At 71.1% G+C, this 115,343-nt stretch carries 95 protein-coding genes, 1 tRNA gene and 1 pseudogene (2 of these 97 only partly in view); 33 read left to right on the forward strand and 64 right to left on the reverse strand.

What is annotated here, in order from left to right:
• The 3 genes in view from MDN94_RS37725 to uvrC are tightly spaced (each overlapping or abutting the next) and all read right to left on the reverse strand, a layout consistent with a single transcriptional unit that may run on beyond the window.
• On the reverse strand, positions 1-436 hold the beginning of the coding sequence (locus tag MDN94_RS37725) for a gluconeogenesis factor YvcK family protein (protein WP_441264416.1). Its footprint begins 599 nt before the window's first position; the window shows 436 of its 1,035 coding nt (coding positions 1-436); its start codon is at positions 434-436; the stop codon falls past the left edge of the window.
• A complete protein-coding gene (gene rapZ, locus MDN94_RS37730) occupies positions 433-1,374 on the reverse strand; it encodes an RNase adapter RapZ (protein ID WP_482730282.1) in 942 nt (313 codons plus the stop codon). Before rapZ ends, MDN94_RS37725 begins: the two co-directional genes overlap by 4 nt.
• A complete protein-coding gene (gene uvrC / locus MDN94_RS37735; RefSeq protein ID WP_482730487.1) occupies positions 1,371-3,356 on the reverse strand; it encodes an excinuclease ABC subunit UvrC in 1,986 nt (661 codons plus the stop codon). The genes rapZ and uvrC overlap by 4 nt, the downstream gene beginning before the upstream one ends.
• Before the next feature lie 219 nt (positions 3,357-3,575).
• On the opposite strand from uvrC, the gene MDN94_RS37740 reads away from it, so the two are divergent.
• Entirely contained in the window at positions 3,576-4,508 is a 933-nt protein-coding gene (locus MDN94_RS37740; protein WP_482730283.1) for a hypothetical protein, read from the forward strand.
• A 31-nt stretch (positions 4,509-4,539) separates the two neighbouring features.
• On the opposite strand, the gene MDN94_RS37745 is transcribed toward MDN94_RS37740, so the two are convergent.
• Complete coding sequence (locus tag MDN94_RS37745; protein ID WP_482730284.1) at positions 4,540-4,962, reverse strand: Rieske (2Fe-2S) protein; 423 nt, start codon at positions 4,960-4,962, stop codon at positions 4,540-4,542.
• A 256-nt stretch (positions 4,963-5,218) separates the two neighbouring features.
• Positions 5,219-8,203 (reverse strand): excinuclease ABC subunit UvrA, encoded by a 2,985-nt coding sequence (gene uvrA, locus MDN94_RS37750; protein WP_482730285.1) that lies wholly within the window; start codon positions 8,201-8,203, stop codon positions 5,219-5,221.
• Between the two features lie 196 nt (positions 8,204-8,399).
• On the opposite strand from uvrA, the gene MDN94_RS37755 reads away from it, so the two are divergent.
• Positions 8,400-9,083, forward strand: coding sequence for a maleylpyruvate isomerase family mycothiol-dependent enzyme (locus tag MDN94_RS37755; RefSeq protein WP_482730286.1), 684 nt, complete (start codon positions 8,400-8,402; stop codon positions 9,081-9,083).
• 10 nt (positions 9,084-9,093) lie between these two features.
• Positions 9,094-9,750 (forward strand): MBL fold metallo-hydrolase, encoded by a 657-nt coding sequence (locus MDN94_RS37760; protein WP_482730287.1) that lies wholly within the window; start codon positions 9,094-9,096, stop codon positions 9,748-9,750.
• Positions 9,751-9,803: 53 nt separating this feature from the next.
• Here the strand turns inward: MDN94_RS37760 and MDN94_RS37765 are convergent, their stop codons facing one another.
• From MDN94_RS37765 to MDN94_RS37790, 6 genes are all read right to left on the reverse strand, one after another.
• A complete protein-coding gene (locus MDN94_RS37765) occupies positions 9,804-10,463 on the reverse strand; it encodes an alpha/beta hydrolase (protein ID WP_482730288.1) in 660 nt (219 codons plus the stop codon).
• Positions 10,464-10,595: 132 nt separating this feature from the next.
• Positions 10,596-11,585 carry a TerC/Alx family metal homeostasis membrane protein gene (locus MDN94_RS37770; RefSeq protein ID WP_482730289.1) on the reverse strand — a complete coding sequence of 330 codons (990 nt, stop codon included), beginning with the start codon at positions 11,583-11,585 and terminating at the stop codon, positions 10,596-10,598.
• 244 nt (positions 11,586-11,829) lie between these two features.
• A complete protein-coding gene (locus MDN94_RS37775) occupies positions 11,830-13,776 on the reverse strand; it encodes a TerD family protein (protein ID WP_482730290.1) in 1,947 nt (648 codons plus the stop codon).
• A gap of 102 nt (positions 13,777-13,878) precedes the next feature.
• A complete protein-coding gene (locus MDN94_RS37780) occupies positions 13,879-14,457 on the reverse strand; it encodes a TerD family protein (RefSeq protein ID WP_005318943.1) in 579 nt (192 codons plus the stop codon).
• Between the two features lie 154 nt (positions 14,458-14,611).
• Positions 14,612-16,732 (reverse strand): excinuclease ABC subunit UvrB, encoded by a 2,121-nt coding sequence (gene uvrB, locus MDN94_RS37785; protein ID WP_482730291.1) that lies wholly within the window; start codon positions 16,730-16,732, stop codon positions 14,612-14,614.
• A 60-nt stretch (positions 16,733-16,792) separates the two neighbouring features.
• Positions 16,793-17,659 (reverse strand): MHYT domain-containing protein, encoded by an 867-nt coding sequence (locus MDN94_RS37790; protein WP_482730292.1) that lies wholly within the window; start codon positions 17,657-17,659, stop codon positions 16,793-16,795.
• Positions 17,660-17,951: 292 nt separating this feature from the next.
• Here MDN94_RS37790 and MDN94_RS37795 point away from each other — a divergent pair, with 292 nt between their 5' ends.
• The 3 genes from MDN94_RS37795 (at position 17,952) to MDN94_RS37805 (ending at position 20,809) form a co-directional block, all read left to right on the forward strand.
• Positions 17,952-18,833: a glycerophosphodiester phosphodiesterase gene (locus tag MDN94_RS37795; protein WP_482730293.1), complete on the forward strand. Its 882-nt coding sequence runs from the start codon at positions 17,952-17,954 to the stop codon at positions 18,831-18,833.
• A gap of 79 nt (positions 18,834-18,912) precedes the next feature.
• Complete coding sequence (locus MDN94_RS37800; protein WP_482730294.1) at positions 18,913-19,443, forward strand: methylated-DNA--[protein]-cysteine S-methyltransferase; 531 nt, start codon at positions 18,913-18,915, stop codon at positions 19,441-19,443.
• A gap of 85 nt (positions 19,444-19,528) precedes the next feature.
• Positions 19,529-20,809: an MFS transporter gene (locus MDN94_RS37805; RefSeq protein WP_482730295.1), complete on the forward strand. Its 1,281-nt coding sequence runs from the start codon at positions 19,529-19,531 to the stop codon at positions 20,807-20,809.
• Between the two features lie 79 nt (positions 20,810-20,888).
• On the opposite strand, the gene MDN94_RS37810 is transcribed toward MDN94_RS37805, so the two are convergent.
• From MDN94_RS37810 to MDN94_RS37820, 3 genes are read right to left on the reverse strand one after another with little or no spacing between them, the layout of a single operon-like run.
• Positions 20,889-21,911 (reverse strand): TolB family protein, encoded by a 1,023-nt coding sequence (locus MDN94_RS37810; protein WP_482730296.1) that lies wholly within the window; start codon positions 21,909-21,911, stop codon positions 20,889-20,891.
• Positions 21,908-23,173: an MFS transporter gene (locus MDN94_RS37815; protein ID WP_482730297.1), complete on the reverse strand. Its 1,266-nt coding sequence runs from the start codon at positions 23,171-23,173 to the stop codon at positions 21,908-21,910. The genes MDN94_RS37810 and MDN94_RS37815 overlap by 4 nt, the downstream gene beginning before the upstream one ends.
• Before the next feature lie 2 nt (positions 23,174-23,175).
• The gene (locus MDN94_RS37820) at positions 23,176-24,519 is read right to left on the reverse strand and encodes a discoidin domain-containing protein (protein WP_482730298.1); all 1,344 of its coding nucleotides are present in this window, start codon (positions 24,517-24,519) and stop codon (positions 23,176-23,178) included.
• A 257-nt stretch (positions 24,520-24,776) separates the two neighbouring features.
• Here MDN94_RS37820 and MDN94_RS37825 point away from each other — a divergent pair, with 257 nt between their 5' ends.
• Both MDN94_RS37825 and MDN94_RS37830 read left to right on the forward strand, forming a co-directional pair.
• The gene (locus MDN94_RS37825) at positions 24,777-25,688 is read left to right on the forward strand and encodes a pseudouridine-5'-phosphate glycosidase (protein ID WP_482730299.1); all 912 of its coding nucleotides are present in this window, start codon (positions 24,777-24,779) and stop codon (positions 25,686-25,688) included.
• On the forward strand, positions 25,685-26,566 hold the full coding sequence (locus MDN94_RS37830) for a carbohydrate kinase family protein (protein WP_482730300.1): 882 nt from the start codon (positions 25,685-25,687) through the stop codon (positions 26,564-26,566). Before MDN94_RS37825 ends, MDN94_RS37830 begins: the two co-directional genes overlap by 4 nt.
• Before the next feature lie 38 nt (positions 26,567-26,604).
• Here the strand turns inward: MDN94_RS37830 and MDN94_RS37835 are convergent, their stop codons facing one another.
• Positions 26,605-27,243: a nucleoside/nucleotide kinase family protein gene (locus MDN94_RS37835; protein WP_482730301.1), complete on the reverse strand. Its 639-nt coding sequence runs from the start codon at positions 27,241-27,243 to the stop codon at positions 26,605-26,607.
• A gap of 38 nt (positions 27,244-27,281) precedes the next feature.
• Positions 27,282-27,764: a cupin domain-containing protein gene (locus MDN94_RS37840; RefSeq protein WP_482730302.1), complete on the reverse strand. Its 483-nt coding sequence runs from the start codon at positions 27,762-27,764 to the stop codon at positions 27,282-27,284.
• A gap of 192 nt (positions 27,765-27,956) precedes the next feature.
• Between MDN94_RS37840 and MDN94_RS37845 the strand changes: the two genes are divergently transcribed.
• Positions 27,957-28,415, forward strand: coding sequence for a hypothetical protein (locus tag MDN94_RS37845; protein ID WP_482730303.1), 459 nt, complete (start codon positions 27,957-27,959; stop codon positions 28,413-28,415).
• Between the two features lie 38 nt (positions 28,416-28,453).
• Here MDN94_RS37845 and MDN94_RS37850 read toward each other — a convergent pair whose 3' ends face one another.
• On the reverse strand, positions 28,454-29,422 hold the full coding sequence (locus MDN94_RS37850; protein ID WP_482730304.1) for a D-2-hydroxyacid dehydrogenase family protein: 969 nt from the start codon (positions 29,420-29,422) through the stop codon (positions 28,454-28,456).
• Between the two features lie 35 nt (positions 29,423-29,457).
• Here MDN94_RS37850 and MDN94_RS37855 point away from each other — a divergent pair, with 35 nt between their 5' ends.
• A complete protein-coding gene (locus tag MDN94_RS37855) occupies positions 29,458-30,222 on the forward strand; it encodes a DUF2293 domain-containing protein (protein WP_482730305.1) in 765 nt (254 codons plus the stop codon).
• Here the strand turns inward: MDN94_RS37855 and MDN94_RS37860 are convergent.
• The 6 genes and pseudogenes from MDN94_RS37860 to MDN94_RS37885 form a co-directional block, all read right to left on the reverse strand.
• Positions 30,219-30,899: a chaplin gene (locus MDN94_RS37860; RefSeq protein WP_482730306.1), complete on the reverse strand. Its 681-nt coding sequence runs from the start codon at positions 30,897-30,899 to the stop codon at positions 30,219-30,221. The two genes, MDN94_RS37855 and MDN94_RS37860, sit on opposite strands and share 4 nt — an antisense overlap.
• Before the next feature lie 92 nt (positions 30,900-30,991).
• Positions 30,992-31,688: pseudogene (locus MDN94_RS37865) on the reverse strand (amidohydrolase family protein); the annotation flags it as partial.
• Between the two features lie 240 nt (positions 31,689-31,928).
• The gene (locus MDN94_RS37870) at positions 31,929-33,215 is read right to left on the reverse strand and encodes an SWIM zinc finger family protein (protein ID WP_482730307.1); all 1,287 of its coding nucleotides are present in this window, start codon (positions 33,213-33,215) and stop codon (positions 31,929-31,931) included.
• Positions 33,212-36,118, reverse strand: coding sequence for a DEAD/DEAH box helicase (locus MDN94_RS37875; RefSeq protein ID WP_482730488.1), 2,907 nt, complete (start codon positions 36,116-36,118; stop codon positions 33,212-33,214). Before MDN94_RS37875 ends, MDN94_RS37870 begins: the two co-directional genes overlap by 4 nt.
• 441 nt (positions 36,119-36,559) lie before the next feature.
• Positions 36,560-37,597, reverse strand: a complete 1,038-nt coding sequence (locus MDN94_RS37880; protein ID WP_482730308.1) for a slipin family protein — start codon at positions 37,595-37,597, stop codon at positions 36,560-36,562.
• A 189-nt stretch (positions 37,598-37,786) separates the two neighbouring features.
• Positions 37,787-38,254 (reverse strand): DoxX family protein, encoded by a 468-nt coding sequence (locus MDN94_RS37885; protein WP_482730309.1) that lies wholly within the window; start codon positions 38,252-38,254, stop codon positions 37,787-37,789.
• 177 nt (positions 38,255-38,431) lie between these two features.
• On the opposite strand from MDN94_RS37885, the gene MDN94_RS37890 reads away from it, so the two are divergent.
• On the forward strand, positions 38,432-38,689 hold the full coding sequence (locus MDN94_RS37890) for a DUF6343 family protein (protein ID WP_482730310.1): 258 nt from the start codon (positions 38,432-38,434) through the stop codon (positions 38,687-38,689).
• A 37-nt stretch (positions 38,690-38,726) separates the two neighbouring features.
• On the opposite strand, the gene MDN94_RS37895 is transcribed toward MDN94_RS37890, so the two are convergent.
• The 3 genes from MDN94_RS37895 to MDN94_RS37905 form a co-directional block, all read right to left on the reverse strand.
• Positions 38,727-39,092 (reverse strand): tetratricopeptide repeat protein, encoded by a 366-nt coding sequence (locus MDN94_RS37895; RefSeq protein WP_159693049.1) that lies wholly within the window; start codon positions 39,090-39,092, stop codon positions 38,727-38,729.
• Between the two features lie 113 nt (positions 39,093-39,205).
• Complete coding sequence (gene coaE / locus MDN94_RS37900; RefSeq protein ID WP_482730311.1) at positions 39,206-39,820, reverse strand: dephospho-CoA kinase; 615 nt, start codon at positions 39,818-39,820, stop codon at positions 39,206-39,208.
• A 106-nt stretch (positions 39,821-39,926) separates the two neighbouring features.
• A complete protein-coding gene (locus MDN94_RS37905; RefSeq protein WP_482730312.1) occupies positions 39,927-40,865 on the reverse strand; it encodes a PAC2 family protein in 939 nt (312 codons plus the stop codon).
• A 291-nt stretch (positions 40,866-41,156) separates the two neighbouring features.
• Between MDN94_RS37905 and MDN94_RS37910 the strand changes: the two genes are divergently transcribed.
• A complete protein-coding gene (locus MDN94_RS37910; RefSeq protein ID WP_482730313.1) occupies positions 41,157-42,116 on the forward strand; it encodes a right-handed parallel beta-helix repeat-containing protein in 960 nt (319 codons plus the stop codon).
• A gap of 100 nt (positions 42,117-42,216) precedes the next feature.
• On the opposite strand, the gene rpsA is transcribed toward MDN94_RS37910, so the two are convergent.
• A complete protein-coding gene (gene rpsA / locus MDN94_RS37915) occupies positions 42,217-43,719 on the reverse strand; it encodes a 30S ribosomal protein S1 (RefSeq protein WP_005318902.1) in 1,503 nt (500 codons plus the stop codon).
• A gap of 363 nt (positions 43,720-44,082) precedes the next feature.
• Between rpsA and MDN94_RS37920 the strand changes: the two genes are divergently transcribed.
• Positions 44,083-44,886, forward strand: coding sequence for a class I SAM-dependent methyltransferase (locus tag MDN94_RS37920; protein ID WP_482730314.1), 804 nt, complete (start codon positions 44,083-44,085; stop codon positions 44,884-44,886).
• Positions 44,887-45,095: 209 nt separating this feature from the next.
• Complete coding sequence (gene hrpB / locus MDN94_RS37925) at positions 45,096-47,582, forward strand: ATP-dependent helicase HrpB (protein ID WP_482730315.1); 2,487 nt, start codon at positions 45,096-45,098, stop codon at positions 47,580-47,582.
• On the opposite strand, the gene pgfA is transcribed toward hrpB, so the two are convergent.
• The 3 genes from pgfA to MDN94_RS37940 form a co-directional block, all read right to left on the reverse strand.
• Positions 47,572-48,558 (reverse strand): cell envelope lipid trafficking protein PgfA, encoded by a 987-nt coding sequence (pgfA, locus tag MDN94_RS37930; RefSeq protein WP_482730316.1) that lies wholly within the window; start codon positions 48,556-48,558, stop codon positions 47,572-47,574. The genes hrpB and pgfA overlap by 11 nt on opposite strands.
• 8 nt (positions 48,559-48,566) lie before the next feature.
• Positions 48,567-48,704 (reverse strand): SPW_0924 family protein, encoded by a 138-nt coding sequence (locus tag MDN94_RS37935; RefSeq protein WP_482730317.1) that lies wholly within the window; start codon positions 48,702-48,704, stop codon positions 48,567-48,569.
• 132 nt (positions 48,705-48,836) lie between these two features.
• The gene (locus MDN94_RS37940; RefSeq protein ID WP_482730318.1) at positions 48,837-50,549 is read right to left on the reverse strand and encodes a lytic transglycosylase domain-containing protein; all 1,713 of its coding nucleotides are present in this window, start codon (positions 50,547-50,549) and stop codon (positions 48,837-48,839) included.
• A 211-nt stretch (positions 50,550-50,760) separates the two neighbouring features.
• Between MDN94_RS37940 and MDN94_RS37945 the strand changes: the two genes are divergently transcribed.
• On the forward strand, positions 50,761-51,615 hold the full coding sequence (locus tag MDN94_RS37945; RefSeq protein WP_482730319.1) for a DUF4184 family protein: 855 nt from the start codon (positions 50,761-50,763) through the stop codon (positions 51,613-51,615).
• A gap of 92 nt (positions 51,616-51,707) precedes the next feature.
• Here MDN94_RS37945 and polA read toward each other — a convergent pair whose 3' ends face one another.
• On the reverse strand, positions 51,708-54,416 hold the full coding sequence (polA, locus tag MDN94_RS37950; RefSeq protein ID WP_482730320.1) for a DNA polymerase I: 2,709 nt from the start codon (positions 54,414-54,416) through the stop codon (positions 51,708-51,710).
• 133 nt (positions 54,417-54,549) lie between these two features.
• Here polA and MDN94_RS37955 point away from each other — a divergent pair, with 133 nt between their 5' ends.
• Together MDN94_RS37955 and MDN94_RS37960 are read left to right on the forward strand one after the other, a co-directional pair.
• Positions 54,550-56,829 (forward strand): FdhF/YdeP family oxidoreductase, encoded by a 2,280-nt coding sequence (locus MDN94_RS37955; RefSeq protein WP_482730321.1) that lies wholly within the window; start codon positions 54,550-54,552, stop codon positions 56,827-56,829.
• Positions 56,830-56,896: 67 nt separating this feature from the next.
• On the forward strand, positions 56,897-57,355 hold the full coding sequence (locus tag MDN94_RS37960; RefSeq protein WP_453462961.1) for a PaaI family thioesterase: 459 nt from the start codon (positions 56,897-56,899) through the stop codon (positions 57,353-57,355).
• 85 nt (positions 57,356-57,440) lie between these two features.
• Here the strand turns inward: MDN94_RS37960 and MDN94_RS37965 are convergent, their stop codons facing one another.
• The 6 genes from MDN94_RS37965 to MDN94_RS37990 form a co-directional block, all read right to left on the reverse strand.
• Positions 57,441-58,208, reverse strand: a complete 768-nt coding sequence (locus tag MDN94_RS37965; protein WP_159693025.1) for an ABC transporter ATP-binding protein — start codon at positions 58,206-58,208, stop codon at positions 57,441-57,443.
• The gene (locus MDN94_RS37970; RefSeq protein WP_482730322.1) at positions 58,205-59,329 is read right to left on the reverse strand and encodes an ABC transporter ATP-binding protein; all 1,125 of its coding nucleotides are present in this window, start codon (positions 59,327-59,329) and stop codon (positions 58,205-58,207) included. The genes MDN94_RS37965 and MDN94_RS37970 overlap by 4 nt, the downstream gene beginning before the upstream one ends.
• A complete protein-coding gene (locus tag MDN94_RS37975) occupies positions 59,329-60,714 on the reverse strand; it encodes a branched-chain amino acid ABC transporter permease (protein ID WP_482729924.1) in 1,386 nt (461 codons plus the stop codon). Before MDN94_RS37975 ends, MDN94_RS37970 begins: the two co-directional genes overlap by 1 nt.
• The gene (locus MDN94_RS37980; RefSeq protein ID WP_482729925.1) at positions 60,711-61,634 is read right to left on the reverse strand and encodes a branched-chain amino acid ABC transporter permease; all 924 of its coding nucleotides are present in this window, start codon (positions 61,632-61,634) and stop codon (positions 60,711-60,713) included. The genes MDN94_RS37975 and MDN94_RS37980 overlap by 4 nt, the downstream gene beginning before the upstream one ends.
• Before the next feature lie 191 nt (positions 61,635-61,825).
• Positions 61,826-62,986: a branched-chain amino acid ABC transporter substrate-binding protein gene (locus MDN94_RS37985; protein ID WP_482730323.1), complete on the reverse strand. Its 1,161-nt coding sequence runs from the start codon at positions 62,984-62,986 to the stop codon at positions 61,826-61,828.
• Between the two features lie 595 nt (positions 62,987-63,581).
• Complete coding sequence (locus MDN94_RS37990; RefSeq protein WP_159693015.1) at positions 63,582-64,238, reverse strand: ANTAR domain-containing response regulator; 657 nt, start codon at positions 64,236-64,238, stop codon at positions 63,582-63,584.
• Positions 64,239-64,331: 93 nt separating this feature from the next.
• Between MDN94_RS37990 and MDN94_RS37995 the strand changes: the two genes are divergently transcribed.
• Together MDN94_RS37995 and MDN94_RS38000 are read left to right on the forward strand one after the other, a co-directional pair.
• Positions 64,332-64,414: transfer RNA gene (locus tag MDN94_RS37995), tRNA-Leu, on the forward strand.
• An 84-nt stretch (positions 64,415-64,498) separates the two neighbouring features.
• A complete protein-coding gene (locus MDN94_RS38000) occupies positions 64,499-65,287 on the forward strand; it encodes a helix-turn-helix domain-containing protein (RefSeq protein WP_482730324.1) in 789 nt (262 codons plus the stop codon).
• 13 nt (positions 65,288-65,300) lie between these two features.
• Here MDN94_RS38000 and pyk read toward each other — a convergent pair whose 3' ends face one another.
• Together pyk and MDN94_RS38010 are read right to left on the reverse strand one after the other, a co-directional pair.
• A complete protein-coding gene (gene pyk, locus MDN94_RS38005; protein ID WP_482730325.1) occupies positions 65,301-66,725 on the reverse strand; it encodes a pyruvate kinase in 1,425 nt (474 codons plus the stop codon).
• Between the two features lie 134 nt (positions 66,726-66,859).
• Positions 66,860-67,573: an SIMPL domain-containing protein gene (locus MDN94_RS38010; RefSeq protein WP_482730326.1), complete on the reverse strand. Its 714-nt coding sequence runs from the start codon at positions 67,571-67,573 to the stop codon at positions 66,860-66,862.
• Between the two features lie 220 nt (positions 67,574-67,793).
• Between MDN94_RS38010 and MDN94_RS38015 the strand changes: the two genes are divergently transcribed.
• Positions 67,794-69,605 carry a bifunctional metallophosphatase/5'-nucleotidase gene (locus tag MDN94_RS38015; RefSeq protein WP_482730327.1) on the forward strand — a complete coding sequence of 604 codons (1,812 nt, stop codon included), beginning with the start codon at positions 67,794-67,796 and terminating at the stop codon, positions 69,603-69,605.
• Here MDN94_RS38015 and MDN94_RS38020 read toward each other — a convergent pair.
• The 5 genes from MDN94_RS38020 to MDN94_RS38040 all read right to left on the reverse strand — a co-directional run bounded on the left by MDN94_RS38020 (position 69,602) and on the right by MDN94_RS38040 (position 76,856).
• Positions 69,602-71,038 (reverse strand): lysine N(6)-hydroxylase/L-ornithine N(5)-oxygenase family protein, encoded by a 1,437-nt coding sequence (locus MDN94_RS38020; RefSeq protein ID WP_482730328.1) that lies wholly within the window; start codon positions 71,036-71,038, stop codon positions 69,602-69,604. The two genes, MDN94_RS38015 and MDN94_RS38020, sit on opposite strands and share 4 nt — an antisense overlap.
• Positions 71,035-72,399 carry a pyridoxal phosphate-dependent decarboxylase family protein gene (locus MDN94_RS38025; RefSeq protein WP_482730329.1) on the reverse strand — a complete coding sequence of 455 codons (1,365 nt, stop codon included), beginning with the start codon at positions 72,397-72,399 and terminating at the stop codon, positions 71,035-71,037. The genes MDN94_RS38020 and MDN94_RS38025 overlap by 4 nt, the downstream gene beginning before the upstream one ends.
• Positions 72,400-73,011: 612 nt before the next feature.
• Positions 73,012-75,504 (reverse strand): aminopeptidase N, encoded by a 2,493-nt coding sequence (pepN, locus tag MDN94_RS38030; protein ID WP_482730330.1) that lies wholly within the window; start codon positions 75,502-75,504, stop codon positions 73,012-73,014.
• A 126-nt stretch (positions 75,505-75,630) separates the two neighbouring features.
• Positions 75,631-75,957 carry a chorismate mutase gene (locus MDN94_RS38035; protein ID WP_482730331.1) on the reverse strand — a complete coding sequence of 109 codons (327 nt, stop codon included), beginning with the start codon at positions 75,955-75,957 and terminating at the stop codon, positions 75,631-75,633.
• Positions 75,958-75,968: 11 nt separating this feature from the next.
• Positions 75,969-76,856 carry a helix-turn-helix domain-containing protein gene (locus MDN94_RS38040; protein WP_482730332.1) on the reverse strand — a complete coding sequence of 296 codons (888 nt, stop codon included), beginning with the start codon at positions 76,854-76,856 and terminating at the stop codon, positions 75,969-75,971.
• 113 nt (positions 76,857-76,969) lie between these two features.
• On the opposite strand from MDN94_RS38040, the gene MDN94_RS38045 reads away from it, so the two are divergent.
• On the forward strand, positions 76,970-78,751 hold the full coding sequence (locus MDN94_RS38045) for a glycoside hydrolase family 35 protein (protein ID WP_482730333.1): 1,782 nt from the start codon (positions 76,970-76,972) through the stop codon (positions 78,749-78,751).
• 79 nt (positions 78,752-78,830) lie between these two features.
• On the opposite strand, the gene MDN94_RS38050 is transcribed toward MDN94_RS38045, so the two are convergent.
• Positions 78,831-79,598: a S1 family peptidase gene (locus tag MDN94_RS38050; RefSeq protein ID WP_482730334.1), complete on the reverse strand. Its 768-nt coding sequence runs from the start codon at positions 79,596-79,598 to the stop codon at positions 78,831-78,833.
• Between the two features lie 292 nt (positions 79,599-79,890).
• Here MDN94_RS38050 and MDN94_RS38055 point away from each other — a divergent pair, with 292 nt between their 5' ends.
• From MDN94_RS38055 to MDN94_RS38070, 4 genes are all read left to right on the forward strand, one after another.
• Positions 79,891-80,784, forward strand: coding sequence for a hypothetical protein (locus MDN94_RS38055; protein ID WP_482730335.1), 894 nt, complete (start codon positions 79,891-79,893; stop codon positions 80,782-80,784).
• 23 nt (positions 80,785-80,807) lie between these two features.
• Positions 80,808-82,346 (forward strand): ankyrin repeat domain-containing protein, encoded by a 1,539-nt coding sequence (locus tag MDN94_RS38060; protein WP_482730336.1) that lies wholly within the window; start codon positions 80,808-80,810, stop codon positions 82,344-82,346.
• A gap of 184 nt (positions 82,347-82,530) precedes the next feature.
• Positions 82,531-82,938 carry a YciI family protein gene (locus MDN94_RS38065; protein ID WP_482730337.1) on the forward strand — a complete coding sequence of 136 codons (408 nt, stop codon included), beginning with the start codon at positions 82,531-82,533 and terminating at the stop codon, positions 82,936-82,938.
• A gap of 8 nt (positions 82,939-82,946) precedes the next feature.
• Positions 82,947-84,086: an RNA polymerase sigma factor gene (locus tag MDN94_RS38070; protein ID WP_482730489.1), complete on the forward strand. Its 1,140-nt coding sequence runs from the start codon at positions 82,947-82,949 to the stop codon at positions 84,084-84,086.
• A gap of 89 nt (positions 84,087-84,175) precedes the next feature.
• Here MDN94_RS38070 and MDN94_RS38075 read toward each other — a convergent pair whose 3' ends face one another.
• From MDN94_RS38075 to MDN94_RS38105, 7 genes are all read right to left on the reverse strand, one after another.
• On the reverse strand, positions 84,176-85,822 hold the full coding sequence (locus tag MDN94_RS38075) for a DEAD/DEAH box helicase (protein ID WP_482730338.1): 1,647 nt from the start codon (positions 85,820-85,822) through the stop codon (positions 84,176-84,178).
• Between the two features lie 104 nt (positions 85,823-85,926).
• The gene (locus MDN94_RS38080; RefSeq protein ID WP_005318814.1) at positions 85,927-86,130 is read right to left on the reverse strand and encodes a cold-shock protein; all 204 of its coding nucleotides are present in this window, start codon (positions 86,128-86,130) and stop codon (positions 85,927-85,929) included.
• Positions 86,131-86,660: 530 nt separating this feature from the next.
• A complete protein-coding gene (locus tag MDN94_RS38085; protein ID WP_482730339.1) occupies positions 86,661-87,134 on the reverse strand; it encodes a pyridoxamine 5'-phosphate oxidase family protein in 474 nt (157 codons plus the stop codon).
• 111 nt (positions 87,135-87,245) lie between these two features.
• Entirely contained in the window at positions 87,246-87,962 is a 717-nt protein-coding gene (locus MDN94_RS38090) for a vWA domain-containing protein (protein ID WP_482730340.1), read from the reverse strand.
• Positions 87,963-88,181: 219 nt separating this feature from the next.
• On the reverse strand, positions 88,182-89,642 hold the full coding sequence (locus tag MDN94_RS38095) for a glutamate synthase subunit beta (protein WP_482730341.1): 1,461 nt from the start codon (positions 89,640-89,642) through the stop codon (positions 88,182-88,184).
• The gene (gene gltB / locus MDN94_RS38100) at positions 89,635-94,221 is read right to left on the reverse strand and encodes a glutamate synthase large subunit (protein WP_482730342.1); all 4,587 of its coding nucleotides are present in this window, start codon (positions 94,219-94,221) and stop codon (positions 89,635-89,637) included. The genes MDN94_RS38095 and gltB overlap by 8 nt, the downstream gene beginning before the upstream one ends.
• Before the next feature lie 408 nt (positions 94,222-94,629).
• Entirely contained in the window at positions 94,630-95,358 is a 729-nt protein-coding gene (locus MDN94_RS38105) for a VIT1/CCC1 transporter family protein (RefSeq protein ID WP_482730343.1), read from the reverse strand.
• Positions 95,359-95,574: 216 nt separating this feature from the next.
• Between MDN94_RS38105 and MDN94_RS38110 the strand changes: the two genes are divergently transcribed.
• From MDN94_RS38110 to MDN94_RS38140, 7 genes are read left to right on the forward strand one after another with little or no spacing between them, the layout of a single operon-like run.
• Entirely contained in the window at positions 95,575-96,597 is a 1,023-nt protein-coding gene (locus tag MDN94_RS38110; RefSeq protein ID WP_482730344.1) for an ADP-ribosylglycohydrolase family protein, read from the forward strand.
• A complete protein-coding gene (locus MDN94_RS38115; protein ID WP_482730345.1) occupies positions 96,594-98,189 on the forward strand; it encodes an ADP-ribosylglycohydrolase family protein in 1,596 nt (531 codons plus the stop codon). The genes MDN94_RS38110 and MDN94_RS38115 overlap by 4 nt, the downstream gene beginning before the upstream one ends.
• A 57-nt stretch (positions 98,190-98,246) precedes the next feature.
• On the forward strand, positions 98,247-99,446 hold the full coding sequence (locus MDN94_RS38120) for an ADP-ribosylglycohydrolase family protein (protein WP_482730346.1): 1,200 nt from the start codon (positions 98,247-98,249) through the stop codon (positions 99,444-99,446).
• Positions 99,443-100,984, forward strand: coding sequence for an ADP-ribosylglycohydrolase family protein (locus tag MDN94_RS38125; RefSeq protein WP_482730347.1), 1,542 nt, complete (start codon positions 99,443-99,445; stop codon positions 100,982-100,984). Before MDN94_RS38120 ends, MDN94_RS38125 begins: the two co-directional genes overlap by 4 nt.
• Entirely contained in the window at positions 100,981-101,868 is an 888-nt protein-coding gene (rbsK, locus tag MDN94_RS38130; protein ID WP_482730348.1) for a ribokinase, read from the forward strand. Before MDN94_RS38125 ends, rbsK begins: the two co-directional genes overlap by 4 nt.
• Positions 101,865-103,151, forward strand: coding sequence for a CaiB/BaiF CoA transferase family protein (locus MDN94_RS38135; protein WP_482730349.1), 1,287 nt, complete (start codon positions 101,865-101,867; stop codon positions 103,149-103,151). Before rbsK ends, MDN94_RS38135 begins: the two co-directional genes overlap by 4 nt.
• Positions 103,148-103,948, forward strand: coding sequence for an HpcH/HpaI aldolase/citrate lyase family protein (locus tag MDN94_RS38140; RefSeq protein ID WP_482730350.1), 801 nt, complete (start codon positions 103,148-103,150; stop codon positions 103,946-103,948). Before MDN94_RS38135 ends, MDN94_RS38140 begins: the two co-directional genes overlap by 4 nt.
• 353 nt (positions 103,949-104,301) lie before the next feature.
• Here the strand turns inward: MDN94_RS38140 and lgt are convergent, their stop codons facing one another.
• The 11 genes from lgt to hisI all read right to left on the reverse strand — a co-directional run bounded on the left by lgt (position 104,302) and on the right by hisI (position 113,669).
• Positions 104,302-105,273 (reverse strand): prolipoprotein diacylglyceryl transferase, encoded by a 972-nt coding sequence (gene lgt, locus MDN94_RS38145; RefSeq protein ID WP_482730351.1) that lies wholly within the window; start codon positions 105,271-105,273, stop codon positions 104,302-104,304.
• Positions 105,274-105,481: 208 nt separating this feature from the next.
• A complete protein-coding gene (locus MDN94_RS38150; RefSeq protein WP_482730352.1) occupies positions 105,482-106,342 on the reverse strand; it encodes a DsbA family protein in 861 nt (286 codons plus the stop codon).
• Positions 106,343-106,405: 63 nt separating this feature from the next.
• Positions 106,406-107,221, reverse strand: coding sequence for a tryptophan synthase subunit alpha (trpA, locus tag MDN94_RS38155; protein WP_482730353.1), 816 nt, complete (start codon positions 107,219-107,221; stop codon positions 106,406-106,408).
• Entirely contained in the window at positions 107,218-108,510 is a 1,293-nt protein-coding gene (trpB, locus tag MDN94_RS38160) for a tryptophan synthase subunit beta (RefSeq protein WP_482730354.1), read from the reverse strand. Before trpB ends, trpA begins: the two co-directional genes overlap by 4 nt.
• A 368-nt stretch (positions 108,511-108,878) precedes the next feature.
• Entirely contained in the window at positions 108,879-109,094 is a 216-nt protein-coding gene (gene trpM / locus MDN94_RS38165) for a tryptophan biosynthesis modulator TrpM (RefSeq protein WP_482730490.1), read from the reverse strand.
• 73 nt (positions 109,095-109,167) lie between these two features.
• Positions 109,168-109,977 (reverse strand): indole-3-glycerol phosphate synthase TrpC, encoded by an 810-nt coding sequence (gene trpC / locus MDN94_RS38170; RefSeq protein WP_482730355.1) that lies wholly within the window; start codon positions 109,975-109,977, stop codon positions 109,168-109,170.
• A 115-nt stretch (positions 109,978-110,092) separates the two neighbouring features.
• Positions 110,093-110,680 carry a DUF2752 domain-containing protein gene (locus tag MDN94_RS38175; protein WP_482730356.1) on the reverse strand — a complete coding sequence of 196 codons (588 nt, stop codon included), beginning with the start codon at positions 110,678-110,680 and terminating at the stop codon, positions 110,093-110,095.
• Positions 110,681-110,763: 83 nt separating this feature from the next.
• Positions 110,764-111,024: an HGxxPAAW family protein gene (locus MDN94_RS38180; protein ID WP_482730357.1), complete on the reverse strand. Its 261-nt coding sequence runs from the start codon at positions 111,022-111,024 to the stop codon at positions 110,764-110,766.
• A 103-nt stretch (positions 111,025-111,127) separates the two neighbouring features.
• Positions 111,128-111,775, reverse strand: coding sequence for a TIGR02234 family membrane protein (locus MDN94_RS38185; RefSeq protein WP_482730358.1), 648 nt, complete (start codon positions 111,773-111,775; stop codon positions 111,128-111,130).
• Entirely contained in the window at positions 111,775-113,286 is a 1,512-nt protein-coding gene (locus MDN94_RS38190) for an anthranilate synthase component I (RefSeq protein WP_482730359.1), read from the reverse strand. The genes MDN94_RS38185 and MDN94_RS38190 overlap by 1 nt, the downstream gene beginning before the upstream one ends.
• An 11-nt stretch (positions 113,287-113,297) precedes the next feature.
• Positions 113,298-113,669 (reverse strand): phosphoribosyl-AMP cyclohydrolase, encoded by a 372-nt coding sequence (gene hisI / locus MDN94_RS38195; RefSeq protein ID WP_482730360.1) that lies wholly within the window; start codon positions 113,667-113,669, stop codon positions 113,298-113,300.
• 74 nt (positions 113,670-113,743) lie between these two features.
• Between hisI and MDN94_RS38200 the strand changes: the two genes are divergently transcribed.
• Entirely contained in the window at positions 113,744-114,376 is a 633-nt protein-coding gene (locus MDN94_RS38200) for a TIGR03085 family metal-binding protein (RefSeq protein WP_482730361.1), read from the forward strand.
• Between the two features lie 19 nt (positions 114,377-114,395).
• Here the strand turns inward: MDN94_RS38200 and MDN94_RS38205 are convergent, their stop codons facing one another.
• Positions 114,396-115,343, reverse strand: the 3' portion of a protein-coding gene (locus tag MDN94_RS38205) for a sodium/solute symporter (protein ID WP_482730362.1). 702 nt of this gene lie beyond the right edge of the window; the window shows 948 of its 1,650 coding nt (coding positions 703-1,650); the start codon falls outside the window, past its right edge — the gene reads right to left on this strand; it ends in the stop codon at positions 114,396-114,398.

The raw sequence follows: 115,343 nt of genomic DNA on the forward strand, positions 1-115,343 counted from the left end.
CGTGCGCGCCGAGCAGCTTGCCGACCAGGTCCAGTGCCTGGACATGGTCGCCGAACTGCTCCCACAGCGCCACGATCAGCAGATTGCCGACCGCGTGCTCGTGCAGCTCGCCCTGGGACTGGAAACGGTGCTGGATGACCCGCGCCCATGTCTGACCCCAGTCGTCGTCGCCGCACAGCGCCGCCAGGGCCTTGCGCAGGTCACCGGGCGGCAGCACGCCGAGTTCCTCACGGAGCCGGCCGCTGGAACCGCCGTCGTCGGCGACGGTGACGACAGCCGTGAGGTCGCCGGTGATACGGCGCAGCGCCGTGAGGGAGGCGGACAGCCCCATCCCGCCGCCGAGGGCGACGACCTTGGGCTGGGCTCCGCGCTTCCGGGCCGACGGCGTGCGCGTGGTCCTGCGCAGCCGCCGCAGCCGGAGGTTGCGTCCGGTCACTCGCGCCCCAGGTCCCGGTGGACGACGACGGTCTCGACACCGGCGGCGGACAGACGGGCGGCGAGCTTCTCCGAGGTGGCGACCGAGCGGTGCTTGCCGCCGGTGCAGCCGACGGCGACGGTCACATAGCGCTTGCCCTCGCGGCGGTACCCGGCGGCGATCAGCTGGAGCAGCTCTGTGTAGCGGTCGAGGAACTCCTTGGCGCCGGGCTGGTTGAAGACGTAGTTCGACACCTCGTCGTTCAGGCCGGTGAAGGGACGCAGCTCCGGCACCCAGTGCGGGTTCGGCAGGAAGCGCATGTCGACGACGAGGTCCGCGTCGACGGGCAGGCCGTACTTGAAGCCGAACGACATCACCGTGGCCCGCAGCTCGGGCTTCTCGTCGCCCGCGAACTGGGCGTCCATCTTGGCGCGCAGCTCGTGGACGTTCAGGCCGGAGGTGTCGATCACCAGGTCGGCGTCGCCGCGCAGCTCCCGCAGCAGGTCGCGCTCGGCCGCGATGCCGTCGACGATCCGCCCGTCGCCCTGCAGCGGGTGCGGACGCCGGACCGACTCGAAACGGCGCACCAGGGCGTCGTCGGAGGACTCCAGGAAAACGATCCGGCGCGTGACCTGCTTGGCGTCCAGGTCGGCCAGGGACTCGCGGAGATTGTCGAAGAAACGCCGGCCGCGTACGTCGACGACGACCGCGATCCGGGCCACGTTGCCCTGGGAGCGGGCACCGAGCTCCACCATCGTGGGGATCAGCGCGGGCGGCAGGTTGTCGACGACGAACCAGCCGAGGTCCTCCAGGCACTTGGCTGCCGTACTGCGGCCCGCGCCAGACATACCGGAGATGATCACCAGCTCCGGGATGGCCACGTCCGCCGCGGCCTCACGGGGCTCGGTGCCGTTGCCCGTACTCACGTCTGCTGCTCCGTCTCCGTCGTGCTCAGTCATGTCGTGCTGCCCCCGTCGCTGTCTTCAATGATCTCTCCTGTCGCGGTGTTCACGGCGGGCGCGGGCGCCGCCGACTGCGCCAGCGCCACCACCACCGACTCGGCGGTCTTGCGCCCCATGCCGGGAACCTCGCAGATCTGCTCGATTGTCGCCTGCCGCAGACGCTTGACCGAGCCGAAATGCTTGATCAGGGCCTGCTTCCTGGTCTCCCCGAGACCGGGGACCGCGTCAAGGGGGCTGGTCCTGATGCGCTTGGACCGCTTGGACCGCTGATAGCGGATGGCGAAGTCGTGAGCCGTGTCACGCACCCGCTGGAGGAGATACAGGCCCTCGCTCGAACGCGGCAGGACCACGGGATCGTCCTCGTGCGGCAGCCAGACCTCCTCGAGCCGCTTGGCGAGACCACAGACCGCGACATCGTCGATCCCGAGCTCGTCCAAGGCGCGCTTGGCCGCGGCGACCTGCGGCTGCCCGCCGTCGACGACGACCAGCTGCGGCGGGTACGCGAACTTCTTGGGCCGGCCGTCGTCCTCCAGCGCCTCGTGCGCCGGGTCCTCGCCGCCGATCCACTCGCCGGTGCGGTCCTTCTCCGCGAGATAGCGCTTGAAACGCCGGGTGATCACCTCGTGCATGGACCGGACGTCGTCCTGCCCCTCGAAACCCTTGATCTGGAAGCGGCGGTACTCGCTCTTGCGGGCGAGGCCGTCCTCGAAGACGACCATGGACGCCACCACGTCCTCGCCCTGGAGGTGCGAGATGTCGAAGCACTCGATGCGCAAGGGGGCCGAGTCCAGGCCGAGCGCCTCGGCGATCTCCTCGAGGGCGCGGGAGCGTGTGGTCAGATCGCTGGCGCGCTTGGTCTTGTGCAGCCCGAGCGCCTGGAGCGCGTTGCGCTCGACGGTCTCCATCAGGGCCTTCTTGTCGCCGCGCTGCGGAACGCGCAGGGAGACGGCCGCGCCGCGCCGGCCCGCCAGCCACTCGGTGACGGCTTCCGTGTCCTCCGGCAAGGCGGGGACGAGGACCTCCTTGGGGACGGCGTCGCCGCTCTCCTCGCCGTACAGCTGCTGGAGCGCGTGCTCGACCAGGCCGGCCGTGTCCACGTTCTCGACCTTGTCGGTGACCCAGCCGCGCTGGCCGCGGACGCGGCCGCCACGGACGTGGAAGATCTGGACGGCGGCCTCCAGCTCGTCCTCCGCGAGCGCGATGAGGTCGGCGTCGGTCGCGTCGGCCAGCACCACCGCGTTCTTCTCGAGGGCGCGCTTGAGGGCCTCTATGTCGTCCCGCAGCCGTGCGGCCTTCTCGTACTCCATCTCCTCGGCGGCGGCCATCATCTGCTTCTCGAGGCGGCGGAGGTAGGTGCCGGTGCGGCCGGCCATGAAGTCGCAGAACTCCTCGGCCAGTTCGCGGTGCTCCTCGGGGGTGACGCGGCCCACGCAGGGCGCCGAGCACTTGCCGATGTAACCGAGCAGGCAGGGGCGGCCCTTCTGCACGTGGTTGCGGAAGACGCCCGCGGAGCAGGTGCGCACGGGGAAGACGCGCAGCATCAGGTCGACGGTCTCGCGGATGGCCCAGGCGTGCCCGTAAGGACCGAAGTACCGCACGCCCTTGCGCTTGGCGCCGCGCATGACCTGCACTCTCGGGAATTCCTCGTTGAGGGTGACAGCCAGATACGGATAGCTCTTGTCGTCGCGGTACTTGACGTTGAACCGGGGGTCGTACTCCTTGATCCAGGAGTACTCCAGCTGAAGCGCCTCCACCTCGGTGGAGACGACCGTCCACTCCACGGAGGCCGCGGTGGTCACCATGGTGCGCGTGCGCGGGTGCAGATTCGCCAGGTCCTGGAAGTAGCTGGCGAGGCGCTGGCGCAGGCTCTTGGCCTTGCCGACGTAGATCACCCGGCGGTGCTCGTCACGGAACCGGTAGACCCCTGGCGAGTCGGGGATCTGTCCCGGCTTGGGGCGGTAGCTGGAGGGGTCGGCCATGCCGTCCACCCTACTGGCGGACAGTGACAGCCCGGCCACTCCCGTCCGGGACATGATCGCCCCTCCTTGTCCCGCCACGGGGGCGCCGGACGCCGATGGCCCGGCGACCCTTGTCGCGGGCAGGTCAACACGCTTCAATGCGGGGTTACGCGCCGCTGTGAACGGCCCGATCCGGATGTGAACACTTCCGTCCGGCGCTCCACGTCCCCGGAGGAATCGATGGGTCACACCGAGGCCGACCTGGCACGGGTGCTGAACACAGGCCCCTTCCATCTCGCGCTCCGCGCCGCCCTCGCCGTACGGGGCCTGCCGCTCCAGCGCGTGCAGCACCACCTCGCCCACCGGGGGATCAAGGTCGGTGTGACGAGTCTCAGTTACTGGCAGCAGGGCGCCCGGCGCCCGCAGCGCCCCGAGTCGCTACGGGCGGTGCGAGCCCTGGAGGAGGTCCTCGGCCTCCCCGCCCGCTCCCTGGTGCGGCTGCTCGGCAGCGGCAAGGACGTCGGGACGGCGGAGACCGAGCGGCCCGCCGGCCGCTCGCACCACGCGCTCGTGGACTCCCTGGACGCGGCGGAGCGGCTCCTCACCGGTCTCCGCTCCCCCGAGGGCCGGGGCCTGCACACCATCGGGCACCAGGAACGGGTTCGGATCGGTGCGGGGCGGCAGCTGCTGGGACGTGACTCGCAGCAGGTCGTGCGCGCCCACCGCGACGGCGTCGACCGCTGCCTCGCCGTCCACCGCGGCGGGACGGGCTGCGACCCGGCGGCCGTCGCGGTGAGCGCCCTGGAGAACTGCCGCCCGGGCCAGGTGCGGTGGGACCGGGCCAGCGGCGTCGTGGTCGCCGAGTTGCTCTTCGACGCCCCGTTGCGGGAGGGCGAGACATACGTCTTCGGCTACGGCTTCGAGGACGGCACCGGCGGCCCGAGTACCGAGTACGTACGCGGTTTCACCTCCGCGGGCGGGCAGTACATGCTGCAGGTGCGCTTCGAGCAGGGTGCCCTGCCGGAACGGTGCCACCGCTTCTCCCGGGCCACGACAGGGGCGCCGCGGGGCACCCGCACGGAACTCACGCCCGGTGCGCGGCACCGCACGGTGCACCTCGTGGAGCAGGGGGTCCGTCCGGGGATCCTGGGCATCGCTTGGGAGTGGGACTGAGCCCGGTCCCGCGGGCGTGGGTCCTGCCGGGTTACGCGCCGGGACCCGCGACGAGCTTGCCGCCCTCGGCCCTGACCGGCACCTCGGGCAGCGGCACGGTGGCCGGGCCCTTCAGCGCCTTGCCGGTCGTCACGTCGAAGCGGCTGCCGTGGCAGGGGCAGTTGCCCTCGCTGCCCTCCACCTTGTCGAGGACGCAGCCGGCGTGGGTGCACTGAGCGCTGAAGGCCTTGTACTGGCCCTCGGCGGGGCAATGCACGATCAGGCGCTGCTCCCGATACAGCTTGGCCCCGCCGACGGGAACGGCGTCCGCCGGACCCAGGTCCACGGGCGCGGTGGGGGTGGGTACCTCCGCGTGCCCCAGCTTGGATTCGGTGGAACATCCGACGACCCCCAGCCCGGCGGCCCCGGCGACGGCGGCGCCCTTCAGGACGGTACGGCGGGCGGTCGGGGACATGGGGACTCCATGGGTGGGTCGAGTCGGGTGTGATCTGGTTCGGCCGGTGGCATCGCTGCCCCGACAGACCCGACGATACCGGCGGAGATCGCCGCGACGCCGGGCGGGTGGGTGCGGGGCCGCCGCACGGGGCGGATGACGGCGACGCAGATGTTGCCGGGCAACTTCAGCCTCGCCGTCATTCGAGGCGCGGGCGAAGCCCCCGGCCCGGGAAGGGGCGGGGTGGGGAGCCGGGCGGACCCGGCCCCACCCGTCGTCACCCCTTACGCGCCGCCCGCGCCGCTGTCTTCTTCTCAGGCTTGGCCACCGATGCCGCCGCCTTCGCCGACGCCCCCACCTTCGCCGCCTTCGCCGGCTTGCGCGCCGCCGGCACCGCCGCCACCGCGTCGCTGATCCGGTCCGCGTCGAGGATGTCGCGCAGGAACTTGCCGGTGTGGCTGGCCGGGACGCCCGCGACCTGCTCGGGTGTGCCCTCCGCGATCACCAGGCCACCGCCGCTGCCGCCCTCCGGGCCCATGTCCACGACCCAGTCCGCCGTCTTGATGACATCGAGGTTGTGCTCGATGACGATCACCGAGTTCCCCTTGTCGACGAGGTCGGACAGGACGTTGATCAGCTTGCTGATGTCCTCGAAGTGCAGACCGGTGGTCGGCTCGTCAAGGACGTACACCGTGCGGCCGGTGGACCGCTTCTGCAGTTCGGACGCCAGCTTCACACGCTGCGCCTCACCGCCCGACAGCGTCGGCGCGGACTGGCCGAGCCTCACGTAACCGAGTCCCACCTCGTTGAGCGTGCGCAGATGGCGCGAGATCGTCGGGACGGCCTCGAAGAAGTGCAGTGCCTCCTCGATCGGCATGTCCAGGACCTCGGCGATGGACTTGCCCTTGTAGTGGACCTCCAGCGTCTCGCGGTTGTACCGCGCTCCGTGGCAGACCTCGCACGGGACGTAGACGTCCGGCAGGAAGTTCATCTCGATCTTGATGGTGCCGTCGCCGGAGCAGTTCTCGCAGCGACCGCCCTTGACGTTGAAGGAGAACCGGCCTGGCAGATAGCCGCGGACCTTGGCCTCCATCGTTTCAGCGAAGAGCCTGCGGACGTGGTCGAAGACGCCGGTGTACGTCGCCGGGTTGGAGCGCGGGGTGCGGCCGATGGGCGACTGGTCGACATGGACGACCTTGTCGACGAGGTCGTCGCCGTCGACCCGGGTGTGCCGGCCCGGCACCGACTTCGCGCCGTTCAGTTCGCGCGCGAGGTGGGTGTAGAGGATGTCGTTGACCAGGGTCGACTTTCCGGATCCGGAGACCCCGGTGACGGCCGTGAAGACGCCGAGCGGGAACGCGACGTCGATGTCCTTGAGGTTGTTCTCCCGGGCGCCGTGCACGGTCAGCCTGCGCGACGGGTCGACCGGGCGGCGGAGCTCCGGGGTCGGGATGGACCGCTTCCCGGACAGGTACTGCCCGGTGATCGACTCCTTGTTGGACAGCAGCTGCTTCAGCGACCCGGAGTGCACGACCTTGCCGCCGTGCTCACCCGCGCCGGGGCCGATGTCGACCACCCAGTCCGCGACCTTGATCGTGTCCTCGTCGTGCTCCACGACGATGAGCGTGTTGCCCATGTCGCGCAGGCGGACGAGGGTCTCGATCAGCCGGTGGTTGTCCCGCTGGTGGAGACCGATGGACGGCTCGTCGAGAACGTAGAGCACACCGACGAGGCCGGAGCCGATCTGGGTGGCGAGCCGGATCCGCTGGGCCTCGCCGCCCGACAGGGTGCCGGCGGCGCGGTTGAGCGACAGGTAGTCCAGGCCGACGTCGACGAGGAAGCGCAGTCGCTCGTTGACCTCCTTGAGGACCCGCTCGGCGATCTTCTTGTCGCGGGCGTTGAGCTTGAGGCGGCCGAGGAACTCGGCGCACTCGCTGATGGACATCGCGGAGACCTCCGCGATGGACTTCTCCATCACGGTGACCGCGAGGACGATCGGCTTGAGCCGGGTGCCCTCGCAGGTGGGGCACGGCACCTCGCGCATGTACCCCTCGAAGCGCTCCCTGCTGGAGTCGCTCTCGGCCTCGGAGTGCCGCCGCTTGACGAACTGCACGGCCCCTTCGAAGGCCGGGGTCGTCCAGGCGCGCTCGCGGCCGTAGCGGTTGCGGTAGCGGACCTCGAGCTGGGTCTTGTGGCCGTGGAGCAGGGCCTTCTTGGCGCGGGCGGGCAGCCCGGCCCAGGGCATGTCCGTGGAGAAGCCGAGTGCCTGGGCGAGCCCGTCGATCAGGCGACCGAAGTATTCCTTGGTGTGGCCGTGCGACCAGGGGTGGATCGCGCCCTCGTCGAGGGACTTCTCCTCGTCGGGGACGATCAGCTCGGGGTCGACCTCCATGCGCGTGCCGATGCCGGTGCAGTCGGGGCAGGCGCCGAAGGGCGAGTTGAAGGAGAAGGAGCGGGGCTCGAGCTCCTCGAAGGACAGGTCGTCGTACGGGCAGTACAGGTGCTCCGAGTACATCCGCTCGCGCTCGGGGTCGTCCTCGGGGAGGTCGACGAAGTCGAGCACGACCATGCCGCCGGAGAGCCCGAGGGCGGTCTCGACGGAGTCGGTGAGCCGACGCTTGGCGGAGTCCTTCACGGTGAGGCGGTCGACGACCACCTCGATGGTGTGCTTCTCCTGCTTCTTCAGCGTGGGCGGCTCGGCGAGCTGGATGGTCTTCCCGTCGACCCGCGCCCGGCTGTAGCCCTTGGTCTGCAGGTCGGAGAAGAGGTCGACGAACTCTCCCTTGCGCTCGCGCACCAGCGGCGAGAGCACCTGGAAGCGGCTGCCCTCGGGCAGTTCGAGCACCTTGTCGACGATCGCCTGCGGCGACTGGCGCGAGATGGGCCTGCGGCACTCGGGACAGTGCGGCTTGCCGATACGCGCGAACAGCAGACGCAGGTAGTCGTAGACCTCGGTGATGGTGCCGACGGTGGAGCGCGGGTTGCGCGAGGTCGACTTCTGGTCGATCGAGACGGCCGGGGAGAGGCCCTCGATGAAGTCGACGTCCGGCTTGTCCATCTGTCCGAGGAACTGCCGGGCGTAGGAGGAGAGCGATTCGACGTACCGACGCTGCCCCTCGGCGAAGATCGTGTCGAACGCGAGGGACGACTTGCCAGACCCCGAGAGCCCGGTGAACACGATGAGGGAGTCACGCGGGAGGTCGAGCGAGACGTTTTTCAGGTTGTGCTCGCGAGCGCCACGAACGATGAGACGGTCGGCCACGCCGGTCCGCACCTTTCTGAGTAGAAGCGGAGGCACAGCCCCCGTCCGAGGCTGATTCCCAGCCTATGGGGGCCGCCAGTAGATGAATGCCTGACTTTCAAGGATGCCTCCACCGAGCGTATAGCACGCGCATTCGATTTTAGGCCGTCGGTCGAGACCTTCACCCGATCGAGTGGGCGGGGCTAGGGTCGACCTCATGATCGATCCTGTGAGCGACCTGCGCTCTGTACGTGAAGCAACGGACCGGCTCCTCACCGCAGCCGCCGGACTGGACAACGCGGCCGTGGCCGGACCGTCACGGCTGCCGGGCTGGACCCGCGGGCACGTACTGGCCCATGTCTCCCGTAACGCCGACGCGCTCGTAAATGTTCTCGAAGGCCGGCCGATGTATGTCACAGGTGAGGCGCGCGACGCCGACATCGAGCGCGACGCGCCCCGCCCGCTCCCCGAGCAGCTCGACGACCTGCGGGCCTCTGCCGAACGCTTCCAGGAGGCGGGCCGCGCCTCCGGTGACTGGGAGCGCACCGTGGAGCTGCGCAACGGCGTGACCGACCTGGCCGCCCGGGTCCCGTTCCGCCGCCTCGTCGAGGTCGAGCTGCACCATGTCGACCTGGGAGCCGGTTACGAGCTGGAGGACCTGCCGAAGGAGTTCACGGAGCGGGAGACCGAGTTCCTGGCAGAGCGCTGGAGCGGCCGCTCCGACGTGCCGCCGACCACCGTCCTCGCCTCCGGCGGCGAGTGGCGGACGGGCGGTTCCGAGGGCACGCCGGTCACCGTCTCCGGCTCCCCCGCCGACGTCCTGGGCTGGTTGTCCGGCCGCCGTGACGGCTCGGCCCTGGAGTGCGCCGGAGGCCCGCTGCCCGTACTGCCCCCGCTATAGGCTGAGACGCATGACATACAGCGGAGCGGTGAAGGTCGGCGGCCCGGCGGACGTGCACGAACTCGCCGACCTGATGATCTCCAAGGTCGCGGTCGGACCGATGGACAACAACGCCTATCTGTTGCGCTGCCGGGCCACCGGCGAACAGCTGCTGATCGACGCCGCGGCCGATCCGGACACGCTGCTGCAGCTGATCGGTGACGACTCCATCGCCTCGGTCGTGACCACGCACCGGCACGGCGACCACTGGCAGGCGTTGGAGGACGTGGTGCGGGCGACCGGCGCACGCACCTACGCCGGGCGTCATGACGCGGACGGCATCCCCGTGCCCACCGACGTGCCCGTCGACGACGGCGACACGATCCGGGTGGGCCGAGTGGAGCTGACCGCCCGTCACCTGGTGGGTCACACCCCGGGATCGATCGTGCTCGTCTACGACGACCCGCACGGCCACCCTCACGTCTTCACCGGTGACTGCCTGTTCCCGGGAGGCGTGGGCAACACCCACGACGATCCGAAGGCGTTCACGAGCCTGCTCGACGGCGTGGAGGAGAAGCTGTTCGCCCGTCTCCCCGACGAGACATGGGTCTATCCGGGACACGGCAAGGACACCAGTCTGGGCGAGGAGCGGCCGCACCTGGCCGAGTGGCGCGCACGCGGCTGGTGAGGCAGCCGGGCTCCGCGCCGGCCCCAGGGCCGGCGCGGAGCCCACAGGCTCGGTCAGCTTGTGGTGCCGAGCAGTTCGAGCACCAGGCGTGTGGTGTGCGCGTGCCAGCCGGCCGCGCCGCGGAGCATCGCGTGGTCGCCGCCGGCCACGGGCAGTTCGCGGACATCGGCGCCCGCCGCTCGCGCCCGTGCGGCGAACGCCCAGGTCTCCGCGGGGTCGGTGATCCGGTCGCGGTCGCCGTGCAGCAGTACCACTGTCCTGCCTTCGAGGTGGTCGACCGGGTCCTCCGGCGGGCACCAGGGGGCGAGCCCGACGACCGCCTTCACCTGCGGGTGTCCCGCCGCGTGCAGGGCGGCCCGCGCGCCCATGGAGTGGCCCACCAGGACCGTCGGCACCGCCCCGGTCAGCGTGGCCAGTTCTTCCAGAGCCACGCGGGCGTCGCGGGCCGCGTCCGCGCGCTCCCCGTTCCAGCCGCGGTGGCCGTAGCGGACCCGGCCGAGCGCCACACGCTGCCCGGCCGTGGCACGGCCTATGGCTCGCGCGAACGGCTGCATCCGCGCCAGCGGGAGGTTGAGGGCGGGCGGTGGCTCCAGTGCGTCGGCGCGACCTCCGTGCAGCAGCAGGACGGCGGCCAGCGGCTCCTGAGCGGCCCGGTACAGCCGCAGCGCGGGCAGCGGCTCCTTCGCGCCTGTCCGTACGGCGATGGCGGTCACATCCCTTGTCTCGGCCGGGTGTTGTCGTGGGTCACGGTACGAGATACCGGGAACGGACGACGGCGGGTGCGGACGGTGCTTCCGTCCGCACCCGCCGGTGCGTGCTTCGCGGCCGCGGTGCCGCGCGGTCCGTCAGGCCTCGACGCTGTCCTTCTTCACGTCCTCCGCCGCCTCCCGCTCGGCCTGCTTCTTGGAGGCGATCAGGCTGGTGATGGTCGTGATGACGAGCACGCCGCAGATGACCGCGAGCGAGACCGGGATGGAGATCTCGGGGACATGCACACCGCTCTCGTGCAGAGCGTGCAACACCAGCTTCACGCCGATGAATCCGAGGATCACCGACAGGCCGTAGCTGAGGTGGACCAGCTTCCTGAGCAGTCCACCGATGAGGAAGTACAGCTGTCGCAGACCCATCAGGGCGAAGGCGTTGGCCGTGAACACGATGTACGGGTCCTGGGTCAGACCGAAGATCGCGGGGATGGAGTCCAGCGCGAAGAGCACATCGGTGGTGCCGATGGCGAGCATGACGACCATCAGCGGCGTCAGGACGCGCTTCCCGTTGTTACGGATGAAGAGCTTGGTGCCGTAGTACTTGTCGGCGACGCCGAAGCGGTGCTCGATCGACTTGAGGAGCCTGTTCTCCTCGAACTCCTCCTCTTCCTCGTCAGACCGCGCCTCCTGGATGAGCTTCCAGGCGGTGTAGATGAGGAACGCGCCGAAGATGTAGAAGACCCAGGAGAAGCTGGCGATGATCGCCGCACCGGCCGCGATGAAGATGGCTCGCAGCACCAGGGCGATGAGCACACCGATCAGCAGCACCCGCTGCTGAAGATGCGACGGCACCGCGAACTTCGCCATGATCAGGACGAAGACGAAGAGGTTGTCGACACTCAGAGACTTCTCGGTGATGAAGCCCGCGAAGAACTCGCCCGACGCCTGGCTCTCACCGGCGAACAGCAGGCCGAGACCGAAGAGCGCGGCCAGCACGATCCAGACCACGGTCCAGATGCCGGCTTCCTTGATCGACACGTCGTGGGGCTTGCGCCCGATGAAGAAGTCGACCGCGATGAGGGCGCTGAGACCAAGAATGGTCAGCGCCCAGATGGTCATTGAAACGTCCACTGCGCCTCCGGCGTCGTACGGCTACTTGATCAGCGTCGTCGCTGCCGGAGGTCTCCTCCACCCGGGCCGTGCGCCACGGGCCGGCGCCCCGGGACCTCTCTGTCGGTCCGTATTGACGGGCACGCCGCGAGTCGGGAGTACTCCCCTCCGCGTAAAGAACCGTACACGAAAGACCAAGGAAAGGTAAAGGCGGAGGTAAAGGGGGGGTCAAGTCACCAGGTCGGTGGCGCAGTCCGCCGCACGGTCAGCGGTTCCAGGACCTGCGGGCCTCCGTCACGCGGGTCAGCACCTGCCGCAGCACGTCACTGCCCTCCGGCACCATCAGCGGCTCGTACGTCCACGCGTGCCGCACCCACGGGTCGGCGAGGTGGTCGTCGGGGACCGGTGTGACGCGCAGCAGCGAGCGCCACAGCGGATCGAGGACCGGACCGTAGGCCGTGGCGTCCTCCCGGTCCGCGACCATCATCAGATGGACGCCGACGGCCGGGCCCTCATCGGCCAGATAACGGAGCTGGGTGACCGCCCGGTCGTCGAAGCCGTGCGGGAAGTCGTTGACGATCAGCAACTGCTCGCCGGTGTCGAGGCCAGGGGGGAGCGAGTCGGCCGCCCCGCCCCGCACCGCCATCGTCACCAGGTCGACCCGCTCGGTGAGTTTTGCGAGCACGGCGCTCACGCCCTGAGCGCCCGCGGCCGGCGGACCGGCGAGGACCCCGGAGTCGACCAGCGGCGCCAGTGAGGCGGCGGCCGAGCCGGCCGGGTCGAGGGCATGGACGGTGAACTCGCCGGGCGGGTACACGGCGAGCAGCCGGGCCGCGAGCGCGACCGCCGAGTCGAGCGCGAGCCGACGCAGCTGCGCCTCGTCCAGCGCCATCGCGGCGTCCGAGCTCGAGCGGCCGCTGTCCACCCACAGGCCGCGCTCCAGCGGCAGCCGCACCAGGCACGGGATCCGCAGCTCGGGGCTCTCCGGCAGATGGAGATCGCCGAGGCGCAGCGCCATCGGAATCTCCATGGGGACGCGGTAGGCGTGCCAGCAGGGGTTGTCCCAGCGGGCGAACGCGGGCGGCAGCGCGGGCTCGACCACCTCGGACTCCGCGACCAGCTGGGCGAGGTCGCGGTCGAGGACCTGGCGGGCCTGGTCGGTCAACTGCTCGCACTTGGCCCGTGCGGCGGCCCTCGCGGCGTCCCCGGTGCTGCCGATGCGGCTGCGCGGGTCGGACAGGACGCTGTCGAGCTCCTTGTCCATCCGGGACTCGGCGAACTCGACGGCGCTGCGGTACGCCGCGACGGTCCGGGCGAGGTCCTCGAACATGCCCCAGACCTGGTTGTAGAGCCGCTCCTCCATGGACCAGCCGCTCGCGTCGCCCGCAACCGGGGCGGCCGGCCGGCCGGGCTCCCCGGGCCGGGCCGCGGGTGCCGGCGGGGGCGGCGCCGACTGCCTGCGCGGATGGGCGTAGTTGATGGGCCCGCCGGGCATCTGCGGGGCGTCCGGCGTGGGTGTCTGCGGTGGAGCGGAGTCGGCGGCGGGCTGGGGGGCGCTGAGGCCGCCGGTGAGCGTGGCGTCCGCGGGCGACGGCTGGTCAGGGCCGGACGCCGCTCCCGCGGCGTCGGTGGCTGTGTGCAGGCGGGCCGGCTCCGCGCGGTGCGCGCGTGGCGCGGCGGTCTCCTGTATGGCCGCCGCCGCCCGGTCGGCCTGGGCCATGCCCTGGTCCGCCAGCAGTTGGGCGAGCCCGCCCGCGTATCCCTGGCCCACCGCGCGGACCTTCCACGCACCCTGACGGCGGTACAGCTCGACGGCGACGAGCGCGGTCTCGGTGTCCAGGCCGGTGATGGTGAAACTGGCCAGCTCGGAGCCGTCCTTGGCCATGACCGCCACGAAGGGCGCGGCGGTGACGCCGAAGCGGTCGGGGCCACCGGTGCCCGCGGGGAGCGCGAGCAGCACGTTGACCTGGTGCACCTCCGCGGGCACCGCGTCCAGGTCGACGGCGAACCGCGGGGACCGCTCGGCGCGTTCCGGCACCTCGACACCGGGCAGGCCCGTGGCGCCGGGACGGGCCACCCACTCCTCGCGCGCGGTCCCCCGCTCGTCGGAGCAGGTGGCGCAGGCGACGACCGGATGTCCGGCCGACACGCGGATCTCAAGTCGGCTGTCGGGCAAGGGGTGGTTCTGCCCCCGGACCAGCTCGGCCGTCATCGCTCTGTCCCCTCGGTGCGCTGCTGTTGCGGTTGGTACGCGGGCAGCTCCCGGCGGCCGGGCCTCCGGGAGCTGCGGTCCGACTGTGAATGCCGCCGGTTCCTACAGGTGCGGCAGGATCGCGGGCATCAGGTCCTGGAACGTACGGCCGTTGGCCGGGTTGCCGAGTGCCGTCATCTGCCAGCCGGCGCCGGCGCGGTGCACCTTCGCCATGATCTGCGCGGTGTACTGGCCACCGCCGTCGAGGGTGTACCGGGCCAGCTCCTGGCCGTTGGTCTCGTCGACGATGCGGCAGAAGGCGTTCTGCACCTCCTGGAACGTCTGGCCGGTGAACGAGTTCACCGTGAAGACGATCTGGTCGATGTGCACCGGGACGCGCTGCAGGTCGACGAGGATCGCCTCGTCGTCACCGCCGGAACCGGCGCCGCCGACCAGGTTGTCACCGGTGTGCTTGACGGAGCCGTCGTCGCTGACGAGGTGGCGGAAGAAGACCACGTCCACCGGCTGCTTGTCGGCGAACAGCACCGCGGAGGCGTCCAGGTCGACCTCCCGGGTGCGCGAGCCGAACAGACCGCGGCGGGGCGCTGCCTGCCAGCCGAGGCCCATCCGCACCGCCGTGAGGGTGCCCCCGTCACTCTTCTGCAGGCTGATGGCCTGGCCCTTGGTCATGTTGACCGTCACGCGCTGTCCCCTTCTCGCGAATTGCCACCGCCCATGTGTGCGGTTGTTCAAGCACCCTACGCAGTCGCACCGACAGCGCGGCGCGGTCGCCCGTTTTTGTGTCGGTCTTGCAACACACCAGGTGTGTGCGCCCGTCACATTCCGCCCACCGGGCTCAGGCGAGCCCGGCCTCCTTCATCTGACGCAGCTCCTTCTTCAACTCGCCCACCTCGTCGCGCAGTCGGGCGGCGATCTCGAACTGCAGCTCCGCGGCGGCCGCGCGCATCCGGTCCGTCATCTCTTCGATGATCCCTGCCAGTTCGGCCGCGGGGCGGTCCGTGAGGATGTCGCCCTTGCGGCCCGCTCCGGCACCGAGCGACGGGACCGGCGCCTTGGCGGCCTTGCCCGGCTTTTCGGCCTTCGCCTGGCGGTAGCCGGTGCCCAGCAGTTCCTCGGTGTCGATCTCCTCGCGTGCGATCGTCGCGACGATGTCGTTGATCTTCTTGCGGAGCGGCTGCGGGTCGATGCCCTTCTCCGTGTTGTACGCGATCTGCTTCTCGCGGCGGCGGTTGGTCTCCTCGATGGCCTTCTCCATCGCCGGCGTGATCTTGTCCGCGTACATATGGACCTGGCCGGAGACGTTGCGCGCCGCGCGGCCGATGGTCTGGATCAGGGAGGTGCCGGAGCGCAGGAAGCCCTCCTTGTCGGCGTCGAGGATCGCGACCAGCGACACCTCCGGCAGGTCGAGACCCTCACGCAGGAGGTTGATGCCTACCAGGACGTCGTACTCGCCGGAGCGCAGCTCCCGCAGCAGCTCGACGCGGCGCAGCGTGTCGACGTCGCTGTGCAGATAGCGGACCTGGATGCCGAGCTCGAGGAAGTAGTCGGTGAGGTCCTCGGCCATCTTCTTGGTGAGTGTGGTGACCAGGACGCGCTCGTCCTTCTCCGTGCGCTCGCGGATCTCGTGCACGAGGTCGTCGATCTGGCCCTCGGTGGGCTTGACGACGACCTGCGGGTCGATGAGCCCGGTGGGGCGGATGATCTGCTCCACGAAGCCGTCGCCGCGGGACAGTTCGTAGGTGCCCGGTGTCGCCGACAGATACACGGTCTGGCCGATTCGCTCGGTGAACTCCTCCCACTTCAGCGGGCGGTTGTCGAGGGCGGACGGCAGCCGGAAGCCGTGGTCGACGAGTGTGCGCTTACGGGATGCGTCGCCCTCGTACATCGCGCCGATCTGCGGGACCGTGACATGCGACTCGTCGATGACGAGGAGAAAATCCTCGGGGAAGTAGTCGAGGAGGGTGTTCGGCGGGGACCCGGGCTCGCGGTCGTCGAAGTGCATCGAGTAGTTCTCGATGCCGGAGCAGGAGCCGATCTGGCGCATCATCTCGATGTCGTACGTGGTCCGCATGCGCAGCCGCTGGGACTCCAGCAGCTTGCCCTGCTTGTCGAGCTCGGCGAGTCGCTGTTCAAGCTCCGCCTCGATGCCGTTGACCGCCTTCTCCATACGCTCGGGACCCGCCACGTAGTGGCTGGCGGGGAACACGTAGAGCGACCGGTCCTCGCTGAGGATCTCGCCGGTGAGCGGGTGCAGCGTGGACAGCGCCTCGATCTCGTCGCCGAACATCTCGATCCGGACAGCGAGCTCCTCGTAGACGGGGAAGATCTCGATGGTGTCGCCGCGCACCCGGAAGGTGCCGCGCTGGAAAGCCAGGTCGTTGCGGGTGTACTGGATGTCGACGAAGCGGCGCAGCAGCTGGTCGCGGTCGATCTCGTCGCCGACGTTCAGCTGCACCATCCGGTCCACGTACTCCTGCGGGGTGCCGAGGCCGTAGATGCAGGAGACGGAGGCGACGACGACGACGTCGCGCCGGGTGAGGAGGGAATTGGTCGCCGAGTGGCGAAGCCGCTCGACCTCCTCGTTGATCGAGGAGTCCTTCTCGATGTAGGTGTCCGACTGCGGGACGTACGCCTCGGGCTGGTAGTAGTCGTAGTACGAGACGAAGTACTCCACCGCGTTGTTCGGCAGGAGCTCGCGGAACTCGTTCGCCAACTGGGCGGCCAGGGTCTTGTTGGGTGCCATGACCAGGGTGGGTCGCTGGAGCTTCTCGATCATCCAGGCAGTGGTCGCCGATTTGCCCGTGCCCGTCGCTCCGAGCAGGACGACATCCTCCTCACCGGCACGGATGCGTCGCTCCAGCTCGGCGATGGCCGTCGGCTGGTCGCCGCTGGGCTGGAAGTGGCTGACGACCTCGAAGGGCGCCACCGTACGTTCGATCTTGGAAACGGGCCGCATGCAACAACCGTACGACCACCCACTGACAGTCGGGACGAGAACGGTGGCGGACCGCCCGCCTCAGCGGCGGTCCGCTCCCCAGGGGTCCCGCCCGGCCCCCCGTCCGGAGGCCCGGGCGAGGGGCCGCCGGATCCTCGGCGCGGCCAGGTCGGGGCGCAGCGCCCTGCCGTCGCCGCGCCCGGGCCGGTCGGGCCCGCCGGTCACGAGCAGCGGGTCGAACAGGACCGCGATGCCGGCGATCAGCAGGAACAAGGCGGGACCGACGAGCATCGGTGCGAGAAGTTCGGCCGGCGGGTCGCCGGCGACCGCGGCGTCCACCGCTTCGTGGACATGGACGTTCACGGCGGCCATCCCGGTGTAGTGCATTCCGCTCACGGCGAGGCCCATGAGCAGGCTGGCGCCCAGGCTGACCATGAAGCCGTGGACGGCCACCGCTGCCCAGAGCGCCGCGGTGGCCGCGACGACGGCGATCACGACGGACAGGGCGACCGTGAGGGTGTCGTACTCGATGCGTCCCGGCAGTCGTATGCCGTTCATGCCCAGGTAGTGCATGGAGGCCACCCCCAGTCCGGTGATCGTCCCGCCGGTGACGAGGGACATCCGGGTCGCGCCGCGGTGGCCGACGATGAAGATCCCGATGCCGGCCATCACGATTCCCACGGCAAGGCTGGCGAAGGTCGTCACCTTGTCGTAGCCGATCGGGGCTTCTTCGACGGTGAAGCCCATCATCGCGATGAAATGCATGCTCCAGACGCCCGAGCCGATCGCCGTCGCGCCGAGCGCCAGCCAGCCCGGCCGGAACGAGCCCTCCCCGCGTACGGACCTCGTGGTGCAGCGCAGTCCCAGTGCTCCTCCGAGGCATGCCATGAGGTAGGCCGCCACCGGGGTGACGAGGCCGTAGCCGAAACCGTCCACCGTGCCCTGCATCCCGTGCACCCTTCGTCCCGTGCGATCCCCGGCGCCCTACGATCCCCGCGATCTTGGATGGAACGTCTGGTTCTGGGCGAGCGTACGGCTCCCGGAACCGCCCATGGAAGTACGGGCAGACGTCTTCACAGAGATTTGTCGACCCGGGCACCGCGTCCGCCCACTCGGCCGCATGCCCAAGACCGCCCGGGGGCGGACCCGTTCACCTTGTGGCCATACTTCGCCTGTGCCTCATTGGCCCGGAGCTGCCACTCTCGGCCCGTCCGGGATCCGACGACGTGAGGAAGAATCCATGTACGCACGCCCCGTCGCTGTACTGGCCGCCACGACTCTGGGACTCACCGCGCTGGTGCTGCCCGGCACCGCGGCAGCAACCGAGCAGTCCGCCGTCGGCCATGAGGACACTCCGCAGGTGATCGCTCACCGCGGCGCGTCCGCCTACGCACCGGAGAACACCCTCGCGGCGATCGACCTCGCCGACGAGATGGGCTTCGCCTGGGTGGAGAACGACGTCCAGCGCACCGAGGACGGGGAGCTCGTCGTCATGCACGACGACACACTCGCGAGGACCACCGACGTGGAGCAGCGCTTCCCCGACCGCGCGCCGTGGAAGGTGAAGGACTTCACCGCCGCGGAGATCGCCACCCTGGACGCGGGCAGCTGGCGCGGCGCCGAGTGGGCGGGCGCCCGGGTGCCGACACTGAAGCAGTACCTCGAACGCGTGGACGAGAACAACCAGAAGCTGCTCCTGGAGATCAAGAAGCCGGAGCTCTACCCCGGCATCGAGAGGGACACCCTGCGCGTGTTGCGCCAAGAGGGCTGGCTCGACCGGAGCCACGTGCGAAGCAGGCTCGTCATCCAGAGCTTCGGCGTGGACAGCGTCAGGGCGGTGCACCAGCAGCGCCCCGACATCACGACCGGCTTCCTCGGCACCCCGGCGGTCCCCGACCTGCCCTCGTACGCGGCGTTCACCGACCAGATCAACCCCCCGCACGCCTCCCTCAGCGCCGAGTACGTCGCCGCGGTGCACGCTCTCAAGGGCGCGCACGGCAAGCGGCTGCGGGTCAACACCTGGACCGTGAACAATGCCGCGGCCGCCACGCGCGTGGCCGGCTTCGGCGTGGACGGAATCATCACCAACAACCCCGACATCGTGCGGGACGCCATCGGCTGACCGACGCCGCCGGCCATCCGTGACCGTACGGCCGGCCGTCCAGGGCCGACTGTCAGTGGCCCGCCGTACGGTGGTCGGCATGAAGACCTTCGAGTGGGCCGTGACCGGCACGGACATCGGCCCACTGCTCCTCGCCGCGACCGACGAGGGCCTGGTGAGCGTTGCCTTCCACGCCGGGCCGGCGGTACGGGACCGGGTGACCGCGCAGTTGGCGGACCGGCTGGGGGCCGAGCCCGTCGAGGACCCGGCGGGCCGGCTCACCGAGGCGATACGCCAGCTCCAGGCCTATTTCGCCGGCACGCTGCGCACGTTCGACCTGCCACTGGACTGGTCTCTCTCGTCCGGCTTCAACCGGCAGGTGCTGCGGGAACTGCTGGCCGGCGTGGGTTACGGCGCGGTCGTGGGATACGGGGAGCTCGCGGCCCGCGTCGGCCAGCCGGGCGCGGCACAGGCGGTGGGCGCGGCGATGGGCTCCAATCCGCTGCCGGTCGTCGTGCCGTGCCACCGGGTGGTCGAGACGGACGGCGGGCTCGGGGGCTTCGGCGGGGGGCTGGAGACCAAACGGCAGCTGCTGGCCCTAGAGGGTGTGCTGCCGCAGCCGCTGTTCTGAGGAGGCGGAGGGCCCCTGACAGGGGCTGCTTCCCGGATCTCACGGGCAGGCCCGCCCCCGCGATCCCTTCTGAGACACTGCGCCGGTGACCATACCGTCCGACGCTCCTGACATACCCGAATCTGCCAAGACCGCCCTGGCGGCGGAGGAACTGCCCGCGATACGCAGGCGCATCAACGCTGTGCTGATCGCCAGCCAGATCCTCGGCGGGCTCGGGGTCGCCACCGGTATCGCACTGGCCACGGTGCTCGCCCACGAGGTCAGCGGCACCGAGGCCCTGGCCGGGCTCGCCCCGACCGCCACCGTCGCCGGCACCGCGCTCCTTTCCGTGCCGCTGGCCGCCCTGATGACCGCGCGGGGCCGGCGGCCCGGACTGGTGCTGGCCTACCTCATCGGCGCGCTCGGTGCGGGAGTGGTCGTGGTCGCCGCGGTCCTCGGCCACTTCCCGCTCCTGCTGGTCGGGATGGCGGGCTTCGGAGCCGCGTCGTCAGCCAATCTGCAGGCCCGGTTCGCCGCCGCCGACCTGGCGGAGCCCGAGCGGCGCGGCCGTGCCATCTCCACCGTCGTATGGGCGACGACGATCGGAGCGGTGCTCGGACCCAACATCGCCTCACCGGCCGGCCGGAGCGTGTCGGGCCTCGGCATCCCGCCTGCCGCGGGGCCGTTCCTCTGGGCGGCCGGGGTGTTCCTCGTCGCCGCCGTCCTCGTGCTCGTCCTCCTGCGGCCCGACCCGCTGCTCACGGCACGGGCGATGTCCCCGGCCGACCGCTCCCCGGAAGGCCGGTCGCTGAAGGCGGGGCTGCTCGCCGTGCGCGAGTCCCCCATGGCGCGGCTGGCGCTGGTGACCGTGGCCGTATCGCACACCGCCATGGTGTCGATCATGTCGATGACCCCGGTCGCGCTCGGCCACCACGGGGCCGGCATCGAGCTGATAGGCCTGGTGATCAGCGGCCACATCGCGGGCATGTACGCCTTCTCCCCGGTGATGGGCCGGCTCGCCGACCGCGTCGGACGGCTCGCGGTGATCGGGCTGGCGGCGGGCCTGCTGTGCGCGGCCGCGGTGCTCGCCGGAACCGCCGGCGGCAACCACGGGCAGACCGCCGTGGGGCTGTTCCTGCTGGGCCTCGGCTGGTCGGCGGGACTCGTCTCCGGTTCCACGCTGCTCACCGAGTCCGTCCCGCAGCCCACAAGGGCGGCGGTCCAGGGCCTGTCCGACCTGGCGATGAACACGGCGGCCGGCGTGGGCGGCGCGGCGGCGGGCCTGGTGGTGGCGCAGGCGGGGTACGGGTGGCTGAACGTGGTGGGCGTGGTGCTGTTGCTGCCGATGGCCGGACTGGCGGTGCACAGGGCGTTCGCCCGGGCGTAGGGGCGTGGCGGCTGTATGCCGGCCGGCCCGCCCCTGGCGGCGGGAGGGCCCCGGACGGGCTCGAGCTGCCCCGCGCCCGTCACCGCACCGGCGTCGGTGAGGATGCCCGTGCCACATGGAGACGGGGCCGGCCCGTGCCGTCGGCGGGGACCGTCCAGACGTCGGTGCCCCGGCCGTCCTTGCGCGGCAGCGCGTAGGCGATCGTGCCGTCGTCGAGCCACGCAGCCTGGTCGTCCACGCCGCGGGTCTCCGCCAGGGGATGCTCGCGCATGGTCGCCAGGTCGAGGACGTGGAGTCGCCACGGCCGGGCCCGGTCGCCGCCGCCGGTCCTCTTCTTGAAGGCGATCCGCCCGTTGTCCGGTGACAGCGAGGGGCATTCGACGTTCTCGCGCAGCGCCCGCGCCGACCAGGTGCGCATGTCGCCCTCCACGAGATGGGCGCGTCCCTTGGACGAGACGGTCGCGTAGAAGCGGTTGTCGTCGCGGGCGAAGGTGACGCCCCAGTAGTTGACGTCCGGCGCGTGGTAGCGGCGGCCGTCGACGGTGAGGGGGATCTGTTCCATGTTCTTGATCAGGTAACCGGTGCGCAGGTCGAGGATGGAGGTGCGCGTGGAGAAGGACGAGCCTGCGTACGAGTCCCCCACGGCGAACATCGTCCACGACAGCATGCGTCCGGACGCCGACACCCGTGCCCGGTCGGGGATTCCGGGCAGCGTGATGCGGCGGGTCTCGCGCAGCCGGCGGTCGAGGACGACCGCGTGGGCGCGGGGCGGCACGCCCGGACGGCGCTGGAGACACAGGGCGGTGCCGCCCGCGGCGTGGAAGCGGTCGCAGGAAGGGCCGCCGGTCGTGCGGGGCGCGTCCGGTTCCTGCTCCGCCGCGGGCCGGTGGGCCACGCGGCCGTCCCCTTCCTGAGTGCTGCGGAAATACAGTCGGGGGCCGGCGAGTTCGAAGGTGTCCTCCGCGGCGGCCGGCCGGTCGCCGCGACCGGAGGCGTTCACCGTGTATCCGACGGCGACGCCCGCGAGCACCACCGTGGCGAGCACGAGCGCGCCGATCCGCCGGCGGGAACCGGCCGTGGAGGGGGACGAGGGTGGCTTCATGGCGACTGCCTTTCCTGTTCCGTACGGGGCAGAGCGGCCCGGGCGAGTACCAGGGCGGTGAGCATCGCGGCCGCGGCCGCGGCGAGCGCGGGCCTCGGGCCCCACAACGTCCACGCCGCGCCGAACGCGGCGGCGGCGACCAGCCGGGCCACCGCCTGCCCGGTCTGGAGCAGCGCCAGGCCGCTCGCCCGCCGGGCGGCGGGCAGCAGGGGTCCGGCGAGCGCCATGAGCACGCCGTCGGTGGTCGCGTAGAAGGCGCCGACGAGAACCAGGACGAGGGTGAGCACGGCCGTGCCGTTGATCGGCGTGAGCAGCAGCAGGTAGACGGCGAGCAGGGCGCCGTGCCCGCACAGGAACGGGACCCGCCGGCCCACGCGGTCGGCGAGGCGGCCGGCCGGGACGGCGAGCAGCAGGTAGACGGCCGCGGCGCCGAGCGGGAGCAGGGGGAACCAGACCACGCCCACGTCAAGCCTGCGTTGCAGCAGCAAGTAGACGAACGCGTCGCCGATGGTCGCCGCGCCGAGCAGCGCCGCGGCGGCGAGTATGCGGCGGAAGGCCGGGCTTCTCAGCGGCTCGAGAACCGAACGGCGGGCGCCGGCGGGGCGCGCCGGGCCGGGTGCGGGCGGGATGAAGTGCCCCGGTACCAGTAGGACCAGCAGCACCACGCCCAGCAGCCCGATGCAGAAGCTGACGACGAACACAGCGTCGTAGGCGTCCGCGGTCGCCCACAGCAGACCGAATGCGGCGAGCGGGCCGAGCAGCGCTCCCGTCGTGTCCATGGCGCGGTGGACGCCGAAGGCCCGGCCCAGCGACTCGGGCGGACCGCTGAGTGTGATCATCGCGTCGCGGGGGGCCGTCCTGATGCCCTTGCCGATCCGGTCGGCGGCCAGCGCGGCCGCGATGCCTCCGGTCGCGCCGCCCGCGAGCAGCAGCCCGAGCCGGGAGAAGGCGGAGAGCGCGTAGCCGGCCCCGGCGACGCGTTTGTGCCGGCCGCCCCGGTCGGCGGCGTGGCCGCCGGCGAGCCGCACCAGGGCGGTCACGCCGTTGAACATCCCGTCGAGGAAGCCGAACTGAAGGGGCGACAGGCCCAGTCCGAGGACGAAGTAGAGCGGCAGCACGGCGGTGACCATCTCGGAGGAGATGTCGGTGACGAGGCTGACTGCTCCGAGCGCGATCACGGTGCCGGGGACCCGCCGCGCCGCCCCGGGTTGTGATCCCGGTGCGGGCGGCGTGTCAGGCCGGCCGGTGGTGGCCAGATACATCGTCAGTGGCAGGCGTAGGTGGGGCTGGTGTCCTTGACGGCGCCGTCGGAGGCCACGTAGCTCCAGCGGTACGTCGTGTGGGTGAAGTCCAGTTTCAGCACGCCGTACGGGCCGCTGATGCGCTTCTGGCTGTTGGGCTGGACCTCCTCGATCGCGTAGGGCTCGGCGCCGCCCGTACCGCCGACGATCTGGACGATGCCGTCGGCGGTGGCCCGGCCGGCCGGGTCCTGCGGCGCGAAGCGCTCGTAGTGGTGGTCGTGGCCGCCGAGGACGAGATCGGCCTTGGCCCGGTACAGGATGTCCCAGACGGGCCTGCCGACGGGGTCGTTGCCGTGTCCGCCGGAGCTGAAGAGCGGATGGTGCCAGTAGGCGGCGACGCACTGCTTGCCGTTGCGGGCGAGATCGTCCTTGAGCCAGCTGATCTGGGCCGGGTCGTCGAAAGTGTTGGAGTCGAGGGCGACGAAGTGCCAGTTGCCCTCGTCGTAGCTGTAGTAGGGCTTGCCCTGCGGGTAGGCGATGGCGCCGAAGTACTGCTTGTAGCCCACGAACTCGCCCGCCGGGTCGTACGACTCGTGATTGCCGGGTACCGGCCGGGTCTTCGCCTTGAAGGCGCCCCAGGTCTTGTCGTAGTAGTTGCGGAAGTCGGAGAGACGGGCGTCGTCGTACTGGTTGTCGCCCATCGTCAGATAGAACTTCGGGTTGATCTGCTGGGCCCTGGCGGCGGTCCTCGGGTGGGCGCAGGAGCTCGACGACACGGTGCACTGGGCAGCGATGTCGCCCGCCGCGACGACGGTGAACGCGCCGGTCGGCGGTTCGCCGCCGTCGACCGTGCCGTAGACGTCGACCTCCCAGAGCGAGTAGCCGTACTGGGTGCCGCGTGCGGTGCCGTAGACGCGCAGATAGCGGCCCTTGCCGGCGAGGCCGGTGAACTCGTCCCTGCCGCCGTCACCCGCGGTCTCGGTGGCGATGGGCGTCCAGGCGGCGCCGTCGGCGGACATCTCGATGCGGTACTGCCGGGCGTGGGCGACCTCCCAGTCGAGCGTGACCCGCGAGACGGTGGCGGCGCCGCCGAGGTCGACGCTGATCCACTGGGGGTCGCGGCCCTCGGCGGAGGCCCAGCGGGTTCCCGCGTTCCCGTCGAAGGCGTTGGAGGCGGCGAACGCGGAGCCTTCGAGGGACGAGGCGGTGGCGGTCCCGCCGCGCGAGATGAGGGAGTCCGCGGCGGCGGTGCCGGCGGCATCGGCACGTCCGGGACGGGCGATGAGGACGGCGGCGATCAGCAGCAGTACGGCGGAGAGGGCGAGTACCGCGGTCCGGCGGGGTGGGGTGGAGGCGGTCAGGCGCATACCTGGCTCCCTGGACGGGGACGGCGAGAGCTGGACTCCTTGCGACGCGCCGTGCCCGGGCAGGGCTCGGCGTACAGCGGCCGGGTCAGAGCTCTCGCTGAGCGCGTCACGCCCACAGGGTCGGGCGCCGCGCCGAGCCGCTGCCGGGATGGTGACAAGCAGCCATGCCCCTGTCAATGGTCGTCAGTAAACTTTCCTTCCAGTCACACCCGTCCACCCGAGGTTTGCGCCCCGCTCCCCCGCGCCAGGGATGGGACATGCCGAAGACCGCAGCCATGGTGTCCGAAGAGGTCAGGGAAGCCCTCCATACCGGAGTGCCCGTCGTGGCCCTGGAGTCGACGATCATCGCGCACGGACTGCCGCGTCCCCGCAATCTGGCCGTCGCGACGGAGCTCGAGGCCCTCGTCCGCTCGGGCGGTGCCGTCCCCGCGACCGTCGCCGTGCTCGACGGAAGGGCCCATGTCGGGCTCACCAAGGCCGAGTTGGAACGGGTCGCGGGCGACCCCGGGATGCGCAAGCTCGGCCACCGCGATCTCGCTCCCGCCGTCGCCATGGGGGCGAGCGGCGCGACGACCGTCTCCGCCACGGCGTTCCTCGCCGGCCTGGCCGGCGTCCGGGTCTTCGCGACCGGCGGCCTGGGCGGCGTGCACCGGGGCTGGACCGAGACCCAGGACGAGTCGGCGGACCTACGGCTGCTCGCCCAGGTGGGCATCACGGTGGTCTGTGCCGGCGTGAAGTCGATCCTGGACGTCCCGGCCACGCTGCAACGGCTGGAGACCCTGGGGGTGACCGTGATCGGTTACGGGACCGGCCACTTCCCCGGCTTCTATCTGGCCTCCTCCGGCGAACCGGTCGACTGGACCGTCGACTCCCCTGAGGAGGTCGCCGCCGTGATGCGCGCCAAGGACGCCCTCGCCGAGCCGTTCTCCTCGCTGATCGTGGCCAACCCCGTGCCGGCGGAGCAGCAGTTGGACCCGGCGCTGCACGACCGGGTGCTCGCGCGGGCGCTCGACGAGGCGCGCGAAGAGGGCGTGACCGGGCAGGCTGTCACGCCGTTCCTCCTCGAGCGGCTGATGCGGTACACCGACGGCGCGTCCCTCGAGGCCAACCTGGCGGCCGTGCGCGGCAATGTCCGGCTGGCGGCACGGATCGCAGCGGCATACGCATGACCGGACTCCTCGTCGTGGGCGATGTCGTCACCGACGTCGTGGCCCGGCACAGCACGCCGCTCGCGCACGGCACGGACACCCCCGCCACGATCCGCATCGTGCCCGGTGGCGCCGGATCGAACGTGGCGTGCTGGGCGGCGTACCGGGGCTGCCGCGATGTACGGCTCCTCGCCCGCGCGGGCGTCGCCGACCTGGAGTGGCACGCGGCACGGCTGCGTACGGCGGGCGTGCGGCCGCTGCTCGTGCCCGACGACGAGGTGCCGACCGCGACGGTCGTCGCTCTCGTCGACCGCACGGCGGAGCGGACGTTCCTCACGGACAGCGGAGCCGTACTACGGCTGTGCCCGGCCGACTGGTCGCCCGATCTGCTGGAGGGGGTCGGTCACCTGCATCTCTCCGGCTATCTGCTGTTCTCCGGCACCAGTCGTGCGACGGCGCTCGCGGCGATGGCCGCGGCGCGGAAGGCAGGCGTCACGGTGAGCGTCGATCCGGCCTCCGCCGGATTCATCCGCGAACACGGCGTCGAGCGGCTGCTGTCGGACCTCGGCGGCGTGGACGTCCTGCTGCCGAACACGGACGAGGCGCGGCTGCTGACCGGTCTGCCCGACCCCGCCGACGCGGCCGTGAAACTCAGCCGGTCGGTCCCGCTGACCGTGGTGACATTGGGTGCAGGGGGCGCGCTGGTGGCCGAGGCCGGCACGGTCACCGCCCGCCTCCCGTCCAGTGCCGCCCAGGTGCTGGACACCACGGGCGCCGGTGACGCCTTCACAGGAGCGTTCCTCGCCGCACGGCTGGCGGGTGCGGACGCCCGCACGGCAGCGGAGGAGGGCTGCCGGGCCGGTGCGGAGGCGGTGGCGCTGATCGGCGGCCGCCCCTGAGCCGGGCCGCTCGGCCGGGCCCGCCGTCGGCGGCGGGGTCAGGCGGCAGCCGACCAGGCCGGATGCCGTGGGTCGTCCGCCCGTACGAGGATGTCCGCCGCGTCAGCGGGACCGACCTCTCCCTCGTACCGGGCGTACGCCGGAAGCGTCCAGCGCTCGCCTTCTTCCGTGCGGCGGTCCAGCGCGGGCGGAGAGAGCCTCAGATGCACGGTCAGGTCGAACGGGAACCAGTGCCCGAGCAGAAAGGGACCGTGCAGCAACAGCACCCCGCCGGGCGGGAGTTCGACGTGCTGGCTGCGGGTCGCCCGGTCCGTCAGCGGGTCCCACAGATCGGGCAGGACCCGTCCACTGCCGCCGGCTTCCAGCGGCCCGAAGACCTCACGCCAGAGCGCGCCCGTGTCGAACCAGCCGTTGTAGTAGCTGTCGGGGTCCTCGCGCCCGTACTCGTAGCGGAGCGACGCGGGGCGCAGGAACCCGCCGGTGCCCACCACGACGACACCCCGCCCGCGCACCCGCAGCGCCTCGCCGACGAGCTCCGCGAGCTCGCCTGGACGTGACGCCGGAGCACCGTCCACACCGACGCGCAGCCAGGGGCTGCCGTCGGCGGCGGTCGTTCTCAGGACACGCTCGGCCAGGTTCTCGGCCAGCCGCTCCCAGGTGATCGGTTCGAGTCGCACACACCCATCCTCACCGACCGGCCCGGCGCGGCGGCAGGCTATCCGGCCGCGCAGTCCGGCGCGTCCTCGTCCACCGAGAGCGGACTGCCCGTGGGCAGGAAGTACGTCACGTACAGGACGACCGGTTCGGTGCCGAGGTTGCGTCCGAGGTGGCGATGGCGGGCGCCCGCCGGTTCCAGGATCGCGCCGCCGGGACCTGTGACCTCGAGGGAGCAGTCGTCCAGTGTGCGGGTCAGCGTGCCCGACCGGACGACGGCGAGGACCTGGCCGGGGTGATGGTGCCACCCCGTCGTGCCGCCTGGGGCGATGGTGAGGGTGCGGACGACTACATCCGTGGGCCCCTTGGCCGTGATCTTGAGCGAGTCGCCGGACGTGCCCTGGGCCAGGACCGTCCCCGTGACGCCGCTGCCGGGAGTCGCGTTCGCGGCGGACGGGACGACCGCCAGCGCCGCCATGCAGCCCGTCAGAACCAGCGCCGTACGTACGTCGAACCGCTTGCCCATCACCGTGAAGCCACGCATGGCCGGTCCCCTCCGAGTCATCGCTCCGGCAAACGCCTCAAGCTATCAAGTGGTTACCGGAAGTAGGACGTCACCGAGGACTTGACGCGTCTCTCCACTGCGGTGATCTGATTCGCTCGTGCACGGAGCCGGCGAACAGACCGGCGCTGAGCCACACACCCTCGCACGACATATCAAGTCCGGGAGCACCACATGTGGACAGCGCTCATCGCGGTCATCGGCACCTTGCTCGGGTCGGTGGCGACCCACTTCTTCCAGCGCCAGACCGCGGAACGCACCGCGGCCCTCGCGCGGGCGGAACAGCTGCGCCAGGAGCGGATCTTGGCGTACAGCGCCTTCGCCGGCGCGCTCGTCGACTACCGCCGCGGCCAGAACGACCGCTGGCACCGGGCGCTGGAGACGCCGGGCAGCACCGTCGCGGAGGAGGCCCGCATCGACTCGTACCGACTGCGCTCGAGCGCCCATCAGGCGTTGATCCGGGTCCAGTTGGTGTGCGACGACCGGCAGGCCCTGGCACTGGCGGCCTCCGCGTTCGAGCTCACCAACTGTCTGCACGAGGCACCCGACGAAGCGGACCGCTCGCTCCGCTCCGAACAGGCACGGGAGACGCTGTCGGAGTTCATCGGCGCGGCGGCGCCCGGTGTGCGCTAGAACTTCCGTCCGGGTCCCGGCCTGATCCGGACAATGCGTCAGGAGGGCACCGCCAGGGTACGGACGGGGCTGCCCGCGAGATAGGCGGCGATGTCCTCGACCGCCTCACCGAAGTACCCCTCGTAGTTGCGGCGGGTGACGTAGCCCAGGTGGGGCAGGCCGAGGAAGTTCGGGGCCGTGCGCAGCGGATGGCCGGCGGGCAGCGGTTCCTCCTCGAAGACGTCGGCGCCCGCCCCGGCGATCCAGCCCTCGCGCAGGGCCAGCACCAGGGCATCCTGATCGACGATCGCGGCCCGTGAGGTGTTGACGAGGTAGGCGGTCGGCCGCATCCGCTTCAGTTCCCCGGCGCCGATCAGCCCCCGTGTGCGCGCGCCGAGTTGCAGGTGTACGGAGACGAAGTCGCCGGCCTCGAGCAGTTCCCCGAGCGACCCGGCCCGCCGGACGCCGTGTTCGGCGGCTCTCTCCTCTGTGAGGTTCTGGCTCCATGCCTGGACGTCCATGCCGAAGGCCCGGCCGACCGCGGCGACCTTCGCACCGATCTTCCCGAGGCCGAGAAGCGCGAGCGTACGACCGTGCAGGTCCGCGCCGACCGTGGACTGCCACGGGCCCCCCTCGCGCAGGGCGCCGCTCTCCCTGACCACATGGCGCGCCAGTCCGAGGATGAGCGCCCACGTCAGTTCGGCGGGCGGCTGCGAATTGCCGGCGGTGCCGCATACGGTGACACCGTTGCGGGCCGCGGCTTCGAAGTCGATGGACGCGTTGCGCATCCCCGAGGTGATCAGGAGCCGCAGACGCGGCAACCGGTCGAGAAGGGACGCGGGGAAGGGCGTCCGCTCGCGCATCACGACCAGGATCTCGCAGTCGCCGACCGCCGCGGCCACCTCTTCCTCGGAGCCGAAGTGCTCGTGGAGCGAGCGCACTTCGACGCTGCCCTCAAGTGATGACCAGTCGGCCATGGACAGCGCGACACCCTGATAGTCGTCGAGTACGGCACAGTTGAGCGTCATGGGATCGGAGCGTATCCGCCGGGTACCAACGGGACATGGACCTGGTGGTGATCCAGCCGCTCAAGGGCCGGCACTGCGCCGAGTGCCGCAGGGGCCCGCTACCGATGCATCTTCTCGAGTCCGGCGTTCCGGTCTGTCTCGACTGTGCCGATCTCGGCCATCTCGTGTTTCTGCCCCGGGGCGACGCCGCGCTGACCCGGCGGGCGAGGGAGGCGAGTGCCCTGTGGGCGGTGGTGGTCCGTCGCAACCGCCGCCGTGGCCGCTACGAGCGCCAAGGGCTGCTCGTCGAGGAGCTCGCCCTCGCCCGCGCGGAGTCGGCGTGCCTCGCCGACGCGGATGTCCGGCGCCGCCGCCGGGAGCGGGACGCCGCCCGCCGGGCCGCAGCGGACGTCCGCTTCGCCGCCGAACTGGCGGCCCGGATAAGGAAGCTGTTCCCCGGCTGCCCCGAGGAGCGCGCCGCCGGGATCGCGGCCCACGCCTCCGCCCGGGGCAGCGGGCGCGTGGGCCGCACGGCGGCCGGCCGCTCCCTGGAGGAGGGAGCCGTCACGGCCGCGGTGCGCGCGTCCGTGCGGCACCTCGACACAGGCTACGACGCCCTTCTGATGGCGGGCGTGGCCCGCAAAGAGGCGCGCGCCCGGCTGGCCGAGGAGATCGATGCCGTGCTGGCGTCCTGGAGACGGCACCCGGACGAGACGGGGACCGCAATGGACGCCGCGGAACCTCCAAGGAGCCTGCCCCAGGAGCCGGATCCGGGGCCGCCCGGAATGGTGTCCGGGTCCCCCGCCCCGGACAGCCCCTAGGACGCCTGGGAGGGGCGGAACCGGCGGTACAGCACAAGGCCGCCGAGGATCATCGTCGCGCCGGCCGGCACCGCGAAGGCCAGTGCGTCGGATCCGGTGTGGGCGAGGGACGACCCGGCGGACTGCGGGGCGGGCGCCGGCGCCTCGGGCGCGGCCGGCTGCTCGGACTCCGCGGCCTTCGGCGGGGTGGTGGGCTTCTCCTCGGCCGGCGGCTCGTTCACCGCGGTGTTGCCGGTGACCGGGTTGCCGATGCCGACGACGTTCACGGAGTTGCCGATCACGTTGACCGGCACGTCGATGGGGAGCTGAACGCCGTTCCCGGACAGGACGCCGGGCGATCCGGCCGTCTCGCCGTCCGCGTGGGCGCCGCCGCCGTGCGAGCCGCCCTCGGTGCCGTTCTCGCCGTTGCCGCCGTTGCCGCCGTTCTGGCCGTGCGACTCGTTGACGCAGGAGTTACCCGCCGCCGGGTTGAGCAGTCCGACGACGTTCACCGTGTTGCCGCACACATTCACCGGGACGTGGACGGGAAGCTGGACCTCGTTGCCGGAGAGCACGCCGGGCGAGCCGGCGGCGACGCCGTGCGCACCCGAGTCCGCCTGGGCGTAGCCGGTGGCCATGGCCAGCGCGCCGCCCGTGAGCATCACGGTCGTCAGGCCCTTTCGGTGAACCTGCCTCATGGTTGCCTGCCTTCAGAAGAGAGAACCGCGGGACACTCGCCCGCACCGGAATTAACGCCGTGCGGCCGCATCGGTTCTGCTGAACGAGGCATTCACCCCATCGAGCGTGCGAACCTCGAAGGGCGCCACGCCTTCCGGCCGTACTGGCCGTCGTACTCCTGGATGCGCCGGCCCTGTCGCCGTCGCGTCAAAGCGGGCAGTTCACGCGCCAGTTCGGCGGTGATGGCGGGCACGTCCAGGGTGAGCAGACGGCGGTCCCGCATCAGCACCCTGCCGTCCACAACGGTCGTGCGTACGTCCGAGGACCGCGCGCTGTGCACCAGGGTCGCCGCGTGTCGTGCAGGGGCTGGGGGTGCGGGCCGGTGAGTCCCCCGGAATCAGGTCGGCCCGCCGGCCCGGTGCAAGCGCCCCGATGCGGTCGTCGAGTCCCAGCGCCCGCGCGCTCTGTGCGGTGGCATGGTCGAGCGCCTGCCGTGCGGTCAGCCAGGCCGGGTCACGCCCCGTAGTCTTCTGTACGAGCGCGGTGAGCGTCATGGACTCCCACACGTCGAGCGGGTTGTCGGAGGCGGCGCCGTCGGTGGCCAGCCCCACGGGAAGACCAATCGACGCGAGCGCCCGGATCGGGGTGGTGTCCCAGCCGAATTCGAGGTAGCCGCGCGGCGCGGTGGCGACCGCGATCCGGCCCGTGGCGCGCCGCAGCACCGGGAGGTCCCCGTCCGTGATCCCGGTGCCGTGCGCGATGAGCAGATCAGTCTCCAGCAGCCCGGCCCGCTCCAGCACTTCGACGGGCGCGGCCAGTGGCGGGACTCCAACGGCGTCATCGAGCGGGAGCGTTCGTACGAACTCATCCTGCTGTATCCGGCGGCCGAGGCCCCTACCGCGACCCGCGGATCGAAAGGATCCGTGACGCGTACGCCGCCGCGTACGGCCAGGACTCGGTCGCCAGGCTGGACGAACCGACACCGGCCGACTTCTGACGCCGTCCTCGGGCGGCCGGGCGCCACGCGTCACCCGGCGTCCGTTACGCCGTCACCTGCCCAACAGCGCGGCGAAAGCTCCGACCGGGTCGGTGTCCGGGGTTCCGCGCGGCCACCAGTCCTCGCGGTCGGGGTCCGACTCGTACCCGTACCAGAGCCCGTCACGGCCGAGCCTCAGCTGGAGCGAGCGGGTGGAGAGCTGGTTGCGCCAGGGTCTGAAGCCGGGGAAGTCCGCGGCGGCCAGGGCGGGGCGCGCCCGGTCGAAGGGGCCGGCGGGCGGATCCCACGGCTCCTCCAGCACGGAGAGGGCCGCCGGACCGCCCTGACGCCACGCGGCGACGGCGCGTGCCAGGTCGGTGGGCGTGCGATCGGCCGCGGCGGCGAGGTCGCGGTAGAGGGCGCGGGTGGAGGCGGTCAGTCCGGAGCCGGGATGGGCGGCTGCCAGCCGGACGGCGTCCTGCCACCGGGTGAGCGCCGCGACGGGGTCGCGGCCGGTGGTGAGGAGGGTGTGTGCGCGGGCGGCCGCCTCGCCGGCCAGCAGGTCCAGGGCGAGCGGATCGGGGGCGCCCGGCGCGTGCGGGAAGGCCGGAGGGCGGCCCGCACGCCGCGGTGCCGGGAAGAGCGGCGGCAAGGGCGGCCGTACGGTGCCGAGGGCGAGGGCCTCGCTCGCGGGCACGGTGGCCTGCGGGGCCGCGGCTGCGGCAGCGGTGTGCTCGGCCGCTGAACGGGCCGCGTTGCGGCGGGAGAGCGCCGCGAGGATCTCCCGTTCGCCCCGGCCGCGCATCAGGAACAGCACGAACGGGTCCTCGTCCAGCAGCCTCGCGGTCTGATAGCAGAGCGCGGCGGCGTGCTTGCAGGGGTAGCCGTCGTCCGGGCAGGAGCAGTCGGGGATCAGGTCCCCGGGCGCCGGCAGCAGCTCGACGGCGGCCGCCAGCGTCTGGGGGACGTCCTTGTCGAGAAGTGCGGCCATGTGGTCGGGCCGTGCCGCCGCCGCGGCGAGGAAGTCGTCCCAGTCGTCGTCGGTGAGCGTACGCAGGCGGATCTCCGTGCGGTACGGCCGGGGCCGGCTGCCCTGGACGTACGCCATCACCTTGCCGGGCGTCACCGTGATCGCGGCGACGTGGCCCCGGGCGGCGTAGGCACGGCCACGGACCAGACGGGCGGGATCGAGGGCGGTGTCCTCCAGCGCCTCCACCCAGGCGTTGCCCCACCATGTCGTGGCCGCCTCATCGCCTGCGAGCGGTTCCATCGGGGGAAACGTCCGGCGCTGGTCGTCGTGGAGGCTTCCGGTCGGTGTTCCCGGCCGGGAGCGGGGGCCACCGTGCGCGCGGGGGGTCATGACGGCCTCCGCAGGGAGACGAGGTCGGCCAGTTCACGGTCGGTGAGCTCGGTCAGCGCCGCCTCTCCGGATCCCAGCACCGCGTCCGCCAGGGCGCGCTTGGAGGCGAGCATCTCCGCGATGCGGTCCTCGACCGTGCCCTCGGTGACGAGCCGGTGGACCTGCACAGGCTGCGTCTGGCCGATGCGGTAGGCGCGGTCGGTCGCCTGCTCCTCGACGGCCGGGTTCCACCAGCGGTCGTAGTGGATCACATGACCGGCCCTCGTGAGGTTCAGCCCGGTGCCCGCCGCCTTGAGCGACAGGATGAACACCGGCACCTCGCCCGACTGGAAGCGGTCGACCATGCGCTCACGCTCGGCGATCGGCGTCCCGCCGTGGAGCAGCTGGCTCGGGATCGCGCGGGAGGTGAGGTGCGCGGAGAGCAGGCGGGCCATGGAGACGTACTGCGTGAAGACGAGCACGGAGCCGTCCTCGGACAGGATCGTCTCGAGCAGCTCGTCGAGCAGTGCCAGCTTCCCCGAGCGGCCGGCCAGCCGGACGGACGGGCCACCACCCCCGGACCGGGGATCTCGCCCGCTCAGGGACTCGGCCCGGGTGCCCCGGCCCGCGGCGGACTCCTTGAGGAACTGGGCGGGGTGGTTGCAGATCTGTTTGAGGGCCGTGAGCAGCTTCATCACCAGGCCGCGGCGCGCGATGCCCTCCGCGGCCTCGATCGCCGCCATCGTCTCCCGCACCACGGCCTCGTACAGGGACGCCTGCTCACGGGTGAGCGGCACCGGATGGTCCGACTCCGTCTTCGGCGGCAGCTCGGGCACGATGCCCGGGTCGGACTTCTTGCGGCGCAGCAGGAACGGGCGGACGAGCCGGGCGAGCCGCTCCACGGCGTCGTCGTCCTCGCCGTTCTCCACCAGGCGGGCGTGGCGGGAGCGGAAGGCCTTGAGCGGGCCGAGGAGCCCCGGGGTCGTCCAGTCCAGCAGCGCCCACAGCTCGGAGAGGTTGTTCTCCACAGGAGTGCCGGTGAGGGCCACACGGGCGGAGGTGGGGATCGTACGCAGTGCCTTGGCGGTCGCGGAGAACGGGTTCTTCACGTGCTGGGCCTCGTCCGCCACGACCATCCCCCAGCTCCGGGAAGCGAGTTGCTCCGCGCTGCTGCGCATCGTGCCGTACGTGGTCAGGACGAAGCCGCCGTCCGGCATGTCCAGGGTGCGGCCGGCGCCGTGGAACCGCCGTACGGGCACGTCGGGGGCGAAGCGGGCGATCTCCCGCTGCCAGTTGCCGAGCAGTGACGCCGGGCAGACGACGAGTGTCGGCGCGGTGTGTGCCCGGCGCAGATGCAGGGCGATCACGGTGACGGTCTTGCCGAGTCCCATGTCGTCGGCGAGGCAGCCGCCGAGGCCGAGCGAGGTCATGAGGTCCAGCCAGGCCAGGCCCCGCAGCTGATAGTCGCGCAGGGTCGCGCGCAGGCCATCGGGGGCTTCTACGGGGGCCGTCGCAGCGGTGAGGCGGTCGCGGAGGGCGGCCAGTGCGCCCGTGGGCACGGCCTCCACCGTCTCCCCGTCGACCTCCGCCGTACCGGTCAGAGCCACCGCCAGCGCGTCGACCGGCTCCAGCAGGCCGAGCTCCCTCTTGCGCGCCTTGCGCACGAGATCGGGGTCGACGACGACCCACCGATCACGCAGCCGCACGATCGGGCGGTGCGACTCGGCGAGCGTGTCCATCTCGCCCTCCGTCAGCGGATCTCCCTCGAGCGCCAGCTGCCAGTCGAAGGCGAGCAGTTGCTCGCTGTCGAAGAAGGGCGTGCCATCGGTGGCGGAGCCGGGGGCGGAGCGCACGACGGCAGCGGCCGTGAGCGTGCGCGCGAGCTCTTTCGGCCAGTGCACGGCCACTCCCGCCGCGTCCAGGCGGGTGGCGCCCGGTCCGAGCAGCTCGTACAGCTCGTCCTCTGTCATCGGCAGCACGTCGGGCACGTCCCGCTCGAGCAGGCGTGCGAGCGGCGGCCAGGCGCGGGCCGCGCGGCGCAGCGCCAGGACCGTGTCGATCCGGGCGCGCGGTCCGAAGTGCTCGTCGCCGGCCCCCACCCAGAGCCTGGCCGCGTCCATGATGAGCGTGGGGTCGGCGAGGCTGTGCACCTGGACGACAGCCGCTGCCGCGTTGCGCTCGGTGCCGCCGTCCGGGGTGGTGTCGAAGAACTCGTAGGCGGACAGGTCCAGACGCAGGGAGACACGGACTCCCGCGTCCATGCCGGCCGCCGCCTCGGCGGCCCATTCGCGCGCCCCGGGCAGATGCTGCGGCGCGGCGGCAGCGAACGGCGCGCCCGCCGCGAACTCGGCGGCCGGCGTCCGCGGCAGGCTGTCGGCCACGGCGTCGAACAAGGCACGCACCAGGGCCTCGGGCTCGGGCAGCCGCAGAGGCGGGGAGTCGTCGACGGGGACGGCGTGTGCCTCGTACGGCATGGCAGCGGCGATGGCTCGCAGCTGTGCGATGTCATCGGCGTCCAGCGGCCCGGCGCGCCAGGCGTCGTGGTCGGACGGTGTCAGGCCCGGCAGCAGCCTGCCGCGGGCGACCAGGTGCAGGGCATGCAGCACGGCCGCGCCCCAGCAGGCGGCGGCCGGGTGGGCAGCCGGGTCCCGCCGGGCGGCGATCAGAATCGGGGCGGCGTCCGCGACGGACATGACGACGGCGGGAACCGTGGCGCTGCGGACATCGGGGCCATCGGGCCCGTCAGGGCGGTCCGTGCCGTCCGGGCGGACGACCGTGATCTCCTCGTCCGCTCCGGGGAGGGCACGACCGTCCGGGTCCCAGAAAGCGACGCGGCCTTCGCGGGGCAGCGCGGCAGGAAGGAAGACGGCGGCGACGGCCCGAAGGGGTGCCGTGCCCGTCCCCGCCTGCGTGCCTGAGCCCATGACCGGGATCACCGCGTCCCTCCTCTCCCGTGGGTGCCGACTGCCGACTTCGCATGAACGACCTTACGGGCGGGGTCTGACACTCGAGGCGACGCGGCCGCGTGACCTGGCCTTTCTGTCCTCGGCGGCCCCGGCCCCGGGGCAGCCGCGGGATCCGTCCGCGCCAAGGCGGACCGGGTGAGCCCCGGCACGTGCACCGACATGGCCCCCGACGCCGACGCGACGCGCATGCAGAGCCGCGTCCGTCTCCGGCACATGAGCCCGTGACCGGGCCCCGCCGCCGACCCGCCACGAGGCGCCGCGAGTGCGGAGCTTCCGCCGCGGAGCGCGACGCGAGGCGGCCGCGGACCCGTCACCTCCGATCAGGCAGGAGAAGCACGGCGCCGAAGAGCCGTCGCACGACGGTGCGCCGACCGTCGCGGCTCAGCGGACCGCACCCGGTCACGGCACCATGGGCGGCACGTCGCCGACCCGCGAGGAACCGGTCCGTGAAGCATCCTGCGCGACGTCCTCGCCGCCTCCGGTCACCATCGGCGGCACTTGATCGGCCGGTGGCGCACCGGGCGCTTCGGTGTCCTCACCGATTCCCGCCGCCGCGGGCAGAACGGCTTCGGCAGCCGCGGCCTCCACCTCGTGCGAGGGCGCAGGGCCCGCGCCGTCCACATCACCCTGCGGCCTTTGCGGGGCCTGTCGACCTGCCTGGCCCGGTTCGCCCGGCTGGGGCGCGGCCCGCTCCAGGAACCGCAGCAGCTCCACGGGGAACGGCAGCACCAGCGTGGAGTTCTTCTCGGCCGCCACCGCCACCACGGTCTGCAGCAGTCGCAGCTGGAGCGCCGCGGGCTGCTTCGACATCTCGCCCGCCGCCTGCGCGAGCTTCTTGGACGCCTGGAGTTCTGCGTCCGCGTTGATGACGCGGGCCCTCCGCTCGCGATCCGCCTCCGCCTGCCGTGCCATCGAGCGCTTCATGGTCTCGGGCAGCGACACGTCCTTGATCTCGACGCGGTCGATCTGGACGCCCCAGCCGACCGCCGGACTGTCGATCATCAACTCGAGGCCCTGGTTCAGCTTTTCGCGGTTGGAGAGCAGGTCGTCCAGGTCGCTCTTGCCGATGATGGAACGCAGCGAGGTCTGTGCCATCTGAGAGACGGCGAAGCGGTAGTCCTCGACCTCGATGACCGCGTTGGCCGCGTCGATCACTCGGAAGTACACGACCGCGTCGACGCGCACCGTGACGTTGTCCCGGGTGATGCCTTCCTGGGCCGGCACGGGCATGGTCACTATCTGCATGTTGACCTTGCGGATCCGGTCGACGGCGGGAACGATCATCGTGAACCCCGGGCGTCGCACCTCGCCGTGCAGACGCCCCAGACGGAAGACCACACCGCGCTCGTACTGTTTGACGATGCGCGCTGCGGCCATCCCATAAGCCACGAGCACCGTCGCCACTGCCACGCCGGCCACCGCCAGCTCCTCGATCATCGGGGCACCCCCTCGTCGTCCGGGGCGGTCATCGAATACCAGGGTCAGCAAATACCACGGTATGACCGTTATGCCCTTTCGGGCGATGCCCACCCCTCACGCACATGGGGTCGCCGCCACAACGCCGACCCGGGCCACACCCGGCGCCCCCTGCGTGGCGCCGGATGTGGCCCCGGCCGGGTGCCGCCCTCAGAAGCGATCACGCACAAAGGCCACGAGTTCGGCGTTGTGGCGGCGGCGGACAACCGCGACGACGGCGAGGAGTGCGAAGAAGATGACCGGAGTCAAGGCGTTCTCCCCGGCGAACACGGTCACCTGAGTCACGAAGGCCCCGATCATCAGCCCCATGAGGGCCAAGGCCGAGACTCCCGAAAGCACCGGGATCACCAGGGCCACCGCGCCGGCCAGTTCCAGACCGCCCACCAGGTACATGTACCAGTCGCCATAGCCGATTCTGTCGAATCCCTCCGTCGCGGACGCGTGGGCCACGAGTTTGGGACCGGCGCTCGCGACGGCGAAGAACAGCGCGAGAGCGATCTGCAGCGTGCGTACGGCGATATGTGTGCGCCTGCCCGGCCCTGCGGCCACCGTGCCGCCGGAAGCGGCGGAAGCGGACGCGAAGGAGGTGGCGGGCGTGGTGGGGGTGCCGGCGGACATGTCTGTCTCCTCTGCGAGCGGTGATGGGGTGCGTCGGCGCTCCGGTCATCCGCAGCGCTTTCACACAGTCAGACCGCCGCGGGCACGAAAAGTCATCGCCGCCGGCAGAGGAGAGCGGGTGTCCGGGGGAAAGGGCAGGCATGACAGGTGCATCCTGGAGAGGGAGATGTGATGCCGATGCGTACTGGGAGTGAACCCGTCACCGCGCGCAGTCCTCTGCGTATGCGTTTCTGGCTCGGTGTATGGGGTCTCATCTGGACGGCCGGCGGCACGATCGCCTTCACGATGGTGGACCGGACGGGCTGGGCCGTCGCGTGCGGGGTGCTCTTCGTCGTCGTGGCCGTCGACCTGTTCCTGGTCGTGCGGCACATCCGGCAGGGCCCTCACTACCAGCCGGGCCGTGACGTCCCACCGTACGATCCCGACCGCGGCTGAGCGGCCGGGATCCTCCCATGGTCCCCGTTACGCGAGGTCACTCGGTGTCGAAGCGGGCGGCCTTCAGATACTCCGGATTAGGGTCCAACGCCGCCGCCAGCCGGAAGTGCCGCTTGGCCTGCTCGGGCTTGCCCGCCCGTTCGAAGGTCCGCGCGAGGGCGAAGTGGGCGAACGCGTTGTCCGGCTCACGCTCCAGAACGAGCTCGAATTCGAGTTCCGCCGGCCGCAATTGGGCCGACAGGAAGAACGCTCGTGCGCGCAGGAGACGGGCCGCCGTGTTCTCGGGGTGGGCCGCGATCACGGAGTCGAGCAGCTTGACTGCCCCGCGCGGGTCCCGGGCGGCCAGCAGCTGCTCGGCAGCGCGAAAGTCGATGACGTGCGTTTCCGGATTGCTGTTCGACACGCTCGCATCCTTCCCTGACTGATCCGTTCCAACACGAGGCGGTTCAGGGCTATTCCGGGTGGCCGGCGCGTCGCGCGACGGTCAGCGCCTGGCCCGGAGCCGCGCGGCGGGGGTCAGCGCTGCGCCTTGCCCGAAGCTGCGCGGAGCGTGAGCTCCTGCCACACCTCGCGCACCTGGGGCTCGAGTTTCTCCAGCGGCCCGTCGTTGTCGATGACAAGATCGGCGATGGCCAGCCGCTCCTCGCGCGAGGCCTGTGCCGCCATCCTCGAGCGCGCCTCGCTCTCCGTCATACCGCGCAGTCGTACGAGCCGGTCCAGCTGGGTCTTCTGCGACGCGTCCACCACGACGACCAGGTCGTACAGGGACTGAAGCTTGTTCTCCGTGAGCAGCGGCACGTCGTGGACGACCACGTCGTCCGGGCCGGCGGCCTGCTCCAGTTCGCGGGAGCGGGCGCCGACCAAGGGGTGCACGATGCCGTTCAAGGTGGCGAGGCGCTCCGGGTCGGCGAAGACGATCGAGCCGAGCTTCGGACGGTCCAGGCTGCCGTCCGCGGCCAGCACCTGCGGGCCGAAGGCGTCCACGACGGCGTCGAGCCCAGGAGTGCCCGGCTCGACGACCTCGCGGGCGATCTTGTCCGCATCGACCACGACCGCCCCGTACGAGGCCAGCAGCCGGGACACTTCGCTCTTGCCGGCGCCGATGCCGCCGGTCAGACCCACTGTCAGCATGGGCCGCAGCCTACGCGAGCGCCTCGTCGCGACTTCGGCCAGGCCGCACTGCCGGGCCCCGCCCTGGAGGCCTCCTGGACATCAGCGGCCGTCCGGAACGCCTTCGTCAGGCGTCGCCCTCACGCTCCGCGAGGAAACGTTCGAACTCCCGGCCGATCTCGTCCGCCGACGGCAGGTCCACGGCCTCCGCGACGAGGCTCCCGCGGGTCTCGGCGCCCGCCATCGCGTCGTACTGGTGCTCAAGTCCCTGCACGAGGGCGACGAGCTCTTCGTCGCCCTCCCCTATCTGCCGCTCGATCTCGTTCTGGGTGCGGTGCGCCTCGGTCCGCAGCGCGTGCGCGATTCCGGGCAGCACCAACCCTGTGGCGGCCGTGATTGCCTCCAGCACGGTCAGTGCCGCGTCCGGGTACGAGGAGCGGGCCACGTAGTGCGGCACATGGGCGGCCACGCCGAGTACGTCGTGACCTGCCTGCATGAGACGGTACTCGACGAGCGCCTCGGCGCTGCCCGGTACCTGCGCCTCGTCGAAAGGGCTGCGGTGGCCGGGCATGAGGTCGGTGCGGTTGCCGTGAGGGGTGATGCCCACGGGACGGGTGTGCGGGACGCCCATGGGAATGCCGTGGAAGTTGACCGCGAGACGCACACCGAGCCGCTCGACGATCTGGCCGACCGCGGCCGCGAAGCGCTCCCACTCGACGTCCGGCTCAGGGCCGGAAAGCAGCAGGAACGGCGCGCCGGTGGCGTCCTGGACGAGCCTGAGCTCGAGCGAAGGCGTGTCGTAGCCGGACCAGCGGTCGCGGCGGAAGGTCAGCAGCGGGCGCCGGGCCCGGTAGTCCACGAGCCTGTCGTGATCGAACCGCGCCACCACCTGGTGAGGAAGCGTCTCCAGCAGATTGTCGACGATCTGCTCGCCGGTCTCCCCCGCGTCGATGTAGCCGTCGAAGTGGTACAGCATGACCAGGCCTGCGGACTCCTGCGCGAGCGCCATGTCGACAACCGCGAGGCCCTTCGGCTCCCACTCGTACAAACCCTGCGGATCAAGCACGATTACCGCTCCTCCTCGTGTTCGAAGACAAGAACACGCGCCGGTACATCTGCATTCCCGGTCCCCTCCCGTCATGTGCCTTCCCATGGCGGGAGGTCCCGAACGTCCCACTGCCGTCGCGCAGTTCGGACGCCTGCCCGCCAGGAGCCGGGCTTGGTACGGACCTTGACACCCCATTGCCCGGTCCCTACCGTCACGAACCAACGCACATGTTCAGAAACCCACCCGGTGTTCACGTACGAGAACCGTACGAGGATCGCCCCCACCCGGACCGACGGGAAGGCGCCCCCCATGCGCACCAGAAGACCGCTCCCCTCCTTGCTCGCCTCCCTGCTCGCGGCCGGCGGGCTGTCACTGCTGGCCACCCCGGCCGATGCCGCGTCGGTCATCGACGTGGGCACCGCCACCGAGCTGAAGGCCGCCCTCACGGCGGCCCGCCCCGGCGACACGATCCAGCTTGCCGACGGCACGTACACCGGCAACTTCAAGACCACCGTGGACGGCACGTCGAGCTCCCGCATCACCCTGACAGGCTCGTCTCGAGCCGTGCTCAAGGCGGGCGGCGGCTACGGACTCCACCTCAACGGCGCCTCCTACTGGACCGTCAGGGGCATCACGGTCACCGGCGGGCAGAAGGGGATCATGACGGACACCGCCGAGGGTGTCGTCATCGACTCGGTCACCGTTCACGGCCTCGACATGGAAGGCGTCCACTTCCGCCACTCCAGCCGCGACGGCGTCATCAAGAACTCGCGCATCTATGACACCGGGAACGACGGCAGGGGCATGGGGGAGGGCGTGTACGTCGGCTCGGCCGGCGGCACCTCCGACCGGAGCGACAATGCGCAAATCCTGAACAACACCATCGGTCCGGACGTCGGCGGCGAGGCCGTGGACATCAAGGAGGGCACGACCGGCGCGAAGATCGTCGGAAACACCTTCGACGGGCGCGGCCTGACCGGCGCGAACTACGACGACTCGTGGGTCGACGTGAAGGGCAACAACGTCCTCGTGGAGAACAACACCGGCAGGAACACGACGAACAACGGCTACGAGACCCATACCCAGCAGAGCGGCTGGGGCTGTGGCACCGTCTTCCGCGGCAACAACTCCGATCTGCGCGGCGCGACCGACTCCGAGCAACTCGCCATCAATGTCACCAACCACAGTTCGAACTGCCGCACGACCGTCCACGCGAGCAACACCGCGACTGGAGGCAAGGGTCTGACCAACATCGCGGTCACACCGTAGCCGCCACCACACAAACCGTTGCCTGCCCGGACAGCGGTAAGGCCCGCTCCCCCGAGGGGAGCGGGCCTTACTTCAGCTGGTCAGCTGTCGGGGCAGAGCGTCAGCTCTGGCCGCCGGCCAGCTTCTCGCGCAGGGCGGCAAGCGCCTCGTCCGACGCCAGGGCGCCGGAGTTGTCGTCCGACTCCGAGGAGTACGAACCGCCGGAGGCACCCGCGGGGGCACCGGCCGGGGCAGCGGTGCCACCCTCGGCAGCGGCGGCCTCGTCGGCCTCGCGGGACTTGATGACCTGGGCCTGGTGCTGCTCGAAGCGCTGCTGCGCCTCGGCGTACTGCGTCTCCCACGCCTCGCGCTGGGACTCGAAGCCCGGCAGCCAGTCGTTGGTCTCCGGGTCGAAGCCCTCGGGGTAGATGTAGTTGCCCTGGTCGTCGTACGACGCGGCCATGCCGTACAGGGTCGGGTCGAACTCGACCGAGGCCGGGTCGGCACCGAAGGACTCGTTGGCCTGCTTCAGCGAGAGGCTGATGCGGCGGCGCTCGAGGTCGATGTCGATGACCTTGACGAAGATCTCGTCGTTGACCTGGACGACCTGCTCCGGGATCTCCACGTGGCGCTCGGCCAGCTCGGAGATGTGGACCAGACCCTCGATGCCCTCGTCGACGCGCACGAACGCACCGAACGGAACGAGCTTGGTGACCTTACCCGGGACGACCTGACCGATCTGGTGGGTCCGGGCGAACTGCTGCCACGGGTCCTCCTGCGTCGCCTTCAGCGACAGGGAGACACGCTCGCGGTCCATGTCCACGTCGAGAACCTCGACGGTGACTTCCTGGCCGACCTCGACAACCTCGGACGGGTGGTCGATGTGCTTCCAGGACAGCTCGGAGACGTGGACGAGACCGTCGACGCCACCCAGGTCCACGAACGCACCGAAGTTGACGATCGAGGAGACGACGCCGGAGCGGACCTGGCCCTTCTGCAGGGTGGTGAGGAACGTCTGGCGCACCTCGGACTGGGTCTGCTCGAGCCAGGCGCGGCGGGACAGGACCACGTTGTTGCGGTTCTTGTCCAGCTCGATGATCTTCGCCTCGAGCTCCTTGCCCACGTAGGGCTGGAGGTCGCGGACACGGCGCATCTCGACGAGGGAGGCCGGCAGGAAGCCACGGAGGCCGATGTCGAGGATGAGACCACCCTTGACAACCTCGATGACGGTGCCGGTGACGATGCCGTCCTCTTCCTTGATCTTCTCGATGGTGCCCCAGGCACGCTCGTACTGGGCGCGCTTCTTCGAGAGGATCAGGCGGCCTTCCTTGTCCTCCTTCTGAAGGACAAGGGCCTCGATCTCGTCGCCGACCTTGACGACCTCGTTCGGGTCGACGTCGTGCTTGATCGAGAGCTCGCGGCTCGGGATGACACCTTCGGTCTTGTAACCGATGTCGAGCAGGACCTCGTCCCGGTCGACCTTCACGATGACGCCGTCGACGATGTCGCCGTCGTTGAAGTACTTGATCGTCTCGTCGATCGCGGCGAGGAAGGCTTCCTCGTTACCGATGTCGTTGACCGCAACCTGCGGGGTGGTGGCGGTGGTCTCGGTGCTGCTCGTCATGTGGGAAAGGGCTCCGGTACGGACATTGAAGTCGTAGGTACTGCTACGCCGAGAGCCGGTGTCGCAGCTGCATAACCGGACAGCCTTCGAAGCGACGGCCGAGCGATCCGAGGATCTCTGGAGGCGCCTCGTGAACCGAGGGATACATACAGATGCGAGCGCGGCCTGCTCGGTCTGAGGCGCGCAGGCTCGCAGCGCAACTTGTAGCATACGGGGGCAGCCGGACACGGTCAATGCGCGAAGGCGCACACCAGGGGTGGAAGACCACAATTCCGGCACAACTCTTGTTCGCCGAGGCCACGATGGCGTCTTCCGAAGCACGGTTCTCGGCGCGCTGGAACGCAAACTACAACGACGGTGACGATGAGCCAAGATTTTGAACCGGAAGCGACCCGCCGTAGCACCGGGGATGCGGAGAGCAGCCGGGCGAGCCGCGGCTGGTGGGACCGGAACGCCGACGAGTACCAGAGCGAACACGGCGCGTTCCTGGGCGACGACCGGTTCGTATGGGGACCCGAAGGGCTCGACGAGGCGGATGTGGCGCTGCTTGGTCCTGCCGGTTCGCTGAAAGGACTGGACGTCCTGGAGATCGGCGCCGGCGCTGCCCAGTGCTCACGCTGGCTCGCCGCGCAGGGCGCCCGGCCGGTGGCGCTCGACCTCTCCCACCGCCAGTTGCAGCACGCCCTGCGCATCGGCGGAGACGTGGCGCTCGTCGAGGCGGACGCGGGCGTTCTGCCGTTCCGGGACGGCTCCTTCGACCTGGCGTGCTCGGCGTACGGGGCGGTTCCGTTCGTCGCCGACCCGGTGCGGGTCTTCCAGGAGGTCAGGCGGGTGCTGCGGCCCGGCGGGCGCTGGGTCTTCTCCGTCACCCACCCGATTCGCTGGGCGTTCCCGGACGAGCCGGGGCCCGAGGGCCTGTCGGTGGCCGCGTCGTACTTCGACCGCACCCCTTATGTGGAGCAGGACGAGGAGGGCCGCGCGGTCTACGTGGAGCACCACAGAACGCTCGGCGACCGGGTGCGGGACGTGGTGGCCGGCGGCTTCCGGCTGGTCGACCTGGTCGAGCCCGAGTGGCCCGCCTGGAACAGCCAGGAATGGGGCGGCTGGTCCCCGCTCCGCGGCAATCTGATCCCGGGGACCGCGATCTTCGTCTGCGAGCGGGACTGAGCGCACGGCACACGCGATCGCGGCGCCGGCAGATCCCCGCGACCGGCTCGCGCGGGCGTTGTCGATCCACTCGAGAATGGCCTGGGGGACCGTGACGCGCGGCCGGCCGCGCGTCACGGAACGACCATGCGATGCCGGGATGTCATACAAGCCCACCGGCCTGTGGACAGTCGCGTCCACGGTTCGCCGGGACGTACGAGACTGAGCCCGTGATCCGACACGACGCAATCGACCGCCTTCCCGTCCGCCATGCCGTCGACGAGCTGCTCGGCGCGCTCGACGAGCACGGCACGGCCGTGCTCTGCGCTCCGCCGGGCACCGGCAAGACCACGCTGGTGCCGCTTGTCCTCGCCGAGACCGGCGCCAGGGTCGTGGTCGCGGAGCCACGACGGATAGCGGCGCGCGCGGCGGCGCGGCGGATGGCGTGGCTCCTCGGCGAGAAGGTCGGCGGCCGGGTGGGCTTCACTGTCCGCGGCGAGCGCGTGGTCGGTCCCGAGACCGTCGTAGAGGTGGTCACCACCGGCGTGCTGCTGCAACGGCTGCAGCGCGACCAGGAGCTGGCCGGTGTGGACGCGGTGATGCTCGACGAGTGCCATGAGCGTCATCTCGACGCCGACACCGTCGCCGCCTTCCTGCTGGATGTCCGCGGCACCCTGCGTCCGGAACTGCGGCTCCTGGCAGCCTCCGCGACGACGGACGCGGAAGGGTGGGCGCGGCTCCTGGGTGACGCGCCGGTGGTGCGGGCCGAGGGCGTCGCGCACCCGGTCGAGGTCGTCTGGGCCCCTCCGGCCCGTCCGGTCCGTCCGCCGCACGGGATGCGGGTCGATCCCGCGCTGCTGACGCATGTGGCGTCGGTGGTGCGCAGGGCCCTCGATGAACGTGAGGGGGACGTGCTCTGCTTCCTGCCGGGCGTGGGTGAGATCGGCCGGGTGGCCGGGCAGCTCGCCGGGGTGGACGCGGAAGTCCTTCAGGTGCACGGCCGGGCGCCGACGGCCGTCCAGGACGCGGTGCTCTCCGGGGGCGACACCCGCCGGGTGATCCTCGCGACGTCGGTCGCCGAATCGTCGCTGACCGTGCCCGGAGTGCGCCTCGTCGTGGACTCCGGGCTGGCACGTGAGCCGCGCACCGATCACGCGCGGGGCCTGAGCGCTCTCACGACCGTCCGGGCTTCGCAGGCCTCCGGCCGCCAGCGCGCGGGCAGGGCCGGCCGCGAGGGGCCCGGCACGGTGTACCGCTGCTGGACGGAGGCCGAGGACACCCGACTCCCGCGCTTCCCCGCCCCGGAGATAAAGGTCGCGGATCTCACGGCGTTCGCGCTGCACGTGGCGTGCTGGGGCGACCCGGCAGCCGCCGGCCTGGCACTGCTGGACGCTCCCCCGCCGGGCGCGATGGCCGCCGCGGGCTCCGTGCTGGCCGCGATCGGCGCGGTCGACGCCTCCGGGAGAGCCACCGGCCGTGGCACCCGGATGTCGCGACTGGGCGTGCATCCCCGGCTGGCCCGGGCCCTGCTCGACGGTTCCGCGCAGGTGGGCGCCCGGCGCGCGGCCGAGGTGGTGGCGCTGCTGAGCGACGAACCGCCGCGGGAGTACGGGGACGACCTGGCAGGCGCCTGGCGCGCGGCCCGGCGCGGCAACGACGCGTACGGGGCGCGGTGGCGTGCGGAGACCCGTCGGCTGGAGTCGTCCCTCGGCGGCGGTACGAGGCACCCGTCAGGGCCGTCAGGCGACGACGCCGTCGCTGGGCTCGTCGCCGCGCTCGCCTTCCCGGAGCGGGTGGCGCGGGGACGCGCCGACGGGGCGTATCTGATGGCCTCCGGCACCGGAGGCCTGCTCGACGCGGGGTCGTCACTGCGCGACGCGCCCTGGCTGGCGGTCGCCGTCGCCGACCGCCCCGCCACCGCCGTGTCCGCGCGGATCAGGCTCGCCGCCGTGCTCGACGAGGACGGCGCCCGCCACGCCGCCTCGCATCTTCTGTCCCGTAGCGAGGACGTCCACTGGGAGGACGGCGACGTCATGGCCCGGCGCGTGGAGCGGCTGGGCGCGGTCGAACTGTCCGTCCGCCCCTTGGGCTCACCCGACCCGGAGCTGGTACGGCAGGCGCTGCTGGAGGGCCTGCGACGGGAAGGGCTCGGACTGCTGCACTGGACCCGCGAGACGCACGGGCTGCGCGAGCGGCTCGCCTTCCTGCACAGGGTGCTGGGGCCACCGTGGCCGGACGTGTCGGACGCCGAGTTGCTCGAGCGGGCCGACGAGTGGCTGGAGCCGGAGCTGTCCCGTGCCCGGCGGCGGGCGGACCTCGGCCGCATCCAGGCCGGTCAGACCTTGCAGCGGCTGCTGCCGTGGGCGACCGGCGAAGCGGCCAGGCTGGACGAGCTCGCGCCGGAGCGGATCGAGGTGCCGAGCGGGTCCCGGATACGGGTCGAGTACGGCGGGGAGCAGCCTGTGCTCGCGGTGAAGCTCCAGGAACTGTTCGGTTTGCGCGAGACGCCCGAGGTCGCCGGTGTACCCGTGGTGGTGCATCTCCTCTCCCCCGCCGGCCGTCCGGCGGCGGTCACCGCGGATCTGGGTTCGTTCTGGCGTGAGGGCTACCGGGCGGTGCGGGCGGAGCTGCGCGGCCGGTATCCGAAGCACCCCTGGCCCGAGGACCCGGCGACGGCGGAACCGACACGGCACACGAAGTCGCGGCTCAGACCCTGAGCGGCTCCGGCGCGGGCGACGCGCCCGCGGGGTCAGGGCGGCGGCGTGCCTCCAGCCACAGGGCGAGCGCCGACAGTCCGGCGCCGGCGACGAGGAAACCCCACGGAAGGTAGGAGGTCATGAGCAGGACCGTACGGCGCTGGGAAGTGACCAGTTCGACCGTGGAGTCGACGTAGTCGGGGCGCATCTTCACATGCCCGGCGAAGGCGGTGACCTTGTCGCGCCCACCGAGCAGGGAGCCGCCGCGCAGTTCTTCACGGTGGATCTCCTCGCCGTTGACGGGCGCTCCGGTGACGGGTTCCACCCAGAACATGCGCTTGGTGGTGTACCAGCGGGTGGTGCCGGTCTGCTTCTCCAGGGTGGTCGCGTCGATTCCCGGAATCGGCATCCTCTTCGGGTAGGGCACCTTCGTCCAGGGGATGGTCTGCTCGAAGCAGTACACCTCCAGACCGCGGAACTCCCGGGTGCCCTTGTAGTGGATGGGTGCGGACGTCCGGGCCTGGGCGTCGAAGTACACGTAGTCCCGCTTCTCGGTGAGGAAAGGCCACTTGAACTCGATACCCTCGCGCCGCACCGGGTCGCCGTCGACGGACTCGCCGGTGGCGTGCACCGGCTCCTGGGTGTGCGCGTCGAAGATGTAGCGCTCGGGGATCTGCGACACCATCGCGCCGTCGGGCCCCTGGATGTAGGAGAGGGAGTCCCAGACGACGATGTCGCGGCCGGCGGTGCGCTCGATCCGCTCGGACTCCTCCACGTTGCCCTTGAGGGTCTGCACGATGGTGACCTTCTCGACCTTCTTCGCCTCGAGGGTGCCGTAGTCGAGGAGCGTCGCGGGCTTCGCCTCGAGCACCATCTCCTGGTACTGGCCGGCGGGGATCTTGGCGAGCCGTGGAAAGGCGTACCAGCGCAGCAGCGGGGACAGGGCGGCGAGGAAGACGGCGAGGGCGACGAGGACGAGGCCTGCTCTGCTGCGCATGGCGGCCCTCAGTCCTTGGGACCGGGGACGGTGGTCAGCAGCGGCTTTGGCGAGGTCTCGCCGGAGGGTGCGCCGATCGCGGTGACGGTGAGCACGAGGGCGAGGGCGGCGGCGAGTCCGACGGCGGCGGCGACGAGGACGCGCATGCTCGGCCTCCCGGACTGATCTGATAGGTCGTCAGGTCTGGGCACCGTAGCAACGTGGCCGGAAGAAGAGAACAGACAGCACCGCCCCTGTCCCGGCGGGCGGGGCAAGGGCGGTGCGGGCAGAGCGCTCGGTCAGGGGGCCGTCGACGCGTAAGGCGAAGGGGAAGGGGACGGGGTCGCGCTCGCTGGCGCCGTCACCTGGAGTTCGATGTCCAGGCTGCCGCCGCCGGGAGCGGTGAGACGGAGGACGAAGGTGCCCTGATTGCCGTCGGCGAAGACCTTCGGAAGCTCCAGGACGCCGTCGGCGCCGGTGCGGAGCCCGGTCAGGGTGCGGACGACCGTGCCGTCGGTCTGCTTGAAGTACGGTCCCTTGTCGTTCTCCGCCCCGTTCTCCTTGGAGACGATCATCGTGGCGGAGACCGCCACACCGGAGGCGGCGACTCCGTCGCATGCGGCCCTGACGCGGATGACGTCCGCGAACTCGCCGCCCGTGATGGCCGTCAGGTCCTTGGTGTCGGTCCGGACGATGCTGTCCGCTTCCCGCTCGGTGACGGTGGCCTCGAACTCGACGCCGGGCAGGGAACGCTCGACGACGGTGGCCCGCACCGTGAAGGCACCGGTCCGCTCCCCCGCGACAAGCGCGGGGGCGCTGACCGTGCCGTCCGCACCTGTGGCCACGACGGCGTCCGTACGGCCATCGGTGAAGCGGGTGTCGGTGTCACCGACGATCATGAACCGAACGGCCACCTTGACGACGGGCTGTCCCTTGGCGTTCTCCGCACGGACTTTGACACGCTCGGTGAACTGCCGGCCGGCCACCGCCGTCAGCGTCCCGGTGCCCGCGTCCTCGATACGGCTCACGGGCGCGGGGGCCGGAGTGGACGTCGGGGGCGGGGTCGGCGTCGGCGTGGGACTGGGAGCGGGGTCCGACGGGCTCGGCGTGGGGCTCGGCGTCGGCTTCGGTGCGGGCTTCGACGGACTCGGCACAGGGGTGGGGCTCGGCGTCGGCAACGGGCCCGAACTGTCGGGACCGTCGCCCACCGGCAGAACGCCGGCCCCGTCGGGGACCTGGTGGGCGCCGCGCTTGTAGTACTCGAACCAGGACAGCACCGTGCGCAGGTATTCCCGCGAGTGGTTGTAGCCGAGGATCGCCTGGTCGAGGTCGTCCTTGTTGCCGAGGTCGCGGCCGTTGGCGCAGAGATAGCGGCCCGCGGCGAGCGCCGCGTCGTAGATGTTGTTGGGGTCCTTGCGGCCGTCGGCGTTGGCGTCCTGACCCCAGGTCTCCCATGTCTGCGGGATGAACTGCATCGGCCCGACGGCGCGGTCGTGCACCGTGTCGCCGTCGTAGGCTCCGTTGTCGGAGTCCGAGATGTTCGCGAAGCCGACGCCGTTGAGGACGGGGCCGAGGATCGGTGTGAGCGTCGTGCCGTTCGCGTCCACCCTGCCGCCCCTGGCCTGACCGGACTCGACCTTGCCGATGGCGGCGAGCAGCTGCCAGGGCAGCCGGCAGGCCGGGTCGGACGCGGCGATGGTCTGCTCGGCCTGCTTGTAGGCGGCGAGAACGGAGGCGGGTATACCGGCCTCACCCACGCCGAGTTCCGGCAGATCACCCGAAGTGCCGGGCTTGTCGGGGGTGTTCAGCGGCGGGAGGTCCGTGTAGTACGGAGAGTTTCCGGTCACCGGCGTGCCGGGCGGCGGGGCAGCGTCCGAGGCCTCCTGCCCGGTGCCCGAGGTGGCGGACGTGACGCCGGGCGCCTGTGAGGCGGAGAGTGCGGCCACAGCGGCGGCGGCAACCGCCGTCGTCGTCGCTCCCCTGCGCAGCCGGCGGCCGAATTGCGCTGCCATACGTCTGTTCCCTCCCCATCAGCTGCTGTTCGCGCTCCCCAGCGCGGACTCACGTGACCCTAGTGCACCTTGAGACATCGGCACACCGTGGGCTGACCGGCTTTCACTACTTCGCCACCTCCTGGTCCCCGCCGGATTCCGGACGCCCCCCGCCGCAAGGCATCACTCATACTGGGCCCACTGATCATCATCGGTCACAGGGGGGGTCGCCATGCCGTTCACCATCAGCCACGCCGCGGCGGTACTGCCGGGGCTGCGGAGGAACGGGACCGCGCGCGGTCCCCTGTACGCCTCGGCACTCGTCCTCGGGTCGTTCGCACCGGACACGACGTACTTCGCGGCGAGTCTCCTTCCCGACGCGATGGGCTACGGCGAGGTGACGCACGGGGTGCTGGGCGTGCTGAGCGTCGATGTCGCCATCACCGCGATACTCGTCTGCCTCTGGCTGCTGATGCGGGACCCGCTCGTCGCGCTGCTGCCGGCGGCACAGCAGAGCCGGGTGTACACACTGCTGCGCGGGCGGAAGAGGGTCCGGCCGCCGGTCACCGCGGCCCTGTGGTTCTACGTCTCGGCGGTGATCGGGGCCAGTACGCACGTCGTGTGGGACGCGTTCACCCATTTCGACCGGTGGGGCGTGCGGATGATCCCGGTCCTCGGCGAGGTCGTCGCGGGCTTCCCGCTCTACACGTACACGCAGTACGGCAGTTCGGTTGTGGCTCTCGTCGCGCTGGTGTGGTTCACGGCGTCGGCGCTGCGGCGTGCGCCGGCGGCACCGGAGGCGCCCGTGATGCTGCTCGGCCGCCGGGACCGGCTGCTGGCGGCAGGGCTCATCGCGGTGTGCGTGCCGGCGGGCATCGCGCACCGCTGTGTGCGCTGGTACCAGTACTGGGGCCGGACCGAGACGCCCTTCGACATCATCCCGACGGCCTGCTTCGGGGCCGGGGCCGGGTTGGCCGTGGGGCTGGTGCTGTACGCCACGGCGGTGCGGATGCGTGAGCGCGGGCGGGGAGCGGTCGCTGAGAGCTCCGAGGCGCCGCTGCCGGAGCGGGGAGCGCGTCAGGGCTGACGGGTCCCTGACGCCCGGGGCGCGGAGTTCATGTGCCGGGCAATGTCGGACGCGAACGGCGGCACGCCCCGGCGAGGGGCGTGCCGCAGGCGTCAGTGGGCTGCCGACTCCCAGTCCGTGCCCGAGCCGACCGAGACGTCCAGCGGGGCGCGGAGCGACACGGCCGAGGACATCTCGTGGCGCACGAGTGTCTCGACCTGCTCGCGCTCGCCCGGGGCGACCTCCAGGACGATTTCGTCGTGGACCTGGAGGAGCAGCCTGGACGACAGCTTCGCGTCCCTCAGTGCCCGGTCGACGTTGAGCATGGCGACCTTGACGATGTCCGCCGCGGTGCCCTGGATCGGTGCGTTGAGCGCCATCCGCTCGGCGGACTCACGCCGCTGCCGGTTGTCGCTGTTGAGGTCGGGGAGATACCGGCGGCGGCCGAGCATCGTCGCCGTGTAGCCGGTGGCACGCGCCTCGTCGACGACGCGCCGCAGGTAGTCCCGCACGCCGCCGAACCGCTCGAAGTAGGTGTCCATCAGGACCCGTGCCTCGGCGGGCTCGATGCCCAGTTGCTGGGAGAGGCCGAACGCCGAGAGCCCATAGGCCAGCCCGTACGACATCGCCTTGATCTTGCGTCGCATCTCCGCGTCGACGGCGGACCGCTCGACCGAGAACACCTGGGAGGCGACGGTCGTGTGGAGGTCCTCGCCGGAGGTGAACGCCTCGATCAGGCCCGCGTCCTCCGACAGATGGGCCATGACCCGCAGCTCGATCTGGCTGTAGTCGGCCGTCATCAGGGACTCGTAGCCCTCGCCGACGACGAAGCCTCTCCGGATGGCACGGCCCTCGTCCGTCCTCACCGGCACGTTCTGCAGGTTGGGGTCGGTGGAGGAGAGGCGTCCCGTCGCGGCGACGGTCTGGCTGAACGTGGTGTGGATGCGGCCGTCGGCGGCGATGGTCTTGATCAGGCCCTCGACCGTCGAACGCAGCCTGGCCTGCTCGCGGTGGCGCAGCATGATGACGGGCAGCTCGTGCTCCGTCTGCGCGGCGAGCCACGCGAGCGCGTCGGCGTCCGTGGTGTAGCCGGTCTTGGTCTTCTTCGTCTTCGGCAGGTTCAGTTCGCCGAAGAACACCTCTTGGAGCTGCTTGGGGGAGCCGAGGTTGAACTCGTGCCCCACTGCCGCGTGCGCCTCCTTCACGGCCTGCTGCACGGCGCCCGCGAACTGCTGCTCCATGGCCTCGAGGTGGGCGCGGTCGGCGGCGATGCCGTGCCGCTCCATCCGGGCCAGCAGCAAGGAGGTGGGCAGCTCGACGTCGTGCAGGAGCTCGACGGCGCCGACCTCCTTCAGCTTCCCGCCGAGCGCCTCGCCGAGATCCAGGACGGCACGGGCCTGGGACATCAGCGCGTCGGCCTCGGCCTGTTCGTCGCTGCCGAACGCCAGCTGCCCGTCCGCCGCGGCGGGTGCCAGCTCGCGGTGCAGATACTCGATGGACAGCGCGTCCAGGGCGAACGAACGGCGGCCGGGCTTGACCAGGTAGGCGGCGAGCGCCGTGTCCATGGTCACGCCGGCGATCTCCCAGCCGTGCTCGGGGAAGACCCGCAGCGCGTCCTTGGCGTTGTGCATGACCTTCGGCCGGGCCGGGTCGGAGACCCACGAGGCGAATGCCCGCTCGTCGGACTCGTCGAGCTGGGTCGTGTCGAACCAGGCCGCCTTGCCGTCGGCGGCCGCCAGCGCGACCTCGCTGACGCTGCCGACACCCAGCGCCCACGCGGAGACGGTGGCCACGCCGAGCGGCTGCCTGCCGTGCTGCTCCAGCCAGTACGCCAACTCGCCGGCGCCGAGCACGGTGCCGTCCAGCTCCACACCGGCCTCGGGGGCCGGCGGCTCCTCCTCCGCGGCCCCGGGGTCGACCGCGAGCAGCCGCTCCCGAAGGCTCGGGTTACGGATCTCCAGGACCTCGAGGAAACCCTTCAGCGCGGTCCGGTCGTACGGCGCGCGCTCGAGGTCCGTGACTGCCTTCGGCAGTTCCACGTCGCGCACGAGCTCCGTCAGGTGGCGGTTGAGCTTGACGGCTTCCAGGTGATCGCGCAGCGCCTGGCCGACCTTGCCCTTGACCTCGTCCGCGTGCTCGACGAGCGCCGCGAACGAACCGAACTGGTTGATCCATTTCGTGGCGGTCTTCTCACCGACGCCGGGGATACCGGGCAGGTTGTCGGACGGGTCGCCGCGCAGTGCGGCGAAGTCCGGGTACTGCTGCGGGGTGAGGCCGTACTTCTCCTCGACCTTCGCCGGGGTGAAGCGGGTCAGCTCGGAGACGCCCTTGGTCGGGTAGAGCACGGTGGTGTGCTCGCTGACCAGCTGGAACGAGTCCCGGTCGCCGGTGACGATCAGCACTTCGAAGCCCGCCGCCTCCGCCTGGGTGGCGAGGGTGGCGATCACGTCGTCCGCCTCGAAGCCGTCGATCGCGAACCGCTCGGCGTTCATCGTGTCGAGGAGCTCGCCGATCAGCTCGACCTGGCCCTTGAACTCGTCGGGCGTCTTGGAGCGGTTCGCCTTGTACTCCGGAAAGTCGGCCGACCGCCAGGTCTTGCGCGAGACGTCGAAGGCCACCGCGAAATGCGTGGGCGCCTCATCACGCAGGGTGTTCGCCAGCATCGACGCGAAGCCGTAGATCGCGTTGGTCGTCTGGCCGCTCGCGGTCGTGAAATTCTCCGCGGGCAGCGCGAAGAACGCCCGGTACGCCAGGGAGTGCCCGTCCATGAGGAGCAGGCGCGGTCGGTTGTCTGCCGTCTTCTTCGATGCTGTCTCAGCCACGACCCCGATCCTGCCATGCACCGCTGACATTCCCGACCGCCCGGCCTGGGCTCACCGTTTGTCGGGGGCCCGTGACAGGATCGAAGACGTAGGGAAAGACGTATCGCACAGGCACGGCTCGAAGGGGAGCACGATGGCCAGCAAGCCGCCCTCAGGGGACCCGGTCCAGGACGCCCCGCAGGTCGCGGCCCCGCAGCATGCGGCGGCCGGCCTGCCCGCCATCGGCCACACCTTGCGCGTCGCACAGCAGCAGATGGGAGTGGCCCGCACCGCCCGCACCCTGATGAAGGTCAACCAGAAGGACGGCTTCGACTGTCCCGGCTGCGCCTGGCCGGAGGGCGACAAGCGCCATGTCGCCGAGTTCTGCGAGAACGGCGCGAAGGCGGTCGCGGAGGAGGCGACCCTGCGCCGGGTGACGCCCGACTTCTTCGCCGCGCACCCGCTTCCCGACCTTGCGCGCCGCAGCGGCTACTGGCTGGGGCAGCAGGGCCGGATCACACAACCGATGTATCTCCCCGAGGGCTCCGAGAGGTACGAGGAGGTGACATGGGAACGGGCCTTCGCGATCATCGCCGAGGAACTGCGCGCGCTCGGATCCCCGGACGAGGCGCTGTTCTACACCTCCGGCCGCACCAGCAACGAGGCGGCGTTCCTGCTGCAGCTGTTCGCCCGCGAGTTCGGCACGAACAATCTGCCCGACTGCTCCAACATGTGCCACGAGTCCTCCGGCTCGGCGCTCACGGAGACCATCGGCGTCGGCAAGGGCAGCGTCTCCCTGGAGGACCTGCACCAGGCGGACCTGATCATCGTCGCCGGGCAGAATCCGGGCACCAACCATCCCCGGATGCTCAGCGCACTGGAGCAGGCCAAGGCCTCCGGCGCCAGGATCATCTCGGTGAATCCGCTGCCCGAGGCCGGTCTCGAGCTGTTCAAGAACCCGCAGACCCCGCGGGGCATGCTCAAGGGCACCGCGCTGAACGACCTCTTCCTCCAGATCCGCATCGGCGGCGACCAGGCTCTGTTCCGTCTCCTCAACAAGCTGATCCTGGAGACGGGGGGCGCGGTCGACGAGGACTTCGTACGCGAGCACACCGACGGCTTCGAGGACTTCGCGGCTGCGGCACGGGCCGCCGACCGGGATGCCACACTCGCCGCGACAGGCCTCGGCCGTGACGAGATCGAGCAGGCCCTGCGGATGGTGCTCGACTCCCGCCGGACCATCGTCTGCTGGGCGATGGGCCTGACCCAGCACAAGCATTCGGTCGCCACCATCCGCGAGGTCGTCAACTTCCTTCTGCTGCGCGGCAACATCGGCCGCCCGGGTGCGGGCGTCTGCCCCGTCCGAGGGCATTCCAACGTCCAGGGCGACCGCACCATGGGCATCTTCGAGCGGCCCGCGCCCGCCTTCCTGGACGCCCTGGAGAAGGAGTTCGGCTTTGCCCCGCCGCGCCACCACGGCCTCGACGTCGTGCGGTCCATCGAGGCGCTGCGCGACGGGAAGGCGAAGGTGTTCTTCGCCATGGGCGGCAACTTCGTGGCGGCGAGTCCCGACACGGAGGTCACAGAGGCCGCGATGCGCCGTGCGCGGCTGACCGTGCACGTGTCCACCAAGCTCAACCGCTCGCACGCGGTCACGGGCCGCCGGGCGCTCATCCTGCCCACCCTGGGCCGTACCGACAAGGACATCCAGGCGGGCGGCAGGCAGGTGGTGACCGTCGAGGACTCGATGGGAATGGTCCACGCCTCCCGCGGCAACCTCACTCCCGCGAGCCCCCACCTGCTGTCCGAGCCCGCGATCGTCGCCCGGATGGCGCGCGCCGTGCTCGGCCCCTCCTCGACCACACCGTGGGAGGACTTCGAACGGGACTACAGCACGATCCGCGACCGGATCGCCCGCGTGGTGCCCGGCTTCGAGGACTTCAACGCGAAGATCGCCCGCCCCGGCGGCTTCACCCTGCCGCACGGCCCCCGCGACGAGCGCCGCTTCCCCACTGCCACCGGGAAGGCCAACTTCACCGCCGCCCCCGTCGAGTACCCGAAGGTCCCCGAGGGCCGGCTGCTGCTCCAGACCCTGCGCTCGCACGACCAGTACAACACCACGGTGTACGGCCTCGACGACCGCTACCGCGGCATCAAGGGCGGCCGCCGGGTGGTCCTGGTCAATCCCGAGGACGCTCGCGAACTGGGTCTGGCCGATGGTGCGTACGCGGATCTGGTCGGCGAATGGAAGGACGGCGTGGAGCGGCGGGCCCCCGGCTTCCGCGTCGTCCACTACCCCACCGCACGGGGCTGCGCCGCCGCTTACTACCCGGAGACCAATGTGCTGGTCCCGCTGGACTCCACCGCCGACACCAGCAACACCCCCGCCAGCAAGTCCGTGATCGTACGTCTGGAACAATCACCAACCGTCTAAGCGTTCGCTCAGGCAGCAGGACGAGCAGACGACCACAGGACCAGACAGTCATACGATCGGAGCCGGCATGGGCGAGCAGACCACGGTGAAGTTCCCGCAAGAGGTCATCGACGAGTACGCCGAGCTCGGGGTGGACCTGCCCGCGCTCTTCTCCGCCGGACACCTGGGCGAGCGCATGGGCGTACAGATCCTCGAGGCCGCGGCGGACCGGGTCGTCGGCACGATGCCCGTCGAGGGCAACACCCAGCCGTACGGCCTGCTGCACGGCGGCGCCTCCGCCGTCCTCGCCGAGACCCTCGGCTCCGTCGGCTCCATGCTGCACGGCGGCCCCTCCAAGATCGCCGTCGGCGTGGACCTCAACTGCACCCACCACCGCGGCGCCCGCTCCGGAATGGTCACCGGAGTCGCCACCCCCGTCCACCGCGGCCGCTCCACCGCCACCTACGAGATCGTGATCACCGACGAGCAGGACAAGCGCGTCTGCACCGCACGCCTCACCTGCCTGCTCCGCGACGCTCAGGGCTGAACCGACCCCGCGAAAGACCCGCAAGGCACGGAAAGGGGCCGGGAAGCGAAGCTTCCCGGCCCCTTTCTCATCGCTCCACGGACCGTCAGGCCGCGCCCTCACCGAGGTACGCCGCCCGGATCCGGTTGTCCGCCAGCAGATCCGCCGCCGGCCCCGACATCGCGACCTCGCCCGTCTCCAGGACGTAGCCGCGGTTCGCCAGACCCAGCGCCTGCGTGGCGTTCTGCTCCACCAGCAGCACGGTCGTGCCCTGCTTGTTGATCTCCTCGATGATCTCGAAGATCTGCTGCACGATCAGCGGCGCCAGACCCATCGACGGCTCGTCCAGCAGCAGCAGCTCCGGCTTGCCCATCAGGGCACGGCCGATCGCCAGCATCTGCTGCTCGCCGCCCGACAACGTGCCCGCCTGCTGCGAGCGCCGCTCGGCCAGACGCGGGAAGAGCGTGAACACCCGGTCCATCTCGGCCATGTCGACCGAGCTGAAGCGGTACGCGCCCATCTCCAGGTTCTCCCGCACGGTCATCGTCGAGAAGACCCGCCGGCCTTCCGGCACATGACCGATGCCGAACCGCACGAGCTCGTGCGACTTGATGCCGTCGATGCGCTCGCCGCGCAGCAGCACCTCGCCGTGGCGCGGCTGGAGCATGCCCGAGACGGTGCGCAGCGTCGTCGTCTTGCCCGCGCCGTTACCGCCGAGCAGGGCCACGATCTCGCCCTTGCGCACGGTCAGGTCGATGCCCTTGATGGCCTCGATGGCGCCGTAGAACACACGCATGCTCTTCAGTTCGAGCAGCGTCTCTTCCGAAGTGCCCGCCGTACCGGCGTCCTTCTGCAGCTCAGTCGTGGTGCTCACTTGCCGCTCTCCTCGTCCGCCGCGGTCTCGCCCGGCGCCGTTCCGTCCGACGACTCAGCATCGGCCGACACCTCGTCCGAGGCATCGTCCGCCGCGGACCCGTCCGAAGCAGGCTCGTCCGAACCCGAGTCCTCGGAAGCAGGCTCGTCCGACGCCGGCTCCTCCGAAGCGGGCTCGTCCGACGCCGAGTCCTCGGAAGCAGGCTCGTCCGATTCCGGCTCCTGCGAACCGTCCGTCGCCGCATGCTGCTCCGCGATGGCGGCCTGAACCACCTCCGCGTCCTCCGCCGACGCGCCCAGGTAGGCCTCGATCACCGCCGGGTGCTGCTGCACCTCGCTCGGCGTCCCCTCGGCGATCTTCTTGCCGAAGTTGAGAACCATCACCCGGTCCGCGACCGACATCACCAGACGCATGTCGTGCTCGATGAGCAGCACGCTGATGCCCAGCTCCGTGTTGATACGGCGGATCAGCTGCTCCAGCTCCAGCTTCTCCGTCGGGTTCGTACCGGCGGCCGGCTCGTCCAGCAGCAGCACCTGCGGATCCGTGGCCAGCGCCCGCGCGATCTCCAGACTGCGCTGGTCGCCGTACGACAAGCTGCCCGCGATCTCGTTGAGCTTGTCCTCCAGGCCCACGAACTTCAGCAGCCGGTGCGCACGCTCGTCACTGAGCCGCTCCGCCTTACGCGCGTTCGGCAGACCCAGCATGATCGAGACAGGGCCGGCCTTCAGCCGGGTCTCCGCCGCGATCTTGACGTTCTCCAGCGCCGTCAGCGCACCGAACAACCGGATGTTCTGGAACGTACGCGCCACACCCACGCGGTTGACGATGTGCGGCTTGCTGCCCAGCAGGGACTTCTCGTCGCCGTCCTTCGAACGGAAGACGATCTTGCCTTCCTGCGGGGTGTACGCCCCGGTGAGCGAGTTGAACAGCGAGGTCTTACCCGCACCGTTCGGCCCGATCACCGCCAGGACCTCGCCCCGGCACATGTTGACGTCCACATGGTCCAGACAGGTCAACCCGCCGAACCGCAGCGTCACATCCGACGCCTGCAGCACCAGATCGGTGCCGGCGGCCGAAGGCTGTGCACCGGCCGTCGCGTCGCTCTTCACGTCCGTGCTCATCAGAACTTGCCTCCCGCCGGCTCGGACATCGCGTCCGCGTCGCCGATGCCTTCCTCAGCCATCTTCAGCTCACGCTGCCTTCGCCGGGACGGCCAGACTCCCTGAGGCCGGTAGATCATCATGATCACCAGCAGCGCGCCCAGGTACATGTACCGGTCGGACGGGTCCACCCAGTCCTTCAGCGCCTCCGGCAGCCACACCAGGATCGCCGTGCCGATCAGCACACCCGGGATCGAGCCCATACCGCCGAAGATGACGTACGCCAGGATCAGGATCGACTGGAGAAGCGGGAAGACCTCCGGGTTGATGTACCCGTACTTACTCGTGAAGATCACACCCGCGACACCCGAGGTCGAAGCACCGATCGCGAACGCCATCAGCTTGAACTGAACCGTGTTGACGCCGTTCGCCGCGGCCGCGATCTCGTCCTCACGGATCGCCGTCCACGCACGTCCCACCCTCGAGTGCTCGAGACGCGAGAACAGAATGATCACCAGAACGATGAAGAAGACCAGCAGGTACCAGTAAGGCAGCGGCTTGATCGACCACTTGTACTCGAAGCCCGCGAAGTCGATCGAGAAGTCCGGGATCAGCCGGGCACCCTGCGGACCGCCCGTGAGCCCGTCCGCGTTCTTCGCCACCAGGTAGATGATCTCGTGGAAACCGAGCGTCACGATCGCCAGGTAGTCACCCCGGAGCCGAAGCGTCGGAGCACCCAGCAGCAGACCACAGATCAGACACGTGATCACTGCGACGGGGATGACCCAGAAGTTGTTCAGCACGACCGGAGGCTCGATCGGAAGCCGGCCCGTCCAGTACGCCGTCGAGTAGGCACCCACGGCGAAGAAGGCGAAGAAGCCCAGGTCCAGCAGACCCGCCCAGCCGATCACCACGTTGAGGCCGATCGCCAGGAGCGCGAAGATCGCGATCTGGTCCACCAGCACCGTCTGCCAGGTCCGCTCGAGACCCGACGGAATGACCAGTACCAGGATCAGCAGGACGGCGATGCCACCCAGCTTCACCCGCTTGTCGGTCCGCAGCCGCTCCCGCAGCGTGCCCACCGGGCCACCGGAGACAGCCGAACCGGCCGACTCCTTGGCCTTCGTGACCGCGCCCTTGATCGGCGCCGACGCGAACTCCCGCAGCGCCCACACACCGACCGTAAGACCCAGGCACACCCACAGGTTGGGACCCGTGAGCGTGTTCTCGATCGAGTAGAAGATGTCACGCGTGTTGCCCTGCTCGCCCGTCACCAGGGCCAGCAGCACACCCAGGGCGATCATCGCCCACAGCCGGGAGAAACGCTCCGACTGGTACCACGCCGTACGGCGCAGCTTCGACGCCGCAGACGGCGTCAGGTTCTTCGAGGTGTCGACCGTACTCATGCCGCCCTCCCCACTCGCTCACCGAGGATGCCCATCGGGCGGAACATCAGCACAAGGATCAGCACGACCATGGCCGAGACGCTGCGCCACTCGTCACCGAGCAGCGGCACCGTCATCGTCTCCACGATGCCGATCAGAATGCCGCCGAACATCGCACCGCGGATGTTGCCGATGCCGCCGACGACGGCCGCGGCGAACGCGGTGATACCGGGTATGAAGCCCATCGTGTACGACACCTGGTTCAGGTTGGCGAACAGGAAGCCCGCCACACCGCCCAGCACACCGCCGATGATGAAGGTGCGGGAGATGACCTTGTCGATGTCGACGCCCATCAGGCCGGCGACCTCGGCGTCCTGGGCGACCGCGCGGATGCCCTTGCCGAGCTTCGTGCGGGTCACCAGCAGGTCCAGCGCGATCATCATGACCACGGCCGTCGCGAACTGGAGCATCTGAGTGATGTTCACACCGGCGCCGAACAGCGAGAACACGGTGTGGTTGTCGTACATCTCCGGCAGCGGCAGCGGGTCACGCCCGAACAGCTTGCCGGCCAGGTTGTACAGGAAGAACGAGGCACCGATCGCGGTGATCAGGAAGATCAGCCGCGGCGCGCCACGCCTGCGTAGTGGTCGGTACGCGACCTTCTCCAGGCCGTACGCAGTGACGCCGCCGAACAGCGCCGACCCCGCCATGGCGAGAGCGACAAAGCCGATGGACGCCAGAGCGGACGGGTTGTCCCCCGGACTGACCAGCTGAAGGACGATGAGGCTGCCGTAGGCGCCGAGCATGAAGACCTCGCTGTGCGCGAAGTTGATCAGCTGCAGCACGCCGTAGACAAGGGTGTAGCCGATGGCGATGACGGCGTACAGCGAGCCGAGCATCACCCCTAGGACGAGGTAGTCCCAGAATTCCTGAAGGGACATGGAGCAGACTTCCTTGTGGGAGCTGAGCGGGCGGCGGCGCTCGTGGCGACGAGGGCGGCCCGCGGGCGAATCATTCGAAACAGTGGAAGGCACCGGTTGGGGAACCGACCGCCCCACTTCGCGGACGGGGGCCGGGAGAACTACCGCCTCCCGGCCCCCTGTCGCATGGCATCAGCCACTAAGCCCCAGCGTCAGCCGGCCAGCTCGTTGATGTTGCCCTGGTACCCGATCTTGCCGCCCTTGACCTGGTACAGGTAGACGTCGGTGCCCTTGAACTCACCGTTCTCACCGAAGGAGAAGGTCTTCGTCAGGCCCTTGTAGGAGGCCTTCGCCAGCGCGTCACGCAGAGCCTCACGCTCGGTGTCCGCACCCGACTTCTTGACTTCGGCGATGATCATGTTGGTGATGTCGTACGCCTCGGCGGAGTACGTACCGGGGGCGCGGCCGAACTCCTTCTGGTAGTCCTCGGCGAACTTCTTCGTGCCCGCCTCGACGGTGGCGTCGGTGCAGGGGCAGGTGAGGAACCAGTTCTCGGAGGCGTCACCCGCGAGCTCGACGAACTTCATGTCGTTCGAGCCGTCGCCCGAGATGCCCGCGCCCTTGTAGCCGGCGTCCTTGAGCTTCTTCGCGAACGGAGCGAGGTCCTGGTAGTAACCGGCGTAGATCAGCGCGTCGGCCTTGGAGTTGACGACGTCCTTGGCGGTCGCGGAGTAGTCCGGCGTCTTCTGCGGGACGGACTTCTTGACGACCTCGACACCGGCGTCCTTCAGACCCTTCTCGGCGACAGTCGCCAGGCCCACGCCGTAGTCGGTCTTGTCGTCGATCAGGTAGACCTTCTTCGCCTGCAGCTTCTTGGCGAAGTAGGTCGCCATGCCGGCGCCCTGCATGTTGTCGTTGGGGACACCGCGCAGGAAGCTGGTGAAGCCGTTCTCCTTGTCCGTCAGCAGCGGGTTGGTCGCGGACGGCGAGACCGTCACCAGACCGGACTCCGCGTACAGCGGCGAAGAGGTGTTGGTCGGCCCGGAGAAGGCGGGGCCCACCACGGCGACGACGCTCTCGTCGTCGATGATCTTCTGCGCGGCGGCGGTGGCCTTGTCCGGCAGACCCTGGTCGTCACCGGCGACGTACTCGAGCTTGAAGTCGAGGTCACCCTTGGCGTTGGCCTGGTCGATGGCCAGCTTCACGCCGTTCTGCATGTTCTCGCCCAGTGCGACGTTGTCGCCGGAGAGCGGGCCCTGGAAAGCAATCTTCACGGCGCCGTCGCCGCTGCCGGAGTCACTGCTGCACCCGGTCAGGGCCAGAGCACCCACGGCCAGCGGTATAGCCATTTTGATGATGGTCTTGTTCAGCACTACGAACCCCTCGGAGCCGCGCGAACGATCTTGTCAGTGGGGGAAGTTGGCATCCCCTCACAGGACACCGCTTGTCCGTGCGGTGTGCGGGGAATGTAATCGGGCGTTCGGGCACACGGATAGGTGACCGGAAGATGTGTGATCGCCCTGTGACCTGAGTCATGCGCCGGAAACAGAACACTCCTTACCGGCGACCGGACATGTCAGCAGTGATGCACAAGTACCCGACAAACGCGCAGATGATCTTCACGACCACATTTCCGCCGACCCCGCCAACGCTCTGAACTGCGACGTTCCCCCAAACCCCGGTCACACGACCCGGCCGGAACATGCCCCCGCGCAACCCCTCCCACACACCGCACAGAGCACCTCCGTCTCACCGGACAGCACCTCTCCGGCCGGATCGCGTCACCGTAGCGCGCGACGGCCCGCCGCGCGGCCGAATCGAAAACGACCTTCACAACTTCCCCCACAACAGCACCGGGCCCCCGGTCACCAAGTGACCGGGGGCCCGCCGCAATTCCACCCGTTTGTCCACTTTTTGAGGCGCTACTCCTCCGCCCGTCCTCAGGACCGCTCAGCGCCCTGCCGCCGACTACTGCCCCTTCGCGGCCTTCTTCTCCTCGGCGTCCTCGATGACCGCCTCCGCCACCTGCTGCATCGACAACCGGCGGTCCATCGACGTCTTCTGGATCCACCGGAACGCCGCCGGCTCCGTCAGGCCGTACTGCGTCTGCAGAATGCTCTTCGCCCGATCCACCAGCTTGCGCGTCTCCAGCCGCTGCGAGAGGTCCGCGACCTCCTGCTCGAGCGCCTTGAGCTCGGTGAACCGCGACACCGCCATCTCGATCGCCGGCACGACGTCGCTCTTGCTGAACGGCTTCACCAGATACGCCATGGCGCCGGCGTCCCGGGCCCGCTCCACGAGGTCGCGCTGCGAGAACGCGGTGAGCATCAGGACCGGCGCGATGGATTCCTCCGCGATCTTCTCCGCCGCGGAGATCCCGTCGAGCACGGGCATCTTCACGTCAAGAATGACCAGATCCGGCCGGTGCTCCCGCGCCAGCTCCACGGCCCGCTGCCCGTCACCGGCCTCGCCGACGACCGAGTACCCCTCCTCCTCGAGCATCTCCTTGAGGTCGAGCCGGATGAGCGCCTCGTCCTCAGCGATGACGACACGTGTCGTCAGGGGCGGGACGTGCGACTTGTCGTCGTCATCGGCGGCGGGCTGGGGCGACTCGGGGGCGGTCACGGGGGCTCCTCGGTGCGGGGCAGGTCACTGCCTTCAGAGCCTACCTAGATGAAGGCAATGACCATCACCCGGTACACTCCGACCAGCGACCTGGCCGGGTTGGCGGAATGGCAGACGCTGATGTCTCAAACACATCTGTCCGAAAGGACGTGCGGGTTCGAATCCCGCACCCGGCACCCTCACGAACCGGATGTGCACGTTCTTGTGAACATCCTCCATTTGACACTTCGAGTGATCGCCGGCCACGCAGAGTGGCATTCGTGGAGCTTCGTAGCACGCGAGTGCGACGGCGGGCACTTTCCCTCCTGCGGGAAGGAGCCAAGAACGCCGATGTCGCGCGCACACTTCAGGTGCCCACCGGCACGATCGCCTACTGGAAGCATGCGGACCGCGCCGAGCGTGGCGAGTGTCCCGGTAAGCACGCGCCTACGTGTCCTCGCTGCGACGGTCGCGAGCTGGATGAGCCCGCGTACTCCTATCTCCTCGGGCTTTACCTCGGTGACGGCCACATCATCCAGTACTCGGGGCATCGCGTACCCAGCCTGATGATCACCTGTTCCGAGGCCTGGCCGGGACTCATGGATCAGTGCGAATCTGCGATGCAGGCCGTGTTCCCGGACAACTCCGTCTGCCGGGTCCAAAGAACCGGTTGCCGCAATGTGAAGGTGTACTCGAACCACCTCTGGTGCCTGTTCCCTCAGCACGGCTCCGGCAGGAAGCACGAGCGCAAGATCGCCCTCGAGCCCTGGCAGCAGACGATCGTGGACGCCCACCCGTGGGACTTCGTCCGGGGATTGATCCACTCCGACGGTTGCCGGATCACCAACTGGACGACACGTCTCGTGGCCGGCGAGCGCAAGCGCTACGAGTACCCCCGGTACTTCTTCACCAACGTCTCCGACGACATCCGGCAGCTCTGCACGGACACGCTCGACAAGCTCGGCGTCGAGTGGACGCACTGCACCCGCAACGGCAGCCCGTACAACATTTCCGTTGCCCGACGCGCGTCCGTCGCGCTCATGGACGCACACGTCGGGCCGAAGTACTGACCGTCCCCCGCCGCTAGAGGCTCTCGCCGATGCGGTGTACGCGGACCAGGTTCGTCGAGCCTGCGACGCCCGGTGGTGAGCCGGCCGTGATGACCACGATGTCGCCCCGCTCGCAGCGGCCGATGCGCAGCAACTCCTCGTCGACCTGGGCGACCATCGCGTCGGTGGACCCGACGTGCGGGCCGAGGAAGGTCTCGACGCCCCAGGTGAGGTTGAGCTGGGAGCGGGTGGCGGGGTCGGGGGTGAAGGCAAGGAGGGGGATCGGGGAACGGTAGCGGGAGAGTCGTTTGACGGTGTCGCCGGACTGGGTGAAGGCGACGAGGAACTTGGCGCCGAGGAAGTCGCCGATCTCGGCGGCCGCGCGGGCCACGGCGCCGCCCTGGGTGCGGGGCTTGTTCCGGTCGGTCAGCGGGGGGAGGCCCCTGGCGAGGACGTCCTCTTCCGCCGCGATGACGATGCGGGCCATGGTGCGGACCGTTTCGACCGGGTATTTGCCGACGCTCGTCTCGCCGGAGAGCATCACCGCGTCGGTGCCGTCGATGACGGCGTTGGCGACGTCGGAGGCTTCCGCGCGGGTGGGGCGGGAGTTGTCGATCATCGAGTCGAGCATCTGGGTGGCGACGATGACCGGCTTGGCGTTGCGCCTGGCGAGCTTGATGGCCCGCTTCTGCACAATCGGTACCTGTTCCAGGGGCATTTCGACGCCGAGGTCGCCGCGGGCGACCATGATCCCGTCGAACGCGGCGACGATGTCGTCGATGTTCTCGACCGCTTGCGGCTTTTCGACCTTCGCGATGACGGGCAGGCGGCGGCCCTCCTCGTCCATGACGCGGTGGACGTCGTCGATGTCGTTGCCGTTGCGGACGAAGGAGAGGGCGATGACGTCGGCGCCGATGCCGAGGGCCCAGCGGAGGTCTTCGATGTCCTTTTCCGACAGGGCGGGGACGGAAACGGCCACACCGGGGAGGTTCAGGCCCTTGTGGTCGGAGACCATGCCGCCTTCGACGACGGTGGTCGTGACGCGGGGGCCGTCGATGGCGGTCACCTCAAGGGCGACCTTGCCGTCGTCGACGAGGATGCGTTCGCCGCGGCTGACGTCGGAGGCGAGACCTTGATAGGTGGTGCCGCAGATGTGGCGATCACCCTCGATGTCCTCGGTGGTGATGGTGAACGTGTCGCCGCGTTCAAGCAGTACGGGTCCCTCACGGAAGCGGCCGAGACGGATCTTCGGGCCTTGAAGGTCCGCGAGGATGCCGACGCTCCGGCCGGTTTCGTCGGAAGCCTTTCGTACGTGGTGGTAGCGCTCCTCGTGGTCGGCATAGGTGCCGTGGCTGAGGTTGAAGCGGGCGATGTCCATTCCGGCGTCGACGAGTGCCTTGATCTGCTCGTACGTGTCGGTCGCGGGGCCCAGGGTGCAGACGATTTTTGCTCGGCGCATGTTTCGAGCCTATGGCTTACCGGTCGGTAGAGAATTGGGCGTGCGTGACTACTCAACAACCTTTGCATGAAGGGCTATTGACAAGTGTTGAATTGTGCGCGCGGGTGCTCGGATGAGCAGGGGAAGCCTTCCGCTCACAATTGCGGCGGCGTCATGGTGAAGCGCGCGTTCACCTGGGCGTAGACGGTCTGCCGCTGTGGCTCGAGGTCGAGGGCGGGGGCGGCCTCCGCCACGGCTGCTCCGGCGAAGCCTCGCGTGCTGCCGGGCGGGGCAGGCATCGCGTAGCGGGGCGGGGCGGCTTCAGCTCCGATGTCGGCGAGCTCGACGAGGGCGGCGAGTCTGCCGCCGACGGCTTCGGCGTATTCGCGGGCGCGCTGGACGGCTTCCCGTACGGCCTGGCGCCGGGCTTCGCCGTGGGCGGGCGAGTCCGGGCGCAGTGACCACCAGGGGCCGTTGACGTGGGTGAGCTCGAGGTCGGCGAGGCGGGTGGTGAGTTCGCCGAGGGCGGTGAAGTCGCTCAGTACGGCGGTGATGTTGACGCGGCCGTGGTAGGCGTGGATGCGTTCGCCGCGGCCGTGCTGGGTGAGTTGGGGAGTGACGGAGAATGCGCCCGTCTCGAGCTTTTCGACCGCCTGGCCGTAGGACTTGACGAGGTCGAGTGCGGCAGCGTTGCGGCGGGTGAGGTCTTCGAGGGCGGCGCGCCGGTCCTTGCCGCGGGCACTGATCGTGATGCTGATGCGGGCGATCTCCGGGTCGAATTCGATGCGTGCCTCGCCGCGTACGGCGACCCGTGGTTGTTCCGGTGTGGCGTAGGGGGCGGTGGGAGCGGGGGGTGTGGTGTCGTCCATGGGTGTCTCCCTCGCGCGGTCGGGTCTGTCGTCCCACTGTCGCATCCGGGTCGGACACTCGGGTTCGGCGTTCGGGTCGCTCGGTCGAATCCGGCTGTCCGGTCCGGCATTCCGGATCGCGCCCCGGCCGGACTTCGGATCGAAACCTGTCAGGGGTGTTGCGGGGGTGGCTCGTAGGCCAGAATCTACGCGCGTTGTGCATGTGATCGAGGGAGACGAAATGCCGCTGAACCGTAGGACGTTCCTTGAGCGGTCGGCCGCCGCCGGGGCGGGTGTCGCTGTCGCGGGGGTCGCTGCCGCGCCCGCGGTGGCCGAGGAGCGGGGCGAGGAACATGGGCACGGACGTCCGCGGAAGCGGTACTCATTCACCGTGCTGGGGACGACGGATCTGCACGGGAATGTCTTCAACTGGGACTATTTCACGGACAAGGAGTTCGACGACAAGGCGCACAACGACGTGGGCCTGGCGAAGATCTCGACGCTGGTGAACCGGATCCGTGAGGAGAAGGGCCGGCGCAACACGCTGCTGATCGACGCCGGTGACACGATCCAGGGCACCCAGTTGTCGTACTACTACGCCAAGGTCGACCCGATCACGGCCGAGCGCGGTCCGGTGCATCCGATGGCGCAGGCGATGAATGCCATCGGCTACGACGCCGCGGCGCTCGGCAACCACGAGTTCAACTACGGCATCCCGGTGCTGCGCAAGTTCGAGGAGCAGTGCGACTTCCCGCTGCTGGGTGCGAACGCGCTGGACGCCAAGACGCTGCGGCCGGCGTTCCCTCCGTACAGCATGCACCGGCTGCGCACGCCGCACGGGCGTGATGTGCGGGTGGCCGTTCTCGGTCTGACGAATCCGGGCATCGCGATCTGGGACAAGCAGAACGTGAGCGGCAAGATGGTCTTCCCCGGCCTGGAGGAACAGGCGGCGAAGTGGGTGCCGAAGCTGCGCTCGATGGGCGCGGACGTGGTGGTCGTCTCTGCGCATTCGGGTTCCAGCGGCACGTCCTCCTACGGTGACCAGTTGCCGTACGTAGAGAACGCGGCGGGCCTGGTGGCCGAGCAGGTGCCCGGTATCGACGCGATCCTTGTGGGGCACGCGCACACGGAGATACCGGAGTACTTCGTCACCAACAAGGAGACCGGTCGGCAAGTGGTTCTCTCCGAGCCACTGAAGTGGGGGCAGCGGCTGACGCTGTTCGACTTCGACCTGGTGTGGGAGAAGGGCCGCTGGGTGGTGGAGCGGGTCGGGGCGCAGGTCCTGAACTCGAACACGGTCGTCGAGGACCCGAAGATCACGGGGCTGCTGGATGACGAGCACAAGAAGGTCGTGGCGTACGTCAACCAGGTCATCGGCACGTCGACGGCAGCGATGTCCACGACCGACGCGCCGTGGAAGGACGAGCCGATCATCGACCTGATCAACCATGTCCAGGCCGAGACGGTGAAGGCCGCGCTTGCGGGCGGCGAGTACGCGGCCCTGCCGGTGCTGTCGCAGGCGTCGTGCTTCTCCCGGACGGCGGCGATCCCGGCGGGCGAGGTGACCATCAAGGACGCGGCGGGGCTGTACCCGTTCGAGAACACTCTCGAGGCGCGGCTGATGACGGGTGCGCAGCTGAAGGAGTATCTGGAGTTCTCGGCGCGGTACTACGTGCAGACTCCGGCGGGGGCGCCGGTGGACACGTCGAAGCTGACGAACGCGAACGGTACGCCGGACTACAACTACGACGCGGTGTCGGGTCTGACGTACGAGGTCGACATCGCGAAGCCGGCCGGCTCGCGGATCGTGAAGCTGTCCTTCGAGGGCGCCACGGTCGACCCGGCCGCGCGGTTCGTGCTCGCAGTCAACAACTACCGGGCGAGTGGGGGTGGCAATTTCCCGCACATCGCCGCGGCGCAGCAGTTGTGGGCGAACTCGGAGGAGATCCGGAACACGATCATCGCGTGGGTGCAGGCGAAGGGTTCGGTGGATCCTGCGGAGTTCGCCTCTGTGGGCTGGAAGCTGACGCGCGACGGCGTGCCGGTGTTCTAGCCCTCCGCGTGGGCCGTCCAGCGCTGTGATTCCAGTGGTGTGAGCGGGGGCGTCTGGCCGGGAACGCCGGGCGCCTCCTGCTGCTGGAGGCCGAAGCTGGTGAAGGCGGTGCGGCGGGGCAGCGGGTAGTGCTCCTTGCCGGTGAGGGAGTTGAGGATGCTCGCGCTGCGCCAGGCGGCGAGCCCGAGGTCGGGGGCGCCGACGCCGTGGGTGTGGGTCTCGGCGTTCTGGACGTAGAGGGATCCGCTGACGGCGGGGTCGAGGTCGAGGCGGAATTCGCTGTCGACCAGGGGGCGTCCGGCGCGGTCGCGGCGGATGTAGGGGTCGATGCCGGCGAGGAGCCGGGTGAGCGGGCGTTCGCGGTAGCCGGTGGCGAGGACGACGGCGTCGGTGGTGAGGCGGGAGCGGGTGCCCTGCTGGATGTGTTCGAGGTGGAGCTCGACACGGGTTGTGGCGACCCGGCCGGCGGTGCGGACGGTGACGCCGGGTGTGAGGACGGCGTCGGGCCAGCCGCCGTGCAGGCTGCGGTGGTAGAGCTCGTCGTGGATGGCGGCGATGGTGTCGGCGTCGATGCCTTTGTGGAGCTGCCATTGGCGGGGCAGCAGCTCGCTCCGGACTTCTTCCGGCAGGGCGTGGAAATAGCGGGTGTAGTCGGGGGTGAAGTGTTCGAGGCCGAGCTTCGAGTACTCCATGGGTGCGAAGGCTTCGGTGCGGGTCAGCCAGTGGAGCTTCTCGGCCCCGGCCGGGCGGGCACGGAGCAGGTCGAGGAACACTTCGGCGCCGGACTGGCCCGAGCCGATGACGGTGACGTGCTCCGCGGTGAGGAGCCGTTCGCGGTGCTCCAGGTAGTCGGCGGAGTGGAGGACGGGCACGCTGGGGTCGTCGGCGAGCGGGCGCAGCGGTTCGGGTACGTACGGCTCGGTGCCGACGCCGAGTGCGATGTTGCGGGTGTACGCGCGGCCCAGTGCCTCGGCCTCGCCGTCGGCGTCGAGCTGGGTGAAGTCGACCTCGAACAGGTCGCGTTCGCTGTTCCAGCGGACGGCGTCGGCCTGGTGGCCGAAATGCAGGCCGGGGAGGTTGTCGCCCACCCAGCGGCAGTAGGCGTCGTACTCGGCGCGCTGGATGTGGAAGCGCTCCGCGAAGTAGAACGGGTAGAGCCGGTCGCGGGAGCGCAGGTAGTTGAGGAACGACCAGGGGTTCGCGGGGTCGGCCAGGGTGACGAGGTCGGCGAGGAACGGGACCTGGAGGGTGGCGCCCTCGATGAGGAGTCCGGGGTGCCACCGGAAGGTGGACCGCTGCTCGAAGAAGGTGGTGGCGAGTCCGCCGGGGACTCCGTGGGCGAGTGCGGCGAGGGAGAGGTTGAACGGGCCGATGCCGATGCCGACGAGGTCGTAGGGGCGGTCGGGCTGCTGGGCCGGTGGTGTGGCGGTCATCGGGGGGTGCTGCCTTCCACGAGGTCGGTGAGGGTCTGCAGGGCGCCGTTCGCGGTGTGGGGGTTGAGCAGGGTGGCCTTGAGCCAGAGCCGGCCGTCGGCGCGGGCCCTGCCGAGGACGGCGCGGCCCTGTACGAGCAGGGAGCGCCGGATCTCGGCCGTCTCTTCGTCGCTGGCGCCGGTGGGCCGGAACAGGACGGTCGAGAGGGTGGGCCGTTCGTAGAGCTCGAGGCGCGGGTTCTTGTCGACGAGGTCCGCCAGGTCCTGGGCGGCGGCGCAGGTGCGGTCGACGAGGGCGGCGAGGCCGGTACGGCCGAGTGCCTTGAGGGTGACGGCGATCTTGAGGATGTCGGGCCTGCGGGTGGTGCGCAGGGAGCGGCCGAGGAGGTCGGGCAGTCCGGCGTCGGTGTCGTCCTCAGCGTTGAGGTATTCGGCGGTGTGGCCGAGCGGCGCGAGGCGGGCGGTGTCGGGTACGGCGAGGAGTCCGGCGGCGACCGGCTGCCAGCCGAGTTTGTGCAGGTCGAGCGTGACGGAGTGGGCGCGTTCGAGCCCGGTGAGGAGGTGGCTGCGTTCGGTGCTGAAGAGGAGCGGGCCGCCGTAGGAGGCGTCGATGTGCAGTTGGGCGCGGTGGCGGTCGGCGAGGTCGGCGATCCGGTCGAGGGGGTCGATGCGGCCGGTGTCGGTGGTGCCCGCGGTGGCGACGACGAGGACCGGGCCGTGGAGGTGGGTCAGTGTGTCGTCCAGTGCGGCCGGGTCGTCCAGGGGGACGGTGAGCGGCTCGGGCAGTCCCAGAAGCCAGGCGGCGCGGCCGACGGAGTGGTGGGCGCTGTCGTCGCAGACGACCTGGACCGGTGTGCCGACGCGCTCGCGTGCGAGGAGGAGAGCGAGTTGGTTGGACTCGGTGCCGCCGGTGGTGACGATCGCGTCGGGTGCGGTGCGGCCGGGGTACACCTCCGCCGCGAGCGCACGGGTGACCTGTGCCTCCAGTTCGGAGGCCGCGGGCGCCTGGTCCCACGAGTCCATGGACGGGTTGAGCGCGGAGGCGGCGAGGTCGGCGGCGACGGCCAGTGCGAGGGGCGGCGTGTGGAGGTGTGCCGCGCACAGGGGGTCGGCGGGGTCGGCCGCACCGTGGGCGACGGCGCGGACGAGGGTGCGCAGGGCGGGGGCGGCGCCGGCGCCGTGCTCCGGGAGCACGTCACCGAGGCTCTGACGCATCAGCGCGGCGACGGCGTCCGGCCCGCCGCCAGGTACGGGGCCGCCGCGGGCGATCGCGCCTTCGCCGAGTGCGTCGAGCACGAGCGCGAGCAGAGGGCGTAGGGCGTCGGGGCCGGTGATTCCTCCCGCGAGGGGCGGGGTGTTCATGAGGCGGGGTCCTTCGGCGAGGCGCGGGAGTGTCACCCGGCGGGTGTCACCCCACGGTGGCGAGGGGCTCGGCGTGGCGCCCGCAGATCCCGACGATCGGAACCCGAAAGTGGTATCGCCTCAAGGAAGGGAAGGGGCTGGGGGCGGGCGCCTGGTATAGGCGCGTGCGTGCATTGCGGGGGGCGCCCGGGCGCGGGGTCCGCTGAGCGGGCGTGGCCGCCGGGCGAGCGCGTTTGCGTGAGGGCCTCGCCGCCGCGGACGCGGGGTCCGCTGCGGGGGACCCGCCGGGCGGGTCCACTGCCGGTGGCGAGTCCGCTGCGGGAGGGCTTCCGCGGGCGCGTGATCCGCTGCCGAGGGCGGGCCGCCTGGCGGATCCGCTGCGCGAGGGCGGGGCCGCTTGGCGGGAGCGTTGCCTGAGTGCCTCGCCGCCGCGGACGCGGGGTCCGCTGCGCGGGGGCTTGTCCCCTTACCCTCCCCCTACGGCCTGGCGGCGGCCTGGCGGCCGTAGGGGGAGGTTGGGGGCACCGCGCGGAGCGCGGTACGCCTCCCGCGGGACGGTACCGGGCCGGGGCTGAGTCCGGTTCGGAAGAGGCGGGGCAGGGTCGGGAAACGTCACACTGCCCGGACCCGCAGGGCCCTGCGCAGGTCGTCGATCTGGTCGGCCAGCTTGCGCCGCAGTGCCGGGAGCATGTCCGTCCCGGCCAGGCAGGTCTCCCCCGCGCCCAGTGCCTGGGCGTCGACGGCGTGGACGGGGAAGGCGTAGCGGCCGCAGGCTTCGGCGATGGCCGGGCCGCGGCGCGCGGCGAGGGCTACGGAGTCGGGGTAGAAGCGCGGGACGTACTCGCGTACGAGGTCGGCCTGTTCGGGCTGCCAGAAGCCTTGCGCGGTGGCCGCGAACAGGTAGTTGGACAGGTCGTCGCCGGTGAAGAGCCGGGCCCAGGCGGCGGCCTTGGCCTCGGGTGTGGGGAGGGCGGCGCGGCAGCGGGCCGCGCCTTCCTGCCCGGTGGCGCTCGGGTCGCGTTCCAGTTCGGCGGTGATGGCCGCGTCGTCGGTGGCGCCGAGGACGGCGAGGCGCGTCAGGACGCGCCAGCGCAGTTCGGGGTCGAGCTCGGGCCCGCCGGGGACGCTGCCTTCGGTGAGCCATTCCTGGATGGGCTCCGGCTGGGTGGCGGCGTCGATGTAGTGGCGTACGGCGGTCAGGCGCAGGCCGGGGTCGCTGCCGTCCTCGGTGCGGCGGAGCAGTGCGCGGCTGATGCGGGTGAGGGTGGCGAGCGCGGCGGGGCGCTGGTCGGGGGTGAGGTAGCAGTCGGCGATCTGGCCGGCGGCGAAGGCGAGGACGCCCTGGACGATGGCGAGGTCGTTCTCGTGGGGCAGGTGGGTGTCGGCCGTCTCGAGGTAGGCGGTGGGGGCAAGTTCGCCGTCGCGGACCATGTCCCGTGCGGCGTTCCAGACGACGGCCCTGGTGAGGGCATCGGGGATGCCGGACAGGGAGTCGACGACGACGGCCCAGGAGGCGGCGTCGAGGCGGACCTTGGCGTAGGTGTTGTCGCCGTCGTTGAGGACGATGAGCGCCGGGCGGCGTCCGGGGCGGGGTGCTGTGCTGCCGGTCTCGGGGACGTCGATCTCGAGGCGGTCGCGCAGGACGAGGCGGCCGGGGTCGATGGGGTCGGCGTCGTAGGCGCCGACGGCGATGCGGTGGGGGCGGCTGCCGTCCTGTTCGACGGTGAGTGACCAGCCGCCCGCGGTGTCCACGACGGCCGGGCTGAGCATGTCGACGCCGGTGGTGCGCAGCCACGACTCGGCCCAGGCGTGCACGTCGCGGTCGGTGGCTCCGGCGAGGGAGTCGATGAAGTCGGCGAGGGTGGCGTTGGCGAACTTGTGTCGGGCGAAGTGGGTGTTGATTCCGGCGAGGAAGTCCTTCTCGCCCAGCCAGGTGACGAGCTGGCGCAGGGCGGAGGCGCCCTTGGCGTAGGAGATGCCGTCGAAGTTGAGCATCGCGGACGCGGTGTCGGGGACGGCGTCGGGGTCGGGGGCGACGGGGTGGGTGGAGGGACGCTGGTCGGCGTCGTAGCCCCAGGATTTGCGGGCGATCGCGAAGTCGGTCCAGGTGTCGGTGAAGCGGGTGGCTTCGGTGAGGGTCTGGTAGCCCATGTATTCGGCGAAGGACTCGTTCAGCCAGATGTCGTCCCACCACTTGAGGGTGACGAGGTCGCCGAACCACATGTGGGCCATCTCGTGGGCGATGACCATGGCGCGGGTCTGGCGTTGGGTGTCGGTGACTGCGGAGCGGTAGACGAATTCGTCGCGGAAGGTGACGAGGCCCGGGTTCTCCATGGCGCCGGCGTTGAACTCGGGGACGAAAGCCTGGTCGTAGGAGTCGAAGGGGTAGGGCTCCTCGAACTTCTCGTGGTAGCGGTCGTAGCACTGCCGGGTGATGTCGAGGAGTTCGTCGGCGTCGGCGTCGAGGTAGGGGGCGAGGGAGCGGCGGCAGTGGATGCCGAAGGGCAGTCCGGCGTGCTCGGTCCGTACGGAGTGCCAGGGTCCGGCGGCGACGGCGACCAGGTAGGTGGAGAGCAGCGGGGTGGCCGCGCAGGTCCAGCGGCCTTCGCCGTGGTGGGTGGCGACGCCGTTGCCGAGGACGGTCCAGGCTTCTGGCGCGGTGACGGAGAGCTCGAAGACTGCCTTGAGGTCGGGCTGGTCGAAGGCGGCGAAGACGCGCTGGACGTCGTCCATGAACAGCTGGGTGTAGACGTACGTCTCGCCGTCGCTGGGGTCGGTGAAGCGGTGCATGCCTTCGCCGGTGCGGGAGTAGCGCATCCGCGCGTCGACGCGCAGTTCGTGCTCGCCGGCGCTCAGGCCGGTCAGGGGGACGCGGTTCTCGGTGAGGGCGCCGGGGTCGAGGGGCTGTCCGTCGAGCGTGAGGGAGCGCAGTTCGGCGGGCTTGATCTCGACGAAGGTGTCACCGGCCGCTGTCGCGGTGAAGTGGATGACGGTTCGGGAGTCGAAGGTCTCGTCGCCGGTGGTCAGATCGAGGTCGATCGTGTACCGGTGTACGTCGAGTTGCCGGGCTCGGGTCTGCGCTTCGTCGCGCGTCAGTACGGACATGGGCCCATGCTGCCTGATGGGCCCCGGTCGGCACACGGGGTGGTGGTTGCGCTGTCAGCGCACACCGGCTCCCGCGCGCGGGCGTTCGGGCGGGGTGGGGCGGACGCGGCGCGCGGGTCGGACGGGTCAGTGCTGTGGGCTCTCGCCGGGCTGGTCGGCGATCTGCTCGTGGTGGCGGATCACTTCGGCGATGATGAAGTTCAGCAGTTTCTCCGCGAACGCCGGGTCGAGTTTCGCGCTCTCGGCGAGCTGGCGCAGCCGTGCGATCTGGCGGGCCTCGCGGGCGGGGTCGGCGGGCGGCAGGTGGTGCTGGGCCTTGAGGTGTCCGACCTGCTGGGTGCATTTGAATCGCTCGGCGAGCATGTGGACGACGGCGGCGTCGATGTTGTCGATGCTCGAGCGCAGGCGGTCGAGCTCGGCGCGCACGGATTCGTCGATGTCACTCGTGGTCATGGTCAGGGAGCTTACGTCGGCCGGGCGCCGATGGTCGGAGGGTGTTCAGGGTCCGGGACGCGGGTGCTCCAGCCGCCGGGTACGGCCCTGCCCTGCTGTTCCCTGAAACGGACAGGTGCGAGTCCGACGCGGCGGGTGAACAGGCGGGAGAAGTAGGCCGGGTCCTCGTATCCGACGCGGCGGGCGACGGCGGCGACGGGCAGGTCGGTGGCGGCGAGGAGTTCCTTGGCGCGGCCGAGGCGGATGCCGAGGAGGTAGTCCTTGGGGCTGCAGCCGGCGCCTCGGCGTACGGCGGTCCGCAGTTCTGCGGGGGTCATGCCATGGCGTGCGGCGTGTTCGGCGACGGACATCGGCCGGAAGGCGTCGCGGGCGAGCGCGGTGAGGACGGGGTCGCCGTCGGGGCCGAGGTCGGCGCGGGCGCGACGCAGGGCGACGAGCAGTTCGTGGACGGCGGCGCCGGTCTCGACCTCGAGGAGGGGGTTTCCGCGGCGGGCGGCGCGGGCGATCTTGCCGACGGCGGCCCGTGCGCCGGCGGCGTCGGACAGGGGTACGACGGGCCGGTCGGGTTCGATGTAGCCGAGCTCGGTGTAGGTGGTGGTGGCGGGGCCGGTGAAGTCGACGAACGATTCGTCCCAGCCTGCGGCGGGGTCGGGCCCGTAGTGGTGGGGAACGCCGGGGGTGAGCCAGATGAGGGCGGGCCCGGTGACGGTGGTGCGCCGCCCGTCGGCGGCGCGGTACCAGCCGCTGCCGGCGCTGATGACGACGGCGACGTGGTGGTCGAGGGTGCGGGGGCCGACGGTGGGGAGACTGCCGTGCTGGAGGCCGACGCCGAGGCACACCAGCCCGAGCCGGTGGTGCAGGGGGCCAGGGGTGAAATAGCGCATCCAGGTGTGGTACATGCCGATTCGTCGCTCCTTCCCGGTCAGTCCAAGGAGAGCCGATCTTTGTCCATGGACCGGCCGCGCGCCAGGGGTGATCGTGGGGGCGGCGGTTGCGAGAGAGGGACGGGCCGGTGGCTGACTTCACCGTGGGCGACACGGATTTCCTGCTTGACGGGCGCCCGGTGCGGCTCTTGTCGGGGGCGCTGCACTACTTCCGGGTGCACGAGGGCCAGTGGGGCCACCGGTTGTCGATGCTGCGGGCGATGGGTCTCAACTGTGTGGAGACGTACGTCCCGTGGAATCTTCACGAGCCGGAGCCGGGCAGGTACGCGGACGACGGGGCGCTGGGGCGGTTCCTGGACGCGGTGCACGCGGCGGGGATGTGGGCGATCGTGCGGCCGGGTCCGTACATCTGCGCCGAGTGGGAGAACGGCGGCCTTCCGTTCTGGTTGACCGGCCGGGTCGGGCGGCGGGCGCGTACGGAGGACGCGGAGTATCTGGGCCATGTGGAGCGCTGGTTCACCAGACTGCTGCCGCAGGTCGTGCAGCGCGAGATCACGCGCGGTGGGCCCGTGGTGATGGTGCAGGTGGAGAACGAGTACGGCAGTTACGGCTCGGACGGCGGCTATCTGCGGCAGTTGGTGGAGCTGTTGCGGTCGTGCGGGGTGAGCGTGCCGCTGTTCACCTCCGACGGTCCGGAGGACCACATGCTGTCGGGCGGTTCGGTGCCCGGTGTGCTGGCCACGGTGAATTTCGGGTCGGGCGCCGGGGAGGCGTTCGCGGCGCTGCGCCGGCACCGTCCGGCGGGGCCGCTGATGTGCATGGAGTTCTGGTGCGGCTGGTTCGAGCACTGGGGGGCCGAGCCGGCGCGCCGGGACGTGAAGGAGGCGGCGCGGGCGTTGCGGGAGATCCTGGAGGCCGGCGCGTCGGTGAATGTGTACATGGCTCATGGCGGGACGAGTTTCGGCGGCTGGGCGGGCGCGAACCGGTCGGGTGAGCTGCACGACGGCGGGTTGGAGCCGACGGTGACGTCCTACGACTACGACGCGCCCGTCGACGAGGCGGGCAGGCCGACGGAGAAGTTCTGGCGCTTCCGGGAGATCCTCGCCGGCTATCAGGAAGGACCGCTGCCGGACCTCCCGCCGGCTCCGGCGGTCCTGTCGGCACCGGTCCGGGTGGAGCTCGCCGAGTGGGCCGCGCCGAAGACGGTGCTGCGGCTGCTCGGCGACGACGAGTGCGAGGCCCCGGTGCCGCTGACGTTCGAGGAGCTGGGTGTCGGGCGGGGGCTGGTGCGCTACCGGGTCGACGTACCGGGACCGCGGGAGCCGTACCCGCTGCGGGTGGCGGGGCTGCGCGACCGCGCCGTGGTGTTCGTCGACGGGGTGCGGGCAGGGGTGCTGGACGGCGGTACGCCGGCGCTGGGGGTGCCGGTGGCGGGACCGGCGTCGTTGGAGCTGTGGGTGGAGTCGCTGGGCCGGGTCAACTACGGGCCCCTGACGGGTGAGCCGAAGGGCATCACCGGCGGGGTGCTGCACGAGCGGCAGTTCCTGCACGGTGTCCGGGCGTGCGCACTGCGGCTGGAGGCGTTCGAGGCACCGGCGGCGCTGGCCGGAATGCCGTGGGGTGTCCCTCCGGCGGGGGCGGCCGGTCTGTACCGGGGCACGTTCGAGGTGGCCGAGCCGGGTGACGCGGGGCTGGAACTGCCGGGCTGGACCAGGGGTTTCGTGTGGGTGAACGGGTTCAACCTGGGGCGCTACTGGTCCGCGGGACCGGCCAGGCCGCTGTACGTGCCGGGGCCGGTGCTGCGCGCCGGCGGCAACGAGGTGTGGGTGCTGGAGCTGGAAGGCGCCGCGGCGGACGCCGCCGTACGACTGGAGTGCGTGGCGGCGGACACCGCCGTGCGGCCGGGGTGATCCGTGACGGAGGGGCAGGCCGCCGGGCCTGCCCCTCCGCCGTGTCCGGTTCTCTGCGGGGTTGTCTCCTGCGGGTTCCCTACAGGGTGGCGGCCGCCGACTTGATCGCGGCCGCGAAGGTGGACACCTCGGTGTAGACGCCGGGGTAGCCGGCCCTGGCGCAGCCGTAGCCCCAGCTGACGATGCCGACCTGGGTCCAGACGCCGGCGTCGTCCTTGCGGAACATGGGACCGCCGGAGTCGCCCTGGCAGGTGTCGACGCCGCCCTCGTTGTAGCCGGCGCAGATCTCCTCGTTCGCGACGAGTTCGTCGTACGCCTGCCCGCAGGCCGCGTCGGAGACGAACGGGACCTGCGCCTTGAGCAGGTAGCGCTGCTGCGCGCCGCCCTCACGGGCCGCGCCCCAGCCGGCGACGGTGAAGGTTCCGTTGTTGTACGCGGTGGTCTCGGCGATCTTCAGCGTGGGCAGGTTGATGGGCTGGGCGAGCTTGATCAGGGCCCAGTCCTTGCCCGTGCCGTTGTAGCCCGGGGCCTGCAGCACCTTGGTGGAGCGGACCTTGATGGCGCTCGAGCTCCGGAGGTCCACGACGCCGGCGGTCGCGGTGATGCTGGTGTTGTTGCCGGAGCCGCTGACGCAGTGGGCCGCGGTGAGCACGATGTCCTTGGCGTAGAGGGCGCCTCCGCAGCCCATGGACAGCCGGACCATGAAGGGGAACTCACCCTGTGCGGCGCGGGTGCCGCCGACCACGGGCGGGGCGGCGGCGGACGCGGAGGTCGGCTGGAGGCTCACGGCTGCGAGGATGACGGCACCGGCGGCGACACATCTCTTGAGCGCGCTCAGAAGCTTCAACTGACTGCCTCTCGTGGGGGGTTGAGGGGAACACCCCGCCGGGCACAGCCGTACGGAACCGCCGGGTGCGGACAGCCGGACGACCCAATGATGACATGTGCTCGACAAGGCGCTGTCGGGAGTATGAGACCCGGGTAGCGGACACCACAAGAAGCGCCTTTCGGCCAGTCCCCTCCGCCCGCCGGCCCCGCCGCGCCGTAGAGTTGAACCCTGCTCGGGCGGGCGGCCGGGCGGCAGCCGGCCCGAAGCCGCGCGGACGCGGAAGCCGTACAGGAGGCATGGGGGTACGGGAGTGGGCAACGGCAGCGAGGTCGTGCACGGCTTCCCGCACCTGGACACCGTGCGGTCGGCGATCACCGCCCTGTACCGGCGGCTCTCCCCCGAGAGCGTGCTCTCCTACGCGCCCAGCGTGCTGCCCGCCGACGTCGCCTTCGGCGACAGCGACGATCTGCATCTGGGCGCACAGCGCGTCGCCCGCGCCCTTGTGCACCATCTGCGGCTGCCGGACGCCCGGGTGATCGTCAGCTTCCGGGAGATGGAGCACGCGGCGAGCGTGGAACTGACCGCAGGACCCGAGTACTTCATCGAGCTGAACGACCGGTTCCGTACCCACCGCCGGGACATCGGCGCCGCCCTCGCGCACGAGATCACCCATGTTCTGCTGCACCGGCTCGATCTGTCGTTCCCGGGCACCCGTGACAACGAGATCCTCACCGACACCGTGACCACGTACCTGGGCGCCGGGTGGCTGCTGCTGGACGCCTTCCGGGAGGACGCCGTCTCCAGCCAGAAGCTCGGCTACCTGACCCCCGAGGAGTTCGGCTACGTCCTCGCCGGGCGGGCGATGGCCTTCGACGAGGACCCTCGGACCTGGTTCACCAGCCCGCAGGCGTACCACGCGTACACCCGGGGCCGCGCGCAGGCGCTGCTCGAGGCGCAGCAGCCCCCGCTGACCACGGCCGGCCGACTGGGCAGGCTCCGTTACGCGAAGGACCGCCGGCACGCCAGGGACCATCCGGGCGCGGCTGCGTCGGGACCGTTCGCGTATGCCTTCGAGCACGGGCCGGAGGGGCTGAAGGTGTCCTTCCCGTGCACCACCTGCCACCAGCGCATCCGGGTACCGGTGCGGGGGCGGGTGCGGGCCCGCTGCGGCCTGTGCCGAACCGTTCTCGAATGCGACACCTGACCCTGCTTCCGTAGGGTCGGACCATGACGAACCAACCGGTGGCGCACGAACCGGCCGCAGCGGCCCGGGAACTGTTCGAGGCGCTCCACACCAGTGACGACGACGCCGTGGTGCGGTTGCTGCGGGCCGGCGCGGACCCGGAGAGCACCGACGAGGACGGCAGGACCGCCCTGTACCTGGCGGCGACGGGCAACGAGGCGGGAATCGTACGGCTGCTGCTCGCCGCCGGCGCCGACCCCGACCGGACGTGCGGCCCGGAAGCCGGCGACCTGCCGCTGTGCGGGGCCGCGGTCTGGGGGCACACCGAGGCCGTGCGGGCGCTGCTCGCCGCCGGCGCCGCGCCCGACCGCCGCGAACTGCTGGGCTTCACCGCGATGATCTGGGCGGTCGGACAGGGACGCACAGACACGGTGGAGGCGCTGCTGGAGTACGGCGCCGACCCCGATCTGCCCGGCCCGGCCGGCGAGGCGCCGCTCGTGCTCGCCGCCCGCCGCGGGTCGCCCTCGACGGTGCGGGCCCTGCTGCGGCACGGCGCCGGTGCGCGGGCCGAGACGCTGGAGGAGGCCCTGGAGGAGGCCCGCCGGTGGATGACGCTCGATGTGGAGGAGGAACTGCGCCGGGGGCTGCTCGCGTACGACCCCGGGGCCGAGACCGTGTCGCGGCGCGTCGAGGAGGACGGCGGGGCGACCGTCGTGGTCGAGGTGCTGCACGACGGAAAACCGACGGCGGGGAGCGAACAGCAGACAGGCCACGGCGCGATCGCCACGCTCCTCGAGGAGCGGCTCGGGCTGCGCACCCCGTACGCCGCCCTGGCGGAACGCGCCCTGCTCCACGGCAGCCCGGAGCGGGACGAGTGGATCGAGGCGGTGACGGCGCTGTGGCGGCGCGGCGACGAGGAGACCTTCCGAGCGGCCGCCGAGTGGTTCGCGAGCGACGACGTGCTCCGGCAGACGTTCGCCGCCGACGTGCTCGGCCGGCTCGGCTTCACCGCGGGGCCCGACGGGCAGATCGTGCGGCCGTACGCCGCGCGGGCCCTGCCGATGCTGCGTGAACTGTCCCGGGAGGCGACAGACCCCGAACTGCTCCAGGCGGTGCTGCTCGGGCTCGGCCACCACGGCGACCCGGCCACGCTCCCCGAGATCCTGCGGCACGCTGACAACCCGGACGCCGCGGTGCGCCTGCGGGTGTCGCTGGCACTCGTCGGGCTGGTCCCCGGGGACCACGCGGAGGCGGTACGGACACTGATCACGCTGATGAAGGACGAGCAGGCGTCGGTGCGGGACTGGGCGACGACGGCCCTGGCGGGCGTCGACGCGGACACGCCCGAGATCCGCGACGCGCTCGCCGCCCGGGCCGGGGATCCCGACCCGGAGACGGTGGCCGAGGCCGCCAGAGGCCTGGCGATGCGCCAGGACCCGCGGGCCGAGGACGTCCTGGTGCGGCTGCTCGCGGACGAGGACCCCGACGGCTACGCCCACGACACGGCGGCGAACGCGGTGCGCCACCTGCGGGACGAACGGCTCAGGCGCCGCCTCGAGGGGACCCTGCCGCGGCGCCCCTGACGGTTCCGGCGGACCTCCGGATCACGACCTGCCGGGGCGCGGCTCGGCGGAGTCCGGGCCTGCCGGGCGTGCCCTCCGGGACAGCCCGAAAAAATCTTGGACGGCGATGTCGAGAACCCGTGACCGGCTCCGTCCCTGCAGTGAACGCGGCCACAACGGGCCGCACAGCACCGAGGAGAACACCATGGCCAAGTACCTGCTTCTCAAGCACTACCGCGGTGCCCCGGCGGCGGTCAACGACGTGCCCATGGACCGGTGGACGCCGGAGGAGATCTCGGCCCACATGCAGTACATGCACGACTTCGCGGACCGGCTCGAGAAGACCGGCGAGTTCGTCGACGGTCAGGCTCTCGCCCCCGAGGGGACGTTCGTGCGGTACGACGGTGAGGGGCGCCCGCCGGTCACCGACGGCCCGTTCGCCGAGACCAAGGACCTCATCGCAGGGTGGATGGTGATCGACGTCGACAGCTACGAGCGCGCCGTCGAACTGGCCGGGGAGCTGTCCGCCGCACCCGGCGCGGGCGGGAAGCCGATCCACGAGTGGCTCGAGCTGCGCCCGTTCCTGACCGCGCCGCCCACCATCACGGAGTGACGTCACCGATGAACGAGGCCCTGCTCCGGAGCCTCACGCCGAGCGTGCTCGGCATCCTCGTCCGCCGCGGAGCCGACTTCGCGGCGGCCGAGGACGCCGTGCAGGACGCGCTGGTCGAGGCGGTCCGCGTCTGGCCGGCCGATCCCCCGCGGGACCCGAAGGGCTGGCTGGTCACCGTCGCCTGGCGCAAGTTTCTCGACGCGGCCCGGGCGGACACGGCCCGTCGCCGGCGTGAGGACGTCGTCGAGGAGGAGCCGGCACCCGGGCCGTCGCCCGCGGTGGACGACACGCTCCAGCTCTATTTCCTGTGCGCCCACCCGTCGCTGACTCCGTCGTCCGCGGTCGCGCTCACACTGCGCGCCGTCGGCGGGCTGACGACCCGCCAGATCGCCCGGGCCTACCTGGTTCCCGAGGCAACCATGGCGCAGCGCATCAGCCGGGCCAAGCGCACCGTCTCCGGGGTGCGGTTCGACCAGCCCGGCGATGTCGCCACCGTGCTGCGTGTGCTCTACCTGGTCTTCAACGAGGGCTACTCCGGCGACGTCGACCTGTCCGCCGAGGCCATCCGGCTCACCCGGCAGCTAGCGGCCGCGATCGACCACCCCGAGGTGGCGGGGCTGCTCGCACTCATGCTGCTCCACCATGCCCGTCGCGCCGCCCGGACCGCGCCCGACGGCAGCCTGGTGCCGCTCGCCGAGCAGGATCGCGGCCGGTGGGACACGAAGTCGATCGCGGAGGGCGTCCGGATCCTGCAGGCGGCCCTTGCCCGCGACCGGCTGGGCGAGTTCCAGGCGCAGGCCGCCATCGCGGCACTCCACGCAGACGCGCCCACCGCCGAGGAGACCGACTGGGTGCAGATCGTCGAGTGGTACGACGAGCTCGCGCGCCTGACCGACAGCCCGGTCGTCCGGCTCAACCGCGCGGTGGCCGTCGGTGAGGCCGACGGACCGCGCGCCGGCCTGGCGGCGCTCGCGGCGCTGGACGACTCCCTGCCCCGCCACACGGCGGTGGCGGCCTACCTCCACGAGCGCGACGGCGACCTGGCGAAGGCGGCACGGCTGTACGCCGAGGCGGCCAGAAAGGCGCCCGACCTCGCCGAGCGCGACCACCTGACGCGCCGCGCCGCCCGGCTCAACGCCCGCCGGTGACGCCACGGGGCCGCGCCCGGATCCGGGCGCGGCCCCGTGGCGACGCCGGTCGCCCCACACGGGGACCGGCAGGGCGCAGGGGTACCGGGTCAGCCCGCCGTGCCGCGGCCGCCACGCCTCGCACGCCCACGTCCGGCGGCCGAGTTCCGTGACGCCTCGACCGCGCCGGACGGCCCCGAAGCACGGGACGCCTGGGCGCCCCCACGAGAGCCACGGGATCCGGCACGAGCCGCCCGCGGCGCCTCCGCCGCGCCCGTTCCCTCACCGCGCCGGCGCGAAGGACGCCGCCGTCCGGTGGAGGAGGGAGCGGTCACGGCCGGCTGCGGGACCTCGATGGTCACGGCCACGCCGGACGGCTCGCGTGCTCCCGTGAGCCGGCTGAGTTCCTCGTCGCTCGACTTGACCCGTGCCGTGCGCGGACTGATGCCCGCGTTCGCCATCAGGCGGGTCATCTCGCGGCGCTGTTCCGGCAGGACCAGGGTCACGACACTGCCGGACTCGCCGGCCCGCGCGGTGCGACCGCCGCGGTGCAGATAGTCCTTGTGGTCGACGGGCGGGTCTACGTTCACGACCAGGTCCAGGTCGTCGACGTGGATGCCGCGGGCCGCGACATTCGTGGCGACGAGCGCGGTGACCTGGCCGTTCTTGAACTGGTCCAGGGTGCGGTTGCGCTGCGGCTGCGAGCGCCCGCCGTGCAGGGCGGCTGCCCGTACACCGCTGGCCAGCAGCCGCTTGGCGAACCGGTCGGCGGTCCGCTTGGTGTCCACGAAGAGGATCACCCGGCCGTCGCGGGCGGCGATGCGCGTGGCGACGGCCTTCTTGTCGGTCTCGTCCAGCACGTGCAGGACGTGGTGCTCCATCGTGGTGACGGCACCCGCCGACGGGTCGACGGAGTGCACGACCGGATCGGTGAGGAACATCCGCACGAGCCGGTCGATGTTCTTGTCGAGGGTCGCGGAGAAGAGCATCCGCTGCCCGTCCGGCTCGACCTGCTTCAGCAGCGCGGTGACCTGCGGCATGAAGCCCATGTCGGCCATCTGGTCGGCCTCGTCGAGGACCGTGATCGCGACGTCGCCCAGGGCGCAGTCGCCGCGTTCTATGAGGTCCTTGAGGCGACCCGGCGTGGCCACGAGCACCTCTGCGCCGCGGCGCAGCGCCCCGGCCTGCTTGGTGATGGACATGCCGCCGACGACGGTGGCGATCCGCAGCTGGGTCGAGGTCGCGTACGGGGCGAGAGCGTCGGTGACCTGCTGCGCGAGCTCGCGGGTCGGTACGAGGACGAGCGCGAGGGGCGCCCGGGCCTCGGCCCGGCGGCCGGCCGTACGGGCGAGCAGCGCGAGACCGAAGGCGAGGGTCTTGCCGGAGCCGGTGCGGCCGCGGCCGAGGATGTCCCGGCCCGCGAGGGAGTTCGGGAGGGTGGCGCCCTGGATCGGGAAGGGCTCGGTGACGCCCTGGGCCGCGAGGGTCTTCAGCAGGGCGGCGGGCATGTCCAGCTCGTCGAACGCCGTCACGGCGGGCAGCGCGGGGGTGACGGTTTCCGGCAGGGTGAATTCCTGCGGGGGCGCCGCGCTGCGGGCGCTCGCCCTACCGGAGCCGGATCCCCTGCCGGAGCCGGTCCCCTTGCCGGAACGGATCCCGGAGCCGGGGCCGTTTCCGGCGCCGGATTCGGCCGGGCGCCTGCGGGCCGGCCGGGCGGACCTGGCGGCGGAGCGGTCCGGTCGTTCGGAGCGGTTCATGCGGAGTTTTGCCTTCCTGGGGCCTGTGGACAGCAAGAGCCGGGGCCCGCACCGACGAAGGTGCGGGCCCCGGCTGCAGGAGCTGCGAGATACGCGCCCGGCAATCAGGCCGGGAGGATGTTCTCCGCCTGCGGGCCCTTCTGGCCCTGCGTGACGTCGAACGTCACCTTCTGGCCCTCCTGGAGCTCGCGGAAGCCCGAGGTGGCGATGTTGGAGTAGTGGGCGAAGACGTCGGCGCCGCCGCCGTCCTGCTCAATGAAGCCGAAGCCCTTTTCCGAGTTGAACCACTTCACGGTTCCAGTAGCCATGTCAATCTCCTAAAACAGGGGCAAGCCGAAAATCCACACCTCGTGGATTTCCCGTCGCTGCATTGACCCCCATCCGGAAAAGCCGGAAACAATAATGTGCGCCTGAGGAAGCATTCCCGTCAGGCGCACACAAAGTTCATGGGTACCAAAACTGCAACTACGCCACCGTAGCACGCCGAGGCCAGGAAGTCGTGGATCAGACACGCCCGATGATCGTCACTCTCCCCTGACCACCGCGTTCGCACACGGTCCGCCGGCCGCGACGGGCGACGGTCAGGTCCGACTTCGCGGCGCGGCTTGATCATGTTTCTCCGCCCCGGTTGCGCCGAGCGGGTGACCCGGCACGACGGCCCTCCGTCGAGGGGCTCACCCCGGCCGGACCCCCTGCCGGGCGCGCCGGCGTAGCCGCCGCTTCGACGAAGGGCGCCTCGGCCGTGACTCCAATTCCTCCTCCACGGCGTGGAGTTGCGTTGTCCAGCTCGATCCCGTCCCAGGACGCCGGGTCGTCCGCCAGGACCTGTCGAAGGGGGTCAGCTGCGCCGCCGGGTGCTGACCGGGCCGCCCGGAGCCCAGTGCCGCACGACGAGCTCGTCGCCCTCGACCGACGTCCGCACCACCTCGGTCAGCTCGGCCCGGAACAGGTGGTACGGCTCCGGCGGATTCACGTCCTCGGTGAAACGGACCTTCTCGGCCGGCTCGGTGACCTCGAGCGCGCGCCCCGAGATTCTCACGTCACCGCCGTCCATGGAGTCGTCGGCGCCCGGGTTCGAGTGCAGCGCGAACCGCGGATCACGCAGAAGGTCCTGCGCCTTGCGGGAGCCGTGCATCATGCCGAGCCACAGCTCACCGAAGCGGAACGTGACCTCCAGACCCGTCACCCGCGGCGAACCGTCCTTGCGCAGGGTCGCCAGTACGTGATGCCGGTACTTCTCGAAGCGGTGCTGTACGGATGCGGCGAACTCGGGCTCCGCCGTCACGAAGGCGGTCCAGCTGGATTGCGTCATGACCTCATCGAACAACGGAATGCGGTCATCTTCTGTCTGGTTCTACCGGTGTCGTGGAGAGCGGCCGCGGCCTGCGGTGCTGGAAGGGCTACAGGCCCCCGGTACGGGGCCTCACCGGACGATTCCCTGGGCGCGGGCGGCGGCGAGCCACTGCGGGAACTCGGCCACCAGCCGGTCGTACAGCTCAGGGTCCGGGACCTGACGCGGGTCGAGCCCCGCGTGGAAGAAGCCGGCGTTGTCGACGGGGCGCTTGGCGGGGACGGCGAGCTCGTCCAGCTTGCGCAGGAAGTCGAACTGCGAGCTCCGCTTGTTGCCGAAGCCGACGAACTGCCAGAAGAGCGGAAGCTTCGCCGCCTTGCAGAGATAGCGTTCCGCGGCGAGCTTGTTGATGGGCCCACCGTCCGTCTGGAAGACGACGAGCGCGGGGTCGGTCGACCCGCTGTCCATGTAGTGGTCGATGACGGCGTCCATGGCCAGGTGGTAGCTGGTCTTCCCCATGTGCCCGAGACCGGAGACGATCTCGTCTATCCGGCCGCGGTGGTTGTCCAGGGCGATGTCGGTGACCGCGTCGACGTCCGTGGAGAAGAACACGACGGGCACGGTTCCGTCGTCGTCGAGATGCGCCGACAGCCCGAGAACCCGGTCCGCGAGAGCCTGGACGCTGCCGTCCTTGTAGTAGTCCTTCATCGACCCCGAATAGTCGACGACGAGATAGACGGCGGCGCGTTGCCCGTGCATGCCGTGCTTCTGGAGGGAGACACCCGCGGTCTTGTAGAGGCTGACGAGCGCGGGGGCGCACTGCTCGAGCTTCTGGAGGCTGACGGGCATGCGGGCTCCGTTCGTCGACTGCGGACGCCCTGACAATATCTGCCTCCACGGGGCCGGTTCCCTCCCCCGCGGGAGCGAGCCCGCCGCAGGCGCCCACGCCCCCGCACACACCACGGCGCCTGCCAAGGTCCGGTCGGGGACAGGCAGGCGCCGTGTTCAGTTCCGTACGCCGTTGTACGGGACGTTTCAGTGGGGCGGACCGACGGACCGCCGGACCGGTCAGACCGTCAGCGCACGGTCCGTCGGCCGGATCGGCGCGGGCAGCGCACTCGCGCCCGTCAGGTAGCGGTCCACGCCGCGCGCCGCAGAGCGGCCCTCGGCGATCGCCCACACGATCAGCGACTGGCCGCGGCCGGCGTCGCCCGCGACGAACACGCCGTCGACGTTCGTCGCGAAGTCCGCGTCACGCGCCACGTTGCCGCGCTCGTCGAGGTCGAGGCCGAACTGCTCGACCATGCCGTTGGACCGGTCGATGCCGGTGAAGCCCATCGCCAGGGTGACCAGCTGTGCCGGGATGCGGCGCTCGGTGCCGGGCTTCTGCTCCAGCTTGCCGTCCTTGAACTCCACCTCCACGAGGTGGAGTGCCTGGACGTTGCCGTCCTCGTCGCCCTCGAAGTGGGTGGTGGAGACGGAGTAGACCCGCTCGCCGCCCTCCTCGTGCGCGGAGGTGACCTTGTAGAGCATCGGGAAGGTCGGCCACGGCTGGTTGGCGTTCCGCTCCTCGCCCGGGCGAGGCATGATCTCCAGCTGGGTGACTGACGCCGCCCCCTGCCGGTGGGCGGTGCCCACGCAGTCCGCGCCGGTGTCGCCGCCGCCGATGACGACGACGTGCTTGCCCTCCGCGGTGATGGGGGGCGCCACGAAGTCGCCCTCCTGCACCTTGTTCGCGAGCGGCAGGTACTCCATTGCGAAGTGGACACCGTTCAGTTCACGGCCCGGCACGGGCAGGTCGCGGGAGACGGTGGCGCCGGCCGCGACGACGACCGCGTCGTAGCGGCGGCGCAGCGCGTCGGCCGGCATGTCCTTGCCGATCTCGACCTCGGTGCGGAACTTGGTGCCTTCCGCGCGCATCTGCTCGATGCGGCGGTTGATGTGCACCTTCTCCATCTTGAACTCGGGGATGCCGTAGCGCAGGAGCCCGCCGATGCGGTCGGCGCGCTCGTACACGACGACCGTGTGCCCGGCGCGGGTCAGCTGCTGCGCGGCGGCGAGACCGGCCGGGCCGGAGCCGATGACAGCAACGGTCTTGCCGGAGAGGCGCTCCGGCGGCTGGGGGGTGACGTCGCCGGAGTCCCACGCCTTGTCGATGATGGAGACTTCGACGTTCTTGATGGTGACGGCGGGCTGGTTGATGCCGAGCACGCACGCCGCTTCGCAGGGTGCCGGGCACAGACGGCCGGTGAACTCCGGGAAGTTGTTGGTGGCGTGCAGCCGCTCGGAGGCGGCGCCCCAGTCCTCGCGGTAGGCGTAGTCGTTCCACTCGGGGATGAGGTTCCCGAGCGGGCAGCCGTTGTGGCAGAACGGGATGCCGCAGTCCATGCACCGGCCGGCCTGCTTGCTGATGATCGGCAGCAGGGAGCCGGGGACGTAGACCTCGTTCCAGTCCTTGACGCGTTCCTCGACGGGGCGGGTCTCGGCGACCTCGCGCCCGGTGGTCAGGAAGCCCTTGGGGTCAGCCATTGGTCGCCGCCTCCATCATCTTCTCGGTGGTCTCCTGCTCGGAGAGACCGGCGAGCTCAGCGGCGTCCTTGGCGGCGAGCACTGCCTTGTACGTGGTCGGGATGATCTTGCTGAAGCGGTCCACGCTCACGGACCAGTCGACGAGAAGCTTCTCGGCGACGGTCGAGCCGGTCTCCTCGAAGTGGCGGCGCACGACATCGTGCAGCCACTGCTTGTCGGTCTCGTCCAGGGTTTCGATCGCGCCGAGGTTGCCGGAGTTGACGTTGTCCCGGTCGAGGTCGATCACGTAGGCGATGCCACCGGACATGCCGGCCGCGAAGTTGCGGCCCGTCTCGCCGAGGACGACCGCGTGTCCGCCGGTCATGTACTCGCAGCCGTGGTCGCCCACGCCTTCGGAGACCACCAGCGCACCGGAGTTGCGGACGCAGAAGCGCTCGCCGGTCCGGCCGCGCAGGAACAGCTCGCCGCCGGTGGCGCCGTAGGCGATGGTGTTGCCGGCGATGGTCGAGTACTCGGCCAGGTGGTCGGCGCCCCGGTCGGGACGGACGATCACACGGCCGCCGGAGAGGCCCTTGCCGACGTAGTCGTTGGCATCGCCCTCGAGGCGCAGCGTGATGCCGCGCGGCACGAACGCGCCGAACGACTGGCCGGCGGAGCCGGTGAAGGTGATGTCGATGGTGTCGTCGGGCAGGCCCGCGCCGCCGAACTTCTTCGTCACCTCGTGGCCGAGCATGGTGCCGACGGTCCGGTTGATGTTCCGGATGGCGACCTGGCCGCGGACCGGCTGGGCGTCCTCGGCGGTGGCGGCGTTCAGCGCCTCCGCGGCGAGCTCGATGAGCTCGTTGTCGAGGGCCTTCTCCAGGCCGTGGTCCTGCTCGGCGACCTGGTGGCGCACCGCGCCGTCGGGCAGTTCGGGCACGTGGAACAGCGGCGCCAGGTCGAGGCCCTGCGCCTTCCAGTGGTCGACGGCCCGGTCGGTGTCGAGCAGTTCGGCGTGGCCGACGGCCTCCTCGATGCTGCGGAAGCCCAGCTCGGCCAGGATCTCGCGGACCTCCTGAGCGATGAACTCGAAGAAGTTGACGACGAATTCGGCCTTGCCGGAGAACCGCTCGCGCAGGACCGGGTTCTGCGTGGCGATGCCGACCGGGCAGGTGTCCAGGTGGCAGACGCGCATCATGACGCAGCCGGAGACCACGAGCGGGGCGGTCGCGAAACCGAACTCCTCGGCGCCGAGCAGCGCGGCGATGACGACGTCGCGGCCGGTCTTGAGCTGGCCGTCGGTCTGGACGACGATCCGGTCGCGCAGGCCGTTGAGCAGCAGGGTCTGCTGGGTCTCGGCGAGGCCGAGCTCCCAGGGGCCTCCCGCGTGCTTCAGGGAGGTCAGCGGGGAGGCGCCCGTACCGCCGTCGTGGCCGGAGATCAGGACGACGTCCGCGTGGGCCTTGGAGACACCGGCGGCGACCGTGCCGACGCCGACCTCGGAGACCAGCTTCACGTGGATGCGGGCGGCCGGGTTGGCGTTCTTGAGGTCGTGGATCAGCTGAGCCAGGTCCTCGATGGAGTAGATGTCGTGGTGCGGCGGCGGGGAGATCAGCCCCACGCCGGGGGTGGAGTGCCGGGTCTTGGCCACCCACGGGTAGACCTTGTGGCCGGGCAGCTGGCCGCCCTCGCCGGGCTTGGCGCCCTGGGCCATCTTGATCTGGATGTCATCGGCGTTGACCAGGTACTCGCTCGTCACGCCGAAGCGGCCGGAGGCGACCTGCTTGATCGACGAACGCCGCTCCGGGTCGTACAGACGCTCCGGGTCCTCGCCGCCCTCACCGGTGTTGGACTTGCCGCCCAGCTGGTTCATGGCGATGGCGAGGGTCTCGTGCGCCTCCTTGGAGATGGAGCCGTACGACATGGCGCCGGTGGAGAAGCGCTTGACGATCTCGGAGACGGGCTCGACCTCGTCGACGGAGATCGGCTCGCGGCCCGAGGTGCCGTCGGCGGTCTTCAGGGCGAACAGGCCGCGCAGCGTCATCAGCCGCTCGGACTGCTCGTTCACCCGCTCCGTGTACTTCTTGAAGATGTCGTACCGCTTGTTGCGCGTGGCGTGCTGCAGGCGGAAGACCGTCTCCGGGTCGAAGAGGTGCGGCTCGCCCTCGCGGCGCCACTGGTACTCGCCGCCGATCTCCAGGGCGCGGTGCGTGGCGGCGATGCCGGAGGCCGGGTAGGCCTTGGCGTGCCGAGCGGCGACCTCCTTGGCGACGACGTCGAGTCCGGCGCCGCCGATCTTGGTGGCGGTGCCGTTGAAGTACTTGTCGACGAAGGCCTCGTTGAGACCGACGGCCTCGAAGACCTGCGCGCCGCGATAGGAGGCGACCGTGGAGATGCCCATCTTGGACATGACCTTGAGGACGCCCTTGCCGAGGGCGTAGATCAGGTTCCGGATGGCCTGCTCGGGCTCGAGGCCCTCGATGAAGGTGCCGGCGCGGACCAGGTCCTCGACGGACTCCATCGCGAGGTACGGGTTGACCGCGGCGGCGCCGTAGCCGATGAGCAGGGCGACGTGGTGGACCTCGCGGACGTCACCGGCCTCGACCAGCAGGCCCACCTGGGTGCGCTGCTTGGTGCGGATGAGGTGGTGGTGGACGGCGGAGGTGAGCAGCAGCGACGGGATGGGCGCGTGCTCGGCGTCCGAGTGCCGGTCGGAGAGGACGATCAGGCGGGCGCCGTCCTCTATGGCCGCGTCCACCTCGCCGCAGATCGCCTCGATACGGGCGGCGAGCGCGTCGCCGCCGCCGGAGACCCGGTAGAGGCCGGCCAGGGTGGCCGCCTTCATGCCGGGCATGTCGCCGTCGGCGTTGATGTGGATGAGCTTGGCCAGCTCGTCGTTGTCGATCACCGGGAAGGGCAGCGTGACGCTGCGGCAGGACGCCGCGGTCGGCTCCAGCAGGTTGCCCTGGGGGCCGAGCGAGGAGTACAGAGAGGTGACGAGCTCCTCGCGGATGGCGTCCAGCGGCGGGTTGGTGACCTGCGCGAACAGCTGGGTGAAGTAGTCGAAGAGCAGCCGCGGGCGCTCGGAGAGGGCCGCGATCGGCGAGTCCGTGCCCATGGAGCCGAGCGGCTCGCCGCCGGTGCGGGCCATCGGCGCGAGAATGACGCGCAGCTCTTCCTCGGTGTAGCCGAAGGTCTGCTGGCGGCGGGTGACGGAGGCGTGGGTGTGGACGATGTGCTCGCGCTCGGGGAGGTCCTCGAGCTCGATCTCACCGGCCTCCAGCCACTCCTGGTAGGGGTGCTCGGCGGCGAGGGCGGACTTGATCTCGTCGTCCTCGATGATGCGGTGCTCCGCGGTGTCGACGAGGAACATCTTGCCGGGCTGCAGGCGGCCCTTGCGGACGACCTTGGCCGGGTCGATGTCGAGGACGCCGACCTCGGAGGAGAGGACGACAAGGCCGTCGTCGGTGACCCAGTAGCGGCCGGGGCGCAGACCGTTGCGGTCGAGGACCGCGCCGACCTGGACGCCGTCGGTGAAGGTCACGCAGGCGGGGCCGTCCCAGGGCTCCATCATCGTGGAGTGGTACTGGTAGAAGGCGCGCCGGGCGGGGTCCATGGAGTCGTGGTTCTCCCACGCCTCGGGGACCATCATCAGCACCGAGTGGGGCAGTGAACGGCCGCCGAGGTGGAGCAGCTCCAGGACCTCGTCGAAGGAGGCGGAGTCGGAGGCGTCCGGGGTGCAGACGGGGAAGATCCGGTCGATCTTGCCGGCGCCGGAGTTGAACAGCTTGGAGGCGAGCTGCGACTCACGGGCGCGCATCCAGTTCCGGTTGCCCTTGACCGTGTTGATCTCACCGTTGTGCGCGACGAAGCGGTACGGGTGTGCCAGCGGCCAGCTCGGGAACGTGTTCGTGGAGAACCGCGAGTGGACGAGCGCGACGGCCGTTGCGAAGCGCCGGTCGGACAGGTCCGGGAAGAACGGCTCCAGCTGGCCGGTGGTCAGCATGCCCTTGTAGACGATGGTCCGCGCGGACAGCGACGGGAAGTAGACGCCTGCCTCGCGCTCGGCACGCTTGCGCAGCACGAAGGCCTTGCGGTCCAGCGCGATGCCCTCGCTGCTGCCGTCGCCCACGAAGAGCTGACGGAAGGCGGGCATGGTGGCGCGGGCGCCGTTGCCGAGCAGGTCGGGAGTGACCGGGACCTCACGCCAGCCGAGGACGGTGAGGCCCTCTTCGCCGGCGATCGTCTCGATCTTCGAGACGGCGGCCTCGTTGTCCTCCGCGTCGGCCGGGAGGAAGGCGATTCCGACGGCGTACGAGCCGGCCTGAGGCAGCTCGAACGCGGTGACCTCGCGGAGGAAGGCGTCGGGGACCTGGAGAAGGATGCCCGCGCCGTCGCCGGAGTCGGGCTCGGAGCCGGTGGCGCCGCGGTGCTCGAGGTTCCGCAGTACGGTCAGCGCCTGCTCGACCAACTCATGGCTGGCAACACCGGTGAGGGTGGCCACGAACCCGACACCGCAGGCGTCGTGTTCGTTACGGGGGTCGTACATCCCCTGGGGGGCGGGGCGACCGTCCATGGGCGACCAGGCGTCGGAACGCATCGGCTCTCCCGTCGTCGTCGTGGCATGTGCAGTGCCGAGGGACGACGTTGGCCCTCCGCGAAATTTCGTGCAGGTTACATGATGGAGTGCTTCTCGAGAAGTGGATAGCTCATTCCAGCATGCGGACACCGCCTCTGGCGGTAAAGGTGGGTCACAACGGACAAATCGATATCCGGAGGACTCTCGCAGAGCAGGCTTCATTGCCCACAGTGTTTTCGGCTCATGCCCGGCGATTGCGGATTCGAAACCACCGAGTAACGGCTACTTATGTCGTGCCATGCATAGTGTCTCACCCATGGGCGCCTTCGCGGCAGGACGTACGTCACAGGGTGCGGGACGCGGGCCGGAAACGCGAACGCACCGGCTCCCGCAGAAGCCGGTGCGGTGACGAGGCCGGGCCGCGTGGCGTCAGACGGCTGTCCCGATGAGAGTGCCGAGGGCGTATGTGAGCGCGGCAGCGGTGCCGCCGAGGGCGAGCTGGCGCACGCCGCTGAACCACCAGCTGCGGGCCGTGACCTTCGCCACCAGCGCGCCGCACGCGAACAGACCGACGAGCGCCAGAAGCACCGCGGGCCAGAGCGTGCTCGCGCCGAGGAGGTACGGCAGCACCGGCAGCAGCGCTCCGAGCGCGAACGAACCGAACGAGGACACGGCGGCGACGAACGGGGAGGGCAGGTCGTCCGGGTCGATGCCCAGCTCCTCGCGGGCGTGGATCTCGAGGGCCTGGTCGGGGTCCTTGGACAGCTGCATCGCCACTTCACGGGCGAGCGCGGGCTGCACGCCGCGGGCCACGTACAGGGCGGCCAGCTCTTCCATCTCGTCGACCGGATGCTTGCGCAACTCCCGGCGTTCCACGTCCAGTTCGGCCTCGACCAGCTCGCGCTGGGACGCGACGGAGGTGTACTCGCCGGCCGCCATGGAGAAGGCGCCGGCGGCGAGTCCCGCGAGTCCCGCGATGACGACGGTCTGCTGCGAGACCGCCCCACCGGCGACACCGGTCATCAGTGCGAGGTTGGAGACCAGTCCGTCCATCGCGCCGAACACCGCCGGACGCAGCCAGCCACCGTTCACATCGCGGTGCGTGTGGTTGTCACGGTGCGCCTCGTGCAGCGTGGCCTCGGTCTCGATGATGGACACAGATCTCCCCTTTCTCCGGCAGTGGCCCGATCGGCCCCGCCCCCCTCGTCGCCCTCGAAGATACGCCGGATGTAAGGGGCGTACCAGCAAGGCAGGCTTTACTTACCTGGCTCGGAGAATGGGCGAATCGGGTGACAGAAACGTTCCTCCGACTCATTGCGGGCGGCTCGTGGCACAGATCGAGGAACAAGGCTCGCGCGCGCGAAGGGGACCTTCATGGAAGTGCTGGAAGCGTCCGGCTCCGGTTCCACCGCCGCCCTGCTCGACCGGGCCCGCGGAGCACTCCTCGGCCTCGCGGTCGGCGACGCGCTCGGCGCCCCGGCCGAGAACCTGCGTCCCTCCGAGATCCGCCGCCGTTGGGGCCGCATCGAGGGCTTCGTGAGCGACGACCCGGCGGGCACCGACGACACCGAGTACGCGATCTTCTCCGGTCTGCTGCTCGCCCGCCACGGCTCCGCGCTGACCGTCGCACATGTCGAGTCGGCGTGGCACGAGTGGATCGCGGACCTGGACGAAGGGCCGTTCCGCGGGGCGGGGTTCAGCGAGCGCGGCACCTTGGAGAACCTCCGCAGGGGCCTCGCGGCCCCCATCTCCGCGCAGCACCGGCACGCGTGGAGCGACGGTCTCGCGATGCGGGCCGCCCCCTTCGGCGTCTTCGCCGCCGGCCGCCCCGCGGAAGCGGCACGGCTGGTGGCCGTCGACGGGAGCGTCAGCCACGACGGCGAGGGCATCTACGGCGGCCGGGCGGTGGCGGCGGGTGTCGCTGCGGCCATGGGCGGCGCGGGCCCGGCGGGAGTGATCGGCGCGGCGCTTTCCGTCGTCCCCATGGACTCCTGGACGGCCCGCTCCATGCGGCGCGCGGTCGTCGCCGCCGGACGGACGTACCCCGACGCCCTCTCCATGGAACGGGCCGTCCGCTCCGCGGTCGTCATCGGCGGCTACCCGTGGACGGATCTGGCTCCCGAGGCGGTCGGCCTCGCGTTCGGCGCGTTCGCCGCGGCACGGGGCGACTTCCGTACGTCGGTGCTGACGGCGGTCAACATGGGCCGTGACGCCGACACCACGGCGGCGGTCGCCGGCGCGCTGGCGGGCTCGGTGTCCGGTACCGCGGCGATCCCGGAGGAATGGGCATCGGCCATCGGCCCGGTCCGCGGCAGCTGTCTCCCCTCCATGCGGGGCTACCACGTCCTGGACATCGCCGATCTGCTGACGCCGGACGACGGGGACGACGCGGCATGACCCCCGGCCCGGACCCCGTCCCCGACACCGCGAAGCCCGGCACGTCGCCCGACACCGAAGCCGTCGGCCGGACGCGGGGCGCCGGCGACCGGGTGCACATCCACGACACCCACAAGCCCGGGCCCCCGGACGACACCGAAGCCGCCCGCCGCACACGGGAGACCACCGACCGGGTGCACATCCACGACACCTACGAGCCCGGGCCCCCGGACGACACCAAAAGCGCGAGCGGGACGCGGAGCACCGATGTGGTCCTCGTTCACGGCACATTGACCGGCCGGGCGCCGGCGGCGACGGCACGCGCCCCGCAATACGCTCCGGCCGTCGCCCTCGGCATCCGGCCCTCGGGCGAGACGGCCCACACGCGCGGCACCTCGCTCGGCACGCCGGCACCGAAGCACACACGGCCCGGCGGGCGCCCGGCGCGCAGGACGGAGTACCTCGCGCCGGACGGACCGCGCCGGATCGAGGGCCTCCTGCTGGGACTCGCCGCCGGTGACGCCGCAGGATGGCCGGCCGCACGGCACCGTGCCGCCCGGATGCCCGAGTGGACCCGGCGTCTGACCCGCGAGCTCGACACCTTCGCCGAGCAGAACGCCACGACGACCCTGCCCGTCCCCATCGCGCTCAACCAGCCGCCGGAGCCCCTCCGGCTGGGCCCCTCCGACGACGCCGAGTGGGCGGCGTTCGCCGCCGGGACGGTGCTCACCGCCTCAGGGCAGCTCTTCCGTGGCCTCGCCGCGGAGCGCCGTATGCGGGCCGCGATCGACGTCGCCTGGAACTCCCTCGCGGGCCAGGTCGCCGCGGCCGCAGAGCGCGCTCCCGAGGTCGAGTCCGCCGTGCTGCCCCTGCGCGCCCGCATCTCCGTGCGCGCCGGGCTCGGCAACCTGGCCACCGGTCTGCGCCCTCCGGCCACCGGCCACGACAACCCGCACTACTTCGATGACGCCGCCTGTGTGCGGGCCGCCGTGCTCGCCGTCGTCCACCCGGGCGACCCGGCCTCGGCCGCCGGGCTGGCCGAGTTCGACGCCCGGTACACACAGGACGGCGACGGGGTCCACGGGGCCCGCGCCATGGCCGCCGCCGTCGCCGCCGCGCTCGGCGGCGCGGACGTGGACACGGCCGTCGACGCGGCGCTCGCCCAGCTCCCGGAGGCTACGGAGATCGGCCGCAACGCGCACCACGCGGTCGCGCTCGCCCGCGACGCGTCGGGCGCCTTCGAGTTGGTACCGCTGCTCGAGCACCAGATCGTCGACCATGTCTACAGCTACGGCATCGCCGCCGCGGAGACCGTGCCGGTCGCGCTCGCCGTCGCCGTCGCCGCGCGCGGCAAGGTCGCGGAGGCCGTGCCCGCGGCCGCTTGTCTCTCCCGCGTCGCCGACTCGGCGCCGGCCCTCGCAGGCGCGCTCACCGGGGCGCTCGGCGGCGGCACTTCCCTGCCCGCCACCTGGCGCGACGCCTGCCGCACACTGGCCGGCTGTGCGCTGCCCCGTCTCGCGGGGACGGACCTCGTCGAACTCGCCGCCCTGCTCGAAACGGCGCTCCGCCCGCCCGGAGGGCTGCCGCTGGGTGCCGTCCCGCCCACGGGGTAGCCGAAACCCCGGCGCGAGGTCCGCCGTTGCCGGCCACCACAGGGGGACAATTCCGACATGACGACGACCACGGCGGCGACGAAGACGGCCGCAGCAGCGGCGACGAATCCCCTCTCACTCGAAGACCGGATCACCGGCAGCCTCGTCGGCGCAGCGGTCGGCGACGCGCTGGGCGGCCCTGTCGAGGGATACACCCCCGACCAGATCGTGGAACGGCACGGCGGCCGCGTCACCGGCATCGTCGGCCCCTGGCACGGTGACGAGTGGCGCACCGCACGCCCCATCGCCCCGTACCACAAGGGTGACGGGCACATCACCGACGACACCCTGATGACGCACGCGCTCATCGGGGTGTACGCCACGGTCCGCGACCACCTCGACGCGTACGCCGTCGCCGACCACCTCGTCCCGGACCTCATCACCAACCCCCGCTGGATCCCGGAACTCGAGGCCGAGGCCATTCCCCTCCAGCGGCTCTTCCTCGCCGAGAAGTGGCTCGTCGCCCGGCTGCACTACGGGCACCACGACCCGCGGGAGGCGGGCAGCGGAAACATCGTCAACTGTGGTGCCGCGATGTACATGGCGCCGGTGGGTCTGGTCAACGCGGCCAACCCCGTGGCGGCCTACGCGGAGGCGGTCGACATCGCGGGCGCCCACCAATCCTCCTACGGGCGGGAGGCGGCCGGAGTGTTCGCGGCCGCCGTCGCCGCCGCGTGCCTGCCGGGCGCCACCCCGGCCTCCGTCGTCGAGGCGGCGACGGCCCTGGCGAAGGACGGCACCCAGGCGGCGATCGAGTCGGTGGCCGAAGCGGCCGCACGGCACACGGACTTCGAGTCGGCGCTGGTGCCGCTGCGGGCGGCGGTCGCGCCGTTCGACACGGTCGGCCCCGACTACCGCTCACCCTCACTGGGCGCACGCCGCCCCTCCCGCCTCCACTCCATCGAGGAGCTCCCGATCGCGCTCGGAATGCTCCTCGTCAACGACGGCGACTACCGCCGTACGGTCCTGTCGGCCGTCAACTACGGGCGGGACTGCGACTCGATCGCGACGATGGCCGGCGCGATCGCGGGCGCCCTGAGCGGCGAGGCGGCCGTGCCGGAGGAGTGGGCCCAACAGGTCGCGGAAGCCAGCCGTGTCGACCTGCACGCGCCGGCGGCCGAACTGGCCGCGATCGCACGCGAGATCCACGAACGGGACACCCGGCGCCGGCGGGCCCACGAGGCGGCGTTCGCCACGCTCACGGGCACGGCACGATGACGCAGACGCTGCGGCTCACCTGGGTCCAGCCGGAGGACCTGATCGGCCATGAACTGAGGCAGGCGGAGGAGGACGGCAGGGACGGATCGCCGGTCCGGGACCGCTGGCTGGCGGCGGGCGGCGCGCTCGCCCCGGAGCGCGCGGGGGCGTCGCGGGCGTCCGCGCCGGGCGCGCTGCGGGCACTGGCCGAGGAACTGCTCGGCGAACTGGCGGCCCTGCCCTGCCCGTCGACCGCCGACGAGCCCATGTCGCTCGCCGGCATCGCGGCAGCCTGCCGCCTGCCCCTGGCGGCCGACGGCCACGGCGCGGGAGGCGGCGGTAGAGCGCGGCAGGCCCTCATGGCCGAGTCGGACACCGGCGTCCCGGCGTCCGGGCCTCCGGCGGCGCCGGAGCAGGCCGAGCGCTCCGATGTCGTAGGCAGCGGTACGCGAACGACCCGCGCCCCCGGCCCGGCGGACACACCCCTGCCACGGCCGGCGCACCGGCTCGAAGACGCGCTGCACGCCGCCTGGCTCGGGCGCGCCGCCGGCTGCCTGCTCGGCAAACCCGTCGAGAAGCTGCCGCTACACGCCATCCGCGACCTCGCCCGCGCCACCGGCAACTGGCCTCTCACCACCTGGTTCACCGCCAAGGGTCTGCCGCCGGAGCTCGCCGCCGCCCATCCGTGGAACCGGCGCAGCGCCGCCACCTCCCTCGCGGAGAACATCGACAGCATGCCGGAGGACGACGACCTCAACTATCCGCTCCTCGGCCTTCTTCTCCTCCAGCGCCACGGCAGGGGCTTCACCACCGACGATGTCGCCCGGCTGTGGCTGGACGAGTTGCCGGCCGGGCGCACGTTCACGGCGGAGCGCATCGCGTACCGCAACCTCCTGTGCGGCATCGAGCCCTCGCTGACCGCCTCCCACCACAACCCGTTCCGCGAATGGATCGGCGCGGCCATCCGCGCCGACATCCACGGCTGGACCAACCCCGGCGCGCCCGAGGCCGCCGCCGCGCAGGCGTACCGGGACGCCTGCCTCACGCACACTGCGAACGGCGTGTACGGCGCCATGTTCACCGCCGCCGCCATCGCCGCCGCGGCCACCGGCACCGCCGATGTGCACGCGGCGATCGCCGCCGGCCTCACCGTCGTCCCGCCCCGCTCACGCTTCGCCGCCGCCGTGCGCTTCGGCGTCCGCGCGGCCGCGGAGCACACCGACTTCGCCGACGCCGTCGACAGCGTCCACGCCGAGTACGGGGCCTACCACTGGGTGCATGTGCTGCCCAACGCCGCGCTGCTCGTCGCCGCACTCACCCATGCCGACGGTGACTTCACCGGTTCCATCTGCCGCGCCGTGTCCGGCGGGCTCGACACCGACTCGAACGGTGCGACGGCCGGATCGCTCGCGGGCCTGCTGGCGGGGCGGCCGGACGCCCTGCCCGAGCGGTGGACCGCCCCGCTGAAGAACCGGCTCGCCACCTCCGTCACCGGGTTCGACGGCGTCGGCTTCGACACGCTCGCCCACCTCACGCTCAAGGAGGCACTCCGCCCATGACAGGCATCGTGGTGCTCGGCAGCACCAACATGGACCTCGTCGCCTTCGTGGCGCACGCGCCGAAACGCGGGGAGACCGTCACGGGGCGCGAGTTCCGCACGGTCCCCGGCGGCAAGGGCGCCAACCAGGCCGTCGCTGCGGCACGCGCCGGCGGCGATGTCGCGATGATCGGCGCGGTCGGCTCCGACGCGTTCGGCCCCCAACTGCGGCACACCCTCGAATCCAGCGGTGTCGACATCGACCTGCTCCGGACCTCCGAATGCCCCTCCGGCACCGCCCACATCGTCGTCGACGACGAGGGCGGCAACGCCATCGTCGTCATCCCGGGCGCCAACGGCACCGTCACCGCCCTCGCTCCCGGCGAGGAAGCCCTCATCGCCACCGCGGACACCCTGCTGCTCCAGCTCGAACTCCCCCTCAGCGCCGTCCTCGACGGTGCAGAGGCAGCCCGCCGCCACGGGGTGCGGACGGTCCTCACCCCCGCCCCCGCCCAGCCGCTGCCGCCCGAACTCCTCGCCGCCACCGATCTGCTGGTGCCCAACGAGCACGAGGCGGCCACCCTCACCGGCATCGCCGACCACCGCTCCGCTGCTCAGGAACTGCTGCGCCAGGTCCCGGAGGTGGTCATCACCCTGGGGTCCGCAGGCTGTCTGTACGCGGCCCGGGGCACCGAGCCGATCAGCGTCCCCGCACCCGCCGTGCACGCCGTGGACACCACCGCGGCGGGCGACACCTTCGTCGGTGCCCTGGCCGTGGCCCTCGGTGAGAAGAAGCCGATCAGGCAGTGCCTGGCCTGGGCATGCGCGGCAGCCGCCCTGTCCGTCCAGCGCCCGGGAGCGTCCTCTTCCATGCCGTACCGCTCCGAGATCGACGCCGCCTCATGAGCCCTGCGTCGTCTCCCCTCCCCCCGAACCCCCTTCCCTTGAATCCCCTTCCTCTGGAGGGTCACCATCTCCCGGAAGGCCACCGTCCGCCGGAGGCTCGCCTTCCGCTGGAGGGCCTGCGGGTCCTCGACCTCGCGACCCTCTTCGCCGGCCCCCTGTGCGCCACGATGCTCGGTGACTTCGGCGCCGAGGTCATCAAGGTCGAGCACCCGACCCGCCCCGATCCGTCACGCGGCCACGGCCCGGCCAAGAACGGTGTCGGGCTGTGGTGGAAGGTCCTCGGCCGCAACAAGCGCAACGTCACCCTCGACCTGTCCGCCCCCGGCGGCCGGGAGACCCTGCTCCGTCTCGCCGCGACCGCCGACGTGGTCGTCGAGAACTTCCGCCCCGGCACGCTGGAGAAATGGGGGCTCGGCTGGAACGAACTGAGCGCGGCCAACCCACGGCTGGTCCTCGCCCGGGTCACGGGCTTCGGACAGTTCGGCCCGTACTCCCACCGCCCCGGTTTCGGCACCCTCGCGGAGGCGATGAGCGGCTTCGCCGCCGCCACCGGCGAACCGGAAGGTCCGCCGACACTTCCCCCGTTCGGCCTCGCCGACTCCGTCGCCGCCCTCGCCACCGCCTATGCCGTGATGACCGCACTCGCCGCCCGCGCCACCACCGGCCGCGGCCAGGTCGTCGACATGGCGATCATCGAACCGATCCTGGCCGTACTCGGCCCGCAGGCGCTCTGGTACGACCAGCTCGGCTATGTCCAGCCCCGCACGGGCAACCGCTCCCGCAACAACGCGCCGCGCAACATCTACCGCACCGTGGACGGCAGTTGGCTCGCCGTCTCCACCTCCGCCCAGTCCGTCGCGGAACGCGTCATGCATCTTGTGGGCCGGCCCGAGCTCGTCGACGAGCCGTGGTTCGCCACCGGAACCGGCCGCGCCGAACACGCCGGCGAGCTCGACGACGCCGTCGGCGGCTGGATCGCCCGCCGGACCCGCGACGAGGTGGTCGACGCGTTCGAGAAGGCGGAGGCGGCCGTCGCCCCCGTCTACGACATCAGCGACGTCATGGAGGATCCGCAGTACCAGGCGCTCGGGACCATCACGGACGTACCGGACCCCGAACTCGGAACGCTGCGTATGCAGAACGTCATCTTCCGGCTGTCGGAGACCCCCGGCCGTATCCGCTGGGCCGGCCGGCCGCACGGCGCGGACACCGAGGAGGTCCTCACGGAACTCGGCCTGACCTCCACCGACATCACCGCACTCCGCACCCAAGGGGCACTATGACCATCCCCCTCACCTGGCTCTACGCCCCGGGCGACCGCCCGGAAGTGGTTCGCAAGGCCATCGCCTCGGAGGCCGACATCGTCATCGTCGACCTCGAGGACGCCGTCGCCCAGGGCCGCAAGCCGTACGCCCTCGACGCGACGGCAGAACTTCTGTCGTCCCCCCAGCCGCTCCCTGTCCATGTCCGCATCAACTCCCCCCATGACGTCGAGGCACTCGCCGGACTGCCGGGTCTGAGTGCCCTGCGTGTCCCAAAGGTCGCATACGCCACTGACATCCAGCAGATCGCGGCCCGCGCACCGGGCCTCCCCTTGTACCCGCTCATCGAGTCGGCGCTCGCAGTGGAACACGCGTACGCGATCGCCACCTCGCACGACGCCATCGCCGGCATCGCGCTCGGCGAGTCGGATCTCCGCGCCGACCTCGGTCTCCGCGGCGACGCCGGCCTCGACTGGCCCCGCACACGGACGGTCATGGCCGCGAGGGCCGCGGGGCTCGCGCCGCCGCCACAGTCGGTCTTCCCGGACATTCTCGACCTCGACGGCCTCTACGCGTCCTGCTCCCACGGCAGGTCCCTCGGCTTCCTGGGCCGGGCGGCCATCCACCCACGCCAGCTCCCCGTCATCGAACGCGCCTTCCGCCCGACGAAGGAGGAGATCGAAGCGGCCGAGGACATCGTGAAGGCGGCAGCGTCGGACGCGGGGGCACTGGCCCTGCCGGACGGCCGCTTCGTCGACGCGGCGGTGGTGGCGGCGGCCCGCCGGACGCTGGCGCTGGCGAGCCGCGAGGAGCTCTGAGCGGGTGGCGGGGCCGGAAGGTCGGCCCGTGGGCTGCTGCGGGCGCGTGGCCCGAGGGCAGGTGGCCGCTGCGGATGCGTGGCCGCGGGGGAGGTGGCCGTTGCGCGGAGCCTGTCCCGTGCCCCGCCCCTTGCCGAAACCGGGGCGAGCCCTGGGCCCCGTACGGGCTTCGGGGGTGTCCTCAAACGCCGGACGGGCTGAATCTCGCTTCGCGAAATCAGCCCGTCGGCAACTCGAGCCCCGCCGGTTGTCGAGGCGTGGTGATTCCGGGGCAGAGCCCCGGAATCACCACGCGAAGCACGGTGGCGGGGCCGGCGCAGGCGCCATGCACCCGCGCCGCCCCGCCCACCGCTTCACGCCTTGCCGGGCGACTCCGCCGCATCCGCGGATGCCGGTGTCGTATCCGACGCCGACTCCGACTCCGTCTCGGACTTCGCCGTGCCGGCGCCGTCCCCGGGCTCGCCGTCGGACGACGGGGCCTCCGCGGTCGCGTCGGACTTCGACTTGTCCACCGCCGCCGGCTCCACGATCTCCTCGCGTCCCGGGCGCTTCCGCGACGAGATCACGATGTACGTGACCGCCAGCAGGAAGACAACGATGGAGGTCCAGACATTCAGCCGCACGCCGAGGATGTCGTGCGCCTCGTCGACGCGCATGTACTCGATCCAGCCGCGGCCGGCGCAGTACGCCGCGACATACAGCGCGAACGCCCGCCCGTGGCCCATCTTGAAGCGGCGGTCGGCCCAGATGACCAGCAGCGCCACGCCGATGCACCACAGGGACTCGTACAGGAACGTCGGGTGGTACAGGCCCGCCTCGCGGTTCGCGCCCTCGGTGATCTTGAGCGCCCAGGGGAGGTCGGTCTCCCTGCCGTACAGCTCCTGGTTGAACCAGTTGCCCCAGCGGCCGATCGCCTGCGCGAAGGCGATACCGGGCGCGAGGGCATCGGCCCAGGCGGGCAGCGGGATCCCGCGGCGGCGGCAGCCGATCCACGCGCCGACCCCGCCGAACGCGATCGCGCCCCAGATACCGAGGCCGCCCTCCCAGATCTTGAAGGCGTCGACCCAGTTCTCACCCTCGCTGAAGTACAGCTGGTAGTCGGTGATCACGTGGTAGAGCCGACCCCCGACCAGGCCGAACGGCACGGCCCAGACAGCGATGTCGGCCACCGTTCCGGCCTTGCCGCCCCGGGCGACCCAGCGCCGGTTGCCGTACCAGACGGCTACGAAGACGCCGATGATGATGCAGAACGCATAGCCTCGCAGCGGAAGCGGTCCGAGGTGGATCACTCCGGTCGACGGGCTGGGAATGTAGGCGATGTCCATGGCAGGACCGACGCTACCCTGCCGGGCGGGACGTACGGCAACCCGCCCGGCAACTTCTGGGTAACAGGACACGGCCGTGGCAACGGACACGGCCATGGTCGTCATCATGATCACGAGCGCGGCTCCGGGGCCGGCCGCCGACTGCGCGGGCGCCACCCGGTCGAGGTCGGCCACCGGGCCGGGAGAACCGCCACAGACCCGTCCGGCCTCAGGACGACGACGCTCCGGGGCTCGCGCTCCCGCCCCCGGTCGGCGCCGCCGGCCGCTCGGTGCCCGGCGGCTTGTTCTTGTTGGCCTCGTTGACCCACTTCTTGAAGTTCGCGACGGAGATCTGCTCCTTCCCCTTCGTCGGGAAGATCGACTCTCCGTTGAGGAGCACGGTAGGGGTGCCGGTGAAGCCGCCGGCCTGGAAAGCCTCGTTGGACTTCTTCACCCATCCGTCGTGCTTGCCCTCCTCCACACAGCTGCGGAAGGCGGGCGTGTCCAGTCCCTCGACCTTGCCCGCGAGCTCGATCAGCCTGCCGTTGTCGGCGAAGGCGTCGTCCGGCTCGGGCGGCTGGTTCATGTACAGCACGTCGTGGTACGGGGCGAACTTCCCGGCGTCCTGGGCGCACGCCGCCGCGTTCGCCGCGCGCAGGGAGCCGCTGCCGCCCATGTTCCCGTCGATGATGGTGGCGAGGTGATAGTCGATCCTGATCTGGCCGGCCTTCTCCAGCTCATGGATCGTGTCGCGCAGAGCGTTCTCGAACTGGGCGCAGGCCGGGCACCGGAAGTCCTCCCACACCGTGAGGGTGGACGGGGCGTCGGCCGCGCCGACCGGGATGGCGAGCTGCTCCTCGCCCTGCACGCCGCTCGGCGCGAGGAGCGGCCCCGCGTCCGTCGTGTCGCCCCCGTCGTCCTTGCCGCTGTTGGCTGCCACCAGGCCGGCCACGGCGGCCAGCCCGAGCACGCCCACCACGGCCGAGGCCACGATCAGGGTCCTGCGGCGCTTCTCGCGTGCCTTCTCCCGCGCCCGTTCCTGCTGGAGCCGCTCGCGCGCTCCCCGCTTCCGCTCTTGGTTCTCGCTCACACTCCGCAAACGAACCGGGGAGGCGTGTGCACGCCTCCCCGGTCCCTGATCCACTCGTACGAGCTACGACTTTCTGCGCACACCCCGTGCCAGTTCGCCCGCCAGTTCCCGTACGGCCGCGACGGACGCGCTGTCGTCGGGTGCGTCGAGCATCCGCTTGACGAACGCCGAGCCGACGATCACACCGTCGGCGAACGCCGCGACCTCCGCGGCCTGCGCCGGGTTGGAGACCCCGAGACCCACGCACACCGGCAGTGCGGTCGTGGCGCGGGTACGGCGCACCAGGTCCTGCGCCTGCTCGCCGACGGACTCGCGGGTGCCCGTGACGCCCATCAGCGACGCCGCGTAGACGAAACCTGATCCGGCTGCCGTGATCTTCGCGAGACGGGCGTCCTTGCTGCTCGGCGCGACGACGAAGACGGTGGCGAGGCCGTGCTTCTCGGCGTGCTCCCTCCACAGCCCGGCCTCCTCGACCGGCAGGTCGGGAAGGATGCAGCCGGCGCCGCCCGCCTCGGCGAGCTCCGAGGTGAAGCGCTCGACGCCGTAGCGGTCGATCGGGTTCCAGTAGGTCATCACGAGGACCGGCTTGCCGGTGGCGGCGTGGGCCTCGCGGACCGTGCGCATCACGTCGGCGATCCTGACGCCGCCGCGCAGGGCGATGTCGTCGGCGGTCTGGATGACCGGGCCGTCGAGGACGGGGTCGCTGTGCGGCAGTCCGACCTCCACCACGTCGGCGCCGCCGTCGAACGCGGCCTTGACCGCCTCGATGCCGACGTCGACGGTCGGGAACCCGGCGGGGAGGTAGGCGATGAGCGCTGCGCGGTCCTCGCTCTTCGCCGCGGCGAGTGTGTCGTTCAGCAGCTGGATGTTCCCGCTCACTTGGCGTCCCCCTGGATCTCTGCGGCGCCGTTGTCGGCCGATGCATCGGCCTCGACCTGGGCGTCGGTGTCGTACAGACCGAAGTAACGGGCGGCGGTGTCCATGTCCTTGTCACCACGGCCGGAGAGGTTGACGAGGATCAGCCCGTCCTTGCCGAGCTCGCGCCCGACCTCCAGCGCGCCGGCCAGGGCGTGCGCCGACTCGATGGCCGGGATGATGCCTTCTGTGCGGGACAGCAGTCGCAGCGCCTGCATCGCCGCGTCGTCGGTGACCGCACGGTACTCGCCCCGACCCGAGTCCTTCAGGTACGAGTGCTCGGGGCCGATGCCCGGGTAGTCCAGGCCGGCCGAGATCGAGTACGGCTCGGTGATCTGGCCCTCGTCGTCCTGGAGGACGTAGGAACGGGAGCCGTGCAGGATGCCGGGCTCGCCCGCCGTCAGGGTCGCCGCGTGCTCCCCGGTCTCGATGCCGTGGCCGGCGGGCTCGCAACCGACCAGCCGGACGCCCGCGTCCGGGATGAAGGCGTGGAACAGGCCGATGGCGTTCGACCCGCCGCCGACGCAGGCGACGGCGGCGTCGGGGAGGCGCCCTGCCCGCTCCAGGATCTGCCGCCTGGCCTCCACGCCGATGACGCGGTGGAAGTCGCGCACCATGGCGGGGAAGGGGTGGGGGCCGGCGACCGTGCCGAAGAGGTAGTGCGTGCGGTCCACGTTGGCGACCCAGTCGCGGAACGCCTCGTTGATGGCGTCCTTCAGGGTGCGGCTGCCGGACTTCACGGCGACTACCTCGGCGCCGAGCATCCGCATCCGGGCGACGTTCAGCGCCTGGCGCAGGGTGTCGATCTCGCCCATGTAGATGGTGCACTCGAGTCCGAAGAGCGCGCAGGCGGTGGCGGTCGCCACGCCGTGCTGACCGGCGCCCGTCTCCGCGATGACGCGCGTCTTGCCCATCCGCTTGGTGAGCAGGGCCTGCCCCAGCACGTTGTTGATCTTGTGCGAGCCGGTGTGGTTGAGGTCCTCGCGCTTGAGGAACACGCGGGCGCCGCCGGCGTGCTCGGCGAACCGGGTCACCTCGGTGAGGGCGCTCGGGCGGCCCGTGTAGTCGACCATCAGGCCGTTCAGCTCGGCCGCGAAGGCCGGGTCGGACTTGGCCTTCTCGTACTCGACGGCGACCTCGTCCACGGCGGCGACGAGCGCCTCCGGGATGAACTTGCCGCCGAAGGCACCGAAGTAGCCCTCGTTGTTGGGGACTTGACCCTCCGGGTCGGGGATGAAGTAGTCGCTGGACATGGCGACGCGCTCCTTGTCGTGACGGAAGAAGTGAACGACGCAGGTGGCGCCTGCGGGCTTCCCCCTGCCCTCCCCCTACGGCTTGGCGGCCCTGGGGCCCACTTCCCGCAACCGGGCTCGGCCCTGACACGTACCGCGATCCGCGCGGTGCTTCAAAGGCTCCACCTTCGGACTCCCCCGCCTCGATTGCGGCGAGGCTGATTTCGCGGAGCGAAATCCAGCCCGCCCGGGGGCACCTCCCACGGCCGCCAGGCCGTAGGGGGAGCTTGAGGACACCGCGCGGAGCGCGGTACGGGGTCCAGGGTCCGGGGCTTGCCCCGGTTCGGGAAGGGGCGGGGAGGAGAGAGAAATCCGCCCGAAGGGACGGCCTAGCGGCCGTCCCGCGCCACAGCCCCGCGCCATCGCATCCCGTTGACCTGGCCCGGCTCGTCACCGATCACGTACCGCACCCGCCGCCCGTGCACCCGCCGTGCCGGCGCCCGGCAGCCGCGGGGGCGGCAGCCTCGGGCGAGGCGGGCGTAGGGGTCACGGGGCGCGCCGCCGCCGGCGGTGGCCACCGTCCTGCCGGCGCACGCCGCGGGCACGCCGACGAGCGCGGGGCGGGGCCCCGCGATCCGGCGGGCTCGGGTGCGAGCGACGGCGACGGTCACGGCCGGGTCAGCTCCTGCCGTGCCGCAGCGCGGGGTGCGCGCCCGCGGCCACCAGATCGGCGACCGCGGCCCTCGGGTCACGGCCGGTCACCAGGGACTCGCCGACGAGCACGGCATCGGCGCCGGCGTTGGCGTAGGCGATCAGGTCGTGCGGACCCCGCACACCCGACTCGGCGATCTTGATGATGTGCGCCGGGATCTCCGGGGCGACCCGCTCGAAGGTGGAGCGGTCGACCTTGAGGGTCTTGAGGTCGCGCGCGTTCACGCCGATGATCTTCGCTCCGGCGTCGACGGCCCGCTCGGCCTCGTCCTCGTCGTGGACCTCGACCAGCGGGGTGAGGCCGATCGATTCAGCACGCTCGATCAGCGAGACCAGTGCCTCCTGGTCCAGCGCGGCGACGATCAGCAGGACGACGTCGGCGCCGTAGGCGCGCGCCTCCCACAGTTGGTACGCGGTGACGATGAAGTCCTTCCGCAGCACCGGGATGTCGACCTTTGCGCGTACGGCCTCGAGGTCGGCGAGCGATCCGCCGAAGCGGCGCTCCTCGGTGAGCACGGAGATGACGGCCGCGCCGCCCGCCTCGTAGTCGGCGGCGAGTCCGGCGGGGTCGGCGATCGCGGCGAGCGCGCCCTTCGAGGGGCTGGAGCGCTTGACCTCGCAGATCACCTTGACGCCCTCACCGCGCAGCGCGGCGACGCCGTCCTTGGCCGCAGGAGCCTTGGCGGCGCGCTCCTTGAGCTCGTCGAGGCTGACACGCGCCTGCCGCTCTGCCAGGTCGGCGCGCACACCTTCGATGATCTCGTCGAGCACACTCACGCGAGCGGCCCCCTTCCGGGACGGTGTTGATGGATCAGGATCAGCCATGTCGATGGTATCCGCAGGAGGGCCCTGAGCCCGCATCCGGTCACTGCCTGTCCCACTACCTGGGACTTCACGGAGCCAGTGCCGAGCCGAACGGCAGGTTCCGCACCACACTGAAGATCACCAGCGCGCCGCCCATGACCCACCACCATCCGGTGGAGAGGCCGATCCTCAGGGGGCGTCCCTGTACGGCGCGAATCAGCCACATCACCCACACGACGGCGAAGACCGCGTAGCCCACCACGGCGACGGCGTTGGCGCCGAGAGCGGTGCCGATGTCGCCGTGGATGAAGGCGTGGGCGCTGCGCAGTCCGCCGCAGCCGGGGCAGTAGATGCCGGTGAAGCGCAGCAGCGGACACACCGGGTAGTGGCCCGGTTCGTTCGGGTCGACGGTCCCGACGTACGTGAACGCGGCGGCGACGCCTGCGAAGACTGCGAGAGGTGCGGCGACGCGCCGCGCGGTCGATGCGGGCGGCCCGCCGGGGACGGCCGGCACGGCGCCGACGGGCCACGTCCGAGGGGCGGGGCCGGCGGTCGGCCGGGGCTGCCCCGGCGCCGTGGAGCCCGTCGTGCCGGGGTCGGCGGCCGGGGCCGTGGCGGGGTGGCCGGGGCCGGCCGGCGGCGGGGCGGGCGGGGTGGAAGCTGGGGTCGGGTCCACGCGGTGATTCTCCCCGTTCGACGGCAGCGGCGCAGCCCGGCCTTGCCGGGCTGCGCCGCTGTGCGACATCTGCGTGCGAGGTCTCAGGCCGCGACGTTCTCCCGCGCCGCAGCGCGCTCACGGGCCGCCACCACGTGGTCCGGGTCCTTGGGCGTGCCGAGGCCGGCCATCTTCATCGCGCCGCCGACGACCGCGCCGAGCAGGATGAGAGCAGAACCGGCCCAGAAGCCGACCGGGCTGTTCGCCACCATGAAGACGCCTGCGACACAGAAGCCGATGAAGGCGATGATGACGCCGGTCCAGGCGGCCGGGGTGTGTCCGTGTCCGTGGCTGCTGCCCGCCATGTGTTGCTCCTCGTTTCCGATGCGATTCGTGCGCCGGTGCTCGTGCTGAGCCGGACGCTCGTCCTTCATTGTCACGTACGCCAAGGCGGGCGCGGCGCGGGGGTCACCCTTCGCGCGTCGGATCCTCGCCCCGGTCCAGAGCCTTCCAGAGGTCCTCGGGACGGTCGGGGTCGGCCGGGCGCTCCTGGCGGGCGCGCGGGCTGCCGTCGCGCTCGTAGCGGCCGGACATGGACGGCCACCGACGGCCGTGGCGGAGGGCGAGCAGTCCCGCGAGCAGGATCAGCGCACCGCCCGCCGCAGTGACGTAGGGCCAGACCGTGTGGGAGAGGGCTTCTACGGTGGAGGCGGCGTCGCCGGTGGTACGGGCGGCCTTCTCGTCGAGCGCTCCGGTGTCGGACGCGCCGAGGAGTGCGGCCGTCGCGGCGCCGGCGCCGCTCAGGGCGAGCAGCGCGGCGACGAGCAGCCGGCCGGCACGGCGCACGGCGAAGACCGCGACCAGTGCGGCCAGTCCGACGATCGCGAGTGCCGTGGGGACGCCGGTGACGTCGGAGCCCTTGACGTCGAGGGAGACGGTTCCGCCGCCGACGGACGCGCTGCCCTCGGCCCAGATCCGGCCGGCGGCGAGCAGAACGACGGTCGCGCCGACGGCGCCGAGGAACAGGGCAGCGGCCAGGCTGCGGCGGCTGCTTGTGGCGGGCGTCGCGGCTGCGGCTCGGGGCTGGGGTACGGGTACAGCACTCACGTGCCCCACTATCCCTTACCGCTCGCCGGGTCGTTCAGGCGGTTGGCCGTGTGCACGGCCCGCAGCACCGCGGCCGCCTTGTTGCGGCACTCCGTGTCCTCGGCGACCGGGTCGGAGTCCGCCACCACACCCGCACCGGCCTGCACGTACGCCGTGCCGTCGCGCAACAGGGCGGTACGGATGGCGATGGCGGTGTCGGAGTCGCCGGCGAAGTCCAGGTAGCCGACGCAGCCGCCGTACAGGCCGCGGCGCGACGGCTCGAGCTCGTCGATGATCTGCATGGCCCGGGGCTTGGGCGCCCCGGAGAGGGTGCCGGCCGGGAAGCATGCGGTGAGCACGTCGAAGGCGGTGCGGCCCTCGGCCACCTTGCCCGTGACGGTGGAGACGATGTGCATGACGTGGGAGTACCGCTCGATCGACATGAAGTCGACGACCTCGACGCTGCCCGGTTCGCAGACACGGCCCAGGTCGTTGCGGCCGAGGTCGACGAGCATCAGGTGCTCGGCGCGCTCCTTGGGGTCGGCCAACAGCTCGTCCGCCAGGTCGTTGTCCTCCTGCGGCGTGGCGCCGCGGGGCCGGGTGCCGGCGATCGGATGGACCATGGCGTGCCCGTCCTCGACCTTGACGAGGGCTTCGGGGCTGGAGCCGACGACGTCGAAACCCTCGAAGCGGAAGAGGTACATGTACGGCGAGGGGTTGGTGGCCCGCAGGACGCGGTACACGTCGAGCGCGCTCGCCGTGCACGGGGTCTCGAACCGCTGCGAGGGCACCACCTGGAAGGCCTCGCCGGCCCGGATGCGCTCTTTGACGTCCTCGACGGCGGCCTGGTAGTCGGGGCCGCCCCACAGCGCGGAGAACTCGGGCAGCTCCGAGGTGGGCAGCGCGGTGGGCGGGGAGGCCAGCGGCCGGGCGAGGTCGGCCTGCATGGCGTCGAGGCGGGCGACCGCGTCGGCATGGGCCTCGTCGACGCCGGTTTCGAGGTCGTTGTGGTTGATCGCGTTGGCGATCAGCAGGACCGTGCCGTCCCAGTGGTCGAGGACCGCGAGGTCGGACGTGAGGAGCATGGTCAGCTCGGGCAGCTTCAGGTCGTCGCGCTCGCCGGGGCCGATCTTCTCCAGCCGGCGCACGATGTCGTACCCGAGGTAGCCGACCATGCCGCCGGTGAAGGGCGGCATGCCGGACGCGAGATCACGCGGGGTGTGCAGGGTCTCCACGGTCTCGCGCAGCGCGTGCAGCGGGTCCCCGTCCGTGGGGACGCCGACCGGCGCGTTGCCCAGCCAGTGCGCCTGGTCGTCGCGGACGGTCAGCGTGGCGTCGGAACGCACCCCGATGAAGGAGTAGCGGGACCACAGCTGGGCTGTGCGGCCGTTCTCGGCCGACTCCAGCAGGAAGGTGCCGGGGCGCTCCGCGGCGAGCTTGCGGTAGAGGCCGACGGGCGTGTCGCCGTCCGCGAGCAGCCGGCGGCTCACCGGGATGACGCGGCGGTCGGCGGCGAGCTTGCGGAACGTCTCGAGATCCATGGCGCCAGACCCTACTTGTCCAGGAGTACGTCGGCGTCGAAACAGGTGCGGGCCCCGGTGTGGCAGGCGGCGCCGACCTGGTCGACCTTGACGAGGACGGTGTCGGCGTCGCAGTCGAGGGCCACCGACCTGACGTGCTGGAAGTGCCCGGAGGTGTCGCCCTTGACCCAGTACTCCTGGCGGCTGCGGGACCAGTAGGTGCAGCGGCCGCTGGTCAGGGTGCGGTGCAGGGCCTCGTCGTCCATCCACCCGAGCATCAGCACCTCTCCGGTGTCGTACTGCTGGGCGATGGCGGGAATCAGGCCGTCCGGGCTCCGCTTGAGGCGGGCGGCGATGGCCGGGGCGAGACTGCTTTCGGGGACACTGCTGGTCATACGGGCCATTGTGCCGTGCCGAACGCGGTCCCCGGCGGTGAGTCCACTGGGCGGACCCGGTTCCCCGCCGTACGCTGGCGGGCATGTCGACCCATGCCAAGCGTGAACGACTCCTGTTCGCAGACCTGTTGGAGGCGTCCGGCCCGGACGCGCCGACCCTGTGCGACGGCTGGCGCACCAGGGACCTCGCGGCCCATGTGGTGATGCGGGAGCGGAGGCCCGACGCGGCGGGCGGGATACTGCTCAGCGCCCTCAAGGAGCGGGCGGACCGGATCCAGGCCGAGTTCGCCGCCAAGCCGTACGAGGAGCTGGTGCACCTGATCCGTACGGGGCCGCCGCGGATGTCCCTGTACGGGATCAAGCAGATCGACGAGGCCGCGAACACGGTGGAGTTCTTCGTACACGCGGAGGACGTGCGCCGGGCGCAGCCGGAGTGGACCCCGCGCGAGCTGGACCGGGTCTTCGAGAACGCCCTGTGGGCGCGGCTCGAGAAGGGCGCCCGGCTGCTGGGCCGGAAGTCGCCGGTCGGTCTGGTGCTGCGCAGGTCGAACGGCCAGACGGTGGTGGCGCACAAGGGCACGCCCGTGGTGACGGTGACCGGCGAGGCGAGCGAGTTGACGCTGTTCGCGTTCGGGCGGCAGGACGCGGCGCGGGTGGAACTGGACGGGGACAAGGACGCGATCACCCGGCTGGGCGGGACCGCACTCGGGTTCTAGTGCGGCCTGCTCCCGTGCCTCAGCGGCCCCGGACCCACTCGGCGTACGCGTCCTGCGGTTCAGGGGCCACGGCCGGGGGCATGGCCGGCGGCGCGGGGCGGCGCCGGAGGAGTCCCGAGCCGGCCAGCGCCAGCAGGAAGCCGGCCGGGATGGTGACCAGCCCCGGTGTGTGGAGCGGGAACCAGTGGAAGTCCCGGTCGGGGAAGAGTGAGGTCGGTGTGCCCGACGCCGCCGGTGACCAGGCCATCAGCAAGGCGACCAGCGGCAGCGTCCCGTACACCGCCCAGCGCACGCCGCCCGCCGTGAAGTGGCGGCGGAAGATCGCGAACAGCAGCACGGGCGGCAGTACGGACGCGGCCCCGGCGAACGCGAACGAGAGCAGCACTTGCGGATTTCGTCCGATCGTCTGCGTCGCGACGAACACGGCCAGAGCTCCGACGACGGCGACCGCCCAGCGCGCCAGCCGCACCTCCCCGGCCATCGAACGGCGCCCGCGGCCGCCCACGCCCGTCGGCCCGGCGAGGTCACGTGTGAAGGCCGACGCCGCGGCGAGGGTGATCCCGGCGACCGTGGACAGGGTGGTGATGAACACGGCGCAGGCGACCACGGCGAACAGCAGGCTGTGCCGGGGACCGCCGGACTCGGGGTCGAGTGCGGTGGTGACCATGAGCAGTGCCGAGTTGCCTCCCGGGTCGGCGGCGACGATGTTCTTGTGGCCGACGAGGGCGGCAGCGCCGAGGCCTACGATGATGACACCGGTGCACAGCACGGCGACCGGCCCGACGGCCCAGGCGGCGGCGCGGCGGGCGCTGCGCGTGCCGCGCAGGGGGTGCAGGCGCATCGTGATGTGGGGCATGCAGGCGGCGCCGAGGACGAGCGTGAGCAGGAAGCCGGTGAGATCGAGCCAGCCGGCGAAGCCGCGCCCGAACTGCAGTCCCGGCAGGGCGTACGAGCCGCCCCGGCTGCC

It is taken from the genome of Streptomyces sp. WAC00040 (assembly GCF_056835925.1).

What these genes read in the sequence shown, in the direction of transcription:
- pgfA (WP_482730316.1), bottom strand. Translation starts at nt 48,558, where the DNA reads ATGCGCAGCAGAGCAGGCCTCGTCCTCGTCGCCCTCGCCGTCTTCCTC.
- MDN94_RS38080 (WP_005318814.1), bottom strand. Translation starts at nt 86,130, where the DNA reads ATGGCTACTGGAACCGTGAAGTGGTTCAACTCGGAAAAGGGCTTCGGC.
- MDN94_RS38025 (WP_482730329.1), bottom strand. Translation starts at nt 72,399, where the DNA reads ATGAACACCCCGCCCCTCGCGGGAGGAATCACCGGCCCCGACGCCCTA.
- uvrC (WP_482730487.1), bottom strand. Translation starts at nt 3,356, where the DNA reads ATGGCCGACCCCTCCAGCTACCGCCCCAAGCCGGGACAGATCCCCGAC.
- MDN94_RS38190 (WP_482730359.1), bottom strand. Translation starts at nt 113,286, where the DNA reads ATGGATCTCGAGACGTTCCGCAAGCTCGCCGCCGACCGCCGCGTCATC.
- MDN94_RS37980 (WP_482729925.1), bottom strand. Translation starts at nt 61,634, where the DNA reads ATGTCCCTTCAGGAATTCTGGGACTACCTCGTCCTAGGGGTGATGCTC.
- MDN94_RS37880 (WP_482730308.1), bottom strand. Translation starts at nt 37,597, where the DNA reads ATGATCGAGGAGCTGGCGGTGGCCGGCGTGGCAGTGGCGACGGTGCTC.
- MDN94_RS38075 (WP_482730338.1), bottom strand. Translation starts at nt 85,822, where the DNA reads ATGAACCGCTCCGAACGACCGGACCGCTCCGCCGCCAGGTCCGCCCGG.
- MDN94_RS38020 (WP_482730328.1), bottom strand. Translation starts at nt 71,038, where the DNA reads ATGACCGCCACACCACCGGCCCAGCAGCCCGACCGCCCCTACGACCTC.
- MDN94_RS37890 (WP_482730310.1), top strand. Translation starts at nt 38,432, where the DNA reads ATGCGTACTGGGAGTGAACCCGTCACCGCGCGCAGTCCTCTGCGTATG.
- MDN94_RS37810 (WP_482730296.1), bottom strand. Translation starts at nt 21,911, where the DNA reads ATGAAGCCACCCTCGTCCCCCTCCACGGCCGGTTCCCGCCGGCGGATC.
- MDN94_RS37870 (WP_482730307.1), bottom strand. Translation starts at nt 33,215, where the DNA reads ATGACCCCCCGCGCGCACGGTGGCCCCCGCTCCCGGCCGGGAACACCG.
- MDN94_RS38135 (WP_482730349.1), top strand. Translation starts at nt 101,865, where the DNA reads ATGAGCCCTGCGTCGTCTCCCCTCCCCCCGAACCCCCTTCCCTTGAAT.
- MDN94_RS38085 (WP_482730339.1), bottom strand. Translation starts at nt 87,134, where the DNA reads ATGACGCAATCCAGCTGGACCGCCTTCGTGACGGCGGAGCCCGAGTTC.
- MDN94_RS37920 (WP_482730314.1), top strand. Translation starts at nt 44,083, where the DNA reads ATGAGCCAAGATTTTGAACCGGAAGCGACCCGCCGTAGCACCGGGGAT.
- MDN94_RS38060 (WP_482730336.1), top strand. Translation starts at nt 80,808, where the DNA reads ATGACGAACCAACCGGTGGCGCACGAACCGGCCGCAGCGGCCCGGGAA.
- MDN94_RS37825 (WP_482730299.1), top strand. Translation starts at nt 24,777, where the DNA reads ATGCCGAAGACCGCAGCCATGGTGTCCGAAGAGGTCAGGGAAGCCCTC.
- MDN94_RS37760 (WP_482730287.1), top strand. Translation starts at nt 9,094, where the DNA reads ATGACATACAGCGGAGCGGTGAAGGTCGGCGGCCCGGCGGACGTGCAC.
- MDN94_RS37885 (WP_482730309.1), bottom strand. Translation starts at nt 38,254, where the DNA reads ATGTCCGCCGGCACCCCCACCACGCCCGCCACCTCCTTCGCGTCCGCT.
- MDN94_RS37830 (WP_482730300.1), top strand. Translation starts at nt 25,685, where the DNA reads ATGACCGGACTCCTCGTCGTGGGCGATGTCGTCACCGACGTCGTGGCC.
- MDN94_RS38040 (WP_482730332.1), bottom strand. Translation starts at nt 76,856, where the DNA reads ATGTACCACACCTGGATGCGCTATTTCACCCCTGGCCCCCTGCACCAC.
- MDN94_RS37790 (WP_482730292.1), bottom strand. Translation starts at nt 17,659, where the DNA reads ATGCAGGGCACGGTGGACGGTTTCGGCTACGGCCTCGTCACCCCGGTG.
- MDN94_RS38095 (WP_482730341.1), bottom strand. Translation starts at nt 89,642, where the DNA reads ATGGCTGACCCCAAGGGCTTCCTGACCACCGGGCGCGAGGTCGCCGAG.
- rapZ (WP_482730282.1), bottom strand. Translation starts at nt 1,374, where the DNA reads ATGACTGAGCACGACGGAGACGGAGCAGCAGACGTGAGTACGGGCAAC.
- MDN94_RS37795 (WP_482730293.1), top strand. Translation starts at nt 17,952, where the DNA reads ATGTACGCACGCCCCGTCGCTGTACTGGCCGCCACGACTCTGGGACTC.
- MDN94_RS38125 (WP_482730347.1), top strand. Translation starts at nt 99,443, where the DNA reads ATGACGCAGACGCTGCGGCTCACCTGGGTCCAGCCGGAGGACCTGATC.
- MDN94_RS37970 (WP_482730322.1), bottom strand. Translation starts at nt 59,329, where the DNA reads ATGAGCACGGACGTGAAGAGCGACGCGACGGCCGGTGCACAGCCTTCG.
- MDN94_RS38070 (WP_482730489.1), top strand. Translation starts at nt 82,947, where the DNA reads ATGAACGAGGCCCTGCTCCGGAGCCTCACGCCGAGCGTGCTCGGCATC.
- MDN94_RS37775 (WP_482730290.1), bottom strand. Translation starts at nt 13,776, where the DNA reads ATGACGGCCGAGCTGGTCCGGGGGCAGAACCACCCCTTGCCCGACAGC.
- MDN94_RS38110 (WP_482730344.1), top strand. Translation starts at nt 95,575, where the DNA reads ATGGAAGTGCTGGAAGCGTCCGGCTCCGGTTCCACCGCCGCCCTGCTC.
- MDN94_RS37945 (WP_482730319.1), top strand. Translation starts at nt 50,761, where the DNA reads ATGCCGTTCACCATCAGCCACGCCGCGGCGGTACTGCCGGGGCTGCGG.
- MDN94_RS38140 (WP_482730350.1), top strand. Translation starts at nt 103,148, where the DNA reads ATGACCATCCCCCTCACCTGGCTCTACGCCCCGGGCGACCGCCCGGAA.
- MDN94_RS38180 (WP_482730357.1), bottom strand. Translation starts at nt 111,024, where the DNA reads ATGGCGGGCAGCAGCCACGGACACGGACACACCCCGGCCGCCTGGACC.
- MDN94_RS37815 (WP_482730297.1), bottom strand. Translation starts at nt 23,173, where the DNA reads ATGTATCTGGCCACCACCGGCCGGCCTGACACGCCGCCCGCACCGGGA.
- MDN94_RS37955 (WP_482730321.1), top strand. Translation starts at nt 54,550, where the DNA reads ATGGCCAGCAAGCCGCCCTCAGGGGACCCGGTCCAGGACGCCCCGCAG.
- trpB (WP_482730354.1), bottom strand. Translation starts at nt 108,510, where the DNA reads ATGTCCAGCGACTACTTCATCCCCGACCCGGAGGGTCAAGTCCCCAAC.
- MDN94_RS38065 (WP_482730337.1), top strand. Translation starts at nt 82,531, where the DNA reads ATGGCCAAGTACCTGCTTCTCAAGCACTACCGCGGTGCCCCGGCGGCG.
- MDN94_RS38035 (WP_482730331.1), bottom strand. Translation starts at nt 75,957, where the DNA reads ATGACCACGAGTGACATCGACGAATCCGTGCGCGCCGAGCTCGACCGC.
- MDN94_RS38090 (WP_482730340.1), bottom strand. Translation starts at nt 87,962, where the DNA reads ATGCCCGTCAGCCTCCAGAAGCTCGAGCAGTGCGCCCCCGCGCTCGTC.
- MDN94_RS38015 (WP_482730327.1), top strand. Translation starts at nt 67,794, where the DNA reads ATGCCGCTGAACCGTAGGACGTTCCTTGAGCGGTCGGCCGCCGCCGGG.
- MDN94_RS37910 (WP_482730313.1), top strand. Translation starts at nt 41,157, where the DNA reads ATGCGCACCAGAAGACCGCTCCCCTCCTTGCTCGCCTCCCTGCTCGCG.
- MDN94_RS38010 (WP_482730326.1), bottom strand. Translation starts at nt 67,573, where the DNA reads ATGGACGACACCACACCCCCCGCTCCCACCGCCCCCTACGCCACACCG.
- MDN94_RS37845 (WP_482730303.1), top strand. Translation starts at nt 27,957, where the DNA reads ATGTGGACAGCGCTCATCGCGGTCATCGGCACCTTGCTCGGGTCGGTG.
- MDN94_RS37840 (WP_482730302.1), bottom strand. Translation starts at nt 27,764, where the DNA reads ATGCGTGGCTTCACGGTGATGGGCAAGCGGTTCGACGTACGTACGGCG.
- MDN94_RS37800 (WP_482730294.1), top strand. Translation starts at nt 18,913, where the DNA reads ATGAAGACCTTCGAGTGGGCCGTGACCGGCACGGACATCGGCCCACTG.
- MDN94_RS37960 (WP_453462961.1), top strand. Translation starts at nt 56,897, where the DNA reads ATGGGCGAGCAGACCACGGTGAAGTTCCCGCAAGAGGTCATCGACGAG.
- uvrB (WP_482730291.1), bottom strand. Translation starts at nt 16,732, where the DNA reads ATGCGGCCCGTTTCCAAGATCGAACGTACGGTGGCGCCCTTCGAGGTC.
- gltB (WP_482730342.1), bottom strand. Translation starts at nt 94,221, where the DNA reads ATGCGTTCCGACGCCTGGTCGCCCATGGACGGTCGCCCCGCCCCCCAG.
- MDN94_RS38115 (WP_482730345.1), top strand. Translation starts at nt 96,594, where the DNA reads ATGACCCCCGGCCCGGACCCCGTCCCCGACACCGCGAAGCCCGGCACG.
- MDN94_RS37850 (WP_482730304.1), bottom strand. Translation starts at nt 29,422, where the DNA reads ATGACGCTCAACTGTGCCGTACTCGACGACTATCAGGGTGTCGCGCTG.
- MDN94_RS37975 (WP_482729924.1), bottom strand. Translation starts at nt 60,714, where the DNA reads ATGAGTACGGTCGACACCTCGAAGAACCTGACGCCGTCTGCGGCGTCG.
- MDN94_RS37755 (WP_482730286.1), top strand. Translation starts at nt 8,400, where the DNA reads ATGATCGATCCTGTGAGCGACCTGCGCTCTGTACGTGAAGCAACGGAC.
- coaE (WP_482730311.1), bottom strand. Translation starts at nt 39,820, where the DNA reads ATGCTGACAGTGGGTCTGACCGGCGGCATCGGCGCCGGCAAGAGCGAA.
- MDN94_RS37745 (WP_482730284.1), bottom strand. Translation starts at nt 4,962, where the DNA reads ATGTCCCCGACCGCCCGCCGTACCGTCCTGAAGGGCGCCGCCGTCGCC.
- pepN (WP_482730330.1), bottom strand. Translation starts at nt 75,504, where the DNA reads ATGTCCGTACTGACGCGCGACGAAGCGCAGACCCGAGCCCGGCAACTC.
- lgt (WP_482730351.1), bottom strand. Translation starts at nt 105,273, where the DNA reads ATGGACATCGCCTACATTCCCAGCCCGTCGACCGGAGTGATCCACCTC.
- hisI (WP_482730360.1), bottom strand. Translation starts at nt 113,669, where the DNA reads ATGGCCCGTATGACCAGCAGTGTCCCCGAAAGCAGTCTCGCCCCGGCC.
- MDN94_RS38200 (WP_482730361.1), top strand. Translation starts at nt 113,744, where the DNA reads ATGTCGACCCATGCCAAGCGTGAACGACTCCTGTTCGCAGACCTGTTG.
- rbsK (WP_482730348.1), top strand. Translation starts at nt 100,981, where the DNA reads ATGACAGGCATCGTGGTGCTCGGCAGCACCAACATGGACCTCGTCGCC.
- rpsA (WP_005318902.1), bottom strand. Translation starts at nt 43,719, where the DNA reads ATGACGAGCAGCACCGAGACCACCGCCACCACCCCGCAGGTTGCGGTC.
- pyk (WP_482730325.1), bottom strand. Translation starts at nt 66,725, where the DNA reads ATGCGCCGAGCAAAAATCGTCTGCACCCTGGGCCCCGCGACCGACACG.
- MDN94_RS37820 (WP_482730298.1), bottom strand. Translation starts at nt 24,519, where the DNA reads ATGCGCCTGACCGCCTCCACCCCACCCCGCCGGACCGCGGTACTCGCC.
- MDN94_RS37935 (WP_482730317.1), bottom strand. Translation starts at nt 48,704, where the DNA reads ATGCGCGTCCTCGTCGCCGCCGCCGTCGGACTCGCCGCCGCCCTCGCC.
- MDN94_RS37740 (WP_482730283.1), top strand. Translation starts at nt 3,576, where the DNA reads ATGGGTCACACCGAGGCCGACCTGGCACGGGTGCTGAACACAGGCCCC.
- MDN94_RS37855 (WP_482730305.1), top strand. Translation starts at nt 29,458, where the DNA reads ATGGACCTGGTGGTGATCCAGCCGCTCAAGGGCCGGCACTGCGCCGAG.
- MDN94_RS37860 (WP_482730306.1), bottom strand. Translation starts at nt 30,899, where the DNA reads ATGAGGCAGGTTCACCGAAAGGGCCTGACGACCGTGATGCTCACGGGC.
- MDN94_RS37875 (WP_482730488.1), bottom strand. Translation starts at nt 36,118, where the DNA reads ATGGGCTCAGGCACGCAGGCGGGGACGGGCACGGCACCCCTTCGGGCC.
- MDN94_RS37940 (WP_482730318.1), bottom strand. Translation starts at nt 50,549, where the DNA reads ATGGCAGCGCAATTCGGCCGCCGGCTGCGCAGGGGAGCGACGACGACG.
- MDN94_RS38120 (WP_482730346.1), top strand. Translation starts at nt 98,247, where the DNA reads ATGACGACGACCACGGCGGCGACGAAGACGGCCGCAGCAGCGGCGACG.